The 115343-nt window shown below is 64.8% G+C and carries 94 protein-coding genes and 3 tRNA genes (2 of these 97 only partly in view); 80 read left to right on the forward strand and 17 right to left on the reverse strand.

The window, feature by feature from the left end:
• From gltX to CU_RS03860, 3 genes are all read left to right on the forward strand, one after another.
• On the forward strand, positions 1-732 hold the 3' portion of the coding sequence (gene gltX, locus CU_RS03850; protein ID WP_012360019.1) for a glutamate--tRNA ligase. The gene continues 768 nt to the left of window position 1, outside the view; 732 of the gene's 1500 nt are visible here — the last part of the coding sequence; its start codon lies off the left edge, out of view; it ends in the stop codon at positions 730-732.
• 117 nt (positions 733-849) lie between these two features.
• Positions 850-921 (forward strand) — tRNA-Gln (locus CU_RS03855).
• A 39-nt stretch (positions 922-960) separates the two neighbouring features.
• Positions 961-1033: transfer RNA gene (locus CU_RS03860), tRNA-Glu, on the forward strand.
• Positions 1034-1206: 173 nt separating this feature from the next.
• Here the strand turns inward: CU_RS03860 and CU_RS03865 are convergent.
• Complete coding sequence (locus CU_RS03865; RefSeq protein WP_012360020.1) at positions 1207-2346, reverse strand: YihY/virulence factor BrkB family protein; 1140 nt, start codon at positions 2344-2346, stop codon at positions 1207-1209.
• Between the two features lie 184 nt (positions 2347-2530).
• Here CU_RS03865 and CU_RS03870 point away from each other — a divergent pair.
• Positions 2531-2606, forward strand: a tRNA-Glu gene (locus CU_RS03870).
• 142 nt (positions 2607-2748) lie between these two features.
• Here the strand turns inward: CU_RS03870 and CU_RS03875 are convergent.
• Together CU_RS03875 and CU_RS03880 are read right to left on the reverse strand one after the other, a co-directional pair.
• Positions 2749-4749, reverse strand: coding sequence for an OPT family oligopeptide transporter (locus CU_RS03875; protein ID WP_012360021.1), 2001 nt, complete (start codon positions 4747-4749; stop codon positions 2749-2751).
• A gap of 61 nt (positions 4750-4810) precedes the next feature.
• A complete protein-coding gene (locus CU_RS03880; RefSeq protein ID WP_012360022.1) occupies positions 4811-5611 on the reverse strand; it encodes an IclR family transcriptional regulator in 801 nt (266 codons plus the stop codon).
• Positions 5612-5702: 91 nt separating this feature from the next.
• On the opposite strand from CU_RS03880, the gene leuC reads away from it, so the two are divergent.
• A complete protein-coding gene (leuC, locus tag CU_RS03885) occupies positions 5703-7154 on the forward strand; it encodes a 3-isopropylmalate dehydratase large subunit (RefSeq protein WP_012360023.1) in 1452 nt (483 codons plus the stop codon).
• 55 nt (positions 7155-7209) lie between these two features.
• A complete protein-coding gene (leuD, locus tag CU_RS03890) occupies positions 7210-7815 on the forward strand; it encodes a 3-isopropylmalate dehydratase small subunit (protein ID WP_041628470.1) in 606 nt (201 codons plus the stop codon).
• A 115-nt stretch (positions 7816-7930) separates the two neighbouring features.
• Here leuD and CU_RS03895 read toward each other — a convergent pair whose 3' ends face one another.
• A complete protein-coding gene (locus tag CU_RS03895; RefSeq protein ID WP_012360025.1) occupies positions 7931-8941 on the reverse strand; it encodes an NUDIX hydrolase in 1011 nt (336 codons plus the stop codon).
• Positions 8942-9067: 126 nt separating this feature from the next.
• Between CU_RS03895 and CU_RS03900 the strand changes: the two genes are divergently transcribed.
• Both CU_RS03900 and CU_RS03905 read left to right on the forward strand, forming a co-directional pair.
• The gene (locus CU_RS03900) at positions 9068-10066 is read left to right on the forward strand and encodes an NAD(P)H-dependent glycerol-3-phosphate dehydrogenase (RefSeq protein WP_012360026.1); all 999 of its coding nucleotides are present in this window, start codon (positions 9068-9070) and stop codon (positions 10064-10066) included.
• Between the two features lie 66 nt (positions 10067-10132).
• Positions 10133-11221 (forward strand): D-alanine--D-alanine ligase family protein, encoded by a 1089-nt coding sequence (locus CU_RS03905; protein WP_012360027.1) that lies wholly within the window; start codon positions 10133-10135, stop codon positions 11219-11221.
• A gap of 102 nt (positions 11222-11323) precedes the next feature.
• Here CU_RS03905 and CU_RS03910 read toward each other — a convergent pair whose 3' ends face one another.
• Positions 11324-12451 (reverse strand): DUF3515 family protein, encoded by a 1128-nt coding sequence (locus CU_RS03910; protein WP_012360028.1) that lies wholly within the window; start codon positions 12449-12451, stop codon positions 11324-11326.
• Positions 12452-12480: 29 nt separating this feature from the next.
• On the opposite strand from CU_RS03910, the gene CU_RS03915 reads away from it, so the two are divergent.
• From CU_RS03915 to ffh, 17 genes are all read left to right on the forward strand, one after another.
• The gene (locus CU_RS03915) at positions 12481-13458 is read left to right on the forward strand and encodes a thiamine-phosphate kinase (RefSeq protein ID WP_012360029.1); all 978 of its coding nucleotides are present in this window, start codon (positions 12481-12483) and stop codon (positions 13456-13458) included.
• Between the two features lie 31 nt (positions 13459-13489).
• Complete coding sequence (locus CU_RS03920) at positions 13490-14125, forward strand: uracil-DNA glycosylase (protein ID WP_012360030.1); 636 nt, start codon at positions 13490-13492, stop codon at positions 14123-14125.
• A gap of 10 nt (positions 14126-14135) precedes the next feature.
• Positions 14136-15710, forward strand: coding sequence for a DAK2 domain-containing protein (locus tag CU_RS03925; protein WP_231837753.1), 1575 nt, complete (start codon positions 14136-14138; stop codon positions 15708-15710).
• Positions 15711-17939, forward strand: coding sequence for an ATP-dependent DNA helicase RecG (locus CU_RS03930; protein WP_012360032.1), 2229 nt, complete (start codon positions 15711-15713; stop codon positions 17937-17939). It begins immediately after the preceding gene.
• A gap of 72 nt (positions 17940-18011) precedes the next feature.
• On the forward strand, positions 18012-18575 hold the full coding sequence (locus CU_RS03935) for an RsmD family RNA methyltransferase (protein WP_012360033.1): 564 nt from the start codon (positions 18012-18014) through the stop codon (positions 18573-18575).
• 68 nt (positions 18576-18643) lie between these two features.
• A complete protein-coding gene (gene coaD / locus CU_RS03940; protein WP_012360034.1) occupies positions 18644-19138 on the forward strand; it encodes a pantetheine-phosphate adenylyltransferase in 495 nt (164 codons plus the stop codon).
• Between the two features lie 103 nt (positions 19139-19241).
• Positions 19242-19976 (forward strand): ATP synthase F0 subunit B, encoded by a 735-nt coding sequence (locus tag CU_RS03945; RefSeq protein ID WP_012360035.1) that lies wholly within the window; start codon positions 19242-19244, stop codon positions 19974-19976.
• 84 nt (positions 19977-20060) lie between these two features.
• Positions 20061-20636: a YceD family protein gene (locus tag CU_RS03950; protein WP_012360036.1), complete on the forward strand. Its 576-nt coding sequence runs from the start codon at positions 20061-20063 to the stop codon at positions 20634-20636.
• Complete coding sequence (gene rnc / locus CU_RS03955) at positions 20620-21357, forward strand: ribonuclease III (RefSeq protein ID WP_012360037.1); 738 nt, start codon at positions 20620-20622, stop codon at positions 21355-21357. The genes CU_RS03950 and rnc overlap by 17 nt, the downstream gene beginning before the upstream one ends.
• Positions 21350-22219: a bifunctional DNA-formamidopyrimidine glycosylase/DNA-(apurinic or apyrimidinic site) lyase gene (gene mutM / locus CU_RS03960; protein WP_012360038.1), complete on the forward strand. Its 870-nt coding sequence runs from the start codon at positions 21350-21352 to the stop codon at positions 22217-22219. Before rnc ends, mutM begins: the two co-directional genes overlap by 8 nt.
• Positions 22220-22288: 69 nt before the next feature.
• Positions 22289-23794: an alanine/glycine:cation symporter family protein gene (locus tag CU_RS03965; RefSeq protein WP_012360039.1), complete on the forward strand. Its 1506-nt coding sequence runs from the start codon at positions 22289-22291 to the stop codon at positions 23792-23794.
• Between the two features lie 51 nt (positions 23795-23845).
• Positions 23846-24142, forward strand: coding sequence for an acylphosphatase (locus tag CU_RS03970; protein WP_012360040.1), 297 nt, complete (start codon positions 23846-23848; stop codon positions 24140-24142).
• Between the two features lie 51 nt (positions 24143-24193).
• Positions 24194-27682 (forward strand): chromosome segregation protein SMC, encoded by a 3489-nt coding sequence (smc, locus tag CU_RS03975; RefSeq protein WP_012360041.1) that lies wholly within the window; start codon positions 24194-24196, stop codon positions 27680-27682.
• 79 nt (positions 27683-27761) lie between these two features.
• Positions 27762-31316 carry a hypothetical protein gene (locus CU_RS03980; RefSeq protein WP_231837754.1) on the forward strand — a complete coding sequence of 1185 codons (3555 nt, stop codon included), beginning with the start codon at positions 27762-27764 and terminating at the stop codon, positions 31314-31316.
• A 5-nt stretch (positions 31317-31321) separates the two neighbouring features.
• Complete coding sequence (ftsY, locus tag CU_RS03985; RefSeq protein ID WP_012360043.1) at positions 31322-32986, forward strand: signal recognition particle-docking protein FtsY; 1665 nt, start codon at positions 31322-31324, stop codon at positions 32984-32986.
• Between the two features lie 195 nt (positions 32987-33181).
• Positions 33182-34222, forward strand: a complete 1041-nt coding sequence (locus tag CU_RS03990; RefSeq protein ID WP_331370644.1) for an ammonium transporter — start codon at positions 33182-33184, stop codon at positions 34220-34222.
• 144 nt (positions 34223-34366) lie between these two features.
• On the forward strand, positions 34367-35962 hold the full coding sequence (gene ffh, locus CU_RS03995; protein WP_012360045.1) for a signal recognition particle protein: 1596 nt from the start codon (positions 34367-34369) through the stop codon (positions 35960-35962).
• 59 nt (positions 35963-36021) lie between these two features.
• Here ffh and CU_RS04000 read toward each other — a convergent pair whose 3' ends face one another.
• Entirely contained in the window at positions 36022-37614 is a 1593-nt protein-coding gene (locus CU_RS04000) for a protein adenylyltransferase SelO family protein (RefSeq protein ID WP_012360046.1), read from the reverse strand.
• Positions 37615-37645: 31 nt separating this feature from the next.
• Here CU_RS04000 and CU_RS04005 point away from each other — a divergent pair, with 31 nt between their 5' ends.
• The 6 genes from CU_RS04005 to trmD all read left to right on the forward strand — a co-directional run bounded on the left by CU_RS04005 (position 37646) and on the right by trmD (position 42708).
• Positions 37646-38782, forward strand: a complete 1137-nt coding sequence (locus CU_RS04005) for a YkvI family membrane protein (RefSeq protein ID WP_231837755.1) — start codon at positions 37646-37648, stop codon at positions 38780-38782.
• Between the two features lie 239 nt (positions 38783-39021).
• Positions 39022-39531, forward strand: coding sequence for a 30S ribosomal protein S16 (gene rpsP, locus CU_RS04010; RefSeq protein ID WP_012360048.1), 510 nt, complete (start codon positions 39022-39024; stop codon positions 39529-39531).
• A 349-nt stretch (positions 39532-39880) separates the two neighbouring features.
• Positions 39881-41224 carry an NADP-specific glutamate dehydrogenase gene (gene gdhA, locus CU_RS04015; protein ID WP_012360049.1) on the forward strand — a complete coding sequence of 448 codons (1344 nt, stop codon included), beginning with the start codon at positions 39881-39883 and terminating at the stop codon, positions 41222-41224.
• 8 nt (positions 41225-41232) lie between these two features.
• Positions 41233-41817, forward strand: coding sequence for a ribosome maturation factor RimM (gene rimM, locus CU_RS04020; RefSeq protein WP_012360050.1), 585 nt, complete (start codon positions 41233-41235; stop codon positions 41815-41817).
• Positions 41814-42149, forward strand: coding sequence for an RNA methyltransferase (locus CU_RS11120; RefSeq protein WP_012360051.1), 336 nt, complete (start codon positions 41814-41816; stop codon positions 42147-42149). The genes rimM and CU_RS11120 overlap by 4 nt, the downstream gene beginning before the upstream one ends.
• On the forward strand, positions 42142-42708 hold the full coding sequence (trmD, locus tag CU_RS11125) for a tRNA (guanosine(37)-N1)-methyltransferase TrmD (RefSeq protein ID WP_012360052.1): 567 nt from the start codon (positions 42142-42144) through the stop codon (positions 42706-42708). Before CU_RS11120 ends, trmD begins: the two co-directional genes overlap by 8 nt.
• A gap of 57 nt (positions 42709-42765) precedes the next feature.
• Here the strand turns inward: trmD and betA are convergent, their stop codons facing one another.
• Positions 42766-44556: a choline dehydrogenase gene (betA, locus tag CU_RS04035; protein WP_456236538.1), complete on the reverse strand. Its 1791-nt coding sequence runs from the start codon at positions 44554-44556 to the stop codon at positions 42766-42768.
• Positions 44557-45011: 455 nt separating this feature from the next.
• Here betA and betT (CU_RS04040) point away from each other — a divergent pair, with 455 nt between their 5' ends.
• The 12 genes from betT (CU_RS04040) (at position 45012) to CU_RS04095 (ending at position 60786) form a co-directional block, all read left to right on the forward strand.
• The gene (gene betT / locus CU_RS04040; RefSeq protein WP_012360054.1) at positions 45012-47276 is read left to right on the forward strand and encodes a choline BCCT transporter BetT; all 2265 of its coding nucleotides are present in this window, start codon (positions 45012-45014) and stop codon (positions 47274-47276) included.
• A gap of 41 nt (positions 47277-47317) precedes the next feature.
• A complete protein-coding gene (locus tag CU_RS04045) occupies positions 47318-48889 on the forward strand; it encodes an aldehyde dehydrogenase family protein (RefSeq protein WP_012360055.1) in 1572 nt (523 codons plus the stop codon).
• A gap of 114 nt (positions 48890-49003) precedes the next feature.
• Positions 49004-51190 carry a choline BCCT transporter BetT gene (betT, locus tag CU_RS04050; protein ID WP_012360056.1) on the forward strand — a complete coding sequence of 729 codons (2187 nt, stop codon included), beginning with the start codon at positions 49004-49006 and terminating at the stop codon, positions 51188-51190.
• 80 nt (positions 51191-51270) lie between these two features.
• Entirely contained in the window at positions 51271-53634 is a 2364-nt protein-coding gene (locus CU_RS04055) for a Tex family protein (RefSeq protein WP_012360057.1), read from the forward strand.
• A 129-nt stretch (positions 53635-53763) separates the two neighbouring features.
• Positions 53764-54105 carry a 50S ribosomal protein L19 gene (gene rplS, locus CU_RS04060; RefSeq protein ID WP_012360058.1) on the forward strand — a complete coding sequence of 114 codons (342 nt, stop codon included), beginning with the start codon at positions 53764-53766 and terminating at the stop codon, positions 54103-54105.
• 139 nt (positions 54106-54244) lie between these two features.
• Entirely contained in the window at positions 54245-55138 is an 894-nt protein-coding gene (lepB, locus tag CU_RS04065; protein ID WP_012360059.1) for a signal peptidase I, read from the forward strand.
• Between the two features lie 2 nt (positions 55139-55140).
• Positions 55141-55866, forward strand: a complete 726-nt coding sequence (locus tag CU_RS04070; RefSeq protein ID WP_012360060.1) for a ribonuclease HII — start codon at positions 55141-55143, stop codon at positions 55864-55866.
• Positions 55863-56171 carry a DUF2469 domain-containing protein gene (locus CU_RS04075; protein WP_012360061.1) on the forward strand — a complete coding sequence of 103 codons (309 nt, stop codon included), beginning with the start codon at positions 55863-55865 and terminating at the stop codon, positions 56169-56171. The genes CU_RS04070 and CU_RS04075 overlap by 4 nt, the downstream gene beginning before the upstream one ends.
• Positions 56172-56407: 236 nt before the next feature.
• Entirely contained in the window at positions 56408-56872 is a 465-nt protein-coding gene (locus CU_RS04080; RefSeq protein WP_012360062.1) for a YraN family protein, read from the forward strand.
• A complete protein-coding gene (locus CU_RS04085; protein WP_012360063.1) occupies positions 56872-58488 on the forward strand; it encodes a YifB family Mg chelatase-like AAA ATPase in 1617 nt (538 codons plus the stop codon). The genes CU_RS04080 and CU_RS04085 overlap by 1 nt, the downstream gene beginning before the upstream one ends.
• Positions 58485-59735, forward strand: a complete 1251-nt coding sequence (gene dprA, locus CU_RS04090; RefSeq protein WP_012360064.1) for a DNA-processing protein DprA — start codon at positions 58485-58487, stop codon at positions 59733-59735. Before CU_RS04085 ends, dprA begins: the two co-directional genes overlap by 4 nt.
• Entirely contained in the window at positions 59728-60786 is a 1059-nt protein-coding gene (locus CU_RS04095) for a tyrosine recombinase XerC (protein WP_012360065.1), read from the forward strand. The genes dprA and CU_RS04095 overlap by 8 nt, the downstream gene beginning before the upstream one ends.
• A 19-nt stretch (positions 60787-60805) precedes the next feature.
• Here the strand turns inward: CU_RS04095 and CU_RS04100 are convergent, their stop codons facing one another.
• Complete coding sequence (locus CU_RS04100) at positions 60806-61432, reverse strand: M23 family metallopeptidase (RefSeq protein ID WP_012360066.1); 627 nt, start codon at positions 61430-61432, stop codon at positions 60806-60808.
• A 515-nt stretch (positions 61433-61947) separates the two neighbouring features.
• Here CU_RS04100 and rpsB point away from each other — a divergent pair.
• From rpsB to CU_RS04125, 5 genes are all read left to right on the forward strand, one after another.
• Positions 61948-62757 carry a 30S ribosomal protein S2 gene (rpsB, locus tag CU_RS04105; RefSeq protein ID WP_012360067.1) on the forward strand — a complete coding sequence of 270 codons (810 nt, stop codon included), beginning with the start codon at positions 61948-61950 and terminating at the stop codon, positions 62755-62757.
• Positions 62758-62936: 179 nt separating this feature from the next.
• The gene (tsf, locus tag CU_RS04110) at positions 62937-63755 is read left to right on the forward strand and encodes a translation elongation factor Ts (protein ID WP_012360068.1); all 819 of its coding nucleotides are present in this window, start codon (positions 62937-62939) and stop codon (positions 63753-63755) included.
• A 204-nt stretch (positions 63756-63959) separates the two neighbouring features.
• Positions 63960-64655 (forward strand): UMP kinase, encoded by a 696-nt coding sequence (gene pyrH / locus CU_RS04115; RefSeq protein ID WP_231837779.1) that lies wholly within the window; start codon positions 63960-63962, stop codon positions 64653-64655.
• A 99-nt stretch (positions 64656-64754) separates the two neighbouring features.
• Positions 64755-65312 carry a ribosome recycling factor gene (frr, locus tag CU_RS04120; protein ID WP_012360070.1) on the forward strand — a complete coding sequence of 186 codons (558 nt, stop codon included), beginning with the start codon at positions 64755-64757 and terminating at the stop codon, positions 65310-65312.
• A 55-nt stretch (positions 65313-65367) separates the two neighbouring features.
• Entirely contained in the window at positions 65368-66369 is a 1002-nt protein-coding gene (locus CU_RS04125) for a phosphatidate cytidylyltransferase (protein WP_012360071.1), read from the forward strand.
• A gap of 6 nt (positions 66370-66375) precedes the next feature.
• Here the strand turns inward: CU_RS04125 and CU_RS04130 are convergent, their stop codons facing one another.
• Complete coding sequence (locus CU_RS04130) at positions 66376-66819, reverse strand: LapA family protein (RefSeq protein WP_012360072.1); 444 nt, start codon at positions 66817-66819, stop codon at positions 66376-66378.
• Between the two features lie 133 nt (positions 66820-66952).
• Between CU_RS04130 and rlmN the strand changes: the two genes are divergently transcribed.
• From rlmN to CU_RS04160, 6 genes are all read left to right on the forward strand, one after another.
• A complete protein-coding gene (gene rlmN / locus CU_RS04135) occupies positions 66953-68065 on the forward strand; it encodes a dual-specificity RNA methyltransferase RlmN (RefSeq protein ID WP_012360073.1) in 1113 nt (370 codons plus the stop codon).
• A 164-nt stretch (positions 68066-68229) separates the two neighbouring features.
• Positions 68230-70689, forward strand: coding sequence for a DMSO/selenate family reductase complex A subunit (locus tag CU_RS04140; protein ID WP_012360074.1), 2460 nt, complete (start codon positions 68230-68232; stop codon positions 70687-70689).
• Between the two features lie 23 nt (positions 70690-70712).
• Entirely contained in the window at positions 70713-71354 is a 642-nt protein-coding gene (locus tag CU_RS04145) for a DMSO/selenate family reductase complex B subunit (RefSeq protein WP_012360075.1), read from the forward strand.
• Positions 71355-71358: 4 nt separating this feature from the next.
• Complete coding sequence (locus CU_RS04150; RefSeq protein WP_012360076.1) at positions 71359-72330, forward strand: dimethyl sulfoxide reductase anchor subunit family protein; 972 nt, start codon at positions 71359-71361, stop codon at positions 72328-72330.
• Complete coding sequence (locus CU_RS04155) at positions 72330-72935, forward strand: TorD/DmsD family molecular chaperone (RefSeq protein WP_012360077.1); 606 nt, start codon at positions 72330-72332, stop codon at positions 72933-72935. Before CU_RS04150 ends, CU_RS04155 begins: the two co-directional genes overlap by 1 nt.
• On the forward strand, positions 72916-73779 hold the full coding sequence (locus CU_RS04160; protein WP_012360078.1) for a 4Fe-4S dicluster domain-containing protein: 864 nt from the start codon (positions 72916-72918) through the stop codon (positions 73777-73779). The genes CU_RS04155 and CU_RS04160 overlap by 20 nt, the downstream gene beginning before the upstream one ends.
• Before the next feature lie 173 nt (positions 73780-73952).
• Here CU_RS04160 and CU_RS04165 read toward each other — a convergent pair whose 3' ends face one another.
• Positions 73953-74339, reverse strand: a complete 387-nt coding sequence (locus CU_RS04165) for a DUF2631 domain-containing protein (RefSeq protein ID WP_012360079.1) — start codon at positions 74337-74339, stop codon at positions 73953-73955.
• Between the two features lie 129 nt (positions 74340-74468).
• Here CU_RS04165 and dxr point away from each other — a divergent pair, with 129 nt between their 5' ends.
• From dxr to ispG, 3 genes are all read left to right on the forward strand, one after another.
• Positions 74469-75662: a 1-deoxy-D-xylulose-5-phosphate reductoisomerase gene (gene dxr / locus CU_RS04170; RefSeq protein WP_012360080.1), complete on the forward strand. Its 1194-nt coding sequence runs from the start codon at positions 74469-74471 to the stop codon at positions 75660-75662.
• Positions 75647-77050 carry a M50 family metallopeptidase gene (locus CU_RS04175; protein ID WP_012360081.1) on the forward strand — a complete coding sequence of 468 codons (1404 nt, stop codon included), beginning with the start codon at positions 75647-75649 and terminating at the stop codon, positions 77048-77050. Before dxr ends, CU_RS04175 begins: the two co-directional genes overlap by 16 nt.
• 126 nt (positions 77051-77176) lie before the next feature.
• Complete coding sequence (ispG, locus tag CU_RS04180; RefSeq protein ID WP_012360082.1) at positions 77177-78337, forward strand: flavodoxin-dependent (E)-4-hydroxy-3-methylbut-2-enyl-diphosphate synthase; 1161 nt, start codon at positions 77177-77179, stop codon at positions 78335-78337.
• A 71-nt stretch (positions 78338-78408) separates the two neighbouring features.
• Here ispG and CU_RS04185 read toward each other — a convergent pair whose 3' ends face one another.
• A complete protein-coding gene (locus CU_RS04185) occupies positions 78409-79182 on the reverse strand; it encodes an ABC transporter ATP-binding protein (protein WP_012360083.1) in 774 nt (257 codons plus the stop codon).
• Positions 79183-79298: 116 nt separating this feature from the next.
• On the reverse strand, positions 79299-80306 hold the full coding sequence (locus CU_RS04190; protein ID WP_012360084.1) for an ABC transporter permease family protein: 1008 nt from the start codon (positions 80304-80306) through the stop codon (positions 79299-79301).
• Positions 80307-80421: 115 nt separating this feature from the next.
• On the opposite strand from CU_RS04190, the gene CU_RS04195 reads away from it, so the two are divergent.
• The 4 genes from CU_RS04195 (at position 80422) to map (ending at position 85403) form a co-directional block, all read left to right on the forward strand.
• Positions 80422-81765 (forward strand): sensor histidine kinase, encoded by a 1344-nt coding sequence (locus tag CU_RS04195; RefSeq protein ID WP_012360085.1) that lies wholly within the window; start codon positions 80422-80424, stop codon positions 81763-81765.
• A gap of 50 nt (positions 81766-81815) precedes the next feature.
• A complete protein-coding gene (locus CU_RS04200; RefSeq protein ID WP_173362340.1) occupies positions 81816-82466 on the forward strand; it encodes a LuxR C-terminal-related transcriptional regulator in 651 nt (216 codons plus the stop codon).
• Between the two features lie 81 nt (positions 82467-82547).
• Positions 82548-84497, forward strand: a complete 1950-nt coding sequence (locus CU_RS04205) for a penicillin-binding transpeptidase domain-containing protein (RefSeq protein ID WP_012360087.1) — start codon at positions 82548-82550, stop codon at positions 84495-84497.
• A gap of 39 nt (positions 84498-84536) precedes the next feature.
• Entirely contained in the window at positions 84537-85403 is an 867-nt protein-coding gene (gene map / locus CU_RS04210; protein WP_012360088.1) for a type I methionyl aminopeptidase, read from the forward strand.
• Between the two features lie 133 nt (positions 85404-85536).
• Here the strand turns inward: map and mtr are convergent, their stop codons facing one another.
• Together mtr and CU_RS04220 are read right to left on the reverse strand one after the other, a co-directional pair.
• Positions 85537-86964 carry a mycothione reductase gene (mtr, locus tag CU_RS04215; RefSeq protein ID WP_012360089.1) on the reverse strand — a complete coding sequence of 476 codons (1428 nt, stop codon included), beginning with the start codon at positions 86962-86964 and terminating at the stop codon, positions 85537-85539.
• Positions 86965-87020: 56 nt separating this feature from the next.
• Positions 87021-88181: an alpha/beta hydrolase gene (locus tag CU_RS04220; RefSeq protein WP_012360090.1), complete on the reverse strand. Its 1161-nt coding sequence runs from the start codon at positions 88179-88181 to the stop codon at positions 87021-87023.
• A 124-nt stretch (positions 88182-88305) separates the two neighbouring features.
• On the opposite strand from CU_RS04220, the gene mqo reads away from it, so the two are divergent.
• Complete coding sequence (gene mqo, locus CU_RS04225) at positions 88306-89793, forward strand: malate dehydrogenase (quinone) (protein WP_012360091.1); 1488 nt, start codon at positions 88306-88308, stop codon at positions 89791-89793.
• Between the two features lie 112 nt (positions 89794-89905).
• Positions 89906-90943, forward strand: coding sequence for a uroporphyrinogen-III C-methyltransferase (gene cobA, locus CU_RS04230; RefSeq protein WP_231837757.1), 1038 nt, complete (start codon positions 89906-89908; stop codon positions 90941-90943).
• Between the two features lie 38 nt (positions 90944-90981).
• Here cobA and CU_RS04235 read toward each other — a convergent pair whose 3' ends face one another.
• Positions 90982-91896: a YaaA family protein gene (locus CU_RS04235; protein ID WP_012360093.1), complete on the reverse strand. Its 915-nt coding sequence runs from the start codon at positions 91894-91896 to the stop codon at positions 90982-90984.
• A gap of 56 nt (positions 91897-91952) precedes the next feature.
• Between CU_RS04235 and CU_RS04240 the strand changes: the two genes are divergently transcribed.
• Positions 91953-93731, forward strand: coding sequence for a proline--tRNA ligase (locus CU_RS04240; RefSeq protein WP_012360094.1), 1779 nt, complete (start codon positions 91953-91955; stop codon positions 93729-93731).
• Between the two features lie 86 nt (positions 93732-93817).
• Here the strand turns inward: CU_RS04240 and CU_RS04245 are convergent, their stop codons facing one another.
• Entirely contained in the window at positions 93818-95002 is a 1185-nt protein-coding gene (locus CU_RS04245) for a hypothetical protein (RefSeq protein WP_231837758.1), read from the reverse strand.
• A 58-nt stretch (positions 95003-95060) separates the two neighbouring features.
• Here CU_RS04245 and rimP point away from each other — a divergent pair, with 58 nt between their 5' ends.
• The 8 genes from rimP (at position 95061) to CU_RS04290 (ending at position 104178) form a co-directional block, all read left to right on the forward strand.
• Positions 95061-95651 (forward strand): ribosome maturation factor RimP, encoded by a 591-nt coding sequence (gene rimP / locus CU_RS04250; RefSeq protein ID WP_012360095.1) that lies wholly within the window; start codon positions 95061-95063, stop codon positions 95649-95651.
• A 27-nt stretch (positions 95652-95678) separates the two neighbouring features.
• Complete coding sequence (gene nusA, locus CU_RS04255; RefSeq protein ID WP_012360097.1) at positions 95679-96677, forward strand: transcription termination factor NusA; 999 nt, start codon at positions 95679-95681, stop codon at positions 96675-96677.
• 212 nt (positions 96678-96889) lie between these two features.
• Entirely contained in the window at positions 96890-97282 is a 393-nt protein-coding gene (locus CU_RS04265) for a YlxR family protein (RefSeq protein WP_231837759.1), read from the forward strand.
• Between the two features lie 188 nt (positions 97283-97470).
• Complete coding sequence (infB, locus tag CU_RS04270; RefSeq protein ID WP_012360100.1) at positions 97471-100275, forward strand: translation initiation factor IF-2; 2805 nt, start codon at positions 97471-97473, stop codon at positions 100273-100275.
• Between the two features lie 149 nt (positions 100276-100424).
• Positions 100425-100856 carry a 30S ribosome-binding factor RbfA gene (rbfA, locus tag CU_RS04275; protein ID WP_012360101.1) on the forward strand — a complete coding sequence of 144 codons (432 nt, stop codon included), beginning with the start codon at positions 100425-100427 and terminating at the stop codon, positions 100854-100856.
• Positions 100857-100945: 89 nt separating this feature from the next.
• Positions 100946-102316: an MATE family efflux transporter gene (locus tag CU_RS04280; RefSeq protein WP_012360102.1), complete on the forward strand. Its 1371-nt coding sequence runs from the start codon at positions 100946-100948 to the stop codon at positions 102314-102316.
• A gap of 167 nt (positions 102317-102483) precedes the next feature.
• On the forward strand, positions 102484-103428 hold the full coding sequence (locus CU_RS04285; protein WP_012360103.1) for a metallophosphoesterase family protein: 945 nt from the start codon (positions 102484-102486) through the stop codon (positions 103426-103428).
• A 3-nt stretch (positions 103429-103431) separates the two neighbouring features.
• Complete coding sequence (locus tag CU_RS04290) at positions 103432-104178, forward strand: 4'-phosphopantetheinyl transferase family protein (protein ID WP_012360104.1); 747 nt, start codon at positions 103432-103434, stop codon at positions 104176-104178.
• On the opposite strand, the gene truB is transcribed toward CU_RS04290, so the two are convergent.
• On the reverse strand, positions 104175-105185 hold the full coding sequence (gene truB / locus CU_RS04295) for a tRNA pseudouridine(55) synthase TruB (RefSeq protein ID WP_012360106.1): 1011 nt from the start codon (positions 105183-105185) through the stop codon (positions 104175-104177). The genes CU_RS04290 and truB overlap by 4 nt on opposite strands.
• On the opposite strand from truB, the gene CU_RS04300 reads away from it, so the two are divergent.
• The 8 genes from CU_RS04300 to CU_RS04335 form a co-directional block, all read left to right on the forward strand.
• On the forward strand, positions 105177-106205 hold the full coding sequence (locus CU_RS04300) for a bifunctional riboflavin kinase/FAD synthetase (RefSeq protein ID WP_012360105.1): 1029 nt from the start codon (positions 105177-105179) through the stop codon (positions 106203-106205). The two genes, truB and CU_RS04300, sit on opposite strands and share 9 nt — an antisense overlap.
• A gap of 96 nt (positions 106206-106301) precedes the next feature.
• Complete coding sequence (gene rpsO / locus CU_RS04305; RefSeq protein WP_012360107.1) at positions 106302-106571, forward strand: 30S ribosomal protein S15; 270 nt, start codon at positions 106302-106304, stop codon at positions 106569-106571.
• Positions 106572-106780: 209 nt separating this feature from the next.
• Positions 106781-109054, forward strand: a complete 2274-nt coding sequence (locus CU_RS04310) for a polyribonucleotide nucleotidyltransferase (RefSeq protein WP_173362310.1) — start codon at positions 106781-106783, stop codon at positions 109052-109054.
• Between the two features lie 139 nt (positions 109055-109193).
• Positions 109194-109940 (forward strand): 4-hydroxy-tetrahydrodipicolinate reductase, encoded by a 747-nt coding sequence (gene dapB / locus CU_RS04315; RefSeq protein ID WP_012360109.1) that lies wholly within the window; start codon positions 109194-109196, stop codon positions 109938-109940.
• Positions 109941-109962: 22 nt separating this feature from the next.
• The gene (gene thyX / locus CU_RS04320; protein WP_012360110.1) at positions 109963-110727 is read left to right on the forward strand and encodes an FAD-dependent thymidylate synthase; all 765 of its coding nucleotides are present in this window, start codon (positions 109963-109965) and stop codon (positions 110725-110727) included.
• Between the two features lie 107 nt (positions 110728-110834).
• Entirely contained in the window at positions 110835-111737 is a 903-nt protein-coding gene (gene dapA / locus CU_RS04325; protein ID WP_012360111.1) for a 4-hydroxy-tetrahydrodipicolinate synthase, read from the forward strand.
• A gap of 9 nt (positions 111738-111746) precedes the next feature.
• On the forward strand, positions 111747-113969 hold the full coding sequence (locus CU_RS04330) for a ribonuclease J (protein ID WP_012360112.1): 2223 nt from the start codon (positions 111747-111749) through the stop codon (positions 113967-113969).
• 202 nt (positions 113970-114171) lie between these two features.
• Positions 114172-115343, forward strand: the start of a protein-coding gene (locus tag CU_RS04335) for a DNA translocase FtsK (protein ID WP_012360113.1). The gene runs 2137 nt beyond the window's last position; the window shows 1172 of its 3309 coding nt (coding positions 1-1172); its start codon is at positions 114172-114174; its stop codon lies off the right edge, out of view.

Below are 115343 nucleotides of genomic sequence, written 5' to 3' on the forward strand. Positions count from 1 at the left end.
AGTAAGCGCGACCCGGAGTCGAACCTCTTTAATCACCGCGACGCCGGTGTGATCCCGGAGGGCATGCTCAACTACCTTTCGCTGCTCGGCTGGTCGCTGTCCGCCGACGAGGACATCTTCACGATGGCCCAGCTGATCGAGAACTTCGACATTGCCGATGTGAAGCCGAATCCGGCACGCTTCGATCACAAGAAGATGGAGGCCATCAACGCCGACCACATCCGCATGCTGGATCTGGCGGACTTCACGCAGCGCCTGCGTACCTACCTGGAGGAGTTCAAGGGCTGGCCGGCGGACTACCCGGCAGACAAGTTCGCTTTCGCCGCCGAGCTGGTGCAGACCCGCATAAAGGTGCTGGGGGACGCCGACGGCCTCCTGCGCTTCCTGCTGACCAAGGACGAGGATCTGGAACTGGAGCCGAAGGCGGCGCGCAAGAACCTCAAGGAGGCAGCGAAGGAGCCACTGGAGGCCGCGATCGAGGAGCTCGAGGCCATCGCGGAGGAGGACTTCCGCACCGAGCCGATCGAACAGGCCCTGTCCACCCGACTGATCGAGCAGATGGAGCTCAAACCGCGCGTTGCTTATGGCGCGCTGCGTGTGGCGATCTGTGGCCAGGCCGTGTCCCCGCCGCTGTTCGAGTCCATGGAGCTGCTGGGCAAGGACTCCACGCTGGTCCGCCTGCGCGCTGGGCTGGAGCAGACTCCCTTCCAGGCTGAACAGCCTGCGAACTAAGCGTTAAAAATAGGCGACGACCAGCCAATTTGTGTGTAACGATGACTTCTGGCTATAGTAGTCATCGTTGCACAGCGCAGGGCTCCTCAAGAAGGAGATGCTCGCAGTGTTAACGATTGGCCTATGGTGTAATTGGCAACACTACGGTTTCTGGTACCGTCATTCTAGGTTCGAGTCCTGGTAGGCCAGCAGCGAAGATTAACTTTTTGGTTTCTCTCGCGTCCTAATGCCCCGTTCGTCTAGCGGCCTAGGACGCCGCCCTCTCACGGCGGTAACACGGGTTCAAATCCCGTACGGGGTACAAATTAACAGCCTCACTGGTTTCCCGGTGGGGCTGTTTTCTTTATTCTGCGGAAATCCCATGCCCGATGTTCGTGCATAGGGGCGAGGACCCAGATGGGGAATAGGTCCCTAGGGTGTGGGGCGATCAAGAGTACGTGTCCGGGGGCGATGGGAACAGTGAAGGCCGCCCCCTTAGTCGTCCTTTGCGCTCCGTACGCGACGTTGGAAGTGTTCGGCCTCAGCCTGAAGCGTTTCGGCGAGCTGCTCTTCACCATCCGCGGCACCTGAGGCTCGGGGCGGGGCAAGGATGAGCTCGGTGGAGTCGTAGCCGGCTGCGAGCTCCCGGGCGCGCGCGAGCTCGGCGTCCAGCTGCAGGCCGAGGAGTAGCACGTTATTGGCCATGAAGAGGCAGAAGAATCCGCCGATGATGCCGCCAAGAGCCCCGTACATGCCGACGTGTAGGAAGTTATTCAGGTAAGTCCGGAAGCCCACGCCGAGCAGCGTGAGCACAACCAGCGCGCTGACAGAGCCCGCCGTGAACAGGCGAAAACGCCCCTGCTTGACGTTCGGGGCGACGTGATACAGCAGTGCGATGAGCATCTGGGAAAGCCCGAAGATCACCGGCCACCGTAGCAATGTCCACAAGGGCAGGAAGTAGTCGAGCATGAAGGTGCGCAAGCCCGCTAGCCCCAGCGGATCCGCGATATGGGTGAAGAAGGGGGAGAGGAGATCCTCGCGCAGGAAGAACCCCGCCGCGATGAGGACAAGCCCCGCCACCAGGGCGATGGTTAAGCCCCACATCACGAGCCAGGTCCGCAGGATCGACCGGCCTTCCTCGCGGCCGTAGAGCGCATTCGCGCTGCGGGAGAAGGCGCGAACGTAGGCCGAGGAGGAGAAGAGCGCGAAGAGGACGGCGATAATCAGCGTTATCAGGGAGCGTTGCGTGGTGCCGATGATCGCTTCAATGATGTTCGACGCCTGGGTCGCGAAGTCTGCCGGGATATTGCGGTTGATGAATTCGCCCGTCACTCCCAGGACCTGATCGCGATTCTGGTCGAGCACCAGCATCACGATCGCGTAGAAGGCCATGAGTGTGGGGATCGCGGTGAAGATGGAGTAGAAGCTCAGCGTCGCGCCTTTATCGGGAAGGCCCCGGTAGAAAAACTCCGCGTAGAGGCGCTTGGCGATCATGCCCCATGCTTTCGGGCCGGGGAAACGATGCGCGCTGGCAACCTCGACTGAGTACACTTCCGGAGAAATCGCCTGCCGGCCCGCGCCGCCACCGGCCGGCATCACGAGCGGGTCGGGGCTGTCATTCTCGGAACGGGTCATTGGCATCCTCGGCACATCGGTGAAACTGGTGCCTTCATGCTAACGCGAAAACTTCCTAAAACCCGGCATTGACCAGCGGATTAGGAGAGTTGCAACTATTGCCTGTAGGCTTTGTTCTCGATCATAGAGCTGGTTGCTACTTCACCGGCCCGCCGGTAAAGAGCTAGCTTTGTGCGTCCTATGCGCCCCGTTCGTCTAGCGGCCTAGGACGCCGCCCTCTCACGGCGGTAACACGGGTTCAAATCCCGTACGGGGTACCAAGAAAAACCTCCCACCACAGTCACGTGGCCGGAGGTTTTTGCATTTCTGTGCTTTAGCTCCGTGATCCCCGGAGGACACTGCTTCTAAAACTTCTGCCCCGCTGCATAGCAGCGGGGCAGAAGGGTTTATGGGGGTGGGACTTTAAGCCTGTGTCTGGTCAACCTTCTTGAGGCGGGAGTAGACCAAGGCGGAGAGTCCGACGAAGGCGATGATGCCGATCCACTGCGCTGGGCCTGCGAAGCTCTCGCCGACGACGGCCAGGGCATCGCCGTTGGAGGTTGCCGCGATGATGCCGGCGTTGATGACTCCGAAGAGGGACTCGCCCACGATCAGGCCGGTGGCCATGAGGACACCCATGCGCTTGCTGCGCTGCGGATTAGCCTGCTTGTCAGCCCACTTGTTGTAGACGTACCCCAGGGCTGCGCCGATAGGGATGATCAGCGTGAGAGATGCCGGAAGGTACATTCCCATGCCAACCGCGAGTGGTGGCAGGGAGTAGCGGGAGGACTTGCTCAGCACCTCGTTGATGACGATCACCACAACACCGATGGCCGCGCCCAGGCCGATGAGCCCCCAATCCAGGGAGTCGCCGAAGATGCCCTCGGCGACGGAACTCAGCAGTGCAGCCTGAGGCGCTGCGAGGGCGTCGGGGCCGGCGCCCGGTGCGCCAGCGAAGCCGAAGCCCTTGCGCATGAGCTCCATGATTGGCGGGATGATCGCGGAACCGAAGATGACACCGAAGATGAGGGCCACCTGTTGCTTCCATGGGGTGGCGTCGACCAGCTGGCCGGTCTTGAGGTCCTGGAGGTTGTCATTGGAAATCGTCGCGATGCCGAAGACTACCGAAGCAGTGAACAGGGTGTAGGCGACGAGGGCAGTGGAGTCGGCCTCCCCACCCACGACGACCTTGATCAGCAAGGCAGCCGACAACACGACGATGATGCCGACGCCGGAGATGGGGGAGTTCGAGGATCCGATGAGTCCTGCCATGTAGCCACAGATCGACGCGACGATGAGCCCCACCAGGAGGGTGTAGATAATCGACAGGGCGATCAGGCCGGTCATGTGGTGCGTGATGGTGGTGTCCTTCACGAAGAGCCACAGGAGCAGGCCTACCGGCAGCATCGATGCCAGCGTGACCCCGGCGACGATGGGGAACGGGATGTCCCTCTCGGTGAGGTCCACAGCCTGGCCATCGTGGCGGGCACGAGAGGAGGCGAGAGCCTCCTTGATGCCACGGATGATGGGGCCGATGATCTTCAGGAGGGTCCATACCGCGGCGATGGCCATGGTTCCTGCGCCGATGAAGCGAACTTCGGAAGAGAAGGTGGTCGTGACAATCTCGGAGATATCGCCCTCGGCCGAAATGAGACCCGACGTGCGCAGCGGCATGAGGACCCCGTAGGAGATGACCAAGCCAACAATCATGGCGGCACCGACGGACATACCGACGAGGTGACCGACGCCGATCAGGGCGAGGGAGAGCGAGCCGCCCATCATCGTGGCGCCAGGGCCGAGGCGGAAGTAGGAGGATACCGAGGAGGCTGCGAGCTTCATGGCGGAGATGATGGACATCACCGCAGATGCGATGGCGCCAAGGATGATCAGACGCAGCCCCGTCTTGTTTTCCTCAGCGGAGTCCTCGTTCTGGGTGTCGCCGACCTTGAGTACCTCGGCGGCAGCTACCCCCTCGGGGAAGGGAAGGTCTGAGCCCGTGACGAGCGCCCTGCGCAGCGGGATGGAGAAGGTCACGCCGAGGATGCCGCCGATGGCAACCACGGCGGCGGTGGTCCAATAGGGGAAGCCCTGCCACCAGCCGACCATGATCAGGCCGGGGAGGACGAAGATGATCGCCGAAAGTGTGCCTGCCGCCGATGCGATGGTCTGCACGATGTTGTTTTCCTGGATGGTGTGATCCTGGAAATTGCGCAGAATAGCCATGGAGATCACGGCCGCGGGGATCGAGGTGGCGAACGTCAGGCCGACGCGCAGTCCGAGGTAGACGTTGGCCGCTGTGAAGACGAGCGTGATGATGCCGCCGAGGAGCACCGCACGGAAGGTGAACTCTTTGACGGGGGAACGGCGAGGCGCTGCAGCGCCTGTGCTTACAGCAGCACTGCCGGTGCCTGGTGAGCTGGACATGGGGCGAACTTTCTGGTCAAAACTATCATGTTCTGACGATGATCGTAGACCCCCAAAAGCGCTAGAGGTGAATCTCGATCTCTTTTGCTGTCTGCCGCAGCGCGTCCCCGAACTTCTCGGCGGGGGAGTCGCCCATGCGGGCGACAGGCCCGGAGACGGATAGTGCAGCCACCATCGTGCCGGTCGAGTCGAAGATCGGGACGGAGGCAGAGGCCAAGCTGGCATCGCGTTCTGCGACGGATTCGGAGATCTGGGTCTGACGTACGCGTTCCAGCTCCGCGGCACTATACGCGGCGGTGGGGAGCACCGCCTGCTGTAGCGAGATGGGCGCCCAGGCAACCAGGATGCGGGCGGCGGAGCCGGCGTTGAGTGTCATTCTGGTGTTCCGAGGAACTGTGTCGCGAAGTCCGGTGGCAGGTTCCGCGTTGGCCACGCAGAGCCGCTCGAAGCCGGAGAGCTGGTAGACCTGGACGGATTCCTTGGTCTGCTCCACGAGCTTCGGGAGTAGGTGCTCGGCTGCTTCCTCCAGTCGCGGGCTGGTGCGTGGGGCGAGCTCGGCGAGTGCGGGGCCGGCTGTCCACTGGCCGTCAGCCTGGCGTTCAATCAGCCGGTGCTTCTCCAGCGCCACGGAGATTCGGTGGGCGGTTGCCCGTGGCAGGCCGGTTTCCTCACAGACCTCCGAGAGGTTGTGCGGGCGGGCAGCGATGATGGAGAGGATGTAGACCGCGCGGTCGAGGACCTGGATGCCGCTGATCGCCGGGATGTCCGGTTTCTCGGCGGCGGACTGCGCGTGTCCGGGGTCGACCCCCAACTGGGGTGGCTGTGGTGCCGAGTTGGTGTTTCGCTCCGATGTATATCCCATGATTTGATACTATACATTCCATCAAGTGGAACTGGCGAACTTTTCGGATGACTCCCGAGGTTCGCAAGATTCTGGAAATGAGGAGAGCGTAGTGAACACCACAACTAATACCACCCGCGGCGCAACAGAAAAGCCGCTGACGCTCGCCGAGAAGGTCTGGCGCGACCACCTCGTCGCCAGTGGATCGGACGGCGACCCGGACCTGCTGTACATCGACCTCCACCTCGTCCACGAGGTCACCTCACCGCAGGCCTTCGACGGACTGCGCCAGGCCGGTCGTCCCGTCCGGCGTCCCGACCTGACCATCGCAACCGAGGACCACAACGTCCCCACGACCGGCGTCGTTGGCGGCAACCTGCTGGACATCGAGGACCAGACTTCTCGCCTGCAGGTCTCGACCCTGCGCAAGAACGCCGAAGAGTTTGGCATCCGCCTGCACTCGATGGGCGACATCGATCAGGGCATCGTCCATACCGTCGGCCCACAGCTCGGCCTGACCCAGCCGGGAATGACGGTGGTCTGCGGCGACTCGCATACCTCCACTCACGGTGCCTTCGGCTCCATCGCCATGGGCATCGGCACCTCCGAGGTCGAGCACGTGCTGGCCACCCAGACCCTGCCACTGAAGCCCTTCAAGACCATGGCCATCGAGGTCAGTGGCGAGCTGCAGCCGGGGGGCTCCGCCAAGGATCTGATCCTCGCCATCATCGCGAAGATCGGCACCGGCGGCGGCCAGGGCCACATCATTGAATATCGCGGCGAGGCCATCGAGAAGCTGTCGATGGAAGCCCGCATGACCATCTGCAACATGTCCATCGAGGCCGGTGCCCGGGCCGGCATGGTTGCTCCCGACCAGACCACCTTCGACTACCTCGAGGGTCGCCCGCACGCCCCGCAGGGCCAGGACTGGGAGGATGCGGTCGAGTATTGGAAGTCTCTGCGCACCGATGAGGGCGCGGAGTTCGACACGGTCGTCCACATTGACGGCTCCAGCCTCACCCCGTTTATCACCTGGGGAACCAACCCGGGCCAGGGCCTGCCGCTGGGCGCGACCGTGCCTGCACCGGAGGACTTCACCAACGACACCGACCGCGCCGCCGCCGAGAGCGCCCTGGAGTACATGGACCTGACCCCAGGCACCCCGCTGCGGGACATCCCGGTGGATGTGGTCTTCCTGGGGTCCTGCACCAACGCCCGCATCGAGGACCTGCGCGCCGCCGCCGAGGTGCTGGACGGCCGGAAGGTCGCCGATAGCGTTCAGATGCTCGTCGTCCCGTCGTCCACGCGAGTCAAGCAGCAGGCGGAGCAGGAGGGCCTGGACAAGATCTTCCTCGCCGCGGGCGCTGAGTGGCGCACCGCAGGCTGCTCCATGTGCCTGGGCATGAACCCGGACCAGCTGACCCCCGGCCAGCGCTCCGCCTCGACTTCCAACCGAAACTTCGAGGGCCGCCAGGGTAAGGGTGGTCGCACCCACCTGGTCTCCCCGCAGGTCGCAGCGGCCACCGCCGTCCAGGGCACCTTCGCAAGCCCCGCCGACCTCTAAGCGCGAACACGTCACCCACAAGTTCACCCACGGAACCCACGAAGGAAGCCACACCATGGAAAAGTTCCACACCCACACCGGTGTCGCCGCGCCACTGATGCGCTCCAACGTCGACACCGACCAGATCATCCCCGCCGTATACCTGAAGCGCGTCACCCGCACCGGCTTCGAAGACGGCCTGTTCGCAGGCTGGCGTCAAAGCCCGGACTTCGTCCTCAACCAGGATGCGTTTAAGAACGCCTCCGTGCTGGTCGCGGGCCCGGATTTCGGCACCGGTTCCTCCCGTGAGCACGCAGTCTGGGCACTCATGGACTACGGTTTCCGGGTTGTCCTCTCCTCCCGCTTCGCGGATATTTTCAAGGGCAACTCCAGCAAGGCCGGCCTGCTGGCCGCGAACGTCGAGCAGTCCGACATCGAGCTGATGTGGAAGCTCATCGAGCAGAATCCCGGCATCGAGATGACGGTGAACCTCGAGGATCGCACCGCGACCCTGGGTAGCCACACCTTCAACATCGAGGTAGACGACTACACCCGCTGGCGCCTGATGGAAGGGCTGGACGATATCGGCCTGACCCTGCGCAACGAGGAAGCTATCTCCGAATTCGAGGCCGGTCGCCCGAGCTTTAAGCCGAAGACGCTGCCAGCCCGCACCGCGGACTAAGCGGCAGCAAAACTAAAAAGACCCCGCCCCAGTCGGCCACAGAGCCGATCGAGGGGCGGGGTCTCGCCGTTGTAGGCGACAGACCACCGGCGCGAGGCAGTGGCGGCCGGCCGGACTACTTCACCGGCAACGCGCTGGCCAGGTAGTCCGCACCCAGCAGCTGATCATCCTTGAAGTGCAGCACCCATACGCTGCCCTTCTTCACTCGCACGTCCTCGACCTCGATGCCGCTCTCGGAAAAGAGGTGCTCCAACATCGCCGGGATCGCCGCGCCCTGGGAGCACACCGCGGAGACCTTGCGCTGCCCAACCGTCGCCTTCAGCGCAGCAGCAGCCGCCGGGACGTCCACCACAACCTGGTCGTCAGCGAAGGTCGACGACACCGTCAGTGGCAGGTCGAAAGCCTGGGAGAGCGGGGAGACCGTGTCGAAGCAGCGGTCCGGGCGAGCCGAGAACACCGCCGATGGCCCATAAGCCCCCAGCTGGGAGACGAGCATCTCGGACTGGCGGCGCCCGCGCTTGTCCAGAATGCGCTTGTCGTCATCACCGCTCCAGGTCCGCCGCGGCAACGCACGGGCGTGGCGCGTCAGTAGGACCCGACGGTTCGCCCCCAGAGCCAGCAGCTCCAAAGCCGCGTCCAAAACCTGCTGGTCGAGCGGGTAGGTCAGCGACTTGCGCGCCTTCTTCGGCGACAACCAGCGCAGCTCGTCGACCTCGTCGTCCACATCATCGTTGCCCTCGAAGTAACCGTCCACGGCCTCTGCGGTCCAGTAATAAACCACCTTCGTGCGCTTGCGGACGGGGTAGTGGACGTAGCCCAGCAACCAGCCGAGCTCCACGCGGTAGCCAGTCTCCTCCAGGATCTCCCGGAACGCGGTGCCCGCGAGGTTCTCACCCGGGTCGACCTTGCCCTTCGGCAGCGTCCAATCGTTGTACCGGGGGCGGTGTTCCACTGCGATCTCCAGCTCTCCCTGTTCGTTACGGCGCCACAGCACCGCGCCCGCAGCGAACGTCGGGTGCTCGAACTCCTCGGTGGGGCGGGAGCCGATTCGCGCCACGTGGCCACGCCCATTGATGGACTTCGCCAGGGATGTGGATAGGTCGCCGTCGCCGTTGTTCGTGATCACGCGGAAAATCCTCCCGTCCGGGGACTAGAATTGGGAAGCTGACTTAACAACAGTGATCCTATACGAGGCCATGCAGGATCAGATACGTAGGCATTCGGGATATAGATTTTAGGCGGTGTTCGCACGATGGTGCAGGTAGCAGTGATGGGGGCTGGTTCGTGGGGAACGACCGTGGCGAAGGTTTTCGCCGACTCCGGCAACCCCGTCACCCTGTGGGCTCGCCGCGATGAGGTCGCCGACGACGTCAACGACAATCACCGCAATAGCGCCTACCTCGGGGACGTAGACCTGCCAGAGGGCCTTTCTGCGACGACGGACCCCGCCGCCGCGCTTCACGGTGCCGAGATCGTCGTGCTCGGTGTGCCCTCCCAGACGCTGCGCAGTAACTTGAGCAGCTGGCGGGAGCACATTGAGCCGAATGCCACGATCATCAGTCTGGCTAAGGGCATCGAGTACGAGACCGGGATGCGGATGAGCCAGGTCATCGCTGATGTCGCGGGAGTCGGAAGCGACCGGGTCGCCGTGCTCACCGGCCCGAACCTCGCCAAGGAGGTTGCCCAGGGCCAGCCCGCTGCCACCCTCATCGCCTGCGAGGACGACGAGCGCGCCCGCTTCGTCCAGTCCGCCGTCGCCGCGCCGTATTTCCGCCCCTACACCAGCCAGGACGTCCTGGGGGCCGAGGTTGCCGGCACATCCAAGAACGTCATCGCGCTCGCCGCGGGTATCGCCGCGGGCTGCGGCTTCGGGGCAAATACCAATGCCACAGTCATTACCCGCGGACTTGCCGAGACCACCAGGCTGGCCCTCCAGCTCGGCGCGGATGCGCGCACCATGGCCGGGCTCGCGGGCATGGGCGACCTGGTCGCGACGTGTACCTCGCCACTATCCCGAAACCGCAGCTTCGGTCAGCGCCTCGGCGAGGGCGCAGGCCTGGAGGCTGCTGCCGAAGCCACCAAGGGCCAGGTCGCCGAGGGCGTGGTCAGCTGCCGGTCCGTCCAGGCGCTGGCCCGAAAGGCCGGGGTGGAAATGCCGATCACGGATGCGGTGGTGCAGGTCTGCTACGAGGACGCCAGCCCGAAGGAGATCATCAACCAGCTGCTGGGGCGCACCCGCAAGCCTGAGTGACAGGGGCGCGCCGTCCCCGTGGTGGGCTTCCGCGATTCGCAGGCGCAAGCGGGTAGGGTTAGCGCTGTGACTGCAGCTGAAAAACTCACCGTCGCCGTTGTTTACGGTGGCCAATCGACCGAGCACTCCGTGTCCTGCATCTCCGCGGGCGCAATCATCGACAACCTGGACCCAGAGCGGTTCACGGTTGTCCCCGTCGGCATCACGAACGGGGGAGCCTGGGTGCCGGGGGCTACGGATACCGCGCAGCTGCGCGCTTCCGGCCGCGAGCTGCCCACCGTCGCCGACCACGGCGAGCACATCCAGCCCATGCTCGGCGCCGCCGGTGAGGCCACCGAATTCCGTTTCGTCACCGGTGACCGCGCCGGGGACGTCTTCGCCACCGCGGACGTCATTTTCCCCGTCCTCCACGGCGCCAACGGTGAGGACGGCACCATCCAGGGTCTCTTCGACCTGCTGGGCGCCCGCTACGTCGGCAACGGGGTGCTGGCTTCCGCCGCAGGCATGGACAAGGAGTTCACCAAGAAGATCGCCCGCGAAGCGGGCATCCCGACCGGCCCGGAGGTCGTCCTCCACGGCCGTACCGAGCTCACCGACCACGAGCGCGAGCTGCTCGGCCTACCGGTCTTCGTTAAGCCCGCGCGGGGTGGTTCCTCCATCGGCATCTCGAAGGTAGACAGCTGGCGGGACCTGCCCGCTGCCATTGAGGAGGCCGCCTCCCACGACCCCAAGGTCATCATCGAGGCCATGATCACCGGTCCCGAAGTCGAGTGCGGCGTGCTGGAACGCGAGGACGGCACCCTGGTCGCTTCCTCTCCGGCCATGCTGGAGGGCACCGACGCCGGCGAGGAAGGCTTCTATGGCTTCGACGCCAAGTACCTCGACGACACCGTCAGCGCCACCATTCCCGCCCCGCTCGACGAGGAAACGACGCGCCGGGTGCAGCAGCTCGCGATCGAGACCTATCGGGCCCTAGGCTGCACCGGCCTGGCCCGGGTGGACTTCTTCGTCACCGATGCTGGACCGGTCCTCAACGAGATCAACACCATGCCCGGATTCACCCCGATCAGCATGTACCCGCAGATGTTCCTGGCCGACGGGGTGAGCTACGCCGACTTGCTGACCACCCTCGTCTCCGGGGCGCGTCGCCACTAGAAGCCTCGTTCACGACAACAGAAACGCCCGCCACGGTCACCGTGGCGGGCGTTTGGCCTGTCCGGCGCCCCAGGAAGTCCCCGGGGCGGGGTTCGCCGCGCGCTAGGAGCGCTCGGCGCGCTTCGACATGCTCTCGGTGATCGCCTTCGTCACCGTGGGCAGCACATCGCCGCTGCTGAACTGCGGCATCGCGACGGCGACGACCTCCTCGTGGCCAATCGCGTACCAGTGGCCGATCGTCGAACCCTGCGCGAGGGCAGGGGCGTCGAACCACGGAACGTCGTCGATCTGAGAAAGCCGCTCGCCGCGCTCGTAGGACTCCGGGAAGGCAACACCACACCGGACCACGACCGGCTCGTTGCCTTCCTCCTCGGGCTGGTAGACAACCAGAGAATCCTTCGCGGCGCGATTGGCCTGCTCAATAAGATCCGTAAGCTGTGGATTCCGCAGCGCATCCTCGCCACCAACGGCCTTCGCGTTATTCTCCATTAGCTCGCCCAGCTCCTCGCTACTCAGGCGGCGGAAGCCGGCGATCTCCGCAGGCAGGGCCTCGTCGAAGGAACGGCAGGTCTGCTCGTTGCGGTCCTTGGCTACCGGCTCGTCGGCCAGCGGCAGGGCAGCCGGGGTCACGGGGGATTGAGAGGATGCGACCTCGCCGAGAACGGGGGAGATCTCCGCCACCGCGTCTTTGATGAGGCCGCCGTCCGCCTCGGACGTCACCGCAACGGTCGGCTCGCCAGACACGGAGTACCAGGTGGCCAGGGTGGAACCCGGGGTGGCGTCCTGGGCGATGAACCAGCTCGCCCCCTCAGCAGCGGACACCGGGCTGATGACGGTGTACTGATCCGGCATCGTCACACCGCAACGGACGGTCAGCTGGGTGCCGTTGGTGTCGCGGTAAGCAACGGTGCCGTCTGGAACCGGATCCAGAATGCCCACCTTCCGAAACTTACCGGCCTTCTCCGGAGCCTTCTCCACCAGCTGGGAGCACTCCGAGGCCTTAGCATCCGGCGCATCAACAGCACCAACCGAGACGTCAGAATATTTCTGCCGATCCGAAAGAATTTTGGCTCCCCCCAACACCGCGACGGTGAAGACGAGAGCTAGGATCAGACTGATCGTGACGAGTGAACGGGGAGCCCCCGCTCCACGGCCCCGGGCCTCGGTCCCCGTATTCGGGCCCTGTGAAGCGGCCGGGGATGCACCCTGTGGATTACGCTGTGTGCTCATAGGCACTCATCTTATAAGGAGGCGGGCGGATGTCCCGATACACCGGGCCCACGGTGCGCGAGGTGGGGGAGGCAGCCACCATCCAGGCGATCCGGCGTGCGGCCCCGAGTGAGCTCAATGGCGACGATGCGGCGATCCTGCGGCCCACCGCGCCGAACTCACGCCACGTCAGCTGCACCGACATCCTCGTCCTCGGGCGCCACTTCCGGCCCGAATACTCCACGGCCTACGAGGTCGGAGTAAAAGCCATCACCCAAAATTTCGCCGACATCCAGGCCATGGGTGCGCGCCCCACCGCCACCCTGCTCGGGCTCGCGATCCCGGGCGAGACCCCGCTGAGTTGGGTCAGCGAACTCGCCGAGGGGATTGAGGCCACCGCCGAGCCCTGGGCCGCCGAATTGGTGGGTGGGGACATCGTGCAGGGCAAGGAACTGCTCATCTCCATCACCGCACTGGGCGAGCTCACCGGCCCCGCACCCGCCCTGCGGGTCAACCGCGCCGCGCCGGGGCAGCAGGTCATCGTGCACGGAAAGCTTGGACACTCCGCGGCGGGGCTGGACATCCTCCGCCACTACGGCAGCAGGGCAGCGATCCCGGATGACGAGATCCTGCAAGAACTGGCCGCCTGGCACTGCGCACCTACCCTGGTTGCGGGGCAGGGAACCGTCGCCCGGGCTGCCGGGGTCGCAAGCATGACTGATAACTCCGACGGACTGATCTCCGACCTCAACCACATCGCGACGTCCTCCGGGGTCAGCCTCGACATCGACAAAGAGAGCATCGCCCCCGACGAAATGCTCCAGCACGCGGCAGACGTACTGCAGGAAGACCCGTGGAAGTGGGTCTTAAGCGGCGGCGAAGACCACAGCCTGCTGGCCACCACCGCAGCTCGCATCCCCACCGGCTTCCGGCGCATCGGAAGCACGAGCTCGCAAACCGGTTCGGGACCAAAGGTCACCATCGATCGCGCCACCCCGGCCTACACCGCGGGCTGGTCCTCGCTCTAAGCCACCCACGACACCTGCTAGGAGGCCCACCATGATCTACGTGCACCCCAATTGGCAGCTGCCGGGGTTGGAGGAAACCCTGCACAAGGCACAGGCGGCCCACGCGCCGGGCCAACAGGTCCTCCCACCGGAGGAATACATCCTGCGGGCCTTTGAGGTCGACCCTGCCGAGGTGAAGTGCCTCATCGTGGGCCAGGACCCATATCCCACGCCGGGGCACGCGGTGGGACTTGCCTTCTCCTCCGAAGGCCAGCAGATCCCGAAGTCCCTGCAGAATATCTTCACGGAGTACACCGAGGACCTGGGCTTGCCCCGGCCCACCACAGCGGACTTAAGCCCCTGGCTGGACGAGGGGGTGCTGCTACTCAACCGGGTGCTCACCGTGCTCGCGGGCCAGGCGAATAGCCACCGGGGCCTGGGCTGGGAAGCCATCACCGAGGCCGCGGTCCGCCAGGTCGCCACCAACGAGCACTTCTGCGCGATCCTCTGGGGCAAACAGGCCCAGCAGTTGGCAGGAATCATCGGGGCTAAGCGTTGCATCATGTCCCCGCACCCATCACCGCTCTCTGCTTACCGCGGGTTCTTCGGCTCCCGCCCCTTCAGCCGGGCCAATGAAATCCTGCGGGCCCAGGGTGCCGATCCCGTGGATTGGAACCTCGACCGTTAAGCTGGCAGGCATGTCCGAAACGATTTCCGCGCTCGCCGTCACCCATTGGGTGCGGCGGGCTGCAACACTGCTCGAGGAATCTCAGGCGGAAATCAATCGCATCAACGTGTTCCCCATCGCGGACTCCGACACCGGGTCGAACATGGCCCACACCGTCCGCGCCGCCTGCGAGGAACTCCAGTCGGCGATTAGCGGGGGCACGCTGCCGGAACCGGAGGACGCCACCGACGCGAACCTCCCAGCCATCACCGCGCTGTTGGCCACGGGTGCGGTCAAGGGCGCACGGGGGAACTCCGGAATGGTGCTGAGCCAGGTCTTCCGCGCGCTCGCGGATGCCTCCGCCCAGGGACCGATCGACGCGGCCGCGTTGGTTCGGATGCTCCAGGACGCCGTGGGCTTTGCCGAGTCCACCATCGCCGCACCAGTGGAGGGCACGATTCTCACCGTCCTGCGCCAGGCCGCCAACGGTGCGAGTACCTCCCATGAGGCTGGTCACGGTATGAGCGAGATCGTCGACGCGTCCCTCGACGCTGCCCGCGAGGCGCTCTTCGATACCCCCAACCAGCTCGAGGTTCTCGCCGAGGCCGGCGTCTACGATGCCGGCGGGGCAGGGTTCATCCTCATGCTCGAAGCACTCAAGGACGTCTTAAGCGGTGGGTCAGAAGGGACGACGTTGACGGGGCCCAGCGCAGCAGGGCACGAGGGGCCCGGAGTTGATGGTGCAGCCGGCAGCCACGCCTATTCTCACGGTGTGGCCGCCAAGCTGGAGTTGCTCTTCTTCTTCCACGGCGACGTCGACCCGCTGTGCGAGGTACTCGCCGCGCATGGCGACTCAATCGTTATCGCCCCCGTGTCCGAGCAGCAGGCGAAGGTGCACGTTCACACGCTCGAGGCCGGCCCGCTGCTCGAACAGGCCTTCGGGCTGGGGAAAGTGACCGAGCTGCGGATTGAAGTGCTGCCCAGCGAGCCCGGGAAGCACCCAACCGCGGCGCGCCGGGCATCCCGGCCCATCATCGCCTTGGTGCCTGGACACAACGAGGGCGCGAAAGAAGCGGTGGGTGATTCTGGCGCGGACGATGAGCAAGATATCTTCGCGGCCGTGGGGGCCGTCAGCCTCGACCCGGCGGCCAGCGAGGAGCAGACCCGCGCCGCGCTGGAGCAGCTGCCCGCCGGTGAGATCGCCGTGCTCACTAACGGGGCGGACCCCGCTGCCATCCTGGAGGTAGCCCAGCGGGAAGGGCACGGCCGGCAGCTCCACATCATCGACACCGACTCCCTTGTTGGGGGCCTGGCTGCGCTCGCGGTGTTCGATCCGACGAACGACTGGGAGGACAACACGGCGGACATGCTGGACGCCAGCGTGTCCCAACGTTGGTGGCAAGGCCCGCCCGAGCAGCTGCCGCAGACCGTGGCTGACCTGTTGGCAGGTGGTGGCGAACTCGTCACCTTCATCACCTCCGATCCCACTGTGGCCGATGCTGTGGAGGCCTTCGTGCAGCGCGCCCGCGAGCAGTACACCGGCGTGGAGTTCCATGAGCATCACGCGCGAGGCTTGGGCGCTGCGGTCCAGGTGGGTGTCGAGTAGATGCTTGGCTGGCAGGACACCCGCCCGCTCACGACGGCGACCACCCCCGACCGGGCGAAGAGCCTGGCAGATAAGCCGGGACTGTCAACCCTTCAGGACGTACTGCTGACCTTCCCGACGCGCTACGCCAGGCTGGGTACATCGGACCAGCTGGACATGCTCGTGCCCGGCGAAATGTACACCTGCGTGGCCCAGATTCTGGGAGTCGAGCAGAAGGAAAATTTTTCGGGTCGCGGGCCCCGAACCTTCATCCGCTTCCGCTTTACTGACGGTAGCGTGCAGATGGAGTCCGCGCTCTTCGGTAACCCGAAGATGCACCTGGGGGTGATCCAGCCCGGCGCGATCCTGCTGCTGCACGGCAAACTGGATACGTTCCGCAATCAGTGGCAGCTGAAGAATCCCAGTTATGCGACGATCGACCCGGGCCTCAGTGCACGCTTCGGGGCCTATGGCTCGCTGAAGACGATCGTGACGATCGCGGGCAGCCAGGAGGCGGCGCAGGAGCTGCTGCGCATGCCTTATTTGCCTGGTTATCCGCGCAAGCGGGGTACCTCGACCGCGGAGCTGATCGGCGTGGTGGACCAGATCCTTCGGGGGCCGCTCGCGCCGACCCCAGGGGGCGAGACGATCCCGGAGATGCTGCCGGACCCCACCGCGCCAGGGACGAGCGGAGATGTGGTCGGCGGGGAGGCATCCGATTCGGTGCCTGCGTGGCCGACCGGGGTGGACGGCGCGCCGCTGATCCGTTTCGACGCCGCCCTGCGCGGCATTCACCAGCCACCGGAGGAGGGTCCCGGCGCTGCGATCGAACGCCTGAAGTTCAATGAGGCTCTCGAGCTGCAGCTGATCATGGCGCTACGGGCAGCGGACGCCACGCGGCGCACCTCGCCTCGAGTGGATGCGCTGCACTCCGAGCTGCTGGCAGCCTTCATCCACAGCCTGCCCTACCGGCTGAGTGAGGGACAGAAGTCGGCGTGGGACCGGGTTGCCGAGGCACTGGATTCCTCAGAACCCGCAAACCTCATGCTGCAAGGCGACGTCGGTAGCGGGAAGACCTTGATCGCCGCACTGGCGATGGTGGCGGCCGCGGATGCTGGCCTGCAGTGCGCGTTCATCGCCCCGACGGAGGTGCTGGCGGTGCAGCACGCGCAGACCCTCACGCGTCTGGTTGAGGGGCTGCCGATCACCATTACGGTGCTCACGGGCAGCCAGAGTTCGGACGTGCGCCACCGGTCGCTACTGGACATCATCAGCGGCCAGGCGCATATCGTGGTGGGAACGCACGCGCTTATCCAGGATTCGGTGGAGTTTTTCAACCTGGGGCTCGTTGTCGTCGATGAGCAGCACCGCTTCGGGGTGCGGCAGCGCGATTATCTGAAGAACAAGGCCGCGGCCGGGAAGACTCCGCACATGCTCGTCATGACGGCCACACCGATTCCTCGCAGCGTTGCGATGACGATGTTCGGCGACCTCGAACCGATCTTCCTTCCGGGGCTGCCAAGCGGTCGTGGTGAGGTGCGCACCGCCGTCGTCCAGGCCGGTCGCCGCGCGTGGGTCGATCGCATGTGGCAGCGAATTTCCGAGGACGTCGCCGCCGGGCACCAGGCTTTCGTCGTCGTGCCGCGCATCGAGGGCGAGGACGGGGTGCTGGCGTGGGCGGAGAAGCTGGCGTCGGGCCCGTTGGCACACTGCACGGTGGATGTGCTGCACGGCAAGATGGCTCCCGAGGAGAAGGCGGCCGCGATGGCGGGCTTCGCGGAGGGACGGACGGACGTGCTGGTTGCCACCACCGTTATCGAGGTCGGGGTTGACGTCCCGAACGCGACGGTGATGGTGATCATCGATGCCGAGAATTTCGGCGTTTCTCAGCTGCACCAGCTGCGTGGCCGCATCGGCCGGGGCTCGGCCGACGGCTGGTGCATGCTGCACACCACCGCGCTGCCGGGGTCAGCCAGCTATGACAGACTTGAGTCGGTCGCCGCGACGACCGATGGCTTCGCGCTGGCCGAACTGGACCTCGAACAGCGAACCGAGGGAGATATCCTCGGCGATGACCAGTCCGGGGCCGGTTCCCGGCGTGCGCGCCTACTGAACCTCGCCAGCGATGGCGAAATCATTATGCGGGCGAAGGACTATGCCCGGGAGTTGGTGGAAAAGCAGGAAGAACTAGCCCGGAGGCTCGTGGCGGACATCGAGTTGGAAGACCAGGAGTATATCCAGCGCGGCTAGGCTCTCGGAGCCAGCAATCGTGATAGTCGGGTAGGCGCCAGGCGCGTAGAGGAATAGGAGCAGGAAGGACTAATGAGCCGCATCATCGCCGGACAGGCGGGAGGCCGCAGCATCAAGATTCCCAAGCAGGTCACCCGGCCGACCTCCGACCGGGCCCGGGAAGGGCTGTTTTCCTCCCTCGAGGCCCGCTTCGGGCTGACGGGGGAGGTCGTCCTCGACCTTTACGCCGGCTCTGGGGCGTTGGGGCTCGAGGCCGCCTCCCGGGGCGCGGCAGAGGTCACGCTCGTGGAGGCCCTCGACGGGGCTGTGAGCACCATCAAGGGGACTATTGCGACGGTGGGGCATCCGAACACCCACGTGGTTCACGCCAAAGCCATGACCTTCCTGGCGACCGCGCCGAGGCAGCACTACACAATGGTGCTTGCCGACCCACCCTATGAACTGGCCGACGACGCGGTGGCAGACATGCTGGCAGCACTGATCCCGGCGCTCGCGCAGGATGCCGTCGTCGTCATCGAAAGAAACAGCAAGAGCCCGGAGACGGCATGGCCTGAAGGATTCGAGCCGACGGGGCAGAAGGTGAAGAAGCGCACCTTTGGCATCGCGCGCTTCGATATGGCGATCTGGCGGGGCTAACGCCGCGTGTATCGCGGAAGGGGAGCGCCGGGTGCCCGGCGAGGTGGCCGGCGCTACACTTAGACACCATGCGAGTAGTCTGCCCAGGATCTTTTGACCCGGTGACGAATGGTCACCTCGATATCTTCACGCGCGCTGCGGCCCAGTGGGATGAGGTCATCGTGTTGGTGACCTATAACCCCAATAAGAATGGGCTGTTCAACGAGCAGGAGCGGGTGGCACTCATCGAGGCAGCCATCGCGGATCTGCCGGAGGAGCGGCGCCCGAAGAATATTCGGATCGACACGTGGGACCGCCTGTTGGTGGACTACCTCACCGATAACAACATCTCCGCGCTGGTCAAGGGGCTGCGCAGCTCTCTGGATTACGAGTATGAGCTGCCGATGGCTCAGATGAACCAGCGGCTCTCGGGGGCGGATACCTACTTCTTGCTCACGAGCCCGGAGTACGGTTACGTGTCCTCCACCCTCTGTAAGGAAGTCGCGAAGTACGGCGGGGATGTTTCTGGGCTGCTGCCGGAGCCGGTAGCCGAGGCTGTGAAGGCGAAGTTCGCCGAATCCTAGACGGCCTCTCCGCACCGGCCACAGCGAAAGAAAAAATTGTTAATTCCTGTGACCGGTGTGTTTCTCCGCGGGTGATTCCCTGGAACATGGAATAGTGGTGAGCATGTACAAAACCTTCCAAGGCATGGACGATCTCCAGCACATGGTGGAGCAGGCTTATAGCGTGCCCATGACATCCAATTGCATGGTGCCGCGCCGCGAGGTGCTCGACATCCTCGACGAGATGCGTAACGCCATTCCTATCGAGATGGACGACGCTCAGGACGTCCTTGATCACCGCGACAAGATTCTCCACGATGCTGAGGATCGCGCCGACGGCATGGTCGCCGACGCTGAGGCGGAGCGCGACCGGATTCTTGAGGAGGCCCACGCACGCGCGGAGGCGATGGTGCGCGACGCCGAAGAGCGTGCCACCACCACGGTCGCCCAGGCTGAGGATGAGGCCGACCGCCTGGTTACCGAGGCTCGCAACGAATACGACCACGTCACCTCCCGCGCCGCCGCGGAATCGGACCGCCTCATTAAGGCAGGTAATGATTCCTACCAGCGCTCCGTGGACGAGGGTATTGCCGAGCAGCAGCGCCTTGTCTCCGAATCCGAGGTTGTCCGCAACGCCGAGGCGGAAGCCCAGCGCATCGTGCAGTCCGCCCACGCGGATTCCGACCGCCTGCGCAACGAGTGCGACCGCTACGTGGATTCCACTCTCGCGGAGTTTGAGGAGTCCCTCTCCGCCACCCTGCGCAGCGTGGGCCGCGACCGCGCCGCCCTACGCAAGGGGGCTGGCGTCTCCGGACTGCGCAGCGACTCCAACTACGGGGACCACAGCTACGAGAGCTAAGCGCCGAGCTGCCCGCCTGGGGTGAAGCGAGCGGGACGTCGTCCCAAATGGCGGCGGGGAGCCTAGAGCGGGTACAAAAGGGGTATGAGCAACCCCTTCATCCTCGATGTTCAGGACATCCTCGGCCAACAAGGTGGCCCGGAGCACATTCACACCACCGGTGAAACCCCGCATAACCTCGGCGGGGAAATGTTCGGAATTACCCCCGGCACCAGCGTCGATATCGATTTGATCCTCACCAACCTGGGTGAAGCCATCATGGCCCAGGGAACGGTCAGCGGGCCGGCCACCGTCGAATGCGGTCGCTGCCTCCGCCACTTCACAACGGACCTCAGCATCAAGGTCGACCAGGTCTTCGGCACCTCGGCGGATTTCATCACCACCGAGGACGAGGACTCCGAGGAGGACGCCGAAGAGCTGCCACCGCTGGTTGAGGACGAACGCATCGACCTGACGCAGACCGTGCTCAACGAAGCCGGGCTCAACGCGCCATTCAACCCCGTCTGCGCTGATTACGGACTCGAATGCGAGACCAATGTCCCGGAGCCGGACGGCATCTCCGAGGAGGAAGCGGAAGAGGAGAAGGTCGACCCGCGCTGGGCCGGCCTGTCCGCAATCAAGTCCCAACTGGCCGGGGGTGACGATGGCTCGCAAGCGTAGGCTCACCGGCGAGGCGGCACTTCGCGCCGCATATTCCAAGCACGACCACGCCCCGCTGCTGGAGGCATGGGGGATCGAGCTCTCCGACGAGATGCTGCGGCTGGCGCTGACCCACCGTTCCTTCGCACACGAGAATGACAACGTGCCGAACAACGAGCGCCTCGAGTTCCTCGGCGACGCCGTGCTCGGACTCTCGGTCGCCGAGCAGCTGTACACGCAGTTCCCGCAGCGCAGCGAGTCCGATATCTCCAAGATGCGCGCGGGCGTGGTGAATATGTATGCGCTCGCGGGGCTGGCCCGCAACCTCGGGCTGGGGGAGTACATCCTGCTCGGCCGCGGAGAGATGAAGACCGATGGGCAGGATAAAGATTCCATCCTCGCGGACACCGTCGAGGCAATCCTTGGCGCGATCTACCTGGAGCACGGCTTCGCGGTTGCGAAGGCGACGGTGTTGCGGCTGTTTAAGTCCATGATCGATAAGGCCCCGACCGTGGGGCTGACCATGGACTGGAAGACCACCGTGCAGGAACGCCTGCGCGAACACGATCTGCCGATGCCGGAGTATGAGGTCACCTCCTCCGGGCCGGAGCACGACAAGGCCTTCTTCGCCACGCTCAAGCTGGATGGCAAGGAGCGCACCCGCGGCCAGGGGCGCACGAAGAAGGAAGCGGAACACCAAGCGGCTCGCGCTATGGTGGAGGAACTCAGCAAACGTGCCTGAGCTGCCTGAGGTGGAGGTCGTCCGTCGCGGGCTGGAAGAACATCTCAGCGATGGGGTCATCCACGACGTCGACGTCCGTCATCCCCGCGCCGTTCGCGCCCAGCCTGGCGGGGCTGCGGAGCTCGTCGCGCTTCTGGACGGTGCCCGCATCCAGTCCATTGAGCGCCGGGGAAAGTACATGTGGCTCGTGCTGAATAATGGCCGTGCGCTGTTCGTCCACCTCGGGATGAGCGGGCAGATGCTGATCCATGAGGCTTCGGATCCGGCTCTGCCCACCACGCACGTCCGAATTTCTGCGCGGGTCGACGTGGGGGAGAAGGACCTGGTGCTGAGTTTCGTGGATCAGCGCACCTTTGGTCAGTGGCAGGTCACGCCCGTCGTGGCAGACCCGCACGGGGGCTTTACGGGGGTGCCGGTTCCGGTTGCGCACATCGCCCCCGATCCCTTCGAGGCGGTCTTCGACCCGGCGGTCGTGGCCCGGCGCCTCAGGGCGAAGAAGACCGATGTGAAGCGTGCGATCCTGGATCAAACACTGGTCTCGGGGATTGGAAATATTTACGCCGACGAGGCGCTGTGGGCCGCGGGCGTAGCTCCCAGCCGCCGTACCCGGGGCATGCGCCAACGCGACGCCGTGGCCGTATTGGAGCAGGCCGGGGCGGTGATGCGCCGGGCGCTGGCCCAGGGCGGCACCAGTTTTGATTCGCTCTACGTCAACGTCAACGGAGCCAGCGGCTACTTCGCCCGCTCGCTCAATGCCTACGGCAGGGCCGGGAAGCCATGCCCCCGCTGTGGGGAGCCGATCGTTCGGGTGCAGTGGACGAACCGATCCTCACACTTCTGCCCGCAGTGCCAGTCCAGCTAGCGTTCAGAACGGGGCTGGGTTACGGGCAGGCTATTCCAAGAATGGGTGGTGGAGTTCTACAATGTCCCTATGGAAAAACTTACTGAGCTCGTTGATGGCTCGATCAATGGTGTCATCTGGAACATCATCCCGTGGCTGTTGATCGCCGCGGGCATCTACTTCGGCTTGCGGACTCTCTTCGTCCAGGTCCGCATGCTGCCCACGATGCTGAAAGCAGTCGCGGAGAAGCCGCCGGTTGCCCGTGATGAGCGGGGCAATGAGATCCAGGACGGCGAGCGCGTCGGTATTTCGGCGTTCAAGGCTTTCACGATTTCTGCCGCCTCTCGCGTGGGAACCGGCAACATTGCCGGCGTGGCGCTGGCGATCTCTATCGGTGGGCCGGGCGCGGTCTTCTGGATGTGGATGATCGCCATCGTCGGCGGCGCGACCGCCTTCGTGGAGTCCACGCTGGCTCAGCTGTGGAAGTCCCGCGACATCAACGGCCACTACCACGGTGGCCCGGCCTTCTACATGACGCGCGGCCTGGGCTGGAAGCCGCTCGCCGTTATCTTCGCCGTGGCGCTCTCCTTCACCTATGGCTTCGTCTACAACGCGATTCAGACGAACTCCATCGTCGACGCGGTGGGAGTCTCCCTCAACAGCGATTCCACGACCCTCAAGCTGATCGTCGCGGTCGCCGTTGCCTCCCTCACCGCCCTGGTTATTTTCGGCGGCGTGACCCGCATCGCCAGCGTGACGCAGATCATCGTGCCGTTGATGGCCGTGGCCTACATCATCGTGGGTCTCATCGTCGTGCTTATGAACCTCAGCGAGGTGCCGGGCATGGTCGGGCTCATCGTGGGCCACGCACTCGGTATTAAGCAGGTCGCGGGCGCGGGCATCGGCATGGCCTTCGGCATCGGCATGCGTCGCGGCCTGTTCTCCAACGAGGCAGGCCAGGGCTCCGCGCCGAACGCGGCCGCGACCGCGACCGTCTCCCACCCTGTCAAGCAGGGCCTCGTCCAGACCCTCGGCGTATATTTCGACACCCTCGTTGTCTGTACCATCACCGCTTTCGTGGTGCTGCTGGGCCCCGCCGTGACCTACGGCCGCGACGACATCCAGGGCGTCTCCCTGACCCAGACCGCGCTCGCCGATTCGGTTGGCTCGTGGGGTGCGCACTTCATCACCTTCATCCTCTTCTTCCTGGCTTTCTCCTCGGTCATCGGCAACGTCTACCTGGCCCAGGCCAATATCGAGTACCTGTCCGAATCGAAGAAGGTCATGACGATCTTCCGCCTCGGCGTGATCGCTTTCGTCTTCTTCGGAGCCTTCGGCTCCCTGCCGCTGGTGTGGGCGCTGGGAGACACGATGGCCGGCACCATGGCGATCATCAACATCATCGCGATCGTCCCGCTGGGTGGCATCGTCTTCAAGCTGCTGAAGAACTTCAACGATCAGCGCAAGAAGGGTCTGGATCCGGTCTTCCACCGGGATATGCTGCCGGAGGCGAAGAACGTCGAGGTCTGGGACGGTTCCGACTCGGCGACCCGCCGCGGTTGGCTCGAGCGCCGCTCCCTGCGTGAGTTCACCTAAAAGCGACGAGAAGACTGCGCCCGGAATACGGCGAGCTAAGGAGAAACGGAAGTGACTGAGCAACCACAGGTCCGCCTCACCGCCTGGTGCCACGGCCGGGTCCAGGGCGTGGGCTTTCGCTGGTGGGTCGCCGGCCAGGCCAAGGCCCTGGGGCTGACCGGCTCGGCCACGAATTACCCGGACGGTCGGGTGCTCGTTGTCGCGGAGGGGGCACGACACCTGGCCGAAGAGTTGCTTGACCGGCTCCAGCCCGGCGCGTTGACGAACCCGCAGCGCCCGGGGCAGGTCACCACGGTCGTCGAGTTGTGGGGCGAGCCCAAGGGCGCGGTCGGTTTCGAGCGCCGCTAACGCGCGAGCCTGTGCTTAGAGCTTGTCCTCGCGCAACGATAAGATAGCCGCATGCACTTAAAGTCGTTGACCCTCAAAGGATTCAAGTCCTTTGCGTCCTCGACGACCCTGAAACTCGAGCCGGGGATCTGCGCTGTCGTCGGCCCCAACGGCTCGGGGAAGTCCAATGTCGTCGACGCCCTGGCATGGGTGATGGGGGAGCAGGGGGCGAAGACCCTGCGCGGCGGCAAGATGGAGGACGTCATCTTCGCCGGCGCCGGTGACCGCAAACCGCTGGGGCGGGCGGAGGTTACCCTCGTCATCGACAACTCCGACGGCAAGCTGCCGATCGAGTACTCCGAGGTCGCGGTCACCCGCCGCATGTTCCGCGACGGGGCCAGCGAATACGAGATCAACGGCGCCAAGGCCCGGCTCATGGATATCCAGGAGCTGCTGAGCGACTCGGGTATCGGCCGCGAGATGCATGTCATCGTCGGTCAGGGAAGGCTCTCCCAAATCCTGGAGTCCAAGCCTGAGGAGCGCCGCGCCTTCATCGAGGAGGCCGCGGGTGTGCTGAAGCACCGGCGCCGCAAGGAGAAGGCACAGCGCAAGCTGGTCGGTATGCAGGCCAACCTGGACCGCCTCCAGGACCTCACCGATGAGCTGCACCGCCAGCTGGGGCCACTAGCCCGGCAAGCCGACGCCGCACAGCGGGCGTCCACCGTGCAGGCCACCATCCGGGACCGTCGCACCGTCCTGGCGGCCCATCACGTCCGCACTCTGTCGGAGAACCTCCACGAGGCCAATGCCGAGACCGAGCGACTCATCGAGGAGCGCGAATACCTCACCGAGCAGCTTGAAGAGCACTCCGGTGAGCTCGCCGAGGTGGAGGAAGAGCTGCGCACCGCGCTGGAGGACGCGGAGTCGGCCCGCACCCTCTGGTACCGGCTTTCGGCGGTCGCGGAGAAGAACTCCGCCTCTCTGCGCATCGCGGCCGATCGCGCTCAGGCCAGCGAAGAGACCGCCTGGCTGGGACCCGACCCCGCCCATCTGCTGGAGCGAGCCGAGCGGGCGGATGCTGAGCAGGAGGAGCTCGACGAGGCCGTCGAGATCGCCCAGGAAAAGCTCGAAGGAATCCGGGAGACCGTTGCTGAGGCCCAGGACGCCGCCCGGCAGGCGGAGAACGAGCACCTCGCCCAAGTCCGGGCCATCGCGGACCGGCGCGAAGGCGTGGTGCGTCTGCTCTCCCGCCAGGAGGCAGCCAGCGAGCGGTTGGCTAACGCACAGGCCGAGGTGGAGCGCAGTGAAGAGGCCGTGGGCGAGCACACTGAGGAGCTGGAGAACCTCAGTGAGGAGCTCGCGGAAGCCGCCGACGAACTAGCAGATATCGAGGGTGGGGGAGAGGAACTCCGCGCAACCGCAGAGCAGCTCGCCCGCGAGGTCCAGACCGTTGAGCAGCGCGCAGAGGAGCTGCGCAACCAGGAACGCGCGCTGGAGCGCGAGATTGCGGGTCTGGAGGCCACCATCACCGGCTGGCAGGAGCGGCTGCGCCCCACCGACGGTGCTGCCCGCGCGACATCCGCCGCCGAAGAACAAGGCCATGCGGTGAGCACCCTGGCCGAAAACCTCACCGTCACTGGCGACTGGTCTGCCGCGGCGGCTGCCGTCCTGGGCGCGATCGCTCCCACCGGGGTCGTTACAGCCTCAGACGAGGCGATCCTCAGCGCACTCGAGGGCAGCGATGAGGGCCGCGCCCTCGTCATCGAGGCTGGATCCGAAACCAAGGAGAAGGCCGGCTGGCGCCTTGATGCGGCCTTGCCCGCAGGGCAGTGGCTGCTGGACGTGATCGAACCCAGCCAGGAGGTTGCCGCCGCGTTGAATGCGTTGCTCGTCGACGTCGTCGCTGTGGCAGACGCCGCTGAGGCCCGCCGCCTCGTAGCCGCCGACACCAGGCTGAGGGCAGTGACCAAGGCCGGCAGCCTCTTCGGGCCCGGTTGGTTCGCGGCGGGTCGCGGGGGAGCAACGCCCGCGGTGGAGCTTGCTGCGAAGATCGACCAGGCTGGCGCGGACGTCGCCGAGAAGAAAGAACAGCTCGCTGACCTGAAAGCGAGCCTCGACGCCGCGCTCGAAACCACCGCGGAACGACGCGCCGCAGCCAGCAGCGCCAAGGCCGCCGTCCAGGAGCAACGGGCACGCGTCCAAGCGGCCCAACACCGCTTCAAGGCGGCAGAGAACGCGGAGGAATCCGCACGCCGTAGCCTCGAGCGCGCCACCGTTCAACGCAACCAGGCCGAGGAGAGGGCCCGCCAGGCTGATGAGGAACTCGCCGAGGTACGCGACCGACTCTCGCGAGTGCAAGAGCCCGAAGAACAAGAGGAACCTTCCACCGCGCAGCGTGACCGGACGGCTCAAGAACTCACGCAGGCGAAAGCCATGGAGATGGATGCACGCCTGCAGCTGCGAACGGCTGAGGAACGCGCCGCCGCCACCCGCGGCAAGGCGGACAACCTGCGGCGCCAGGCCCGCCAGGAAGAGGCCTCCCGCAAACAGCACGAGATCGCACGGGCGCGCCGCGAAGCCAAGCGCCAGGCAGCGCTCATCGTGCAGGAACAGGCCGAACGGGTCGGCCAGCGCATCACCGATGCACTCCATCGTGCCCAGGAGTCCCGCACCCTGACCGAGCAGGCACACCGCCAATGGCAGGAACGCATGCGCCAGCAAAAGGCAGAGGTCAATAAGTACAACAGTCAGCTCGGGGCGGTCACCCAGCGGGCGCACGAGGCGGAGCTGAAGCGCAACCAGGCACAGCTCAAGCTCGAGCAGGCCGCGGAATCTGCGATGGAGCAGCTCACCATGACGTCCGAACAGCTGCTGGCCGTCGAGCTCCCGGAGGACTTCGATCAGGCCACAGCGCGTAAGGAGCTCAAGCAGGCGGAGAAAGACTTGAACTCCCTCGGCAAGGTCAACCCACTGGCGCTGGAGGAGTATAAAGCGCTGGAGGAACGCTATTCCTTCCTCGCCAGCCAGCTCGACGATGTCGAACGCGCCCGCGAGGACCTCAACGGGGTGATCAAGGACGTGGACAACACCATCCTCACCCTCTTCGTGGAAGCCTGGCACGACGTGGAGGAGCAGTTCCCCAAGGTCTTCGAGACCCTCTTCCCGGGTGGGTCCGGCCGACTGGTGCTGACCGACCCGGAGGACATGCTCACCACCGGTATCGAGGTGGAAGCTCGCCCGCCGGGCAAGAAGGTCAAGCGCCTGAGCCTGCTTTCCGGCGGTGAGAAGTCGCTGACCGCGCTGGCACTACTCGTCGCCATCTTCCGTGCTCGCCCCAGCCCGTTCTACGTCATGGATGAGGTCGAAGCTGCGTTGGACGACGTCAACCTGCGACGCCTGATCGCGCTGTTCGAAGAGTTGCGTAAGGACTCCCAGCTGATCGTGATCACGCACCAGAAGCCGACGATGGATGTGGCCAATGTCCTCTACGGTGTGACCATGCGTGGGGACGGCGTGACGCGCGTTATTTCGCAGCGTATGAAGCCACTGGAAGCCGGTTAGCCCAGGCCAGCCCGCACACAGGGGGAACGGGCTGGGGCGTGCGGAATTGCTAGCCGGGTAAAGGCTAGGATTGGCGGACGTGACTACCAGCCCGATTGCAGACCTGAATGACACTCTCCTCGCCTGGGCCTCCAGCGCCGAGGCGGAACTCGCGACGAAACTCAAGGACATCCAGCTTTTTGTGGAGCTGGACATCACCGGAGATGAGCTCGAACGGCTCACCCGCTTCTACGGAACCTTCTTGGGCCGCCAAATCACTGCCGGCGCGGACGATGCCGCGCTGCTGCAGACCTGTCCGGCGCTGACCGCCGCAGTGCTGATCTCGCGAGCCGCGAAGCTCAACGAAGTTCCCCAGGTGGCCTCCGAGTTCTGGGCCGGGCTTGGGCTGGAGGCCACCGAGGATCGAGTGGCGCTCATCGAAGGGCACTTCGCGGAGATCCTGCAGGCTGCTGGGCTTGACCCGATGGATGACCTCGCTGGTGGTCCGGATGGCGAGCTGGGGCGGCTCTTCGGACACGTGGGCATCGCCAGCGACTGGACACCGGAGCTCATCGAGCTGATCGACACCCGTCGCATGTCGGGAGAGGCAGCCGAGGACCTGAGCGAGGAAGCGGCGGCGGTTGTCGCAGAGTTGGCGACGCAGCGTCTCCAGCTGGGGCCGCTGTGCGCAACCTCCCCCGAGCTAGCTCAAAAGCTGATTGAGCCGGTCGTCCGGGTGGTGCACCAGGGGGCAGAAGCGGGCCAGTGGCACCGCGCGTTGCAGAAGAACTCCGTCTTTCCGCTGGTCGCCGAGGAGATTGCAGCCGAGCTGAGGGAGCGCCCCATCGGCACTGTGGATCGCCGCTACACGGTGGGCGTGGCCCACGCTGAGGACCGGCCGCGGCTGCGCCTCGACGTACTGCGTCGCCGGGTGCTGCTGCGCCTGCCGGAGCAGGAGCTGGCAGATAGCCACTTCACCAACCTTGATGAGGTGCGTTGGCGCCTAGATTTCGACGGCAGCCCGTCGGCATTCATCACCAGCAAGGCGGACCGCCCGGGTGCGAAAACCAGCGAGATTTTCGACATCCCGGTGCGACGACCCCTGCGTGAGATTTGGGTACGCAACGTGGCCTCCCGCGAGCAGTGGCAGATCCCCATGGTTAGCACTGAGGACCCCAGCCTGATCTTCACCGAGCGCGGTGGGGACCTGACGGAGATGGCCACCCTGCACCACGCCGCGGTATGGGTGGTCTGCCCCTCGGATGCCCGCGCGGTGGATCCGGTGAGCGATCAGGAGATCCCGGTACTCGAGGAGCACGAGGTCAAGGCCTGGGAGGGCTGGGCAATTCGCCTGCTGGATCTCTCGGCTGCCCTCTCACTGCACCTTGAGCGCCCGGGCGAGCGCCGCCCGTCAATCGGGAGCGTGCGCGCCGTCGACCCGCGCCAGCGCGTGCGATTCATCGAACCGGGGGAGCCCGTCCCGGGGGTGCGCACCCAGTCCGGCCGGCCGATCCTTTCCGAGTCTCTGCTTGTCGAGTTCCCGCCGACCCAGTCGGGCGCGGTGGAGACCTGGTTCTTGACCATCGGTGCCTACGCGGGCCCCGGCGAGTACGGCGACACGGTCGCCGATGAGGAGCCTTTGGAGGTTCCGCCCGAGGGTGGGTCCTTCGAAGTCTTCGACCCGGAGGCCTATGACAGCCCATGGGCGGGCGAGTACCTGGTGCGGCTGCGCGGTCCGCGCAACGAGTCCTTCCGCCACGAGTACGCCCTAGTCGAGGGGCTTGGCACCGAGGTAGAGATCGATGGACCTTCCGCGCTGACCCGGCTGCCGCAGCGCGGGGGACTCAGCCCGACGACGGTGAAGCTGCTTGCCGGTGAAAAGCCCTTTTCCCGCCGGGTGAAGACCACCGTGGGTCCCGATCAGAAGTACGTCACGACGGTCGTGGAAACCGATGCGGGCGACGCGCTACCGGTCGTCGTGCACCCACCACGACTGCGCTACCAGCTCACGCTGCGTGGCGAGGAGCCGATGTGGCGTACGGAGGCCGTGCGCACCAGCTCCTCCTGGCTGGACCAGGACACCAAGTTCCGCGTCCGCCCCGGCAGCCCCCTGGACCAGCCGCTCGAGCGTCCTAGCCTCGTCATCCGCGACCGCCACGGTGCCCCGGTGCGCACGCTGAAGCTGGAGACGGAGGACAACATCACCTGGTCCGCGGAGCTCGCTGCCGCGGCGTCCTCCCTCGCTGTGCTCTCACAGGGCAGCTTCGAGCTGGAGTTCATCGACTCCGTCGCTCGCCGCCGTGTTTCCGTCCGACTGGCGAATATCGTTCCGGCACCAACCTGGAACGTGTCCTACGCCGACGGCGCACTCGTCTTCGATACGGGTGCGGATGACACGACCCCCGACCTCGGTTGCTGGAGCGCGTGGGTGTGGCCTGTGACGGCGCCGTGGCAGCCCGCCCGTACCGTCACCATCGGTGCCACGGGTGAGCCTGTCGAGCTCCCCGCCGAACTGCAGGACGCCGGTCCGCTCGCTGTTCAGCTCTTTGCCCCGGATCGTTTCTCCTTCCTCCGGCCGCCCTCTGGCCCGGGCGAGCGTGCACAGACCGTCGAGGCCGAAGGCTACTTCGGGCGAGGGGAGGACACCCCGTGGTCGCACCTGTCGGCTTTCCTCGTCGGGGAGGCCGAGCAGGCCCCGTCCGACCCGGAAATTCTGCCGACCCTGTGGGACGTGCAGGCCGGCTGGCTGCAGAAGCGTGCCCAGGTGCCACCGGCTCTTAGCCAGCGGGTGCGCGAGGCGCTCACCCACGATGCGCGCGCTTCGGTGCACGCGATGGGCCGGTCGCTGGTCGCCACTGCGGACCGGCCTGCGCAGTTCATTGCCTCGGGTCTGGTGCACTCCTCCTTCGACGTCACCCAGGAGGAGCTGATGAGCCCCGCGGAGCAGAAGCGGGACGAGATCGGCACCCCATGGATCCACGCCTTGGACATCCTTGGTGCGATCGCGCGCCTTGATGAGGAAGACTCCGAGCAGCTGCCGAGCATCAAGGCATTGAAGAAGCAGCTGGCAGCCACCGCCGGCGAGGGGGCCGTCAAGACCCTGGAGACGGGGCACGACCGTTCCCTGGACAACTCCTGCATCGACGCCACCACCGTCCAGATCGCGCACATGAACGAGGATCAGCAGAAGGCAGTGCTCGCCATGTTCTTCGGCGACGCCGGTCTGGTCCCGGGGGCGATTTCGGACGAGAACAGCCGACTCATCGCCGTCTTCGATACCTTCACCCACCGTGCGGCGCTCTCCGAACTTCTCGGTGATCCGACGTTGATGACGACGGCGGTGGCGGTGTTGCGCCGGATCAAGTCGGCGAATCGCCAGCTATACCTCTCCGCTCGGGTGCGCTTCGAACGCCTCGACGGGGTGGATACCGATGATCCGCAGAACCGCTGGGCACTGGCGCCAGTGATCTCCATGGTCTTCGCGCTGGCCACGCGCATGCACGCACACGGCCACCTGCCGACCCTGGGCAAGCTGCCGCAGGCCTATGAGGGCTGGGCGAAGATGGCTCAGCTGGTTCCAGACCTCGTGACCGGCGATGTGGTCCTCGCTGATGCGATGGTTCTCGGTGTGTTCGGGCCAAATCTGAAAGACTAGGGATTATGAACGTTTTCATCTGGGTACTCATTGGCCTGGTGGTGCTGGCCGCCATCGTGGCGATCGTCGTCGTCCTGGGCCTGCGCCGCAACAAGTCCAAGCAGATCTCCTTCGAGAAGTCTCCGGAGATCGAGAAGAAGCCGTCCTCGGGCGACTACCAGGCCAAGGGTGGTTTTAACTTCACCTCTGGCGGGGAGTCCCCAGCTCCGACCTCGGAGGAGGCAGGCCGCCCGACGATGGATATCGGCGGGGTGAGCGTCCCGGCTCCTTTCGAGAAGGAAAAGGAAGCCCAGCCACACGGGGAAGCTCCTGCGGAGGCTTCCGAGAAGCCGGCACCGGCGAAGGCTGAGCCAGAGCAGCCTGCGGCTGAGAAGGCCGACGCCGACGAGACCTCGCCCGCCGCCGCCGAGGAAGAGAAGCCGGCCGAGCCAGCAGCGCCCGCTGAGTTGGCAGTCCCTGCTGCAGAGCAGGGGGAGCCGGACGCCGAGAAGGCAGCCGAAGACCCGCAGGGGGAGCAGGCTGGCAGCGAGAAGCCGGTCGAGGCAGAGCCAGCCGAAAAACGGGAGACCACGGCGCCGGTTGACGTCCCGGCCCCTCCAGCTGCGGCCCCGGAGGAAGCTGCAGCGGAGAAGGAGGCCGAGAAGGCCGACGCCGCCGCTGCGGACACCGCAGAAAACGGGTCTGTAGATGAGGTTGCGGACGGCGCCACCCCGGCCGAGAAGCAGGAAGCTGCCCGCACCCAGGAGATCGCGCCAGTCGAGGGTCGCCTCGGCAAGCTGCGTGGCCGCATGGCGAAGTCCCAGAACGTTATCGGTCGCGGCGTCCTGGGTATTCTCAGCGCAGGCGATCTGGACGAGGATGCGTGGGAAGAAATCGAGGACACGCTCCTCATGGCGGACCTCGGCGCCGACACCACGATGAAGGTCGTGGACTCCCTGCGCGAACGCATCGCCTCCCAGGGTGTGGAGAGCGAGGAGCAGGCGCGCGCGATGCTGCGCGAGGTTCTCATCGAAGCCGGCAAGCCTGAGCTGGACCGCTCCATCAAGGCAATGCCTTATAAGGGCAAGCCGGGTGTGATCATGGTTGTTGGTGTCAACGGCACCGGCAAGACCACCACCACCGGCAAGCTGTCTCGCGTGCTCGTCGGCATGGGCAAGCACGTCGTGCTGGGCGCCGCAGACACCTTCCGTGCAGCCGCTGCCGACCAGCTGGAGACCTGGGGCAACCGGGTAGGCGCGCGCACCGTCCGAGGCAAGGAGGGCGCAGATCCGGCGTCCGTGGCTTTCGACTCGGTGAGCCAGGGAATGGACGAGCAGGCGGACGTCGTCCTCGTGGATACCGCAGGCCGACTGCACACGTCCGTCGGGCTGATGGACCAGCTGGGCAAGGTCAAGCGTGTCGTGGAAAAGCGCGCCCGCGTGGACGAGGTGCTGCTTGTGCTGGATGCCACGGTGGGGCAGAACGGCCTGATGCAGGCCCGCGTCTTCCGCGACGTCGTGGACATCACCGGCGTGGTGCTGACCAAGCTGGACGGCACCGCCAAGGGTGGCATCGTCTTCCAGGTGCAGGAGGAGCTCGGCGTTCCGGTGAAACTCGTCGGCCTCGGCGAGGGCGCAGATGACCTCGCACCATTTGAGGTGGAGAGCTTCGTGGACGCGCTCCTGGGATAAAAAGAGCTTTTCAGCCTCAGTTTTTTTGGGGTTTGAGCGGCGGAACCTAACCATGGGTTCCGCCGCTTTTTTTTCGTATTTTTCTCTGTTTTTGCGCTGTCGCATAGTGATAAATTTATTTTCTGTAATCACGATCAACTGACCGAGTTCTTCGGTCTCGCCCACAGTATTTTCGACGCCTCCGGGAATCCTCTCATCGACGCCGACGGCATGCCGAACGCCGTCAACGTCCTGTTTCAGATGACTTTTGCCATGATCGCCACCGCGATCATCTCCGGCTCGCTGGCCAATAGGGTGAAGATCCACACCTGGCTGATCTTCACCGCAGTATGGGTCGTTCTGGTTTACGCGCCGATGGCGCACATGGTCTGGGGTGGTGGACTCCTCGGCGAGGGGGCCAACAGCCTGTCCGCGTGGCTCTTCGGAACCCATATGGAAGGCGCCGAGGCGGTCGCCAATATCGCGCCCATCGACTTTGCAGGCGGCACGGTCATTCACATCAACGCCGGCGTGGCTGGTCTCGTTCTGGCACTCATCATCGGCAAGTCCCAGAGTTTCATGAAGGAGCCCGATACCCCGCACAACCTGCCACTGGTGATGCTGGGTGCAGCACTGCTGTGGTTTGGTTGGTTCGGTTTCAATGGTGGCTCCGCTATGGCAGCCGATGGCAGCGCGGCACTGGTCTGCTTGAACACCTGTGTTGCGGTCTGTGCCGCGATGCTGGGATGGATGGTCAGCGAACGGATCCGAACGGGCTACGTCACCTCCCTGGGGACGGCTTCCGGCGTGGTCGCCGGCCTGGTCGTCATCACTCCGGGGGCTGGGGACATGTCCCCGCTGACCTCGATGCTCGCCGGTGTCGTCGGCGGCGTACTGGCTTCTTATAGCATCTCGCTGAAGTACCGCCTCGGCTTCGACGATTCCCTGGACGTCGTTGGTCTGCACTTGGCCGCGGGGCTGTGGGGGACCATCGCCCCAGGCCTGTTTGCCTCCGGCCGCGGACTTCTGACCGGTGGAGGAGTGGACGGCGCCAAGCTGCTCGTGGTTCAGGTGCTCATCGCCGTCATTGCCGCAGTCTTTGGTGCTGTTCTGACCGCGGTGATCGCGCTGCTTCTCAAGCACACCCTCGGCTGGCGAATTAGCGCCGAGGAGGAGAACGCGGGCATCGACGTGACGCACCACCGCGAACGGGCCTATCACACCGTCGCTGATGAGGCGGTCGCGCAGCGGGAGTAGCCCCCGTAACTGACTCTCACACGCCCGGTCGTTGCCGGACAACGCCCCCGCCGCGCTAAGGTGGCAGGGATAACTACTTAACGTTGTTCGCCCCGGCTGGGCGTTGAGACGTTTCAGCGATCGTATTAAGGGAGACACGAGAACGTGTTTGAGTCACTTTCAGACCGGCTATCAGGTGCGCTTAAAGGCCTGCGTGGCAAGGGCCGCCTCACTGAGCAGGACATCAACACCACCGCACGCGAAATCCGCCTCGCGCTGCTCGAGGCGGACGTCTCCCTGCCCGTCGTGCGCGCCTTCATCAAGCGCATCAAGGAGCGGGCCAACGGCGTCATCGTCTCCGAAGCACTGAACCCGGCCCAGCAGGTCATCAAGATCGTCGACGAGGAGCTCAAGGAGATCCTTGGTGGCGAGACGCGCCGCCTGACCCTGGCCAAGCACCCGCCGACCGTCATCATGCTCGCCGGTCTGCAGGGTGCGGGTAAGACCACCCTGGCCGGTAAACTCGCCCGCTACCTTTCCAAGCAGGGCCACACCCCGATGCTGGTGGCCTGTGACCTCCAGCGCCCGGGCGCGGTGCAGCAGCTGCAGATCGTCGGTGAGCGCGCAGGTGTGACCACCTTTGCCCCGGATCCGGGCACCAGCCTGGAATCTCACGACCACGAAATGGGGACCTCCACGGGAGACCCGGTTGAGGTCGCCGAGAAGGGTATTGAGGAGGCTTACCGCACCCAGCACGACATCGTCATCATCGATACCGCAGGCCGCCTCGGTATCGATGAGACGCTGATGACGCAGGCGCGCAATATCCGCGACGCCGTCGAGCCCGACGAGGTGCTCTTCGTCATCGACGCCATGACTGGTCAGGACGCCGTGACGACGGCCGAGGCCTTCCGCGACGGCGTTGACTTCACTGGTGTGGTCTTGACCAAGCTGGACGGCGACGCCCGTGGTGGTGCCGCACTGTCCATTCGTGAGGTCACCGGCAAGCCGATTCTGTTCGCCTCCACGGGTGAGAAGCTCGAGGACTTCGACGTCTTCCACCCGGACCGCATGGCCTCCCGCATCCTGGGCATGGGTGACGTCCTCACCCTGATCGAGCAGGCCGAGCAGGTCGTCGACCAGGAGAAGGCCATGAGCTCTGCCGAGCGCATGGCATCCGGCGAGCTGACGCTGGAGGACTTCCTCGAGCAAATGATGATGATCCGCAAGATGGGTCCGCTCGGCAATATCCTGAAGATGCTGCCTGGTGGTTCCCAGATGTCCCAGATCGCGGACATGGTCGATGAGAAGCAGCTGGACCGCATTCAGGCCATCATCCGAGGCATGACCCCGGCGGAGCGTAATGACCCGAAGATCCTCAATGCCTCCCGCCGCAAGCGCATTGCCGCCGGTTCTGGCGTGCAGGTCTCCGAGGTTAACCAGCTGGTTGAGCGCTTCTTCGAGGCGAAGAAGATGATGGGGCGCATGGCTGGTCAGTTCGGCATGCCGGGGGGCCGTTCTGCGACGAAGAAGCAGAAGAACCACCGCAAGGGCAAGGGGAAGAAGGGCCGTAACAAGAACCGTCGTTCCCCGCAGCGCATGAACCGCCAGGGCATGCCGGGGATGCCTGGAATGCCGGGCATGCCGGGCATGGGAGGCGGAATGCCTTCCATGAAGGAGCTCAAGGCGCTGCAGGATCAGCTGCCCCCGGGTATGGAGGGCATCGACGTGGAGAAGATGTTCGGCGGAGGCAAGAAGTAGCCTCGCCCTCCCGTCACCACTTCGCGGCGGTGGCGGCCGCCAGTGTTTGCGACTGGCGGCTAAGTGCCGCACACAGTGCGGAAGCCCCTTGGGGAGGGGGTGGGCTTCTCCCAGTGCTCGAGGCCCGCGCGGCGTGTGAAGGGGTCGCGCAAGGCTTCCCACAGCTGCTCGAAGGGGGAGTAGTCGCCGCCGAGGGCCGATGCTAGTGACTCTTCGACGTGAGCGTTGCGGGGGTAATACACCGGGTTGGTGCGGGACAAGAGCATTCTATCGGGGTTGGCGTTGGCCCACTGCTCGCACCAGCCCACGACATCGCGCAGTGCAGCGCTATTATTGTCCAGCCCACCGCTGGCTGACCACGTGTCATGCCAGGCTTGGCTGCTGATCTCCACCAGGTTGGCCTCGGTGTCCGTGAGCTGGCGCAGGACCTGCGCCACATCGAGCTGATGCTCGTCGGCCAGCGCCTGGAACTCGCTCAGTACGTGCTGGTGGGAAGGCTGCTGCGGGTCGAGACCGAGCGCGTCGGCGAATTCCTCATCCAGCGCGCGGGTGTATATCGCCGAATACTCATCCAGCACCTCTTGCGCTTCTGCCACCGCGCTGCGGTTCGCCTCGGCCGAGTCCACGCCTGGCGTTGGGGTCAATAGCGGCAGCATGGCCTCAGCCAGGCGTGCCAGGTTCCAGCCCCCAATGGCGGGCTGGTTGCCGAAGGCGTAGCGGCCGTGGGTGTCGATCGAGCTGAACACTGCCTGCGGGTCGAAGTGATCCACGAAGGCTGCCGGCCCGTAGTCCAGCGTGAAGCCACCGATGGCGGTGTTATCCGTGTTCATTACCCCGTGGACGAATCCGAGCCGCATCCACCGTGCGATCAGCCGGGCCTGTGCTGCTGAGACATGACGGTATAGCTCCAGGTAGCGCTCCGGCGCCGCGAGTTCCGCGAGCTCAGGGAAGTGGCGCTGGATCGCCATGTCTGCCACCCGCCCCAATAGGCCCGAGGCGCTCTCCGGATCCCGCATACGCGCTGCCTGAAAGGTCCCGACCCTGAGGTGGCTGGTGGCGACTCGGACGACGGCGGCTGCTGGTTCCGTGCGGTGGCGCCGAAGCTGTTCGCCGGTGGTGAGCACCGCCAGGCTCCGGGCGGTTGGGACACCCGCGGCAGACATAAACTCACTGAGCAGGAATTCGCGCAACGCTGCCGAAAGCGGGGCCTTGCCGTCGGAGCCGGGGCGCGAGTACACAGTGGTGCCTGCCCCCTTGACGTGAAGGTCCACCAGCTCGTCGGTGTCCGGGACGCGACGCTCACCCAGGAGGACGGCGCGCCCGTCGCCCATCAGCGCGTTGAAACTGCCGAACTGGTGGCCGGCGTAGAACTGGGCAACCGGGCGGGCGTCGGAATCAGTTCCACGGCCGAGCAGAAACTGCACGCCAGCGGGGGAGCGGAGCCAGGCAACGTCCAGGCCCAGTTCCACAGCCAGGGGCTCATTCAGCACCAGAATCCGCGCCTCGGGCAGTGGGGCAGCAGGCTCGTAAGGCGCAGCGAGTTCCGGAAGCTGGTGGGCGAAGTTGTATTCGAGCCTCGGCGGACCCGCGGCCAACGTATGGGGGCGCTGCGAGTTGAACGACTCGGGCTGGCTGGAGTTTCGGAAGCACATAGTGACCACGGTATCGGCTTATGATGGCCGGGTGATTCGTGAAACGTTAAAGATCGCTTTCGCCTTCGTCGGTGTGATCGTGGGGGCCGGATTCGCTTCCGGCCAGGAGGTCATGCAGTACTTCGTGGGCTTCGGCCTCGACGGCCTGTGGGGCGTGGGACTGTCCGCCCTGGTGGTGTGCTCGATGGCGCTGATCATTCTGCAGCTGGCCTCCTATTTCCAAGCCAAGGAACACGGCGAGGTCTTCGACCGAGTCTCCCACCCGGTGCTCGCGAGGGTGCTCGATATCGGAGTGAGTCTGACCCTGTTTGCCACCGGCTTCATCATGTTCGCGGGCGCCGGGTCCAACTTGAACCAGCAGTGGGGCCTGGAGACCTGGATCGGAGGGGTCATCATGGTGCTGCTGATCCTCGCCGCAGGGCTGTTGGACGTCGACCGGGTGACCACGATGATCGGTGCTGCAACGCCCTTCATCTTTGGTTTCATTGGCCTGGCGAGCCTGTACGTGATCTTCTTCGTCGACCACCCGCCGCTCGCGGAGCTGGATGCTGACGCGCTGGCCATCGGTTCCCCGCTGCCGCACTGGTCTATTGCTGCGGTGAACTACGTGGGCTTCAACCTGATGGTCGCGGTATCCATGGCGGTCGTCATCGGCGGGCAGATGTTTAACCCCAGGCTCGCGGGGCGAGGTGGATTCTTGGGTGGTGTGATCCTTTCTCTGATGATGGCTATCAGCACCATTACGCTCTTCCTCGCGGTCCGTGAGGTGGGGCACGACGACCTGCCGATGCTGAGCCTCATCGTGCATATTCACCCGATCCTGGGGCACATCATGGCGGTCGTCATTTACGCGATGATTTTCAATACCGCGCTTGGAATGTTTTACGCGCTGGCCCGCAGGCTGAGCGCCTCCCGACCGAAGCATTTCTATCGTTACTACGTGGGAACAGTGGCGGTGGGCTTCGTGCTCTCCTTCGCGGGCTTCAAAAACCTGATCGGTTGGATTTACCCATTGCTGGGGTACATGGGCCTGCTGCTCATCGCGGTGATGACCTTTGCCTGGGTCCGGCGCTATAAGCAGATCGCCCAGGAAGCTGATCGCCGCCTGCGCCTGGTGGACCTGTGGCGGGCTGGCCGGGAAAACGAGCCGGCCGGTGAGGCACCCTAGTGCTGTAGCCCAGGCGTGTCAGCGCCGGGTTTGGGTTTCCCGGCGCAGATGGCTACTATTGGTCGGGTTGTGGCTACGGCGCTTGTGCTGTGGCCATGCCATGCGAACGCCCTGCGGTATACCGATCCCGACCACGGTCGGCCGGTAGTCACCCGCAGGATAAACATCAAGGGTTGAACCGGTTTCCCACCACGGGGAAGCGACAAGAACTGCCCAGTGACCAGAAAAGGAGCCACATCATGGCTGTCAAGATCAAGCTTCAGCGCGTTGGTAAGATCCGCACCCCGCAGTACCGCGTGGTCGTCCAGGACGCTCGTGCCCGCCGCGGCGGTGCCGTCATCGAGAATCTGGGTATCTACCAGCCGGCAAACCAGCCTTCCATCATCGACATCAACTCCGAGCGTGCTCAGTACTGGATCGGCGTTGGCGCTCAGCCGACCGACACCGCACTGGCACTGCTGAAGCTGACCGGTGACTGGCAGAAGGCTAAGGGCCTCGAGGGCGGCGAGAACACCGTGAAGCCGCAGCCGGAGAAGAAGTCCAAGCTGGATATCTTCAACGAGGCACTGGCTGAGGCTGCCGAGGGCCCGACCGCGGAGGCCATCACCGAGAAGCGTCGCAAGGCGAAGGAAGAGGCCGAGGCTAAGGCTGCTGCTGAGGCAGAGGCCGCCGAGAAGGCAGAGGCTGAGGCTGCTGAGAAGGCTGCGGCTGAGGCTGCAGAGGAGTCCGAGGAGGCTTCCGCCGAGTAATCATTGCCCCCTTTGGGGTGTGATTTACTTCCGACGGGGAGCTGCTGCGCACAAGCGCGGTGGCTCCCCGTTGTTCTTTATCTGGATGTGGGCCTGCGGGGGCACCCGGGATGAGGGGTGCCCCCAGCGGGGTGTTTCCGCCCTCCGATTGACGAAAACAGCGTCCCTAGTGGTGTAATCAAGATCTCACAAAACCTTGGGCGATTAAATAATTATTGTTCAACAAGTTCTTGTGGGGTCGGGCGCATCGTGACCAGCGCAGTCTAGCTCCGCCCCAATGGTCGAGCTGATCACGCAGTGGAATATGATGTACATCACGTGAGATTTAGCATCCGTAGAGGAGAAACCGGTGGACGTTGATAAGACCGTCAATCAGTACTACGAACAGATCCTGAAGCGCAATGCAGGCGAACCGGAGTTCCATCAGGCCGTCGCAGAAGTTCTGCAGTCGCTGAAGTATGTTCTGCACAAGGACGAGCACTACGCACAGGATGGGCTCATCGAGCGCATGTGCGAGCCAGAGCGCCAGATCATCTTCCGCGTGCCCTGGATCGACGACAACGGCAAGGTTCAGGTCAACCGCGGCTTCCGCGTGCAGTTCAACTCCGTGCTGGGTCCTTACAAGGGCGGTCTGCGTTTCCACCCCTCCGTGAACCTGGGCATCATCAAGTTCCTCGGTTTCGAACAGATCTTCAAGAACTCCCTGACCGGCCTGCCAATCGGCGGCGGCAAGGGCGGCTCCGACTTCGACCCGAAGGGTCGCTCCGACCACGAGATCATGCGCTTCTGCCAGTCCTTCATGACCGAGCTGCACCGCCACATCGGTAAGGACACGGACGTCCCAGCGGGCGACATCGGCGTGGGTGGCCGCGAGATCGGCTACCTCTTTGGCCAGTTCCGCCGCATGAACAACCGCCACGAATCCGGCGTGCTGACCGGCAAGGGCCTGAACTGGGGTGGTTCCCTGGTCCGCACGGAGGCCACCGGCTACGGCGCGGTCTACTTCGTCCAGGAAATGATGATGGCCGAAAAGGAACGCCTCAACGGCGCCCGCGTCATCGTCTCCGGCTCCGGTAACGTCGCGATCTACGCGATGGAGAAGGCTCAGGAGCTCGGCGCCACCGTCGTGGCCTTCTCTGACTCTTCCGGCTACGTCTCCACCCCGGATGGCGTGGATCTCGAGCTGCTGCACCAGGTCAAGGAGGTTGAGCGCGGCCGCGTGTCCGACTATGCCAAGCGCATCGACGGCGTGACCTTCCACGAGAAGGGCAATATCTGGGAAGTCGAGGCTGACGTCGCTCTGCCATGTGCCACCCAGAACGAGCTCGATGGCGAGTCCGCGGTCATCCTGGCCGACAATGGTTGCCGCTACGTGGCAGAGGGTGCGAACATGCCGAGCACCCCGGAGGCCATCACCGTCTTCCGCAAGCGCGGGATCCACTTCGGCCCGGGCAAGGCGGCCAACGCAGGTGGCGTGGCAACCTCCGCCCTGGAGATGCAGCAGAACGCCTCCCGTGACTCCTGGTCCTTCGAGTACACGGACAAGCGCTTGCGGGACATCATGCACCGAATCTTCCGCACCGCTCAGCGTGCGGCTGCCGAGTTCGATGCCGAGGGCGATTACGTCATCGGCGCCAACATTGCGGGCTTCCGCAAGGTGGCAGATGCAATGCTGGCGCAGGGAGTGATTTAATAGCCTGCATGCCAGATTTGCAGATTGGTCGAGTCATCAAGCCCCACGGCGTGAAGGGGGAGGTCGTGGTGGATCCGTCGACCGACCACGTGCCGGAGCGCTTCGCCATTGGCGAGGCGCTTCGCGCCGTTCAAACGGGTAAAGAACGCCAGCTCACGGTCACGGGGATGCGCCGCCACCAGAACCGCCTCCTCGTCACTTTTGAGGAGATCCGGGACCGCGACGAGGCCGAGTCCCTGCGAGGGGCCCGCTTCATGGCAGCGCCGCTTCACGATGACTCCGACGACGGCTACTACGATCACGAGCTCATCGGCCTTCGGGTGCTCAACGTTGGGTCCGTGGATGCCGATACCGCCAATCGCCGCGCCTACGAGGGGGAGCAGCCCGAGCCGGTGGACATTGGTGAGGTCACCGGGGTCAGCCACGGCCCTGCTGGAGCAACCCTCGAGGTCGCAGTGGACGCCGATGCAGACCTGCCCACCGCGGGCAGCACGATCCTCATCCCTTTCAAGCTCGCGATCGTGCCCATCGTGGATCTCGACAATGAGGCCCTCGTCGTCACCCCACCGGAAGGGCTGCTGGAGCTGGCATGAGACTCGACGTTGTCACGATCTTCCCCGAGTACCTCGACCCGCTGCGCCACGCGCTGCTGGGTAAGGCCATCGAATCCGGCCGACTCCAGGTTGGTGTTCACGACCTGCGGCAGTGGGCCACCGATCGGCATAAGTCCGTCGATGACACCCCCTATGGCGGTGGTCCCGGCATGGTGATGAAGCCCAGCGTTTGGGGGCCTGCCCTCGACGACGTCATCGCGGGTACCGGTCCTGCAGCCACCGCTCGCGACCTCGAGACCTCCCTGGCGCACAAAAAAGCTCGCGCCCCTCGACGATCCTGCCCCGGCGGGTGGGGGAGAAGCGTTGTTTGACGGCGACGCCGGGCACGGCGCAGTCGGCGAGGCTCAGTCACGCGGCCCGGTGGTCATCGTCCCCACTCCCGCGGGTACGCCCTTCACGCAGGAGATGGCGGCTCGGTGGTCCAAGGAGGAGCACCTCGTCTTCGCGTGCGGTCGCTACGAGGGGATCGACCAGCGGGTTGTTGATGACGCTGCCCGCAACTACCGCGTTGAGGAGGTCAGCATCGGCGACTATGTGCTCATCGGCGGGGAGGTCGCTGTCCTCGTCATGGCGGAGGCCGTCGTCCGGCTGATTCCCGGTGTGCTGGGCAACCAGGCTAGCCACGAGGAGGATAGCTTCCAGGACGGGCTGCTCGAAGGCCCGAGTTATACCAAGCCACGGCAGTGGCGGGGCCTGGACGTGCCGGAGGTGCTCTTCAGCGGAAACCACGGCCTCGTCGACCGCTGGCGCCGCGAGCAGGCCTTGCTACGGACACAACAACGCCGCCCGGAGCTCATCGAGAAGCTCCGAGCGGCGGGTGGGCTGAGTGCGGCGGACGAGCAGGTGCTCGACGCTCACCGCGAAGCCTAACTGGCTGTCAACCGCGCAGACACCGGGCGGGCAGCTGGCCACGCCCGGTGGTGAGGATTACCAGTCCGCGCCGTCGATGGCCTTCGTGTGGTCGCGGACCTGCTCGCCCTCAGCGTAGAGTGGCATGTCCTTCTTCGCCTGGTAGAACGGCACGTTGATCGGTGCCTCCGGCTTGCGGCCGCGGATCAGGTCTGCAGCCTTCTCCGCCAGCATCAGGACTGGGGAGTAGATGTTGCCGTTGGTGACGATCGGCATGGCCGATGCGTCGACGACGTACAGCCCCTCCACGCCGTGGACCTGCATGCTCTCCGGGTCCACGACGGCCATCTCATCGTCGGCGGATCCCATCTTGGCGGTGCAGGACGGGTGCAGTGCGGTCTCGGCGTCGTTGCGGACCCACTCCAGAATCTCCTCGTCGGTCTGCACGGCAGCGCCCGGGGAGATCTCTCCGTCGGTGAACTCGCGCATCGCGTCCGTGTCCAGCAGCTCGCGGGAGACCTTAATGGCCTCGACCCACTCGCGGCGATCCTGCTCGGTCTTCAGGTAGTTGAAGAGGATCTCTGGCTTCTCGTGGGGGTCGGTGCTCTTGATCTTCACGTGGCCGGAGGTATCGGAGTACATCGGGCCGACGTGGAACTGGAAGCCGTGCTCGCCCTCTGGCTGGCTACCGTCGTAGCGGATAGCCATCGGGAGGAAGTGGAACATGAGGTTCGGGTAGTCCTCGTTCTCATTGGAGCGGGCGAAGCCGCCAGCCTCGAAGTGGGAGCTAGCAACCGGGCCGCGACGGGTCAGCAGCCACTGCAGGCCGATGATCGGGCGCATCCACATCTTGTAGTACGGCTGGGAGCTGACCGGCTGGGTGCAGTTGTACTGGACGTAAACCTCGAGGTGGTCCTGCAGGTTCTGGCCCACGCCCGGCAGGTGCTTGCGCACGTCGATGCCCAGGGAGCTCAGGTGCTCCTTGTCACCGATGCCGGAGAGCTGCAGCAGCTGCGGGGTGTTGAAGGCGCCACCGCACAGGATCACCTTGTCCGCGTACACGCGGCGGGTCTTGCCCTTCCAGGTGTACTCTGCGCCGATGGCCTTCGGAGCAGAACCGTCAGCCGGCGCATCCTCGAAGAGAATCTTGGTCGTGAACGCCCGGGTGCGGATGTCCAGGTTCTTGCGATTCATGATCGGGTGCAGGTACGCGCGAGCGGCGGAGTGGCGCTTGCCGTGGAAGATGGTGCGGTCGAAGGGTGCGAAGCCCTCCTGGCGGTAACCGTTGACGTCGTTGGTCAGGTTGTAGCCTGCTTCCTGCACGGAGCGGAAGAATGCCTGGAACAGCGGGCTGGTGGCCGGGCCGCGGGTCAGCTTCAGCGGGCCGTCGTGGCCACGGCGCGGGTCGTTCGGGTCGGCTGCCAGTGCGGTCTCCAGCTTGTTGAAGTAGGGGAGGACGTGGGCGTAATCCCAGTTCTCCATGCCCGGCAGCTTGCCCCACTTCTCATAGTCCATCGGGTTACCGCGCTGGTAGATCATGCCGTTGACCGAGCCGGAGCCGCCGAGAACCCTGCCGCGAGCGTGGTAGATGCGGCGGCCGTTCATCTCCGGCTCTGGCTCGGACTCGTAGGCCCAGTCGTAGAACTTATTGCCGATGGGGAAGGCGAATGCGGCGGGCATGTGGATGAACAGGTCCCAGAAGGAGTCCATGCGGCCGGCTTCCAACACCATGACCTTGGTGTCCTTGTCCTCGGTCAGGCGGTTGGCCAGGACGGAACCCGCCGAGCCGCCACCGACGATGACGACGTCGCGGTGCGAGTCCTCGATGACCTCGCCCGCCGTGTCGTTTTTGGCGAAGGGTGCTCGAATTTTATTCCAGAGCGACAAGAGTGAAACCTCACCTTTCCTAAGGCATAACCGGGACGCCGTTGCGAGCCGTGTTCCAAAGGGGAACGAGCTGCTGAGGCATTGCGACGGCCCCGGAAATGCAATTAAAAATATTTGAGCACGATCCAGTATGCCAGCGAATAAACGGCCTATGCCACCCAGGAAAATATGGCTGAATTAAAAAACATGGCGTAAGTCACAGATTTAGCAGGCGCGGCTAAAAGGCTGTGAGATCACTGAAAGATGCAGCTAGGGTGCGCCTCTGCGTGATGGGTGCTTTCAGAGAATTGCCAGCTTCAGGTGCGGGAATGGCAAAAAGTTTGCTATGCATTATGAGTCGACCCGCTTTATAAAAGGGGTCAAAACTATTGGAGAATTAATCTAGGAGGGTCGGAGCGACTTGAGTCAAGGGCCGCCAAAAAGCTAACGGAGATGGGATGAAGAACACAGATTCAGTAAAAGGGAAGGGAGCTCCTGAGGGCCCGTCGCCCGCTGCGGGCTCGGTCGGCACGACCGAAGGAAACGCCGACGTGGCCGCTGAACCACAGATCGTTCCCGAGGTCGTCGTAGGTCAGGGAGACGAACGGGAATCCGAGCCGTACACCCCGGGCGAGATCGTGGAACCCAAGGCGAACTGGCCGGTGTTCCTCCTCTCGGCGTTGGGGATCGCGATCATCGTGGCTTGGGCGACCATCGCACCCGATAACGCCTACGACACCCTGGGCTCCACCACCGGGTGGATTGCCAATAACCTCGGCTGGTTCTACATTCTCACCGCAACGATCTGTGTGGTTTTCGTGCTCGGCGTCGCGCTCTCGAGGGCAGGATCAATCCGCCTCGGCCCGGACCACGCCCGGCCCGAATATCGTCTGTTTTCCTGGTCGGCGATGCTTTTCGCGGCCGGCATCGGCGTGGACCTCATGTTCTTCGCCGTTGCCGAGCCGGTGACGCAGTACTACGCGCCACCAGTCGGGGCAGGGGAGACGCGCGAGGCGGCGGAGAATGCCGTCGTCTACGCGCTTTTCCACTACGGCGTGACCGGCTGGGCCATGTACGCCCTGATGGGTATGGCCTTTGGCTACTACGCTTACCGACTCAATATGCCGCTGGCGATCCGCAGCGCCCTGTACCCGCTGATCGGTAAGCGGATCCACGGCCCGGTCGGCAACGCGGTCGATATCGCCGCGATGCTGGGCACCGTCTTTGGCATCGCGACCTCGCTGGGCATCGGCGTTGTTCAGCTGAACTACGGCCTCAAGCTCCTTTTCGGTTGGGAGGAGGGCCCGACCGTACAGATGGCGCTCGTCATCGCTGCCGTCGGCGTGGCCACCCTGTCCGCTGTCTCTGGCGTGGATAAGGGCATTAAGCGCCTCTCCGAGTTCAACGTCATCCTCGCCATCGCGTTGGCTGCCTACATCGTGATCTCCGGTCAGACTGCCTTCCTCTTCGACGCACTCATCATGAACGTCGGTGACTACGTCACTCAGCTGCCGAGCATGTCCATGGACACCTATGCCTTCAGCGAGACCCCTGAGGAGACCAAGGAATGGCTGGGCGCCTGGACCCTGTTCTTCTGGGCTTGGTGGGTCGCCTGGGCGCCGTTCGTCGGCCTGTTCCTGGCCCGCATTTCCCGCGGCCGCACTCTGCGCCAGTTCGTGTTCGGTGTCCTGACTGTGCCATTCCTGTTCATCCTGGGCTGGATGAGCTTCTTCGGAAACACCGCACTCAGCCGCGTCATCGGTGGCGATTCGGCCTTTGGTGAGGCTGCGGTGGCCGAACCACAGCGCGGCTTCTACGACCTGCTTGCATCCTCCCCGGGGGCGACCTTCCTGGTCGGCCTGTCCACGATGGTTGGCCTGCTGCTGTACATCACCTCGGCGGACTCCGGTGCACTGGTGATGTCCAACTTCACCTCCCGGGTGACGGACTCCCGCCAGGATGGCCCTGTGTGGTCTCGTATCTTCTGGGCTGTGCTGGTCGGTGTACTCACTATCGTTCTTCTGCAGATCAACGGCGTGGAGACTGTCCAGAACGCCACGGTCGTCATGGGTCTGCCATTCGCGATCGTCATGTACTTCATCATGTTGGGCCTGATCCGCTCCCTGAAGCTGGAGACGATCCACAACGAGGCCCGGAGCGTGTCCATCCATGCCGCCATGTCTGGCCGCAGCTCCGGGGAGAAGGAGAAGGGCGCCTGGCTCCGTCGTCTCTCCCGCGCGTCCACCTGGCCGGCGGCGAAGGATGCTCAGAAGTTCATGTCCGAGACGGCACGCCCTGCTCTGCAGGACGTCGCCGAGCAGTTCAACAGCCGTGGCCTCAACGCCACCCTCGTCTCCGCGAAGGTGCCAGGCATCGACGTCAAGCAGCTGGATCTCACCGTCACCTTCGACGAAGAGCAGAGCTTCCGTTACCAGATCTACCCAGTCGAGCTTCCGGTCCCGACGTTCACCCGCTCCACGAGCGACGGCAGCGTCTATTACCGCCTGGAGGTCTTCGACCTCATGGGCTCTATGGGCTTCGACGTCTACGGTTATACGCAGGAACAGATCAAGGACAACATCATGGATCTGTACGAGCGCCACCTGGAATTCATCCACATCCAGCGCAACCTGCCGGGTACCTCTGACCACTCCGACGGTGCTGAGCCCGTGCGAGCATGGACTGACGACCCGGGCCTTGCGGTAGACGCAGAAGATAAATAATTCGATCATCACCTACGTGATCCTTGGAAAGGACAAACAGAATGAGCACAGAGAAGCTGTTCGACCCAGCACACTCGCCCCTGCTGAAGGGGGTTCACAGCAATGATGCGGTGGCGTCGCTGTTCATCGATGGTCAGTGGCAGCCCGCCGCTGACGGCGAGACCCGCACTATCATCAACCCGGCGGACGGCTCGGAGGTCGGTATGGTCTCCGAGGCGAGCGAGAAGGACACGATCCGTGCGATCGAGGTCGCCCGCCGTACTTTCGATGCAGGTGAGTGGCGCGCCGTTCCTGCCGTGGAGCGCGGCAAGATCCTGGTCAAGGTCGCCGACTTGATCCGCGAGAATAAGGGCGAATTCGCCCGCGCTGAGGCCGCCGACACCGGTAAGCGCCTCCCGGAGGCGGAGGCCGATATGGACGACATTGCGGACTCCTTCGACTACTTCGGCACCCTCGCCGGCCACGCCGCCGGACGCGTGGTCGATGCGGGGGACCCGAACGTCCGCTCTCGCATCGACACCGAGCCCGTCGGCGTGTGTGGTCTGATCACCCCGTGGAACTACCCGCTGCTGCAGGTGGCGTGGAAGGTCGCCCCAGCGCTCGCCGCGGGCAATACCTTCGTCCTCAAGCAGGCGGAGCTCACCCCGCACACCGCGATGATGCTCATGACCGTGCTGACCGAGGCAGGCGTACCGGCCGGTGTCGCGAACCTCATCACCGGCGCTGGCGCTACTGCCGGCAACCCACTGTCCACCCACCCGGACGTGGATATGGTCTCCTTCACCGGTGGCCTGGTGACCGGCAAGATTATCGCCAAGCAGGCGGCGGAGACCGTGAAGCGCGTCGCCCTCGAGCTGGGCGGCAAGAACCCGAACGTCATCTTCGCCGATGCGGACTTCGACGCTGCGGTGGACAACGCCCTCAACGGTGGCTTCGTCCACTCCGGGCAGGTGTGCTCCGCGGGCGCCCGCATCATCGTCGAGGAATCCATCCACGAGAAGTTCGTCGACGAGCTCGTGCGCCGTACTGAGGCCATCAAGTTGGGCGGACCGCTCGACGAGGCCGCTGAGACCGGCGCCCTTATCTCTGCTGAGCACCGCGACAAGGTGGCAGCCTACGTCGATCGCGCCCGTGAGCAGGGCGCGGATATCCGCACGGGTGGCAAGATCGCCGATGAGGCGGACAATAATGGCCCGCACAGCACTGGTAACACCGACCTGTCGAAGGGCTACTTCTACCTGCCTACCGTGATCGACGGCGCCACCCGGGAGATGGACTGCGTGTACGACGAGGCCTTCGGTCCGGTCGTCACGGTGGAGACCTTCCGCACCGAGGATGAGGCTGTGGAGATCGCCAATGACACGGAGTACGGCCTCGCCGGTGCCGTGTGGACCACTGACGCTGGCAAGGCGGAGCGGGTCACCGCGCGCCTGCGTCACGGCACCATTTGGATCAACGACTTCCACCCGTACCTGCCGCAGGCGGAATGGGGCGGTATGAAGCAGTCCGGTAACGGCCGAGAGCTGGGGCCGACCGGGTTGGCCGAGTACCAGGAGCAGAAGCACGTTTACCACAACATCGCGCCTGCGGTGACCGGGTGGTTCCAAGGCTAAAGCTCTGCCCGTAACCTCAAAGACTCCTGCGGAAAACCTGAGACTCCACTACGGTGGAAGAGTGGTATAGCGCACACTTGCAGCTGACCAAAGGTTTTCTACAAGGAGTCAGGAATGGCAGATTCTGCACGTACAGCGGCAGGCAGCGATTCCCCCACCAAGCAAAAGGGTGCTGCCCGCATCCGCACTCTGCTGGGGAAGCCCGCTCCCGCCGCCGCAAAAATGAAGAAGGATGACGCAGCCAACTGGCCCGTCATCATCATCACCCTGGTGGTCACGGTGGCCGTTGCCATCTGGGCAGCCGCCGCGGCAGAGAGCTTCGACAAGATCGTCGGCGGCACGGCCAGCTGGCTGACCGGAAACTTCGGGTGGCTGTACGTTGCCGTCGTGGCGATCACCCTCATCTTCATGATTTGGCTGGCCGCGTCCAAGGCCGGCAATATTCGTCTGGGGCCCGATCACTCCCGCCCGCAGTACTCCCTTTTTTCCTGGTCAGCGATGCTGTTTGCCGCGGGTATCGGCATCGGAATCCTGTTCTACTCCGTCGCCGAGCCGCTGGCGCAGTATGCCAATCCGCCGGTTGGCCCGGGCGAGACCGAGGAAGCCATGAAGGAAGCCGTGCTGTGGACCTTGTTCCACTACGGCATCTCCGGCTGGGGCCTCTATGCCCTGATGGGCCTGGCCTTCGGCTACTACGCCTACCGCCTCAATATGCCACTGGCCATCCGCAGCGCCCTGTACCCGCTGATCGGAAAGCGCATCCACGGACCCATCGGCGATGCGGTCGATATCGCCGCCCTGCTGGGCACCGTCTTCGGTGTGGCCGCCTCGCTGGGCATCGGCGTAGTGCAGCTGAACTTCGGCCTGAACCTCGTCTTTGACCTGCCCGAGGGCAAGGCCATGCAGATCGCGCTGGTGGTGCTGGCCGTCGCCGCGGCCACGCTCTCCGCCGTGTCGGGCGTGGATAAGGGAATTAAGCGACTATCCGAGTGGAACGTCTACCTCGCCGTCGCGCTGCTCGTCATCGTCGTCGCTGGTGGTCGCACCGGCTGGCTCTTTGACTCCCTCGTGAAGAACATGGGTGACTACCTGACCACCCTGCCACGCTGGACCTTCGAGACCTTCTCCTATACGACCACCCCGGCCTCCACCCAAGAGTGGATGGCCAACTGGACCCTGTTCTTCTGGGCCTGGTGGGTGGCCTGGGCGCCGTTTGTGGGGCTGTTCCTGGCCCGCATTTCCCGTGGCCGAACCTTCCGACAGTTCATCGTCGGCACCCTGCTGGTTCCGTTCCTGTTCCTGGCACTGTGGGCATCCTTCCTGGGCAATATGGCCCTGGACCGCGTGGTCAATAGCGGCGATCGCGATCTGTTGGAGCAAACTGTTAACTCACCTGAGCGTGGCTTCTACATGGTGCTGCAGGGCCTGCCGTGGCCGACGCTGGCACTGGTGCTGGCGATGATCGTCGGCCTCCTGTTCTTCGTCACCTCCGCGGACTCGGGTGCCCTGGTCATGGCGAAATTCTCTTCCCGCTCTACCGATCCTGCCGCCGATGGTGCGGTCTGGCTGCGCGTGCTGTGGTCTGTTGCCGTCGCCGTCCTGACGGTTGCGATGTTGCAGGTCGACGGCATTGGCACCCTGCAGATGGCTACGTTGATCATGGGACTGCCATTCATGATCGTGGTCTTCCTCATCATGGCCGGTCTGGTGCTCTCAGTCAGGCAAGAAGTCCTGCAGATGGACTCCCGTGCAGTCGCGCTCCACGGCGCAATTTCTGGGCGCACGGATAGCCAGCACGGGGATTGGCGCACGCGCGTGGAGCGGGTTGGCACGTGGCCGACCGCTGAACAGTCGCAGTCCTTCATCATGGATGTCGCCAAGCCGGCTCTGAAGGACGTTACTGAGGAGCTGATGAACAATGGCCACGAGGCAACGTTGACCACGGTGGCCGATGAGCACACCGGCATCAACCAGCTCGACCTGTTTGTCACCTTCAAGGGCGATCCGGACTTCCGCTACCAGCTCTACCCAATCGAGGAGCGCCTGCCGAAGTTCGCCCGCCGCGGCAGCCACGGCGCGAACTACTACCGCGTTGAGGTCTTCGGCATCAACGGCTCCCTGGGCTACGACGTCTTCGGCTACACCCGCGAGCAGATCATCGCGAATGTGCTGGACCTGTTCGAACGCCACATGGAGTACCTGCATATGCAGCGTAACCAGCCAGGCGAGACCGATCTCTCGGCCTACAACACCGAGATCCCGGAGTGGCAGGAAGACTTCGGCGATCACCACGCCGACTAATAAGCGTTACGCGCCAGTAACGGCTCGGTCGGGGTGATCCTGGTACACGCTGGGACAGCCCGGCACCTACAATGGCTTAAATGATCTCAGACATTCTAGCCGAGGAACTAGGTGCCGGGCTGTCGCACGTCCAGGCCACCATCGCCCTGCTCGACGAGGGCAACACGGTTCCCTTTATCGCCCGCTACCGCAAAGAAATCACCGGCGGGATGGATGATTCCCAGATCCGCCAGCTGGAAACCCGCCTGAACTACCTACGGGAGCTGGAGGAACGCAAGGAAGCCATCCTCAAGGCCATCGAGGACCAGGGCAAACTCACCGAGGAGCTTGCCGCCGAGATCCGCGCCGTTCAGACGAAGGCCCGCCTCGAGGACCTCTACCTGCCCTACAAGAAAACCCGGAAGACCAAGGCCACCATCGCTCGGGACGCCGGGCTGGAGCCGCTCGCGGACACGCTGCTGACCCCGGGGGTTAGCGAGGACCCGGCAAGCATCGCGGCGGGCTACCTTTGCGAGGGTTTCGAGGACACCAAGGCAGCGCTTGCCGGTGCACGTGCCATCGTCGTCGAGCGGATCGCCACGGATGCGGACCTGGTAGGCGAGGTCCGCGAGGAGTTCTTCAACCGAGGCGTCGCCGAGGTCGGCGTCGTCGATGGGATGGAAACAGAAGGGGCGAAGTACCGGGACTACTTCGACTTCTCCGAGCCACTGGACAAGCTCCCCAGTCACCGAATCCTCGCCATCCTGCGCGGCGAGAGCGAGGGTGTGCTCCACGTGAACCTCACGGGAGGGGAGGAGGACGAGTTCTACCAGGGGATCATTGCAGACCGGCTGGATCTCGGCCCGCAGGGGGACGCGGCCGATAAGTTCCGCGCCGAGTGCGTCCGCTTCGGCTGGCGCACCAAGCTCGCCGTCAGCTCGGCCGTGGATGCCCGGGTGAAGCTGAAGGAACGGGCGGACGCCTCCGCCGTGGACGTCTTCGCGAAGAACCTGCGCGATCTGCTGCTCGCAGCACCTGCCGGACAGCGCGCCACCCTGGGGCTGGACCCCGGCTACCGTAACGGTGTGAAGTGCGCGGTCGTGGACGCCACCGGCAAAGTGGTGGACACGATCATCGTCTACCCGCACTCCGGGGCGGCGAAGTGGGAGCAGGCCCGTACCCAGCTTGCGGGCCTGGTCGCCGAGCACGGAGTCGAACTGCTCGCGGTGGGCAACGGGACGGCCAGCCGCGAGACCGAAAAGCTCGCCCGGGAGATCGCCGACCTCATCGCCGAAGCCGGCGGGAAGCGCCCGACTCCGGTCATCGTCAGCGAGGCAGGGGCCTCCGTCTACTCTGCTTCCGAGGTTGCGTTGCGGGAGTTCCCAGACATGGACGTCTCCCTGCGCGGTGCGGTCTCGATCGCCCGACGCCTGCAGGATCCGCTCGCCGAGCTGGTGAAGATCGACCCGAAGTCCATCGGGGTGGGGCAGTACCAGCACGACGTCAACCAGACGTGGCTGACCCACTCCCTGGACTCGGTGGTCGAGGATGCCGTGAACTCGGTGGGAGTGGACGTCAATTCCGCCAGTGCCGAGCTGCTCGAGCGGGTCGCGGGAATTACGAAGTCCGTGGCAGAGAACATCGTCACCCACCGGCACGACAACGGTGCCTTTCGCTCCCGCAAGGAGCTGTTGAAGGTGCCGCGCTTGGGGCCACGCGCCTTTGAGCAGTCCGCTGGCTTCCTCCGCATTCACGATGGGGAGGACCCGTTGGATGCCTCTGCCGTCCACCCCGAGGCTTATAACCTGGTGCGCTCCATCACGGAGGACACCGGGGTGGCGGTGCCACAGCTGATCGGCAACTCCGCGGTGCTGACGAAGCTGCGACCGGAGGATTACGCAAACGAGACTTTCGGTGTGCCGACGGTGCGCGACGTGCTCGCAGAGCTGGATAAGCCAGGCCGTGACCCACGCCCGAGCTTCAAGACTGCGAGCCTGGCCGAGGGCGTGGAAAAGGTCTCCGACGTGCGCCCCGGCATGGTGCTGGAGGGCACGGTGACCAACGTGGCTGCTTTCGGCGCGTTCGTCGACATCGGTGTGCACCAGGACGGGCTAGTCCACGTCTCCGCGATGGCCGATCGATTCGTCAAGGACCCCCACGAGGTGGTCCACTCCGGTCAGGTGGTCAAGGTCAAGGTCATGGACGTCGACGTGGACCGGCAGCGCATCGGCCTGAGCCTGCGCCTGAGCGATGAGCCTGGCGGCGACCAGGGAGCTGGCTCCGGCGGTGCAGGCCGCCGCGAGGAGGCAGGGGAGAGAAACTCCCGGGACGGCCGGGGCCGCAAGCGCGGTGGACAGCGCGGCGATAATCGCGGCGGACAGCGTGGCAAACGGGGCGGACCGCGCGGTGGAGGCTCGCCGGCCGGTGGCACGATGGCTGCTGCCCTAAAGCAGGCTGGCTTCTAGTTTTTTGGTTTCTGCCGATCCGACTGGCATACTATTTGAGTTAACTATGTTCCGGGTACGAACCCGTAGGCGCGATGAGTATCGAAAAGCCGCGAGGATCCTCTATCCAGGCAAGCAAAGGATTAATCCATGCATATTCTTGACAAGGTCGATGCAGCACAGCTGCGCGACGATATCCCAGAGTTCCGCGCAGGTGACACCGTTGACGTGCACCTGAAGGTCATCGAGGGCAGCAAGTCCCGCGTGCAGGTTTTCCGTGGTGTTGTGATCAAGCGCCAGGGCTCCGGCATCCGCGAGACCTTCACCGTCCGCAAGGTCTCCTTCGGCATCGGTGTGGAGCGCACCATCCCAGTGCACTCCCCGAACATCGACAAGCTCGAGGTCCTGTCCCGCGGTAAGGTCCGTCGCGCGAAGCTGTACTACCTGCGCGATCGCCACGGCAAGGCAGCCAAGATCAAGGAGAAGCGTTAATCTGCGCCACCGCACATTGTGCGCGTGAAAGGGGAACGGATTCAGATCCGTTCCCCTTTTTTCTTGCCTGGATGAGGCAGTGACTCCAGGCGTAGAACGTCCCAGTGTCGTAGATAGGCGCCTGGTAGTCTGAACCCTTGTGACTACCGATCCCAAGAAGCACCAGCCCAACCCCGACGCAGCAGCCCCCTACGCAGGCGGCGCTGAGCCTCAGCAGGCGGCAGGCCATGCCGCTCCGCAGCCGGGGGATGGGCGAGCACGCGCGGGGGAGGGCACGGCCACCGACGAGCACAAGGACTCCAGCGCGCCGCAGGCAAAGGGCAAGGAGAAGAAGACCTACCCGTGGTGGGTGGAGATGCCCATCATCCTGGTTGCCACAATGCTGATTCTTGGCATGTTCAATATCTTTGTCGGCAGGCTTTATCTGATCCCGTCCGAATCCATGGAGCCCACTTTGCACGGCTGCGAGGGGTGCACGAATGACCGGATCTTCGTCAATAAGCTCGCCTACCTCGGAGGAAAAGAGCCGCAGCCGGGGGATGTCGTCGTCTTCGTCGGAGAGGACTCCTGGAACACGACCTACGTCTCCCAGCGCTCGGACAATGGGCTGATCAAGGGGCTGCAGAATGCCGGCAGCATGATCGGCATCATTGCTCCGGATGAAAACGCGCTGGTCAAGCGAGTTATCGCTACCGGTGGGCAGACCGTCCAGTGCCGCCCCGGTGACCCCGGCGTGATGGTTGACGGCAAGAAGGTCGATGATTCGTACACGATGAGCCCGTTGGTTAATCCGGTGGATCCGACGACCGGCTCCGATGCCTGCCAGGGCGAATACTTCGGCCCCATCACCGTTCCGGATGACCACCTGTGGCTGATGGGCGATAACCGCACCAACTCCCTGGACTCCCGCGGCCATGTGGGCGACGAGCACCAGGGCACCATCCCGGTGGAGAACGTGGTGGGGAAGGTCTCCGCACGTGTTCTGCCGCTCGATCGCATCGGTGGGGTCGCGCACCTGGATATCCAGCAGTAGCCATGGCACGTCCCACCCCACAGTCGGCCGCGCGTGCCCGCGGCGCAGAGCTGGTGCAGCAAGCACTTTCCGAGGGCTATAGCTTCGTTGACGACTACCTGCGCTTCCACGGTTTCTCCCACGTGGCCGGGGTGGACGAGGCCGGTCGCGGTGCCTGCTGCGGTCCCATCACCATCGCTTCCTGCATCCTTCCCGATCATGGCGTCCCCGAGCTTGCGGGCCTCAACGATTCCAAAAAGCTCACTCCGAAGCGCCGTGAGAGGCTCTTCGGTGCCATCACCGAGCACGCCGTGGCCTACGAGATCGTCCATATCCCTGCGGCCGAGATTGATCAGAGGGGGATCCAGTACGCCAACATCAACGGCATGTACCGCGTCGTTGCGGGGCTGGGCGTGGAGCCGGACGTGGTCCTCACCGACGCGGTACACCTGCCGGAGCTTGCGTGCGAGCATGCGCCCCTGGTCAAGGGGGATGCGCTGTCCCCGGCGATCAGTGCCGCGAGCATTCTGGCGAAGGTCTCGCGGGACCGCCTGATGGTGGAGATGGCCGAGAAGTATCCGGGCTATGGCCTGGCGGGGCACAAGGGCTACGGCACGGCGAAGCACATGGCTGCGGTGCGCCTCCACGGGGCGTGCCCGGAACACCGTTACACTTACTCTAATGTCGCCACCGCACATGCCGAGTGGGCGAGCACACAACCGCGTGAGGAAGGACATCCTGGCCAGTGAGCGCTGAAGAGCTAGACGACTACGAGGCAAACGTTGAGCTGTCGATGTACCGCGAGTATCGCGACGTCGTGAGCCAGTTCTCCTATGTCGTGGAAACCGAGCGCCGGTTCTACCTAGCTAACGCGGTGGAACTCACGCCCCGTAACTCCGGCGGCGAAGTCTATTACGAGATCCGGATGTCGGACGCCTGGGTATGGGACATGTACCGCCCGGCCCGCTTCGTTCGCTACGTCCGCGTGATCACCTACAAGGACGTCAACATCGAGGAACTCGACAAGCCCGAGCTGCAGCTGCCGGAGCACTAGTCCGGTACCTCCCGCGGGCTTCCTTCTCCGAGAGCCCCGCTGTTATCCACACCCCAGCGCCTATCCACAGGCTCCTGGGGTTTTCTTCTTCCCGCCTTCTTTTTAGGACGTCAACGCCCCGGCCACCGTGCTTGGCTAGCCTCACACGCTGCCCTGGTACGACAGCTGCGTGGGCAGGGCATGCGTGAAGGAATTTTCCACGCGCAGCGGAAGACAACGACAGCGAGGTACGGGGGATGGATAGCGCAACGCAGGTGGCACAGGCCGGCCGAAACGTGATCGGTCGGGGTTCGGTTCGCCAGGGTGCGGTTGGACAGGACTCGGTTGGCCAGAGCTTGGTTGGCCAGAACTCGGCGGATTCGACGGTGGGGGTAGGCCGACAAGGTGAGAACCTGGCCGGGGAATACCTGGTGAATCAAGGCTGGAGAATTGTGGAGCGCAACTGGCACTGCCGGTTCGCGGAGCTGGACATCATTGCTCTCGACCCCGCGGGCGAGATGGTGTTCGTGGAGGTCAAGTACCGCAAGGACACCGTTCACGGCACTGGTGTGGAAGCAGTGACACAGACTAAGCTGCGCCGGATGCGACTGGCGGCGGGGAAGTGGCTGGCGGAACAGCAACGCGGGGTCGACGTCGTGCGTTTCGACGTGATCGACGTGGGCCCCGGCGGTGTGCGCGAGCACGTGATGGGGGTAGCGTGATGGCGGTCGGACAAGCCAGAAGCATGGCCCTGCACGGGCTGGACGGGATGCTCGTCACCGTGGAATGCGACCTGGGGCGAGGACTGCCCGGGGTCAGCGTAGTCGGGCTGGGGGATGCGGCTGTGGTGCAGGCCCGCGACCGGATTCGCGCGGCGATGCTGAACAGCAGTTTGCCGTGGCCGAAGTCGAAGGTCGTGATGAGCCTGTCGCCCGCAGACGTGAAGAAGGAGGGCTCTAGCTATGACCTGGCGATGGTGGCATCGATCTTGGCAGCCCAGGGCTTATCTGAGCCCGGGCTGGAGCTCCTGAGTGACACCGTGGTCGTCGGCGAGCTCGGACTGGACGGTACCGTGCGCGCCGTCGCCGGGGTCGTGCCCATGATCTTGTCCGCACAACGGCAGGGGATGAGTCGCATCGTGATCCCAGAGGGGAACCTCTCCGATGCTCGGCAACTTGTCGACGTTGTTGCTGGGCTGGAGATTCTCGCCGTGGGTAGCCTGCAGGAGTTTCACGCATGGCTGCGTGGTTCCGGCGACGTTATCCCGGTGATCAGATCCGTGGGCGCGCCGATCCCGGACTTAGGACAGGGGCCACAGGATGAGGGGGTCGACATGTCCGACATCGTCGGGCAGGCCGAGGCGCGCCGGGCGCTGGAGATCGCCGCCGTGGGTGGACACGCCATCATGCTCACCGGACCGCCGGGCAGTGGAAAGTCGATGCTCGCAGAGCGCCTGCCCACGATCCTGCCTCCGTTGTCGGCCACCGAGCAGGTTGAGGCGGCCGCAATCCACTCGATCGCCGGTGGCCGGGGAGACCTTGGCCCGATCTGGGCAGGTGTGAGACCCTTCGTAGCCCCGCACCCCTCGGTGACTCAGGCCGCACTGGTGGGTGGCGGGCCGAACCTACAGCCCGGCGCGATCAGCCTGGCTCACCACGGCGTGCTGTTCTTGGACGAGGCTGCGGAGACCCGCTCTGGGGTGCTGGACTGCCTGCGGATTCCGATGGAGTCCCGCCGTGTGGAGATCGCGCGTGCCCGCCGCAGCGTGTCCTACCCAGCGGGCTTCCAATTGGTGATGGCGGCGAACCCGTGCCGCTGCGGTGCTGAGGACCCGACTATGTGCACGTGTAGTTCGACGGACCGCCGCCGCTACTACGCGCGGGTCTCGGGGCCCATCCGCGACCGGATTGACGTCTTCGCAAAGACCCGCAGGCAACGGTTGATCGGCCAACAGTTTCCGGTGAGTGCGGAGGCAACACCGTCGAGGGGAACCGACAGCGGGAAAGAGCGCGCGGAGAACTCCGCCCTCGTGGCGGAACGGGTTGCCCAGGCGAGGGAGCGTGCCCATCACCGTTGGCGACAATTCGACCTGGGGGAGGCCGTGACGAATGCGACGATTCCCGGCAGGCTACTGCGCTCCGAGTGCGCGGCGAGTTTCGAAGGAATGGTGGCACTGCAGGAGGCCTATGCCTCCGGCACCCTCTCGCAGCGCGGGGTGGACCGGGCGCTGCGGGTGGCGTGGAGCCTCGCCGATCTTGCTGGGGTGTCCCGCCCCGGTGTTGGGGAGGTTCTGGACGCTGCCGAGCTCTACTCCGACACCGAGGAGGTGCCAGCATGAGCCCGGTCGGCACCACCGAGGAACACCAGAACCTGCTCGCGTGGATCTACCTGCGGCAGACCATCGAAGCCTCGAACACGGATATTCTCAACCTCCTCTGGCCTGAAGGCTGGGAGAACCGGCTCGAGGGCCGGGACGCGGGAAAGGGAGCGCTTCCCGATGTACGCGCGCTCGCCAGCCGTATCCGGCATCGTGACCCCAGCCTGCCACACAGGATCCTGGAATCGACTGCCGCTCGCGTGGACTGCGATCCCGAAGCCGAACTCGACGCCGCCACAGCTGCGGGGTTCCGGCTGATCACCCCGCTGGATCAGGAGTGGCCCGAGACTCTAGACCATGCCTTCGCCAGGATCGACGATCGCGGAAGTGACCAGAACTCCGCAGTGAGAGGCCTTGCCGCAGCACCCTTCGCCCTCTGGCTACGGGGCAACGGCAACCTGCGGAATTTGAGTCGCCAGTCGGTGACCGTCGTGGGGACCAGGCAACCCAATGCTTACGGGGCGCAGCTGAGTACTCAGCTGAGCACGGACCTCGCGCTGGCGGGCTACAGCATCGTCTCCGGAGGCGCCAGGGGAGTCGACCGCTGCGCCCACACTGCCGCTCTGCGCGCCGGGGGTGCGAGCATCGCGGTGCTCGCATGTGGCCTCGACGTGGACTATCCCAGGCAGCACGTCGGACTTTTCAAACAGATAGCGGAGTCCGGGGTGGTCGTCAGCGAATACGCGCTGGGAACTCATCCCGCCCGGCACCGTTTCCTCACCCGTAATCGACTAGTCGCTGGCCTGTCTGCTGGCACCATCGTGACTCAGGCTGCTAACCGCTCCGGGGCGTTGAACACCTTGAACTGGGCGGAGGTCATGCTCAATCAGCCCATGGTGGTACCCGGGCCCGTGGATACAGCACTCAGTCAGGGGGTCCTCCATCGCCTGCGGGACGGCCGGGCGCAGCCCGTCTGGACCGCCGGCCACGTCCGGGAGCTGGTGGAGGCATCCAGCCAGTTCAACGCGCAAGTGCCCGAACAGCAGGCGATGGTCTTCGGCTCCGGCACGGGGGTGCAGAGCATGTCGCTGAACCAGGTCACCGTCTACGACGCAGCCGGGCTGCCCGGCGGAGGCGGCCCAACGTTGCGCGACGTCCAGCAGGAGACCGGGCTCTCCATCCAGCTGGTGATGCGGACCCTCAAGGAACTCGAAAGCCAGGGGCTCGTCAGCAGGGAAGGGGAGCGCTGGGTCCGGGTGGATGGATAGGAGAGGCTGGGAGCCAGTTGAGCCGCGACGGCAGCTCTACTGTGTCGAAACAGCTATGCTGAGCTGCATGCCGAAAGCTCGCGACCCACTGCTCCTCCTCGAGGACTACGTGGACTATCTGCGTTATAACCTCGGCAGGTCGGAGAACACCATCCGGGCCTACCAGCGGGACCTCACCGACTCCCTCGAGGGACTGCGGGATATCGAGTCCTTTACCCTCGACCACGCCCGTGACGTGCTGGGGTACGCGGCAGATGACGGCGCCAGCCGGTCCCGGCTCTCCCGCTTGGCCTCCAGCATGAAAGGCTTCGGGAAGTTTCTCGCCCAGCGCGAGGTGCTCCCCGCGAACCCGGTCTCTGCACTCCGGCTGCCCAAGGGGGAGAAGACCCTGCCACGTGTGCTGCGCAGTGACCAGGCCCGCACCCTCCTCGATGGTCTCAAGCGAGATGCCCTCGAACCCCCGGCCCCCCACGAAGGCAGCGAGGACGCTCCCGCCACCGCTCAGCCAACAGGGAATAAAAACCAGCGGCACGCCACTGCGCGCCGGGTGCGGGACTGGTTCATCGCCGAGCTGCTGTTCGGCACCGGCATCCGCGTGGGAGAGGCAGAGGCTATTGACGTCGAGGATTTCGACCGGGCCAACTGGCTCCTTCGGGTGACAGGTAAGGGAAACAAGACCCGCGTGGTTCCCTACGGTGGCGTCATCGATGAAGCTCTCACGCACTGGCTTTCCCACCGTGGTGAGCTTGCCCAGCCTGCTAACCCGGCCCTGCTCGTTGGAGTGCGCGGGGGCCGGCTCAATCAGCGTGAGATCCGACGGGTGATCGACCAGGCCATTCGACGCCACCCGGAGCTTGCAGTGGGGCACATGTCTCCACACGGGTTCCGCCACTCCGCGGCAACCGCTGTGCTCGAAGGCGGAGCGGATCTGCGGGTGGTCCAGGAGCTTTTGGGACACGCTTCTATGAACACCACCCAGATCTACACCCATGTGGGCGCCGAGCGACTCAAGGCTGCCTACCGCCAAGCTCACCCGCGATCGGGAGAATAACGTCCCGCACCTCGAGGACCTAGCGCAACAGACGCACCCGCACCGAGCCCAAGAGCTCAAACGGATCGAGGTAGCGCTTCCGCCCATCCGCGCCCTTGACCCACGCGCCCCAAGACAACCCATCCGGCTTCCGGGCGCTATCGCCCAACAACGCCGCATTCGCGAGCCGACCGAGCCGCTGACCCCGGGACACAGACTCGCCCTTCGTGACCTCCGCGTGGACGGGCTCATAGGTGGTGTGCAGCCCATCCCGGTGCCGGATCGTCACCACGGGCGTGCCCGCGACTGTGCCCGCGAAGCTGACCTGCCCGCCCAAACTGGCCAGGACGTCCGCACCTGGCGCAGCCCGTAGATCCACAACGCGGTGGCCCGGGAGCCAGTCCTTCTCCGGAATATCCAGTGGCCGGGTCACCAGGGCCTCAGCCGCAGCTGGAGAGGTCGGGGAGTCCGTCACGAGCGGCACGCGGTGGGAACGGCTCAGCCGAGCAGGGTCCCTCAGCACGTCCCCGCTATGTTGTTGTGCGTCCTCCACGGCGGAACCCAGTGGCGGAACCGGAGCCACCGCAATGGCTGACGTCAAGCTAAAAACACTGGCCACAGCGAACAAGCGGCCGTAGAAACGGGCAGAAGAAAGAAAGCGGGACATGCTTCTAACCTGCCGCAGTTGGCGTCCCCACGAGAAGGGCGAAGAACCTGCTGTGGACAGGGAAGATTGGCGGATACACACCTGGTGGTCGGCCACTTGGATTAACAAGGCCGAGCGACTAGAGTATCCGGGTGCAGTGTGCTCACGTTTCCCGCACTACCCGGGGATGATGCGCCGCGCGAACCGTACCAGCGGAGAACACGAGGCCTCCCGCTAGTGGCGATCGCGGTGGCGTTAAGACACAACACTCCGGGAAACCGGCGGCGAGGTAGCGAGCAGACTGACTACACGTAGATGCCTCGTGTCCCCAACAGGATTCACCTACGGTCCCGCCCAAAGCGGGTCAATACAGGTGGCACAGCCCGGGGAGTCTGCCGGCCGGTGGCATAAGCCGAATGGAAGTTCGTCGAGTGCGCCGAAAAAGAAAACCGTAAAACCCCAAACTTTCGAAAGCGAGGAAGGGGCGGCAACGCTACAAGGCGAAGAAAACGCTTCAAAGCTGCCCCTGTAACACCATGGCTGTTGTTACTATGCGCGAACTGCTGGATGCAGGCGTCCACTTTGGTCACCAGACCCGTCGTTGGAACCCGAAGATGCGTCGTTTCATCTTCACCGACCGCAACGGCATCTACATCATCGACCTGCAGCAGACCCTGACCTACATCGATGAGGCCTACGAGTTCGTCAAGGAGACCGTCGCCCACGGCGGCAACATCCTGTTCGTCGGCACCAAGAAGCAGGCTCAGGAGGCCGTTGCCAACGAGGCTGAGCGCGTTGGCATGCCGTACGTCAACCACCGCTGGCTCGGTGGCATGCTCACCAACTTCCAGACCGTCTCCAAGCGCCTGGCCCGCATGAAGGAACTGCAGGCTATGGACGCAGCCGAGGACGGCTACCAGGGTCGCACCAAGAAGGAGATCCTCCTTCTGAACCGCGAGCGCGAGAAGCTGGAGCGTGTCCTGGGCGGCATCGCCGACATGACCAAGGTTCCGTCGGCAATGTGGGTCGTTGACACCAACAAGGAGCACATCGCTGTCTCCGAGGCGAAGAAGCTGGGCATCCCGGTTGTCGCCATCCTGGACACCAACTGCGACCCGGACGAGGTCCAGTACCCGGTCCCGGGCAACGACGACGCGATCCGTTCCGCAAACCTGCTGACCTCCATCATCTCCTCCGCTGTTGAGGAGGGCCGCAAGGCTCGCGCGGAGCGTCAGGCAGCTGCTGCGAAGGACGCCGCCGGCGACACCGGCAAGTCCGAGGCGGACGCTGAGGCTGTCAAGGCTGAGGCCGCAGCCGAGGAGAAGGCCGAGACCACCGAGGCCTAAAGAGTATTGAGCGGGGCGCATGAGCCCCGCTCGATGGCTCACACGGAAGGGCCGTATCTCGGCCTGCCCAGTGAATGCGCTGCCCGCCGCCACACGCGGTGGGGGATTTGCCTCTAGAATTATTGGCTGACAGCACATTCATTTTTTCACCACTTCCATACGAAGGAGGGTCGCCACTGATGGCGAACTACACCGCTGCTGATGTCAAGAAGCTCCGCGAGATGACCGGCTCCGGCATGATGGACTGCAAGAAGGCTCTCGTCGAGGCTGAGGGCGACTTCGATAAGGCCATCGAGATCCTGCGTATCCAGGGTGCCAAGGACGTCGGCAAGCGCGCTGAGCGCTCCGCATCCGAGGGCCTGATCGCAGTCTCCGGTAACACCATGATCGAGGTCAACGCTGAGACCGACTTCGTGGCTAAGAACCAGGAGTTCATCGACTTCGCGAACAAGGTTGCTCAGGCTGCCGACGCTGCGAACGCAAACTCCCGTGAAGAGCTCGAGGCAGTCGAGGTCGACGGCGTGAAGGCTGTCGACGCCCTGCAGGAGCTCTCCGCCAAGATCGGCGAGAAGCTCGAGCTGAAGCGCGCTGTCACCCTGGAGGGTGACAAGGTTGCTGTTTACCTGCACCAGCGCTCCGCTGACCTGCCGCCGGCAGTTGGCGTGCTCGTCGCTTACGAGGGCGAGAACGAGGAGGCTGCACGCGCGGCCGCCATGCAGGTCGCTGCTCTGAAGGCTAGCTTCCTGTCCACCGATGACATCCCGGCTGAGACCGTCGCTAAGGAGCGCGAGATCGCCGAGGCTACCGCCCGCGAGGAGGGCAAGCCGGAGAAGGCTCTGCCGAACATCATCGAGGGTCGCCTGAAGGGCTACTTCAAGGACGTTGTCCTGCTGGAGCAGCCGTCCGTCACCGAGTCCAAGAAGACCGTCAAGCAGGTCATGGACGAGGCTGGCGTGAAGCTGACCGGCTTCGTGCGTTACGAGCTCGGCCAGGCCTAATCACACCACCGATCCCGTGCCCTCCTGGTGTGACTTAGCCGCTTAGGCAAGCCCCACGCCACGGCATGGCGATAGTTTGAGCCGCCCACCCGTTTCACACGGGTGGGCGGCTTTTATTGTGCGCTATAATCCTGTTCAACATCTGAAGCGAGACAAGGAGATTCGTTGACTAACGCGCCACAGAGGTCCGGTTTTAAGCGGGTTATGTTGAAGCTGGGCGGTGAGATGTTCGGTGGGGGAGCCGTAGGCATCGACCCAGATGTCGTTCAGAACGTGGCACGCCAAATCGCTGAAGTCGCTAACAGCGGCGTGCAGGTGGCCGTGGTCATCGGCGGTGGAAACTTCTTCCGCGGCGCGGAGCTGCAGCAGCGCGGCCTCGACCGTTCCCGCTCCGACTACATGGGCATGCTGGGCACCGTCATGAACTGCCTCGCCCTGCAGGACTTCCTGCAGCAGGAGGGTGTGGACTGCCGCGTGCAGACCGCCATTCAGATGACCCAGGTCGCCGAGCCTTACCTCCCGCTGCGCGCGGACCGCCACCTCGAGAAGGGCCGTGTGGTCATCTTCGGCGCTGGCATGGGCATGCCGTACTTCTCCACCGACACCACCGCCGCTCAGCGCGCTCTGGAGATCGGCTGCGAGGTCCTGCTGATGGCTAAGGCGGTCGACGGTGTGTACTCCGATGACCCACGCACCAACCCGGACGCTGAGCTCTTCCACGAGATCAACCCCCAGGAGGTGCTCGAGCGCGACCTCAAGGTTGCAGACGCGACGGCCTTCAGCCTCTGCAAGGACAACGATATGCCAATCCTGGTGTTCAACCTCCTGGAACAGGGCAATATCGCCCGGGCCTGCGCCGGCGAGCGCATCGGCACGCTTGTCAGCTCCGAGGTGAAGTAGCCCGCTGCCAAGACGGCGCGCGGTTGAGACGGGCAAGAACAGCCCGCCTCGCCGCACCAAACAGGAGGCTTGGGGGCAAGGGCTGCTAAATTGGTAGCCATGATGGACGAAATTCTCCTGGAATGCGAAGAGCGCATGACGAGCTCCGTCGAGTTCGCGCGCGAAGACCTCACGACGATCCGTACCGGGCGCGCTAACCCGGCCATGTTCAATAGCGTGATCGCCGAGTACTACGGTGTCCCGACGCCGATCACCCAGATGGCGACGATCAGCGTTCCCGAGGCGCGCATGATGCTCATCAAGCCCTATGAGCAGTCCCAGATCCAGGTCATTGAGAACGCGATTCGTAACTCTGACCTGGGCGTTAACCCGACCAACGACGGCCAGGTGCTGCGCGTGACGATCCCGCAGCTCACCGAGGAGCGCCGCCGCGAGATGGTGCGCCAGGCCAAGTCCAAGGGTGAGGACGCGAAGATCGCGATCCGTAACATCCGCCGTCACGGCATGGAACAGCTCGCGAAGATCCAGAAGGACGGCGACGCCGGCGAGGACGAGGTCCGCGCCAGCGAGAACGAGCTCGAGAAGATCACCTCGAACTACGTCAAGCAGGTCGACGAGCTTGTTGAGCGCAAGGAAGAGGAGCTGATGGAGGTCTAGGGACCTCTTCGGGAGAGCTCCTTGAGCTCTTGACGGCCCTCAAGGCACACGAAACATGCCCGCTCGCATTGTGAGCGGGCATGTCGCGATAAGAGGGCAAAAGTGCACACACTCATTTGGGGCTGCCTCTGGGTGGCCGGAAAGGCGAGGTGCGGTGGCAGCTCACGCGTCGAACCCTGCATCGGAACCCGGGGGCACGTCCCCTCGGGAGGCAGCTAAGCCTGCCAAGCAGATCAACCCTGGGCGAAACCTTAAGCATGCGATCACGACGGCGCTGATTCTCGGCGCCATCGTCATCCTTTCGCTGCTCTCGCCGTTGCTGTGGTACGCCCTGCTCGTCGTGGGCATGGGCCTGGCGGTCTACGAGGTCTGGCGCCGACTGCTGGAGGCCGGCTATATGCTGAGCCTTCCGGTGCTCGTGACGGGATCTACCGCGATGATCCTGCTCTCGTGGCCCTTCGGCCCTACGGGCCTGGTGGCAGGGTTTGCCAGCAGTGTGCTGTTGCTGATGGTCACCCGTCTGTTTCACCACGGCAGGCACTCGCCACCGCATAACTATGTGCGCGATATGGCGGTGGGGGTGATGGTGCTGACATGGATTCCGATGTTCGGAGCATTCGCTGCAATGCTTTCGCGGTTGGAGTCCGCCGGAGCCCCCGGGGCCTTCTACATCATCACCTTCATGCTCTGCGTGGTCGCCAACGATGTTGGCGGCTATGCGTTCGGCGTGCTCTTCGGCAAGCACCCCATGGCCCCTGCGGTGAGCCCGAAGAAGTCCTGGGAGGGCTTCGCAGGCTCGGTCACCAGCGCCGCCGTGGTCGGCGCGCTCGCGGTGTCTCTGTTGCTGGGTGGCCCCTGGTGGCTGGGGATCGGGCTGGGCGTGGGGCTATCCGTCTGCGCCACCCTGGGAGACCTGGTGGAATCCCAGTTCAAGCGGGACCTCGGCATCAAGGATATGTCCGGCATGCTGCCTGGACACGGTGGGCTGATGGACCGCCTCGACGGGATGCTGCCCGCGGCGATGGTGACCTGGGTGGTCCTCAACCTGATCGGCTAGGCCGAGTTACTTATAGCCGCGCTTGATCTGGCGGCGCAGCTGCGTCATCCGGACGATGCCGACCATCGCCATGATCAACGCTCCTGCGATGGCGGCGATCAGCATGCCGATGCCGATGGGGAAGCTCCACTCCCAGCCGAAGAAGACCAGTTGGGCCTCCGTCTGGTTCTGCAGGATGAATATCAGCAGGAGGATCAGCAGGAGAGCGCCGATGATCAGCGCGGCCCAGGTGCTGCCCGCCACAGAGCCCTTCACGTTCTGGTGGGCACGCTTCTGTTGACCGGGCTGTGACGCTGGGGCGAGTTCCATCTCGGATTGTCCAGCAGCTGCCTCAGCCTCGGCAGAAGGGACGGGAGCAGAGGCCGGTGCCTCGCCGGCGAGTGATTCGTTGAGGCCTTCGCTCGCGGGCTGGAAATCAGGGTTCTGAGGGTTGGTGCCTGGGTTTGTCATGCTTCTATTCAATCGAACTGTGTGATCAGCTGCCAGCCCCGGGGTGACCTAGCAACGCTTTTCTTCCACCGCATCGCGGCACTCGGCCCGGAATCGCGAGGTAGAGGGCATACGTGGAATAATGGGGCTCACTATGGCTACCCCCGTGAAACTGAATTTTTCCGCACCTCGCCGCGGCCTTCCACCCAAGCACTTCGCCGACCTGACGGCTGAGCAGGTTGAGGAAGCAGTGGTGGAGCTTGGATTGCCGAAGTTCCGTGCGAAGCAGCTGTACAACCAGTATTACGGTCGACTCGAGGGCGATCCACTGGAGATGACGGACCTTCCGGAAGCCAGTAGGCAGGCCGTGAAGGAGAAGCTCTTTCCCGCGCTGATGACCCCGCTGCGCAAGCTCGATGCGGATGACGGCGAGACTCGCAAGACGCTCTGGCGCCTGCACGATGGAACGCTGCTGGAGTCCGTCTTGATGCGTTATCCAGGTCGTGCCACCTTGTGCATCTCCTCGCAGGCTGGCTGTGGCATGGCGTGTCCGTTCTGCGCGACAGGCCAGGGTGGGCTGGATCGCAACCTCTCCGTGGGCGAGATCGTGGAGCAGGTGCGCAACGCCGCCCGCGCGATGCGCGATGGTGAGGTCGCCGGCATCGAGGGCCGACTGTCAAACATCGTCTTCATGGGCATGGGCGAGCCGCTGGCTAACTACAAGCGCGTGGTCGAGGCCGTGCGCCAGATCACCCAGCCGGAGCCACACGGTTTCGGGATCTCCCAGCGCAACGTCACCGTGTCCACCGTGGGGCTGGCCCCGGCGATCCGCAAGCTCGCCGATGAGGACATGTCCGTCCGCCTGGCCGTTTCCTTGCACACCCCGGACGACGAGTTGCGCGACACCCTGGTCCCGGTCAATAACCGCTGGTCTGTCGAAGAGGTCTTGGACGCCGCCGCGTACTACGCGGAGAAGTCCGGTCGCCGCGTGTCCATCGAGTACGCGCTCATCCGCGACATTAACGACCAGCCGTGGCGCGCCGACATGCTGGGCAAGAAGCTCCACAAGGCACTGGGAAGCAAGGTGCACGTTAACCTCATTCCGCTCAACCCGACCCCGGGATCGAAGTGGGATGCGTCCCCGAAGGAACGCCAGGATGAGTTCGTCCAGCGCGTGATCGCCCAGGGCGTGCCGTGCACCGTGCGCGATACGAAGGGGCAGGAAATCGCCGCGGCCTGTGGTCAGCTGGCTGCCGAGGAGAACTAACCACCCCTCGGGACTACGATCCCCATACGCCTGTACTGGCAGGGTAAAAAACCCACCAGTACAGGCGTTTTGTGATCAACTTTACGCCGAAGAACCTCGCCTCTGAGTTCTGGAGATTGCTAAAATCCAGAAGTAGATTCCATAGGTTTAGTGAAGGCGTTCAATTGGCTAATCTTAATAAAGTCACTCGACGGCGTTTTCTCGGTTGGTCGGCGGCTGCCGGTGGCGCCGGCGCTCTCGTCGCCTCGGGCGCGGGGGACATCCTGAGTAAGCAGTTCCTGGGCATCCCAGCGATGGGCCAGGAAGAGGCCAATGAAAAGATCGTGTGGTCCGCCTGCACCGTCAACTGTGGCTCGCGCTGCCCGCTTCGCCTCAAGGTGAGGGACGGTCAGATCGTCCAGGTCATGGCCGACAACACCGGCGACGCGGAACTGGGCACCCAGCAGATTCGCGCTTGCGTCCGCGGCCGTTCGATCCGGCACCGCATCTACAACCCGGACCGTCTGAAGACCCCGCTGAAGCGCAAGCCCGACACCAAGCGGGGCGACGGCGAGTGGATCGAGATCTCCTGGGAGCAGGCCCTCGACGAAATCGCCGAGAAGATGAAGGACATCAAGTCCAACTACGGCAACGAGGCCTTCTACCTGCAGTACGGCACCGGCGTCATTGGGGCGACGATCGCGCGTTCCTGGCCGCCCGTCGAGACACCCTTCGCGCGCCTGATGAACCTGTGGGGCGGTTACCTCAACCACTACTCGGACTACTCCACGGCTCAGATCACCTCGGCCTACCCGTACCACTACGGGGAATGGATCGGCTCGAACTCTTTCGACGACGTCGCGAACTCCAAGCTCCAGGTCATGTTCGGTAATAACCCGCTGGAAACCCGCATGTCGGGCGGTGGGGAAACCTTTGTAACCCAGAAGATCAAGCAGGAGCACGGGGTCAAGACCATCGTCATTGACCCGCGGCAGTCCGAAACCTCCGTCGCGCTCGCCGATGAATGGGTGGCTCTGCGCCCCGGCACTGATGCCGCGCTCGTCGCCGGGCTCATTCACGTCATGCTGACGGAGAACCTCCAGGACCAGAAGTTCCTCGACAAGTACACCGTTGGCTTCGACGAGCACACCCTGCCCGACTCGGCACCGAAGAATTCCTCCTACCGTGCCTACGTCATGGGCAAGGGGCCCGACGGCATCGAGAAGACCCCGCAGTGGGCCGCGAAGGTCACCGGGGTTCCAGCGGACCGCATTACCCAGCTAGCCCGCGAGATCGCCCAGGCTAAGCCCTGCGCCATCACCCAGGGCTGGGGGCCGCAGCGCCACGCCAACGGCGAGAACCAAGCCCGCGCCATCTTCCTACTCGCAGCCGTGATCGGGCAGATCGGCATCAAGGGCGGCGGCACCGGCGCGCGCGAAAGCTCCGCGAACCTCGGCATGGCCAGCCCCTTCAACACCCAGCACGAAAACCCGATCGAAACGGCGATCCCGGTCTTCGGCTGGACCGAGGCCGTCGAACGTGGCGAGGAGATGACCGCCACCCGCGACGGCGTGCAGGGCAAGGACAAGCTGGACGTTCCGATCAAGATGATCTGGTCCTACGGCGGAAACGCCAATACCAACCAGCACGGCGACCTCAATCGCACGATCGAGCTGCTGCGCAGGGAGGATAAGGCAGAACTCATCGTCGTCAGCGACATCCAGATGAGTGTGTCCGCCCGCTACGCCGACTACGTCCTGCCGGATGCGTCTACCGCCGAACAGGAGGACGTCATCCAACAGGGCAGTGCCGGGAACATGGAGTACACGATCCTGGCCTCCAAGGCCATCGAACCGATCCACAACACCAAGCCGATCTACGAGGTCTGCGCGGAGCTGGCCGAGCGCCTTGGGGTGGGCAAGAAGTTCACCGAGGGGCGCACCCAGGAGCAGTGGGTCAAGCATACGATCGCGGAATCTGCCCGCGAGATCCCCGAGCTGCCGAGCTACGAGAAGCTTAAGGAAATGGGCGTGTGGAAGCGGGCCGGCGAGTCGGTGATCCCGCTGAAGGAATTCCGCGAGGACCCCGTAGCCAATCCACTCGAGACCCCGTCGGGGCTGATCGAGATCTACTCCGAGGAGCTCGCGAAGCTGCGCAAGGAGTGGGAATTCCCGAACGCCGCCCCTGGCGATGAGATCACCGCGCTGCCGGAACACGTCGACACGTGGGAGGGCCCCGCGGAGGCGCACAAGGCATACACCAGCGGCGGCAAGTACCCGCTGCAGTGCATCGGCCACCACACAAAGGGCCGCACGCACTCGTCCTACGCAAACGTGGACTGGCTCCGGGACGACGCCCACCCCCAGGTGCTGTGGATCAACCCGCTGGACGCCCGCAAGCGGGGTATCAAGAACGACGACGAGGTCTACGCGTTCAACGACCGCGGCAGGATCAAGTCCGTTGCCCGAGTCAGCCCCCGCATCGCGCCCGGCGTGATCTCCGTTCCCCAGGGGTCCTGGTTTGCACCGGACGGCAAGGGAGTGGACGCCGGAGCCAGCGTTAACACGCTGACCAGTTGGCACCCATCCCCGCTGGGCAAGGGTAATGCCCAGCACACGACTCTCGTTGAGGTTGAGAAGGCCTAGTCAAGGCCGAAGGTGAGGAAAACATGGCTAAGAAGAACGCTTCCCAAGAAAACCAGCGGCTGGGTTTCTACTTCGACCAGAGCTTGTGCAACGGCTGCAAGGCCTGCCAAATCGCCTGCAAGGACAAGCACGATACCCCGCTGGGGACCAACTGGCGCCGGGTTGTGGAGTACTCCGGTGGGGACTGGAACCTCGCCAACGGGGTGTTTAACCACGACACCTTCACCTACTACACGTCGATCTCCTGCAATCACTGCGAGGACCCGATCTGCGCGAAGGTCTGCCCGACGACCGCGATGCACAAGGGGGAGGACGGGATCGTCACCGTCGACCCCGACAAGTGCATCGGCTGCCGCTACTGCGAGTGGGCCTGCCCTTACTCCGCGCCACAGTTCAACCCGGAGACCAAGCAGATGAGCAAGTGCGACCTGTGCGCCGATCTTCGAGCGGAGGGGGAGGAGCCCGCCTGCGTCACCGCCTGCCCGTCGCGTGCCCTGGACTGGGGCCCGATCGACGAGCTGCGGGAGAAGTACGGCGATATCAGCGCCGTCGCACCCCTGCCTGATCCGAGCATCACCAAGCCCAACCTCGTCATTCGCCCGCACCGCGATGCGAAGGAGTGGGATACCAACCACGGCGAGATCATGAATCGCCAGGAGATCTAGACCAGTGTTTCTGCAGGAATGGCCGCTGACCTTCTTCACGATCCTGTCCCAAATGGCCGTGGGCGCGTTCATCATCCTGGGGCTCATCCAAGTCAGCTCCCGCCGTAGGGTCGGGGCAGTGGCCGATAAAGACCGTGCCGAGGCCAAGGCACAGGCGTTGGAGCGGGTCTCGGATGCCGCGCTCTACGCGATTGGGCCGTTGATGGTCGCCGGCTTCATCGCCGCGTTCTTTCACCTGGGCAACCCGATGAACGGCATCAACGTGATCCGGGGTGTCCCGAGCTCTCCGCTCGCGCAGGAAGTCATGATGGGCGTGGGCTTTGCTGTGCTGGGCTTCGCCTTCGCCGCCACCCAGTGGTTCCACTGGGGCAGCTCACGGCTGCGCTTTGTGCTGGCGATCGTTACCGCGCTGTGGGGCTTGGCCTTCGTGTGGTCCATGGCGCGGCTCTATATGCTGCCAACCATCCCGCATTGGGATCACTGGACCACCCCGGCGCAGTTCTATGTGACCACCTTCTTAAGTGGCGCGCTCGCGATTGGCACGGCACTCGCGTGGTTCCCGAAGCTGCGGGACAAGCCCTGGCTGAATAAGCTCATGCCCGCCAACCGCCGCCCGGCAGACATGAGCGATGCCCACGTGGACTACGTCAACCGGCTGGTGCAGCGTTCGCTGCAGGGCATCGGCGTGCTCTCCGTGCTGCTGCTCCCGATCGAGCTCTTCGTGATCATCTTCGCCTATAGCCGCCCAGAATCGGTGAACCCCGCGGCCTTCGCCTTCCCGACCGGGTGGTTCGTCCTGCGGCTGGCCCTGCTGATCATCGGCGCTGGGCTGATGGGCCTATTCCTGGCGCGGACCAAGCGGGACGACATCAACCTGCTGCTCACGCTGGTGATGACCAGCTACATCCTCGTGACGATCTCTGAGGTCATCGGCCGCTTCATCTTCTACGGCGGCATGGACAGGATTGGGATTTGATGGGCGCCGAGCAGGACCTGGCGGCCATCTCGGAGGCCGCATTGGTGGTCTCCCAGCTTTTCCTGGCTGCCCCGAACCCCGAGCTGCGCGGGGCGTTGCAGGACGACGACGCGCTGGCCGAGTGGCCACTGACCGACCCCCAATCCCAGCGGGGGATCGCGATGCTGCGCGAGGCGGTGCGGGAGGGGAATGTCGATAGCCACGAGGATCTCGAGCGTGACCACCTCTACCTCTTCACCGGGATCGGCAAACCGCTGGCGCAGCCCTACGAGTCGCCATACTTGTCGAAGGAGGGGTTGCTCTTCGACGAGCAGACGGTTGCCGTCCGAGAGGCTTATGCGGCTCACGGTCTGCGGGTTCCGGACCCCCGGGTTCCGGATGATCACATCGGCTACGAATTTGCTTTCGTCTCCCACCTGGCAGGCCAGGTGGCAGAGGGCAACGCTGGAGCGCTGCCAGCTTTGAACAGTTTCGTGGGTCAGCACCTCGGGTGTTTCGCCGGCGAGGTGGCTGAGGGGCTCCGGGAGCACGCCCGGACCGTGGCCTACCGTGCCCTGGCCGAACTGAGCGAGGGAGTGTTAGCCCATGTCCGAGCCAACCACTAACCCGGAGCTCTTAAGCGCGGAGCAGCGCCACCGCCTCTATCGGTGGGCGCGCGACATGAACCCCGACGTCGTGCTGGTGTGCGCCGAGGCTCAACTACCGCGTTTCAATCGGAATATCAGCCCCGTCCTCTTGCCGGGCTGCGCGGGTGAGGACCCCTCGCTGGGCCCCGCTCTGCTGGCCTGCGGGGCGAAGCGGGTGCGCGTCCTACCGTGCCGGGATGTCCACCCGGAACGCTGCGCGGCGGGTGCGGAACTGGTCGAAGCCCCTCGGGGGCGGGTGCTGCGCGCGGCGGAATACCTGGATGCAACCCAGGTGCCGGTGTCCCGGCGGGCGCTGATCGGCCTGGGCGCGCTGGGGGACGGGGAGATCGTGGTGGATCCGAACGCCCCGACGATGTTCCGGCTCGCCCAAGCGCACCAGGTGTTGGGAACCGAGCCCGACACCAGCATCGAGCTGGACGCCCCGCGCCTGATCGCCTCCGGCTGCCAAGCATGCGGGGTGTGCACCCAGATGTGCCCGAGTTCCGCCCTGGAGCTCAGGGTCGTGGATTCGGTGGCGCACCTCAGCCAGGACTTGAGCACCTGCAATGGCGAGAATACTTGTGTCGCCAGCTGCCCCTACGGCGCATTGAGCAGCAGTGGCCACCTGCAGCTGGCCGACCTGGTTGACGGGGACGTACGCGAACTCACTAGTTTCCCGGTCTCGCAGTGCCGCCGCTGCGGGGCGGATTTTCCGGCCGGGGAAGGGGAGGACGGCACGGCGAAGACCTTGTGCCCCACGTGCGAGCGCACCACCGCCGACCCGTTTTCCTCCTGGCTGCCTCCTGGCTTCACCCTCGACTAGCCTTCCGGCGTGTGTTTGCAGGGCCTCCGCGCTGGAGGTGGCGCTGTGATGGGGCTGAGGAGGCGCTGGGCCGGGGTAAATAGTGGTGAATGCAACGATGGCCCCGAACCAAAAGAGGTTCGGGGCCATCGGTCGTGCCAGACGCCTGGCGTGTCGCTAATGGGGTAGCTGCGCTACTCCTTGATGTTCAGCGCCAGCTTCTCCTCAGGGGTGAGATCCGCGTACACGCCGGTGTTGTTTCGCTGGTCTGCCGTCCAGTTCGGCTCGACGTGCCCCTGGGCCTTGTTGCGTGCGGTCACGGTGGTGCGCTCCTTGGACTTCGGCTCGAAAGCGAACCATGCGGTGCCGACGAGGATGAAGGCAGCCAGGGCGATCAGCCAGATGTTCTCGACGTTGCCCTCGTGGTTACCAACCAGCATGAACACCAGGAATCCGACGGAAATGAGGCCGGACAGAACGACGGCGCGCTTGCTCAGGGCGCTCCAGCCCCAGCCCGCGGATGGTACATCTTCGGTCGAAATGCCGTTGAAAACTTCAACCTTTGCTTCGTGGTGAGCCACGGAATCCTCCTGACGTCTGATCAGTTAATCACACTCATCTTGCCATAGATTTCACAGAATGTAGGTATCTCCACACGCCATACAGCCCCTACTCGGGTGTAGGAGGCTTCGCGGCCGGCGGGTTAGGATATGGCCATGACTTTCGACAAGACTCGCGTGGTGATTCTCGGGAGTACTGGATCCATCGGTGTCCAGGCCCTCGAGGTGGTTTTCGACAATCCCGAACAGTTCGAGGTGATTGGGATTTCGGCCCACGGCAGTAAGCCCGAGTTGCTGTTGGAGCAGGCCCAGAAGATCGGTCTGCCCGCCGAGCGAGTCGCGGTGGCCTCCGACCGAACCGCCGATTTCGTCGAAGCTCAGCTCGGCGGGCATTGCATCCGTGGCCAGGACTCCGCCCGCGACCTGGTGGAGGAGCTCGGCGATCAGTTGGAGAGCACGGACGTGATCCTGAATGCGCTGGTTGGCTCCCAGGGGCTCGAGGCGACGCTGTCCTCCCTGGGCACCCAGGCGCGTCTCGCGCTGGCGAATAAGGAGAGCCTCGTCGCCGGCGGCCAGCTGGTGCTGGACGCAGCCGATGAGGGGCAGCTCGTCCCCGTCGACTCCGAGCACTCTGCGATGGCACAGTGCCTGCGCTCCGGGCGTCGCGACGAGGTGGCCACCCTCGTGCTGACGGCCTCTGGTGGGCCGTTCCGCGGCTGGACCCGCGAGCAGCTGGAGCCGGTCACCCCGCTCCAGGCAGCCAGCCACCCCACCTGGTCCATGGGCCAGATGAACACGCTGAACTCCGCAACGATGGTGAACAAGGGCCTGGAACTGATCGAGGCCTGCCTTCTGTTCGACATGCCCTCCAACCGCGTAGAGGTCACCGTCCACCCGCAGTCGATCGTGCACTCGATGGTGACCTTCCGTGATGGCTCCACCATCGCGCAGGCATCCCCACCATCCATGAAGCTGCCGATCAGCCTCGCGCTCGGCTGGCCGAACCGTGTGGCCGGGGTGGGGCAGCCGCTCGACTTCACGCAAGCCGCCACCTGGGAGTTCGAGCCACTCGACGACGAGGTATTCCCCGCGGTGGAACTGGCCCGCGAGGCAGCAAAGGCGGGCGGGGTCATGCCCGCGATTTATAACGCGGCTAACGAGGAAGCCGCCATCGAGTTCCTCAACGCGAACATGGCCTTTCCACGCATTGTCGACACGGTTGAAGCCGTGATGTCAGCCTCCGGTGCAGCGTCCACCCCGACGTGCCTGGAGGACGTTCTGGAGGCCGAGCGCGAAGCCCGCGCACTGGCACACGAAAGGATGCGCCCGTGGCTTTTGGGCTAGGAGTACTGCTCTTCGCCTTCGGCATCCTGATCAGCATTGCGTTGCATGAGGCGGGACACATGTTCGCCGCCCGCGCCTTCGGCATGCGGGTGCGCCGTTACTTCATCGGTTTCGGCCCCACCCTGTGGTCCACCGCGCCGAGGGATAAGGGAAGGGGAGCAGTCACCGCTGGAACAACGGACGTCGACGTCGACGGCGCCAACCTCCCCGCCAACCCGGCACCGCTGACGGCGGAGACCGAGGTTGCAACCGACCCGAGCGGTGCGGTGCCGCAGACCGAGTACGGAATCAAGGCGATCCCGCTCGGCGGCTTCTGCGAGATCGCCGGCATGACCCCGCTGGACGAGCTCAGTAAGGACGAAGAACCCCACGCGATGTACCGCAAGCCCTGGTGGCAGCGGGTCATCGTGCTCTCCGGCGGCATCGCCGTCAACGTGCTTGTCGCACTGATCGTGCTCTACTCGGTGGCGAACATCTGGGGCCTGCCTGACCACAAGGCGGACATCCGCACCACCGTGCAGTCCACCCAATGCGCCCCACCGACCCAGGAGGCCGACGGCACCCTCGCGGACTGCACGGGCGACGGTTCAGCAGCCGCTGCGGGCATCAAACCGGGGGACACCATCACCGAGGTGGATGGTCAGGAGGTGCCCACCTTCCCGGACTTCACCAAGGCCATTGACAAACTCGTCTCGGCGAACGCGGCTGGCGCCGCCGGCGGTGAGGCAGACACTCAGAGCCGTGAACTCAGCGTGGGCGATACCCTCAGCGTGCCGATGCGCGTGCAACACGCCGATGGCACAGACGAGGTCAAGCAGGTCGACGTCGACATTGTGGAACGGCGCAACCAGGACGGCTCCACAAGGCTGGCCGGTGCGATCGGCATCACGATCAAGCGGCCGGGCAATGTCGAATACAACCCGGCGACCGCAGTGGGCGGGACGCTCTCCTTCACCGGTTATATGGTCTCCGAGACGGCCAAGGGCTTGGTCGCGCTGCCCGCGAAAGTGCCAGGGGTCGTCGCATCGATCTTCGGTGCCGAGCGCGCGGATGATTCCCCCATGAGCGTGGTGGGAGCCTCTCGCATCGGCGGGGAGCTGGTGCAACACGAGCAGTGGCGTTCCTTCCTCATGATGTTGGCCAGCCTGAATCTCTTCTTGGCTGCCTTCAACCTGGTACCGCTGCCGCCGCTCGACGGCGGGCACATCGCAGTGGCCATCTATGAGCGCATTCGCGATGGTCTGCGCCGCCGCCGGGGTAAGGAGCCGGGCCAGCCGGTGGACTACCGCAAGCTGCTGCCACTGACCTACGGTGTGGCGATGCTGCTGATGGTCTTCGGCGCTATCGTCATCATCGCGGACGTGATCAACCCCGTGCGGCTGTTCTGACTCGGCATTGTCCGCACCGCACCGGCGGGGGCGTTGCCCCTTGACGCCGGGGCGGTATTAGGCTGTAAGGGGCACGCTGCTTGATCCGCAGCACTCTATTTTCTTCGAAAGGGGCTAGAGACCTTCATGTCCGGCATTTCTCTGGGAATCCCAGATGGACCTCCACCCACGCTGGCGCCGCGCCGGAAGACCCGCCAGCTGATGGTCGGTGACGTGGGAGTCGGTAGCGAGCACCCGATCTCGGTGCAGTCGATGACGACCACGAAGACGCACGACATCAACGCGACGCTGCAGCAGATCGCCCAGCTGACCGCGTCGGGCTGCGACATCGTGCGAGTGGCCTGCCCGAAGCCTCGCGACGCCGAGGCCCTGCCGATCATCGCCAAGAAGTCCCCGATCCCGGTGATCGCTGACATTCACTTCCAGCCGCGTTATATCTTCCAGGCCATCGAGGCCGGTTGCGCCGCGGTGCGTGTCAACCCGGGCAATATCAAGGAATTCGACGGCCGCGTCAAGGAGGTCGCCAAGGCCGCTGGGGACGCAGGCATTCCGATCCGTATCGGTGTCAACGGCGGATCCCTGGATAAGCGTCTGCTCGAAAAGTACGGCAAGGCCACCCCCGAGGCATTGGTGGAGTCCGCCATCTGGGAGGCCGGCCTGTTCGAGGAACACGGCTTCGGCGACATCGCGATCTCCGTGAAGCACTCCGACCCGGTCGTGATGGTTGAGGCCTACCGCCAGCTGGCGGCGAAGACGGACTACCCGCTGCACCTTGGCGTGACCGAGGCGGGCCCGGCTTTCCAGGGCACCATCAAGTCCTCCGTGGCCTTCGGTGCGCTGCTCTCCCAGGGGATCGGGGACACGATTCGCGTGTCCTTGTCAGCGGACCCGGTGGAGGAGATCAAGGTCGGCGACCAGATCTTGCAGTCGCTGAACCTGCGCCCCCGCAAGCTGGAGATTGTCTCCTGCCCATCCTGCGGTCGCGCCCAGGTGGACGTCTACACCCTGGCTGAGGAGGTCACCGCAGGCCTGGAGGGCATGGAGTTCCCGCTGCGCGTGGCCGTTATGGGCTGCGTGGTTAATGGTCCGGGCGAAGCTCGGGACGCCGACCTTGGCGTGGCTTCCGGTAACGGCAAGGGCCAGATCTTCGTCAAGGGTGAGGTCATCAAGACCGTACCCGAGGACCAGATCGTCGAAACTCTCATCGAGGAGGCCCACCGCATCGCCGAGGAGCAGGGCATGGAGGCCGTGGAGGGCGCTTCCGCCGAGGTGAAGGTCACCCGCTAGGGTTCTTTCCCTTTTATGACGACGATCGGCCCGGCCTGCAAACGCAGGCCGGGCCGAAGTCTTATCCGGGGTTAGCGGCTCTCGGTGATCTCGCCGTCCACGAGGGTCACTACCCGGTCCAGGGTGGCCAGCTGATCCTGGTCGTGGGAGACATACAGGGTCGCCGCGTTGGACTCCCGAGCCATCTGTCGAATCAGCTCGGTGACCTGGGTGGCTGTGGTGGTATCCAGTGCCGCGGTCGGCTCATCGACTAATAGGAGCTGTGGGGAGTTCATGAGCGCGCGGGCGAGGTTGACCCGCGCCTGCTGCCCACCGGAGAGCTCGCCGACCTTGCGTTGCTGCAGGCCACCCAGACCCACGGCCTCCAGCAGCTCGTCGGCGCGCTGGGAAGCCGCCTGCTTGGCCTTGCGCTGCAGAGGCCACGGGGAGCCCAGGTGCAGCATCGCCATGAGTTGATCCTTGACTCGCAGGGAAGGTAGTAGGTTTGGCTGCTGGAAGACGATGCCGATGTGCTCACGGCGGAGGCGCGCTGCCTCGCGGGCGGAGTGCCCGGTGAATGTCAACTCCTCGCTGGAGTCGGCTGCGGTCAATACGGCCTCGCCGCTTGTCGGTTCTTGCAGGCAGCCAGCTACGGATAGCAACGTGGACTTGCCGGAACCAGACGGGCCGGTGATGCCCACCAGTTCGCCCGGGGCGATGTGCAGGGAGACCTCATCTAAGACGCGGCGGGTTGCCGCGCCATCGGTGACCTCCAGGGTGATGGCGTCCATCGTGAGCCCGGAACGGGAGCGTGCATTGCGCTTCTGCTGTAGGGCCTGGGTGTTGTGCGAGGTTGCGGTGGTCATGGGTGTTCTCCTTGGAAGGCGTCGTTGGGGTCTATATCGGGGTGGTACGTCGGGGAAGTCAGCGGCGAGGATTGTGCGTCAGCGGGGTGGCGGCACTACCTCGGCCAGTGGGATGCCTAGGCTGCCGCCATGGCTTCGCGCGGGGAGACCTTCAACACGGGGCGCAGCGAGAGCGCGGATCCCGCCAGGCCCGCGAGCAGCAGAATCCCGGCCGGCTGGAGCATCGTGGACGCGGTGAGATCAATCGGCAGGGTGTCGGCCAGGGCCATCCCGACACCGCCAGTGACCGCGAGCCCGCCCAAGATTCCCCCGGCGAGGACGACCACGGCCTGGCCCAGCGAGTCGGTGATCAACACCCTGCGGGAAGCGCCCAGAGCCGAGGAGATCGCCACGCCACGCAAGCGCTGGATCGTCCACACCATGAAGAAGGCACCGAGCACGAGGGCGGAAAACACGTACAGCAGGTTGATCATGAGGTTCAACGAGAGCTGCTCACCGGTATAGGAGGCCGAGGCATTCCACCGGTCATCGCCGCTCAGCGCCACCGTGCCCTCGGGTGCCCCGCCCTCGGCCTCGATCGCGTCGGCGTCTACGACGGCCGCCAGCGAGTTGGCGGGCAAGCTGCCGACGTCGGCGTCGGAGACGAAGATCACCGGCTGGTGGTCGAAGTAGAGGTCCCGGTCGGGGCGCTCGACCTGGAAATCGCTGCCACCCAGCGTGATCCTGCCTGGCGTGCCGAAGGCTTTGGCGAGGGCGTCGTCCTCAAACTCGGATGGCACCTGCGCCACACCGTGCGGGGCATCAGGGGAGCTGAATACCGAGACAGGGGTGGAGTCCACGCGCTGACGCGCGACGACGAGCAGGGAAGCGCCGTAGTCCTCGCGCAGCGTGTCGATCTGGGACTCGCTGAGGCGGGAGGAGGACAGCGACGCGGTGCCGGAATCCTCGAGGACCAGCACCTGGTTTTCCCCCAGGCGTTCCTGAAGCGCGGACACCGACTGATATTTCAGACCCGCGGCCAGGGAAGCCAGAAAGGTAACCATCACGGTGATCATGGCGACTGTCAGGGTGATCAGCGCAGTGCGGCTGGGGGCGGAACGGAGCTCTTTCAGACCTTGGAACATACTTCTATGCTCGTCGCCGACCAGAAGGAATACATCGGCTGTGGGGGTGGACTTTGACTCATACGAAAGGATGAGTGACACCAAAGCCGCAGGCTGTGGGGGTTAGGGTGGAGGTGTGAACGAAGACCCGCGTACCCATTCACTCAGCGCGCAGCCGGTGACCGGCAAGCTCTCCCACGGGCTGTGGCTGGGCCTACAGGTGTTGATGATCGGCCTGCTCATCCTCGTGGCCTGGCGGGCAACCCACCCCATGACCTGGGTCGGACTGGGTGTGTTCTGGGTGCTGTACTGCAGCCAGCGACTTGTCACCCGGTGGTTGGGCGCGCCCACCTGGTTCGCCCTGCTGGTGGGGGCCTGGGCGGTGATGTCCGTTGGGCAACTGGAGGGCGCATTCGTCGTCTTCCCGATGTTCTTCCTCGCCGTGTACGTGTTTAGCCCGAGGATCTCCGCGGCGGTGGTCGCCGCACTCACGCTTGGGGTCGTGACGATGCTGGTGGGGCACATCGGCTGGAATATCGGCGCGGTGACCGGGCCGATCATCGGCGCGGCCGTCGCCTGGACCCTGGGGGTAGGGTTCCAGCTGCTGCACCGAGAAGCCACCGCCAAGGCACGCGCACTCGATGCGCTGGTCGCGGCCCGAGAAGAGGCTCTGGCCAGCTCCCGCAAGGCGGGTGAGGCCGATGAACGGATGCGGCTGGCCGGCGACATTCACGACACCGTGGCCCAGGGGCTATCCAGCATCCACATGCTGCTCACCGCCGTGGAGAACCAGCTCGCTGGACCCAACCCGTCCGGGACAAGCGAGGCCCGGGTAGGCGAGATCGGGCTAGCGCCTGATCACAGGGGCAAGGGGACGGCTGCCCAGCCCGGCCTAGACCAGCCGGGGATCGAGGCGGCGCACCAGCGGATGCTCACCCAGGTGCGGCTGGCCAGAGCCACCGCCGCCGAGAATCTCGCCGAGACCCGCCGCATCATTGCCGCCCTGCAGCCCGCCCCGCTGGAGGGAGCAGCGCTGCCCGTGGCTCTGGCACGCCTAGCCAGCTCCACCCCGCTCGGGGAGAAGCTGAGCTTCGAGACCGACGGCGCGCCCCGCCCGTTGCCCGACGAGGTGGAGGAAGGACTGCTGCGCTGCGCCCAGTCACTCGTATCTAACGTGGTTCGTCACTCCGGTGCCGATCGCGCCAAGCTCTCGCTGACCTTCCACCCGGGGGACGTCATCCTCGACGTCGTCGACAACGGTGCGGGTTTCGACCCCAGCGATGCCATCGACCGCAGAGCTACCGGTGGCAGCCTCGGCCTCTCCGGGGTGTACCGTCGCGTCGAGGCCCTCGGCGGCGAGATGACCATCGAGTCCGCCCCTGGGGAGGGAACCGGCATCTCGATCACGGTGCCCACGACCGGATACGATCGGGTCGATGGCGCCGGGGTGCACCCGCGCCGGGAAGGTGAGACACCGTGAAACACGCAGCACAGGCCCCAGCTCGGGGAGCCCAGGGTGGGCTGAACATCATGATCGTGGATGACCACCCCGTCGTCCGCGTGGGGCTGCAGGCTCTCATCGAAACCGCCGAGGACGCTGCGGGCATCGACGTCGTCGCTTCGATCGCCGACCCGGACGAGGCCGTGGTCCAGGTCCGGGAACTCCAGGGGACCGAGCAGGAGATCGACGTGGTGCTCATGGATCTGCGTTTCGGGGAGGGGCCGGCTGGCACCGAGCTTGCGGGCGGGGCGCGCGCCACCCAGGCGATCTGCGCTATCCCCGACGGCCCCCAGGTGCTCGTGGTCACGAACTACTCCACCGACCAGGACGTCGTCGGTGCGGTTTCCGCTGGTGCGGTCGGTTACCTGCTCAAGGATGCCCCGCCGTCCAAGGTGCTGGACGGCATCCGACGCGCCGCCCGTGGCGAGTCCGTCATGGCCCCGGAGATCATGGGAAAACTCATGGGCCAAATGACAAACCCGACCGAAGCGCTGACCCCACGGGAACTCGAGGTGCTGGCCCTGGTCGGCGAGGGAAAATCCAACCGGGACATTGCCCGTCACCTCGTCCTCACCGAGGCCACCGTGAAAAGCCACCTCTCGCACGTCTTCCGCAAGCTGGGTGCCAATAACCGCACCTCGGCGGTCGCCGTGGCCCGCCAGCGGGGGATCATCGCCTAGCAAGGCCCAGCGAGGATCATCGCCTACCGGCTCCTGTGGGCACCCCTGCCGTGTTAAGCAGGGTGAAAATTCTGTTGTGTCATGCCGGTGAACAGCACAAATGCGGTGCTAACGTACACGGTTATGAGTCGGATTATCCTCGCCTTCCTGTGCGCCCTGGGGGTCACCGTGGCCGCCACCGGGTGCACCCCGCGCCCGGATGTGGCGGATGACGCCGCGGCGGAGTTCCTGGAACGGCTGGCCGAGCGCAATGAGCCGGAGACCATCACGGATAAGTCGGACACCGCGGCCAAGGAGATCGACAACACCTGGGCCAAGCTGCAGGCCGAGGGGCTCGACGCGCAGCTCAAGGACGTGCGCACCCAGGACAATGTCGCGACCGCTAGCTACCGCATGGATTGGCAGCTGCCGGGTGAGCGCCGTTTCACCTACGACTCCCAGATGACGCTCACCAAGTCGAAGGGGGACTGGGTGGTCCGCTGGCAGCCCACGGTTCTGCACCCGCGCTTGGGGGCCAATCAGCACATGGAGCTGCGCACCGTGGCGGCCGAGACCGCGAGCGTGGTGGGCTCCGACGGTGCCGTGTTGATGAAGCCGGGGAAGAAGTGGCGCATCTTCCTCAACGCAGACAAGGCCGGCGATGCCCGGGCAGCCGCCGAGCGCATCGCAGCTGAAGTCCGCGCGCTGGGTGGGGAGCATGCTCCGACCATCGATGCAGAGAAGGTCGCGGCGGAGGCCAAGAAGGTCGACGGCGACTATTCGGTCGTCATGGTGGAGGACAAGCTGGGACAGCGGCTGCGCGGCGCGCTGCGGGACGTGCCCGGGGTGCGTCTCAACGATGAATCCGCGCTGGTCCGCCCGGACCCAAACTTTGCGCCGGACATCTTGAGCCGCGTGAATGCGGTCGTCGAAGACGAGTTGCAGGGCACCGACGGCTGGAAGGTTATCGTTTCCACCGCCGAGGGCAACGAGGTCACGGAGCTGGACAAGCACGAGGCCAAGGAAGCCCCGTCGGTGCAGGTCAGCCTCTCTAAGAAGGTGCAGGACGCCGCCCAGCGAGCCGTGGATACCCGGGCGGATAGCCAGACGATGATGGTCGTCATGCGGCCGTCGACGGGCGAGGTGCTCGCGGTCGCGCAGACCGCGAAGGCCGATGAGCACGGCGACCTCGCGCTGCAGGGACAGTACCCGCCGGGCTCGACGTTCAAGATCATCACCGCCTACGCAGGCCTGGAGAAGCAGAACCTCACGCCTGATTCGATCGTGGGCTGCCCGGGCACCCAGGACATCGGCGGACGCATCGTCACGAACTACAACGGTTCCGGTTTCGGCGACGGACCGCTTCGCCAGGCCTTCGCCCGCTCCTGCAACACGACGTTTGCGGACATCTCCACCAAGCTCAAGCCCGGCGAGTTGAAGGCCACGAGCGCGCAGTTCGGCCTGGGCGTGGACTTCAAGATTCCGGGCCTGGATACCTTCACCGGCTCGGTACCCACCGGCGAGGTCATGCTGGACCGCACCGAGGCGGGCTACGGCCAGGGCCACGACCTGGTCAGCCCCTTCGGCATGGCGCTGGTCTCGGCCACCGCGGCGGCGGGGAAGATGCCGACCCCGTACCTCATCACTTCTCACAAGCCGAAGCCGGGCACCCAGCCGAAGGGCGCCGAACAGAAGCCCACAGGGAACAAGAGCAGCACCGATAAGGACAAGAAGGCCCCGGCCGGGCCGCAGCCGCTCGATAAGAAGAGGATCGCTGAGCTGCAGGCGATGATGCAGGATGTGGTGACCAACGGCACCGCGGCCGGGCTCGACCGTTACGGCGACGTCCGCGGCAAGACCGGTGAGGCGGAGATCAACGACGGCTCGCACGCCTGGTTCACCGGCTACCGCGGCGACCTCGCCTTCGCCACCCTCATCGTCCGCGGCGGCGGCAGTGAACACGCCACCGCGGTGACCGGGGAGTTCTTCAAGCACCTGGATGCCCCGGCCGCCCCGCGCGAGAACCAGCTGACCCCGGCCGCTGAGGGCTAAAGGAACTGTGCCGCTGCCCGAGGGGTACCATCGGGCACTATGACCAGAGCAGCACTTTCCCCAGGTAAGCCAACCCCGATCCGCACCGTGCCCGCCCACATCGAGCGGCCGGAATACGCGTGGAAGGCCGAGGTCCAGGAAAACATCGGCGAGGCCTGGATCCAGGATCCAGAGACCATCGAGAAGATGCGCGAAGCCTCCCGCATCGCCGCTGATGCGCTCCAGGAGGCCGGCAAGGCTGTCCGCCCCGGGGTGACCACCGACGAGGTCGACCGCGTGGCGCACGAGTACATGTGCGACCACGGCGCCTACCCCTCCACCCTGGGCTACCGGGATTTCCCGAAGTCCACCTGCGTGAGCCTCAATGAGATCATCTGCCACGGCATCCCCGATACGACGGTGATCGAGGACGGGGACATCGTCAACATCGACGTCACCGCCTACAAGAATGGCGTGCACGGGGACACGAACGCGACCTTCCTCGCCGGGGACGTCAGCGAAGAGCACCGCCTCCTCGTCGAGCGCACCGAGGCCGCTATGTGGCGCGGCATCAAGGCCGTCAAGCCCGGCCGCGAAATCAACGTCATCGGCCGCGTGATCGAGTCCTACGCCAAGCGCTTCGGCTACAACGTGGTGCGCGACTTCACCGGCCACGGCGTGGGCCCCACCTTCCACAATGGCCTGATCGTCCTGCACTACGACAACCCGAGCAACCAGACGCTGCTGGAGCCGGGCATGACTCTGACCATCGAGCCGATGATTAATCTGGGCGGGCTGGACTATGAGATCTGGGACGACGACTGGACCGTCCAGACCACCGACCGGCAGTGGACCGCCCAGTTTGAGCACACCCTCGTCGTCACTGAGGAGGGCTACGAGGTTCTCACCCTGCCCAGCGAGGACTAACGCTGGTCCAGCCCCGGGGCTCGAACCCCAAGGTTCGACAGACTTGCCTCAGGTCCTCGAGCCCCGGGGTTCCCGGATTAGGTCGGCGGAAGAACCACGGCGACGGGGGGGGGAGCCGGGGGGGGCAGGGGGATTAGTCGAATTCCAGGCCGAGCAGGGCATTTTCTACCAGCTCGGTCAGCGCAGGGTGCGGCCAGTACTGCTCGGTAGCGAAGCGGCGTGCATCGATGCCGAAGGTCATCGCGGTGACGAAGCTCTGAATCAGCGTGCTGGCCTCTGGTCCCATGATGTGCGCGCCCAGGATTTCGCCGGTCTTGCGGTCGGCGATCACCTTGCAGAAGCCGGTGGTGTCCTCCATTGCCCAGCCGTAGGCCACATCTGCGTAAGCCTGCACCTTCACGGTCAGCTCCCGGCCTGTGGCCTGGGCGTCCGCCTCGGTCATCCCCACCACCGCGATCTGCGGGTGGGTGAACACGCCGCTAGGGACGGCGCGGTAGTCGTTGGCGCGCAGGTCCTCGGGGTGGGCGAGGTTGTGTTGGACGACCTTCGCCTCCTGGTTCGCGACGTGCTTGAGATCGAAATCATTGGAGGCATCGCCCAGCGCCCACACCCCCTCGGCCGTGGTGCGGCCGAACTCGTCGACCTTGATCTTGCCGTTGGCCTTCTTGTCGACTCCAGCGGCCTCGAGTGCCAGCGTGTCCGCATTGCTGATGCGCCCCTGGGCGGCGAGGATCTCGTCGGCGACGAGCACAGTGCCGTCGTCGAGGGTGAGCTCTACCTGCCCGTTGTTGGTCTCGCGCGCCGAGCGCGGCTCCACTCCGAGGTGGGTTTCCCACTGTTTGCGGGCCTGCTCCGTGAAGGCCTCGGAAATCTCGGCGTCCAGCTTGCGCAGCAGCCGCTTGCTGCGATTGACGACCGTGACCTTGGTGCCCAGGGCGTCGAAAATTGCGGCGAACTCGACCGCGACGATGCCACCGCCCAGGATGATCAGCGACTCGGGCTGGGCTTCCAGGCGCATGATGTCCTCGTTGGTGCGGTAGCGAACGCCGGAGTCTGCGAGGACGGGGTGGATCCACGGGCGGGTGCCGGTGGCCAGTACGACGTCCTTGCCTCGGATGACGGGCGCGTCCGCGCCGTCGCCGATCCGCAGCGTCCGGGGTGCGACGAAGGAGGCAGCGTCCCCGTGGAAGAGGGTGATATTCGGGGTTTCGTCCCCGGCGCGGTAGGCGGCACCGCCCTCGGCGATGGGGTCGATGCGGTCGCCGAAGACGCGTTGCTGGATGCCCTTCCAGTCCACGTTGTCCAGCGAGCCAGTCAGGCTGAGCTTGTCGGCGGTACGGAAGGAGCGGGCTACGTCAGCGGTGTGGACGAACATCTTCGTCGGAATGCAGCCGACGTTAATGCAGGTGCCGCCGAAGACTCCCTTCTCGACGATGGCGATCTTCTTCTCATCGTTGATCGGAGCTGGGATCGTGTTCCCCGATCCGGTGCCAACGATGATGATGTCGAAATCCTGGATCTCTCCCGGCGCGGTGGTGTGTTCGGCATTGACGTTATTCATGTCTGCCAGCCTAGGCACCGGATCAGGCGGCGGCCACGAGCCATGTTCGCGGCCGGTTAATTGCTGGCGATGCCCTGGGCTGCCAGCCAGTCTGCGGTCGCATTCAATGCACGGCGGCGTACCGCGGGGCGGGAGAGGAAGACATCGTGGGTCGCATCCGCGATGACCTCGATGTGCGCGTGAGGGGAGACCTTCGGCGCGGTCTGCCACATCTGCTCCGGCTTGAGGATCGGGTCATTGACGTAGGTGGCGTCCGTGAGCTTGCGCCCGAAGTAGTGGCCATCGCTGGTGAGCACCAGGGTTGGCAGGCCGGTGTCACAGCGTCCGGCCTCGAGATCGGCGATCTGGCGGACCACACCGGCCATCCAGCTGACGTATTTCTTGCGCGGCTCGATGGGCTTGAGCTCAAGGTCGTAATCCCATTCCCCCGCATAGTCGGCGTGCAGGGAATGGCCGTAGGAGGGGTCGATTCCCTCCGGAAGGGGAATGTGCGGGGCGACCTTGGCAAGTTGTGGGAAGACCCGCTTGATCACGAAGCCCACGAGACCGTCGAACTGGATGCCGTACCAGGGTGAGTTGCCGATGACCGCACCAAGCATGCTGTGCAGTGCAGCTTCCGCGCCGCCGGGGTCGCGCTGGGAGGTAGCGTTGAGGCGGCCGGCCCAGGTGGTGACGTCCAGGCCTCCGGTGGAGTGTCCCACCGGTACGACGCTCGGGTGGGCAGCGCCAATAAGCCCCAGCGCGATGGAAAGGTCTTCGTCGTAGATGGCCTGGCTCGTGACGTGGTGCCAGGTCTGTCCCTCCCGCCATGCCCGGCCGCACTTGCGCATGTCGATGGCGTAGACCGCGTAGCCTGCCTCGTGGAAGAAGCGGGCCACGTGGTCTTGGAAGAAGTAGTCCGTCATCCCGTGGACGAAGAGCAAGGCGGGGCGGGCATAGAATTCCGGTTCCGCGGCTGAACCCGCAGCTCCGGCCGTCGACCCGTCATTGTCGGCGGGTAAGTAGCGGACGAGGGCGAAGCGCACCGGAGTCTCCCCGTCTGGATCTTGACCCATCTCGACGTAGTGGACCCCGAAACCTGGGCCCAGAAGGTCCGGCCCGAAGGTCAGTTCTGCGACGCTGGCGCCTCGTGGGTCGGTGAGGACATCGGCCAGTTGCCGTGAGGAGGTGTTGCCGCCGTGGGCCGGGCCGTTATTCATAGCTGTGGAATCATTCATCGGGATCGATCATATTCAACTTTTTCAGGGGTATAAGGGCAGGCCTGAATATGGATCGAAAAGGCGCAGGCGTATGGTTGAAGAAGCGTGACAAAGCTTTCTTCCGTGAAGGATTGAGGAAACCGTGGCAACGAATAGTTCTCAAAACGATACCGTCGACGTCCTGCTGGTTGGCGCCGGCGTCATCTCCACCACCCTGTCTGTGATGCTGAAGCAGCTGCAGCCGGAATGGAGCCAGCTGATTCTCGAGCGCCTGGACACCCCGGCCGCCGAGTCTTCTGACCCGTGGAACAACGCAGGCACCGGCCACTCCGCGCTGTGCGAGCTGAACTACACGCCGGAGGTCAACGGCAAGATCGACGTCTCCAAGGCCGTCGGTGTCAACGAGAAGTTCCAGGTCTCCCGCCAGTTCTGGTCCCACCTCGTGGAGAACGACATCCTGGGCGAGCCGTCTGAGTGGATCAACCGGGTTCCTCACGTCTCCTTCGCTCAGGGCATGGATCAGGTGGACTACCTGAAGGCCCGCTACGAGGCCCTGAAGGATAACCCGCTGTTCCCGAACATGAAGTTCTCGGACTCGGAGACGAAGTTCCGCGAGTTCCTGCCGCTGATGGCAGAGGGCCGCGACTTCAACACCCCGACCGCGATTTCCTGGTTCGAGGAGGGCACCGACATCAACTACGGTGCGCTGACCCGCCAGTACGTCGACGCCCTGACCGCCGAGGGCGTCGAGGTGCGTTACGGCAGCGAGGTCGTCAACCTTAAGCGCGAGGGTGCAAAGTGGAAGGTCTCCGTCAAGAACCGCCACACCGGCGACACCTCCGTCGTCACCGCCAACTTCGTCTTCATCGGCGCCGGCGGCATGGCGTTGCCGCTGCTGCAGAAGGCCGGCATCCCGGAGATCAAGGGCTACGGTGGCTTCCCGGTTTCCGGCCAGTGGCTGCGTTGCACCAACGAGGAGCTCATCGAGAAGCACGCCGCGAAGGTCTACGGTAAGGCCTCTGTCGGTGCCCCGCCGATGTCCGTGCCGCACCTCGACACCCGCGTGATTGACGGCAAGAAGGGGCTGCTCTTCGGCCCCTACGCCGGCTGGACCCCGAAGTTCCTGAAGTCCGGTTCCTTCCTGGATCTGTTCAAGTCCCTGCGTCCGGGCAACCTGCCGTCCATGATCGGTGTTGGTCTGCAGGAGTTCGGCCTGACCAAGTACCTGGTCGAGGAGCTGCTGAAGGACCAGACCGCGAAGATGGAGTCCCTGCGCGAGTACATGCCGGAGGCTAAGGACGAGGACTGGGAGCTGGTCATCGCTGGCCAGCGCGTCCAGGTCATCAAGCCGATCGGCGCTCCGAAGTTCGGCTCCCTGGAGTTCGGTACGACGCTGATCAACTCCAACGACGGCAGCATCGCCGGCCTGATGGGCGCTTCCCCGGGCGCGTCCATCGCCCCGGCTGCCATGCTCGAGGTGCTGGAGCGTTGCTTCGGCGGTCGCATGGCTGAGTGGGCTCCGAAGCTGCGCGAGATGATCCCGTCCTATGGCCAGCGTCTGGTGAAGAACGAGGCTCTGTTCCAGGAGCAGTGGGATCGCTCCCAGAAGGCGCTGAAGCTGGCTAAGTAGCTTCCGCTGCCCGCAGGCCGCCCGCCCGAGAGGATTGCCCTCGGGGCGGGCGGTTTTTCGCTGTTGGTGGGGGTTTGAGATTCTAGACCGCTCGGTCTACTATGCTGTGCTTATGAGTATTTCCCTGCGCAACGTCCACGTCCTTGTCCCAGCCGGCAGCCCCGACGCCGAGCTCGTCGCCCAGCGCTGCCGTGACGCAGGCGCCATCGTCACCACCAGCCCTGCCGGGGCGGCGTCGGAGATTGACTGGGCTGCCACCGCCCTCGTCGTGCTCCCGGGCCAGACCCCGGGTGCCACGGAACTGATCACAGCAGCTGAGCAGCACGGCGTGCCGGTCAATAACCTTGGGGGCGGAACCGAGGAAGCACAGAATGCGGGGGACAGGGGCGGGGAATGCCCTGGCGCGGGAACGGTGACGTTGGTGGGCGGCGGCCCCGGCGGCGAGGGGTTGATCACCGTCGCGGGGAAGCGAGCCATCGAGGGCGCCGACATCATCTTCGCTGACCACCTGGGCCCCTTCAGCCTGGCCGAGGAGGCAGCCGAGCGCGGGGTGGAACTCGTGGACGTGTCCAAGATCCCCTATGGCAAGCAGGTAGCTCAGGAGAAGATCAACGAGATGCTCATCGAGGCTGCTCAACAGGGCAAGAGGGTGGTGCGCCTGAAGGGCGGGGACCCTTTCATCTTCGGCCGCGGGCTTGAGGAGGCCGAAGCCTGCGCGGCCGCCGGGGTGCCGGTATCAGTGATCCCAGGGGTAACGAGCGCGACCTCCGCGCCAGCGCTGGCCGGCGTATCGCTGACCCATCGCGGGTGGGTGCACGACATCACGATCGTCTCCGGGCACGTGCCTCCGGGCCACGAGAAGTCACTCGTGAACTGGGAGGCGCTGGCTGGGCTGACTGGCACGTTGGTGCTGATCATGGCCGTGAAGAACGCCGGGGCGATCGCGGCTGAGCTCATCGCCAAGGGACGCGCTCGCGAGCAGGCGGTGACGATCATCGAATCGGCCTCCATCGACGGCGAGCGGGTCACGGAAACCACTCTCGGGTCCCTTGGGGAAACGATCGACGCGGCAGGAATCAAGCCACCGGCGATCATCGTGGTCGGCCGGGTCAGCGAGCGCCGGATTAAGGGCTTGGCGGCTGCTTTCTAGCTGCGCTAAGTGAGTGTGGGTGGGGGGCGGCTTGCCGCCTATTCGGCCGGAACGATGAGCGTGACCTCGCCGGGGTCACGCACCTCCGTTCGAAAATTCGCCTCGACGAACGCCTCCACGTCACCGATGCGGTGGGCGAAAGCCTCCGCCAGCTCGCCGGTTCCCTGCGGGTCAGCGGGCAGGTGTCCACCGGCCAACGCCAGCTCCCGGGCAACTAGCCCCTTGTAGTGCTTGTTGAAGTGGCTGACGACCTTGCGGCTGCCGTCCGGGTACTCGGATTCCACGCGCAAGCTCACCGCGCCCGGAACTTTTCCGAGGTCCCGGTAACCACCGGAGCGCAGGTCGATGATCCCGCCGCCAGCGCCATCCGTGTCGGCGGCGCGATCCTCCCGCCACCGGGCGAGCTCCTCGCCGATGCGGTTGCCCTCGGCCGGCTTCGTCCACTGGGAACGCAGGGTGCGGGGCTGACCGTCCACGAGCACCTTGGAGCCGGCGGAGAGTCGATAGCGGGGGATCAGGTCGTCGGCGGCGATCACCCCGAAGAGTGCCGAGCCGATCGCCAGCCTTGCACGCGCGTCCGCGGGGAGGGGCAGGCCGGTGCGTTGCCCCGTTGGGTCGATGGCATCGTAGGCCACCCCGGTGTATCGCTCCACCGCAGGAAGCAGCTCGGAGGAAGCGACGGCGGCGTTGGACTCGTGCTCAGCGTGCTGGGTAGCACGGATCCCGATCATCTTGTCTAAGGAGCGAATCCGCTCTTCTGCGGTTTCTGCAGAACCCGCGTTCTTCGACAGTGCTTCTTGGGCTGCAAGGAAACTGCAGCCCATCTCCTCAAGGGTGCTGAGCAGGTGTTTTCTGGTTGGCGCTAACCCGGGAAAGGCCAGCTGATCCACGGCGACCGGGCCGGGGCGGCCACCCGCAGTTTTGCTTTCCGACGGAGGCAAGATGATGAGCATGAAAACATGCTAGCCGGTGGCGTGCTGCGCGGGTGCGGGGCTGTAGGCTAAGCATCATGATTACCCGCATGTCCTCCCTCTTCCTGCACACGCTGCGTGACGATCCAGCCGATGCAGAACTCGCCAGCCACAAGCTGCTTGTCCGCGCTGGCTATATCCGCCGCGTCGCACCGGGCGTGTACTCCTGGCTGCCCATGGGCCTCCGCGTGCTGCGCAAGGTCGAAAACGTTGTCCGCCGCGAAATGGACGCCATCGGTGGCCAGGAGCTGATGTTCCCCGCGCTGCTGCCGAAGGAGCCCTACGAGGTCACCCGGCGCTGGGACGAATACGGTCCCGAGCTCTTCCGCCTCAAGGACCGCAAGGAGGCGGACTACCTACTCGGTCCCACCCACGAGGAGCTGTTCACCTGGCTCGTCAAGGGGGAGCTGAACTCCTATAAGGATTTCCCGAAGGTTCTCTACCAAATCCAGACCAAGTATCGCGATGAGGCCCGCCCGCGCGCTGGCATCCTGCGCGGCCGTGAGTTCGTCATGAAGGACTCCTACTCCTTCAACATGACCGACGAAGGCCTGGATGAGTCCTACCGCTTGCACCGCAAGGCCTACCAGCGGATCTTCGACGCCCTCGGCATCGAGTACGTCATTTGCTACGCGACCTCTGGCGCGATGGGTGGTTCGGCCTCCGAGGAGTTCCTGGCGGTGGCCGCGGACGGCGAGGATACCTTCGTTCGCTCCACGGAGTCCGACTACGCCGCCAACGTGGAAGCTGTCGTCTCCATTCCGCCGGCTGAGGAGTCGGTCGAGGACAAGCCGGAGGCAGTAAGCCACGAGAGCCCTGGAGCCGACACCATCGAGACCCTCGTGGAGTGGGCCAACGAGGCGGGCCTGACCGTCGACGGGGCTCCGGTGACGGCGAAGGACACCCTCAAGTGCATCGTGTGCAAGGTCACCCGCCCAGGCGAGGATGAGGACGGTAACCCGTACGCCCCTGAGCTCACCGGAGTGCTCGTGCCGGGCGACCGCGAGGTCGACATGAAGCGTCTCGAAGCCTCCCTGGAGCCGGCCGTCGTCGAACTGGCCGATGATGAGGATTTCAAAAAGTACCCCTTCCTCGTCAAGGGCTTCGTTGGCCCCCGCACGTTCGCGGATAACGACCTGCGCATGCTCGCCGATCCCCGTGTGGTCAAGGGCACCGCCTGGATCACTGGCGCGGATGAGAAGGATCGTCACTACTCCAACCTCGTCGCGGGCCGCGACTTCACCCCGGATGGTTATGTTGAGGCCGCCGAGGTTCGGGAGGGCGACCCTTCCCCGGATGGCAAGGGCGTGCTCACCCTGTCCCGTGGCATCGAGATCGGCCACATCTTCCAGCTGGGCCGGAAGTACACCGAGGCCTTCGACGTCCAGATCTTGGACGAGAACGGCCGCCGAACCGTCCCGACGATGGGTTCCTACGGCATCGGCGTCTCCCGACTGCTGGCCGTGGTGGCCGAGCAGATGCACGACGAGAAGGGCCTGCGCTGGCCGCGCAGCATCGCCCCCTACGACGTCCACGTGGTCATCGCCAACAAGGACGAAGCCGCGGGCGAGGCTGCCCGCGAGCTCGCCGAGGCGCTGTCGGACGCGGGCCTGGAGGTGCTCTTCGACGATCGCCCGAAGGTCTCCCCGGGCGTGAAGTTCAAGGACTCCGAGCTGCTGGGCATGCCACAGGTCGTGGTCGTTGGGCGCGGCTTCGCCGAGGGCAAGGTCGAGCTGCGAGATCGTCTGAACGACGAGCGTTCCGAGATCGACTACGCGGACGCCGTCGACGTCATCACGAAGGCAGCCCGGGCCTAAGAACCTGCCCCACGCCAGCGGGGTAGGCGTGGGGCAACCGGTGGGGGTGAGCTCAGCGGATTACGCAGAGAGATAAGGGGGCGTTGCTAGTCCCCACCTCGCAGGACCACTGCTTCGGGCCCAAGCCCCTGGGCCAACTCCAGCTGGCCCTGGGCACGGCTCAGTGCTGCGCACGCCTGCGCCAGAGCCACCCGCAGCGGCCCGGTCTCGGCGCGGCCAGCGAGCAAGCGTAGCTGGGAAAGCGGGGCGGCGAGTGCGGCGTGCAGGAAAGCGGGGGCCTCCTTGGCGCTCGTGGGGGCCCTGGTCGCCTTCGATACGCCGAAGCCGGCAGGGGGCTCGTAGGCGCCTTCTGCGTCCTCGGGCTTCTCGGCGCTGTCGTCTGCGGCGGGTGTGATCATCGCGGTGACGACGTCGCGGGCCAGTCGGGCACCATCTCCGGCGGCTGCCAGTTGCTTGCGTGCGGAGCCGTCGTCGGCCGCTAGCGCGACCCCGGCGGCCTGGATCGCCCCGTAGACGGAGTCCAGGGTGTCCTTCAGATCCTCACCGAGAGCCTTCGTGTTCCCGCGGCCCACGACCTCAGGATCATCGAGCAGCTCGGCGATATCCTCGCGCTGTGGCGCACCGGCGACGGGCGCGGTTGCGCCGTAGAGGCCCACCAGCAGCTGAGTCTGGAACTCTTGTCGGGTCACGGTGCGGCCTTCGGAGTCCTTCTCGTGGGCATCCGCGTTGGGCAACTCCGGGCTTTCGATGGCGCCCAGCAGCTCGCGCTGGATTCCGGCGAAGAGCTGTTTGCGCTTAGCTGCGGAATCGGTGCCTTTATCGTCGTCGGCGGTCCGGGCCTTCGCAGCGGTGGACGACGCGGTGCCGGACGTGGGGGAATCACCGCTGCCGCCACCGTCTGCGTCCTCGAAACTGCACTGCGGGTCCCGCTGGCCTTCATCGTCGGTACCGCACTGGCGCAGGAATTCTTTCTCGAGAACTCCGATCTGGCGGCGGATGAACTCCGCTTCCTCAGCGTCGGCCCGATCCAGAGCCGAGCGCATCACCGCTCCGATTGAGCGCAGCTGCTCATTGGGCTCGAAGCCACCGCGCACACGGTTAAGCGCCTCGGAGGCCTCGTCGATGCCACAGGCCGAGAGCAGGCCCGTCGCGAGCACCGCCCCCAGCCCCGCGACCCCCGCTTTGAGCACGCCACGCCGAGTGAGGGCTGGGGCGGCGCTAGAGCGCTCGGGGAGGTGGAGGCTTTGATTCTGAGGAGAGTCCGGATTCACAGCCACTATGGTGCCACACATTCCGCTGGGCACCGCACCGGCGGGTAGGGTGCAAGGCATGGCAACCCCTCTTGATGAAAAGCTCCGCGCACTGGCCGCCGACGAGGCGATGAAGTGTGGCCTTGATGTGGAAAAATTAACCTTTACCCGGGCCGGGGCGAAGTCCAGCGTGAAGATCGCCGTGGACGCGGACGAACGCCCGGACCTCGACCTGCTCGAGGAAGCCTCCCAGCTGATTGGTGCTGCTTTTGATGCGGCCGAGGAAGCACAGCAGATTGACCTCGGGCCGAGCTACACCCTCGAGGTGACGACCCCTGGGCTGGACTTCCCGCTGCGAGAGGCTCGCAACTTCCAGCGCAACATTGGCCGCCTCGCCAACCTGCCGGGAGGGGGCAAGGGGCGCATCGCGGCCGTCGAGAATGACGAGGTCGCGATCCTGCCCGCAGCCAAGAAGAAGGCCGGGAAGAAGTCCCAGGGCAAGAAGGCGGGGAAGAAGACCCCGCAGGCACCGGTGCAGATTTACCCGCGTGCTGAGCTAGCCGGGTCCACCATCGAGGTTGAATTCTCACCCGCGCCAGCAGCCGAGCAGGAATTACTCGGATTGACCATGGCCGAGTACCATGAGCTCGCGAAGAGTGACGAAGCCTAAGCGACAAGAAGTCGATGAGGAGTACAAGTGAATATTGATCTTGCTACGCTGCGCGCCATCGAGCGGCAGGAGGGCGTGCCGGTCGACGAGCTGATCCACGCCATCGCCAACGGTCTGAAGGAGGCCTACCGCAACCAGAGCGCCTTCGCCGGCGAGGTGGACGTCCAGATTGACCCCACCTCTGGTGCAGTGGCGATCTACCAGGTGGAGCGCGACGAGGAGGGCAACGTCACCGGCCGGTTGGACGAGACCCCGGAGAACTTCGACCGCACCACGGCGCTGGCGATGCGCGAGGCGATCCGCCGCCGGATCGGGGGAGCTCGAGTCCAGCAGCGCTACGACGAATATTCGTCGATCCGCCACACCATCGTCTCTGGCGTGGTCACCCGTGACGCACGGGCAAACGAGCGCGGCATCACCGTGGTCCACATCGGTACCGAGGCTGACGGCATCGATGGCCAGATCCTCCCCGCCGAGCACATCCCGGGTGAGGTGCTCAAGCACGGTACCCGCGTAAAGGCTTTCGTCACGGACGTCATCAAGCACGCTGACCGTAACGTGCAGATCAGCCTGTCCCGCACTCACCCTGAGCTCGTTCGCGGCCTGTTTGAACTTGAGGTTCCGGAAGTCGCCGACGGCTCCGTGGAGATCATGTCCATCGCCCGCGAGGCAGGCCACCGTACGAAGATCGCGGTTCGCGCCACGATCAAGGGGCTCAACGCCAAGGGGGCCTGCATCGGCCCGCGTGGCCAGCGTGTATCGGCCATCATGGCTGAGCTTGGCGGCGAAAAGATCGACATCATCGACTACTCGGATGATCCGGCGCAGTACGTGGGCAATGCGCTCTCGCCCTCGAAGTACGTTTCCTCGACTGTGATCGACGCAGAGCAGCAGATCGCTCGCGTGGTTGTTCCGGATTATCAGCTCTCGCTGGCGATCGGCAGGGAGGGGCAGAATGTGCGTCTCGCCGCTCGCCTCACCTGCTGGAAGATCGACATTAAGTCTGACGCTGAGCAGGGAGAGTAGTCGGTCGATGACGCTGAGTCAGAAGAATTAGCGTCGCTTAACTTCGATGTTGTGGCGCTGGGGTGGCCTCACCGGACACGGTGGGGCCAAAATTCTTTGGGGGATGTGGCAATGGGGGATCATCGTGGGCAACCACCACAACGCTGAAACGGGGTGGGTTAACCTCCAGCAGGCTTTTCACGTAGACTGGGGGCTGGTCAACGTGCTGGACCATGCATTTGTGCTGCTCGAGAGAAAGTGAGCTTGTGGACGACCGAGCGATAAGTGAAGGCTCGTACGCCGAATCGGCTGCGGACCCTGCGCTCGCGCGGAAGAACACGGCGCACGTCGCACTGCGTACGTGCATCGCCACCCGAAAGGTGAAGCCCACGACCGAGCTTCTACGGTGCGTAGCCCAGTACAGCGACGACGGGACAACCCGCATCGTGCCGGATCTTCACGGCCGGCTCCCGGGCCGCGGCGCGTGGCTTAGCCCCACCGCAGAGGCCCTCGAGCAGGCCATCGAACAACGGCGATTCCACCGCGCCCTGCGATTGGGATCGGTGACGCCGGACTTCGACGAGTTATGGGCGGTGCTGGGGCGCGAGGGTTCACGAGAACATTGACCCGCCGCGTTGAACGTTCCATGGACAGTTAACGATTTATCAGTTGACGGAGCCCGACATGTTTGAAAGCACTCTGAACTGATGAGCGCACGATGAAGCGGCATCAGCGATGAACCAGAAACGTTAAAGGGAGCCGGACGTAGCCTTTCCGCATAAGGCCACCGGCTCCGAGATATCGAAGGAGAGTAGTGGCCGGAAAGCTACGTGTACACGAGCTTGCGAAGAAGCTCGGTGTGACCAGCAAGGAACTCCTTGCAACCCTGAAGGAACAGGGAGAATTCGTTAAGACAGCCTCCTCCACCGTGGAGCCCCCTGTCGTCAAGAAGATGAAGCAGTTCTACGGCGTCGCGCAGGAGTCCAAGCCGACGACGCCGCCGTCCCCGCTGGCGCAGGCTGGCAGTGTTCCGGACAGCACCCAGCGTGGTCCGAAGCCAGGTGCCAAGCCTGCGGCGAAGCCGGAGGCTGCACCGAAGCCGGGTACCGCGGCAGCCAAGCCAAGCGCGAAGCCAAGCCCTGCCGCTGCAGCGAAGGCTGCACCGGCCGCGAAGGCGACCCCGACCCCGGCTGAGGCTGCGCCAAAGCCGGGCCAGGCTGCAGCGAAGCCTGCAGCAAAGCCGGGCCAGAAGCCAGCTCGCGCCGCAGGCAAGCCGGGCCCGAAGCCGGGTCCGAAGCCGGGCGCGCGCCCGCAGCGGGTTGCTAATAACCCGTTCTCCTCCACCACCGAGCGCCCACCGCGCCCGCGTGGCGGAGCCACCCCTGGCGACATGCCTCGCCCAGGCGGCACCCGTGGCGGCGCCGGCCGTGGCCAGGCACCACGCCCGGGCGCTCGCCCGGCCCAGGGTCAGGGCCGTGGCCAGGGCACCGCGAAGCCGGGGGCAGCACGCCAGGGCGGCGGCCGTCGTCCATCCCCGGCGATGATGCCAGCCACCCCGAGCCCGGGTCAGATGCCCGCCAAGTCTGCCGCCGGTTTCGGTGGCGGTCGTGGCCGTGGCGGTCGCCCAGGCGGCCCAGGCGGTCCGGGTGGCCCGGGTGGTCCGGGGCCACGCGGCGGTCGCGGCGGACGTCGTGGCGGCACCGCAGGCGCATTCGGCCGTCCAGGCGGCCCACCGCGCCGCGGCCGCAAGTCGAAGCGTCAGAAGCGCAACGAGTACGAGGCAATGCAGGCACCGAAGGTCGTGGGCGGCGTTAAGCTGCCGAGCGGCAACGGTGAGAAGATTCGCCTCGCCCGTGGTGCGTCCCTGGCCGATTTCGCGGACAAGATCAACGCTGACGCAGCAGCACTGGTGCAGGCGCTGTTCAACCTCGGTGAGATGGTCACCGCCACCCAGTCCGTTTCCGACGAAACCCTGCAGCTGCTGGGCGATGAGATGGATTACAAGGTCGAGGTCGTCTCCCCAGAGGACGAGGACCGCGAGCTGCTCGAGTCCTTCGACCTGCAGTTCGGTGAGGACGAAGGCGACGACGAAGATCTCGCCCAGCGTCCGCCGGTCGTCACCGTCATGGGTCACGTCGACCACGGTAAGACCCGCCTGCTGGACACGATCCGTAAGGAGAATGTGGGCTCCGGCGAGGCCGGCGGCATCACCCAGCACATCGGTGCTTACCAGGTCAGCGTGAACATGGAGGGCGTCGAGCGCCCGGTCACCTTCCTGGATACCCCGGGTCACGAGGCCTTTACGGCGATGCGTGCCCGTGGTGCGAAGTCCACCGATATCGCGATTCTCGTCGTCGCTGCTGACGATGGCGTGATGCCACAGACCGTCGAGGCGATCAACCACGCCAAGGCGGCGGAGGTGCCGGTCGTGGTCGCAGTGAATAAGATCGATAAGCCGACCGCACAGCCGGACAAGATCCGTGGCCAGCTCACCGAGTACGGCCTGGTGCCGGAGGAGTACGGCGGCGACACGATGTTCGTCGACATCTCTGCGAAGCAGGGCCAGAACATCGATCAGCTGCTGGAGGCCGTCCTGCTGACCGCGGACGCGTCCCTGGATCTGCGCGCTAACCCGGACATGGACGCCCAGGGTATCGCCATTGAGGCGCACCTCGACCGTGGCCGCGGCCCGGTCGCGACGATCATCGTCCAGCGCGGTACCCTGCGCGTCGGCGACTCCATCGTCGTCGGCGATGCTTACGGTCGCGTGCGTCGCATGATCGACGAGCACGGCAACGACGTCCAGGAGGCTGGCCCATCCCGCCCGGTCCAGGTTCTCGGCCTGACGAGCGTGTCCGGTGCCGGCGATAACCTCCTGGTTGTCGACGAGGACCGCACGGCCCGCCAGATCGCGGACCGCCGCGACGCCCGCCGTCGTAACGCGCTGGCAGCCCGTTCCCGCAAGCGCGTGTCCCTGGAGGACCTGGACGAGGTGCTCAAGGAGACGAGCACGCTCAACCTCATCCTCAAGGGCGACAACGCCGGTACCGTCGAGGCACTGGAAGACGCCCTGCTGAAGATCGAGGTCGACGACGAGGTCGCGCTGAACATCATCGACCGTGGTGTCGGTGCTGTCACCGAGACCAACGTCCACCTGGCTGCGGCCTCCGACGCCGTGATCATCGGCTTCAACGTCCGCTCCGAGGGCAAGGCCACCGAGGCGGCCAACGCCGAGGGCGTGGACATCCGCTACTACTCGATCATCTACAAGGCGATCGAGGAGATCGAGGCTGCCCTCAAGGGCATGCTCAAGCCGATCTACGAGGAGAAGGAGATCGGTACCGCGGAGATCCGCCAGATCTTCAAGGCTTCTGCCGTCGGCCTCATCGCAGGCTGCATGGTGGAGACCGGCAAGGTCCGCCGCAACGCCAAGGTTCGCCTTGTCCGCGATGGCAAGGTCATCTCCGAGGACGCGACGATCGACTCGCTGCGCCGGGAGAAGGACGACGTCACCGAGGTCTCGCACGGTTACGAGTGCGGTATGGTGCTGTCCTACCCGAACATCGAGGTCGGCGACCGGATCGAGGCCTACGAAATGGTCGAGGTCCCTCGCGACTAACTGGTCAACACCGGTTGGCTAAGCTGGGCGATTGCTAGCCCGCCGCAATCCCGGAAACGGGGGCGGCGGGGCAGCGCCCGGCTTTTGCCGTTTTTACATCACTACCCGGCGGGACCGTGAAGGCCCCGCCCGAAAAGGAGTGCCACATCATGGCTGATAATGCTCGCGCCGCGCGCATGGCCAAGCGCATCCAACAGATCGTCGCCGTCGCCATCGAGCGGGAGATCAAGGACCCACGCCTGGAGTACGTGACCATCACGGACACCCGGATGACCGGCGACCTGCACGACGCCAGCGTGTTCTACACCGTCCGTGGCGCATCCATCGACGAGGAGCCGGATGTTCCGCTGGCTGCCGCCGCGCTGGAGAGCGCCAAGGGCCAGCTCCGAAAGATCGTGGGCGACCAGCTCAGCGTCCGCTTCACGCCGACCCTGAGCTTCGTGCACGACACCGTCCCGGAGGCGTCCGCTCACATGGAGAAGCTGCTCGCCGAGGCTCGCGCGAAGGACGAGGCCGTGCGTGCCCAGGCTGCCCAGGCCAAGCCCGCGGGCGAGGCCAACCCCTATAAGGAGCGCAACTAGCGCTGCCTGCGCAGCCCCAGCGCCCTGACCGGGTGCCGGGTGCGCGCGGAAGAAAATTCGCCGAGAAGATGATCTGAAGGAAAGCCACGGTGCAGGAGCCCACAACGCTGCGGGAGTTCGAGGACGTCGGAACCCGAAAGATCCTCGCGCTGGCCTGGCCGGCGCTCATCGTGCTGGCAGCCACTCCGCTGTACCTGCTGCTGGACACCGCCGTCGTCGGGCGCCTGGGGGCGACCTCCCTGGCTGGACTCGCGACGGGTGCGGTGGTGCTGAGCACCGTCACCACGCAGCTGACCTTTCTTTCCTACGGCACCACGGCCCGCGCCGCGCGGCACTTCGGGGCAGGGCGCACCACCGATGCTGTCTACGAGGGCATTCAGGCCTCCTGGATCGCACTCGGCGTTGGGGCGGTGCTCGCGGTGGGCCTGTTCTTTTTCTCCCCGACCATTTCCCTTGCCTTATCCGGAGACGCCGAGGTGGCGGCCGAGGCCACCAACTGGCTTAAAGTCACCAGCCTGTCGGTGATTCCCGCGCTGTTCATCATGGCGGGTAACGGCTGGCTGCGGGGACTGTCCAACACGCGGCTCCCGCTCTATTCCACGCTGGCCGGGGTCATCCCCATGGCTGTGACTGTCCCACTGGCCGTACGCCGCTGGGGGCTTGTGGGATCCGCGATCGCGAACGTCGCCGGTGAGCTGATCATCGCCGCGTGTTTCCTGGGGGCGTTGGTGTTTCACTGGCGCAAGTTCGGGGATCACCGCTCGATGCGCCCCAACGGGAGGGTGATCCGCACGCAGCTGGCGATGGGGCGTGACCTCATCGCCCGGTCTCTGTCCTTCCAAGCGGCATTCCTTTCCGCAGCGGCGGTGGCCGGGCGGATCGGAGCCCCGGCGCTGGCCGCTCACCAGATTCTGCTGCAACTGTGGAACCTCGTGTCTCTGCTGCTGGATAGCGTCGCGATTGCTGCCCAAGCCTTGGTGGGGGCCGCCTTGGGCGCTGGTTCGGCGCGAGCGGCCCGCTCCGTGGCACGCCAGGTGTTGAAGTTTTCGCTGGGGGCTTCGGTGGTGCTGGCGGTCTTCTTCGGGTTGGGATCGCGGGCTGTTCCCCAGCTCTTTACGGCCGATGCCCCCGTGCTCGATCAGATTGGTGGACCGTGGTGGGTCTTCGTTTCCATCATCGTGATCGGCGGAGCCGTCTTCGCACTGGACGGGGTGCTGCTGGGAGCCGCGGACGTGGCATTCCTGCGCAATGCTAGCATCGCGGCGGCTGTCATCGGCTTCATTCCACTGGTCTGGCTGAGCCTCGCTTTCGACGTCGGCCTGATCGGGGTATGGGCAGGGTTGGCTGCTTTCATGCTGATCCGTTTCGGCGCGGTTCTGTGGCGCTACCGCGGTGACGCCTGGACGGTGAGCGCTGATCAGCGGGAGGAGCGAGGCACCCAGGGCGCCACGGCAGCCTAGGGGAGGGGAGAGAGGCCCAAGCGGCTGACCTTGCTCTTTCTTGAAGCCACGGTGAGGCAACGTAGGGTTGAGTTTTCTAGGAACTTTCCTCGGCAATATGATTTAAGCGTGGCTGGATGACGATAAAGTCGCGGGCCGGATAACGACGGACGATGAAGGTGGTGGGCATGCAGGGCGCAGATGATTCGCTGGCAGCGCAGCTCGCCTACACCGCCGCCGTCGCCGGCGGTGCGGGGGAGGAAGAGACCCGGGGTGCGGTGACTCTGTGGGCTGTCAGCGACCTGCACGTGGGTGCGCGCGGCAACCGCGATCTCGTTGTCGACCTGGTGCGGCCCCGCAACCCCGAGGACTGGCTGATCGTGGCAGGCGACGTCGCCGAAGACCTGGACGTGGTGATCGACGTGCTGGCCGAGCTTCGGCAGCGCTTCGCCAAGGTGATCTACGCGCCCGGGAACCATGAGCTCTACGCCCGTGCAGGGCACGGGCCGGTGGGAAAAGCGAAATACGAGGAGCTCATCCGTCGTTGCCGGCGCATTGGGATCTACACTCCGGAGGATCCGTACCAACAGTTCGCTGGGCACACCATCGTCCCCCTGTTCACTCTCTACGATCACTCCTGGCGCGATCTGACCGACACCCCGGAGGAAGCGATTGCCAAGGCGCACGCGCAAGGTCTGGTCTTGAGTGATTACTACATGATCCGGCCTTTCGTGGATCTCCCGCTGTGGTGCCGGGAGCGCCTGGCCTATTCGGTGCGCCGCCTGGGGCAGGTCACTGGCCCCACCGTGCTCGTGAACCACTGGCCCTTGGCGCAGGAATCCTTGCGGCGCGTGCGATACCCCGAGATCGGGCTGTTCTCCGGCACCCGGCACACCCAGCAGTGGGGTAGGCGTTATCGCGCGGCAGCTGTCATTCACGGGCATCTTCACATACCTTTAGGTGTTGAAGTTGATGGTGTGCCTCATGTGGAAGTTTCCCTGGGCTATCCGAGGGAACGGAAGCGCAGCTTGCCCCCGCGGCAAAAGCTTGAGTTGTGGCCCTATCCAGTCATCCGCGTCCCGCACACATCTGGTCCACAAGCTGGTTTCGAGGAAAGGCGAGGAGGGAAGTAGGCAATGTGGAATGACGTTGTGATCTCATCGCATCAGACGGAGCCGATTCAGGCCTACGACCACCAGTTCCAGCGGGTGCCCTCCCTGCTCCAACCCGGGCGCCTGCTGAGCGGGGTGCGGTGCGTCGAGTACCACTCCTCGGCCGAAAACCTGCGCAACTACCACGGTCTTCCCGTCGTGGAGCAGGAGCTCGTCGCCACCGCGGTGGACCGTCGCAAGGCCGAATTCGGGGACTCCCGGTGGTGTGCCCACCGCGCGATGGAGCAGTTCATCCCGGACCAACCGATTCTTCGTGGCCTCCGGGGGATGCCGGAGTTTCCCGCCCCGGTTGTCGGCTCGATGACGCACACCACCGGCTACCGGGCGGCCGTGGTGGGGCGCGCCAGCCGCTGGAGTTCCTTAGGCATCGACGCCGAGCCGCTCACTCCGCTCCCGGAGGGAGTGTTCGCAACGATCGCGAGCCCGGAGGAGCGTGCAGGCCTGCGGCGACTGTCCCGCCGCCTGGGCCGCGGCCACGATGCCCAGGGATCCCTGGGAGTGGTGCTCTTCTCCGCGAAGGAGGCGGTGTACAAGGCCTGGTACCCGCTGACCCAGCAGTTCCTGGACTTCGACCAGGCACGCATCGAACTCCGCGAGGACGGGAGCTTTAAGGCCCGGTTGCTCGTCGGGAACGCTCCGGTTCCCGCCATTGAGGGCCTGTGGTCAGCAGCTGAAGGCTACGCGCTGACGATGGCGGGCGTGCGCGCCTAAACCAACCCGTGGGGGCGGGCGACGAACTCGCTGGCCGCACGCCGACCCTTCTCCTTAATCAGCGCGATCGCGTGGCCCTGCGGATCCACAGCAGCGTGAACCCCCTTCAACCCGATTGGCTCCAGCCACTTACCCAGGGCTAGGTTCGCTGCCTGCTCTTCGGTGATCGGCCGGGTGGGGAAGCAGACCTGCATTGCAGTATCGAGGCTCAAGCTCAGCTCCGGGGTGTCGGCAAGTTCGTCGAGGGTGACGGCCTCAGCGATATCGAACGGCCCCACGCTGGTGCGGCGCAGCGCGGTGAGATAACCGCCCAACCCTAGTGCCTCGCCGACGTCGCGGGCGATGGCGCGGATATACGTCCCGGAGCTGCAGTGGACGCTGACATCGACCAGCCAGCGAGGTCCCTCGGCGGTCTCTTCGCGACGGACATCGGAGAAGCTCAACGAGTGGATGGTGATCGGGCGAGGGGGAATGTCGACCTCCTTGCCCTCCCGAACCAGCTCGTGGGCTCGGCGTCCGTTGATCTTGATGGATGACACGGAGGTCGGCCGCTGCATGATCTCCCCTTGGAAATCCGCGAAGATCTCGCCGAGCCGTGCCGTCATTGCCTCGACGGTGAACGCGTCGATCTCTGCTGGGTCCGCGGTTTGCAGCACCTCACCTTCGACGTCGTCGGTGACGGTGCTCGCCCCGAAGGCCATCGTTGCCTCGTAACGCTTATCGTGCGTGACGACGTGGGCGAGGAATTTGGTACCCCGTTCGATGCCCAGCATCAGCACACCGGTGGCCATGGGGTCCAGAGTCCCGGAGTGGCCAACCTTCTTGGTGCCCATGATCCGGCGAACTTTCGCAACCATGTCGTGGCTGCTCGCGCCAGCGGGCTTGTCCAGGATGATCAAACCGGAACGGTCGAGCAGGCTAGGCGGCTGCGTCGGCCGATCGGCGGCAGGGGCCACCTCGTCGCCAGAGCGCTGGGTGTTTTCGGAAGGGGAGTGCTTATGAGCCATGGCGCCAGTCTATGGGTTAAGATCCCCAACGTGAGTATCTGGTACGGGCTTGATCGTGTTCCCCACAACCTTGAAGGTGCAGCCGTGACAATCGGCGTGTTCGACGGCGTGCACCGCGGGCACCAAGAACTGATTAACCGAGCTGTGGCTAAGGCCAAGGAGCTCGGCGTCCCCGCAGTGATGTTTACCTTCGATCCACACCCGACCGTGGTCTTCCAGCCGGAATCCGTTCCGAAGTTGCTGGGCACGGTGGAGGAGCGCGCGCAGCTGGCGATGGATCTCGGGATTGACCACGTCGTCGTTCAGGCCTTCACCCCGGAGATCGCCTCCTGGTCCCCAGAGGAATACATCGACCGGGCGTTGCTCGACACCTTGCGGGCCAAGCATGTCGTGGTGGGGGAGAACTTCACCTTCGGCCACAAAGCCTCCGGTACCCCCGACACGCTCCGGGAGGTCTCCCAAAACCGGGACTTCACGGTGGATGTGGTTCCGCTGCTTTCTGAAGACAACCACACGGTCTGCTCCACCTGGATCCGGCAGCGCATCGCCGAGGGGGATATGACGGCCGCAGCGGAGGCGTTGGGCCGTCCGTTTTCCGTGGAGGGCGTGGTGACCCACGGCGCAGGCCGGGGTGGCCGCGCGCTGGGTTTCCCGACCGCGAACCTGTACTTCCCGGATATCTATGCGCTGCCTTCCGATGGGGTGTACGCCGGTTACCTGGAGATCCTGCCGAACCAGGCGGAGCTGTCCCACCAGAGGCTGAGCGACAAGGTTGGCACCATGCCGGTGGGGGCCAAGCTTCCTGCGGCGATCTCCGTGGGTACGAACCCGACCTTCGGCCACGAGCCGCGTAGCGTCGAGTCCTTCGTCCTCGACCATGAGGCCGACCTTTATGATTTCGAGGTCCGCGTCAGCTTCGTCTCCCGAATCCGTGGCCAGGAGAAATACGACTCCCTCGACGAGCTCATCGCAGCCATCGACCGCGATGTGGCAGCCACCCGTAAGGCTGTGCTAGGGTAACTCGGTCAGCGACTGCGGTTCGCGGTAGTCGCGCGGATTGCCCTCGGGCAGTCTTTAAGAATCTTTAGCGCGGACTGAAATAACAAGGAGTTATCCATGGCACTGTCCAAGGACGAGAAGGCAGCAACTCTCAAGGAGTTCGGCCTGCACGAGACCGACACCGGTTCCCCGGAGGCGCAGGTTGCTCTGCTGAGCGCCCGCATCAACCAGCTCACCGAGCACCTGAAGGATCACAAGCACGATCACCACTCCCGCCGTGGTCTGCTGCTGCTGGTCGGTCGCCGCAAGGGTCTGCTGAAGTACCTGGCTTCCACCGATATCGAGCGCTACCGCTCCCTGATCGAGCGTCTGGGCCTGCGTCGCTAAGAGCGATCGCGTCCGGAGGCGGTTTCCGCCTCCGGGGCTGTCAGTAGCTTTCCAACCCCGTCCGCGTGTCACATGCGGGCGGGGTTTTTGCTGCGCGCGTGCTAGGCTCGTCGGTGAAATATTGACCAACCTCTAAGCGCCCCTTCGGCACCGATGATCTGAAGACTGCGACGGGCGCTTTTCTGATGAAAGGCCGTGGCACACACGCTATGAGCTCCAAGAAAAACAATCTCCCTAAGAACGTCTCCGTTGAGATGGTCGACCCGGATGCAGGGATCTGGGAAGCAACCGCAACCATCGACAACGGGGACTTTGGTTCCCGCACCCTCCGCTTCGAGACCGGCCTGCTGGCACGCCAGGCGGACGGGGCCGTCACCGCGTACCTGGACGAGGACACGATCCTGCTGTCCACGACGACGGCCTCCCGTTCCCCGCGCGAGGGCATCGACTTCTTCCCGCTGACCGTTGACGTCGAGGAGCGCATGTACTCCGCCGGCCGCATCCCGGGCAGCTTCTTCCGCCGCGAGGGTCGCCCGGGTACGGACGCTATCCTCGCCGCTCGCCTCATCGACCGCCCGCTGCGTCCGACCTTTGTCAAGGGCCTGCGCAACGAGGTGCAGGTCGTCATCACCGTGATGTCCATTGACCCGAACGAGATGTACGACGTCCTTGCCATCAACGGCGCGTCCGCATCCACCCAGCTCTCCGGCCTGCCGGTGTCCAGCTCGGTCGGTGGCGTGCGCATGGCGCTGGTCGTGGATGAGGAGCACCCGGAGGGCCAGTGGGTTGCCTTCCCGACGCGTGAGCAGGTTTCCCAGTCCGTCTTTGAGCTGGTCGTCGCCGGTCGCGTGACCGAGCCGGCGAAGGGTGGCCGGGGCAAGAAGTCCCAGCCGAACGTCGCTGTCATGATGGTCGAGGCAGGCGCCACCGACAATGTCGTCGAGCGCATCGCGGAGGGCGCGCCGGCACCGACCGAGGCCGTGGTCGCCGAGGGTATCGAGGCCGCCAAGCCTTTCATCGCCACCCTGTGCGCCGCTCAGGACGCGCTGCGCGACGCGGTGGACACCGAGTCTCGCGAGTTCGAGCTCTTCCCGCCGTTCGATGAGGATGTTTACTCCGCCGTTGAGGCCGAGTGCGATGCGGATGTCGCGCAGATTATGACGATCGCCGATAAGCAGGAGCGCGACGAGTCCCTCGCGGAGAACATGCAGGAGACCGTTGATGCCCTGATCGAGCAGTTCCCGGAGCGAGAGTCCGAGATCCGTGCGGCTCACAATGACCTGACCCGCACCATCGTGCGCCAGCGCATCTTGGAGGACGGCTTCCGCATCGACGGCCGCGATCACACCTCGATTCGCGACTTGGGCATCGTGGTGCAGCTGCTGCCGCGTGCCCACGGCTCCGCACTCTTCGAGCGTGGCGAGACCCAGATCCTCGGCGTGACCACCTTGGACACCCTGAAGATGGAGCAGACCATCGATTCCCTGGGGCCGGAGACCTCCAAGCGCTACATCCACCACTACAACTTCCCGCCGTACTCCACCGGCGAGACCGGCCGCGTCGGCAGCCCGAAGCGCCGCGAAATCGGCCACGGTGCTCTGGCTGAGCGCGCCCTGACCCCGGTGCTGCCGTCTCGCGAGGAGTTCCCGTACACCATCCGCCAGGTCTCCGAGGCTCTCGGTTCGAATGGTTCGACCTCCATGGGCTCCGTGTGCGCCTCTACGCTCTCGCTGTACAACGCCGGCGTCCCACTGAAGGCGCCAGTGGCGGGTATCGCGATGGGCCTGGTCTCCGGCCTCGTCGATGGCAAGGAGAAGTTCGTCAGCCTCACCGACATCCTCGGTGCGGAGGACGCCTTCGGTGACATGGACTTCAAGGTCGCCGGCACCTCCGAGTACGTCACCGCCCTGCAGCTGGACACCAAGCTCGACGGCCTGCCTTCTGAGGTGCTGGCTTCCGCGCTTGGCCAGGCGCGCAGCGCCCGCCTCGAGATCCTGCAGCTGATGGAAGACGCCATCGACGCGCCGGACCAGATGAGCGAGCTGGCGCCACGCATCACGAAGATCTCCATCCCGCAGAACAAGATTGGTGAGGTCATCGGCCCGAAGGGCAAGACCATCAACCAGATCACCGAGGAGACCGGCGCTAACATCTCCATCGAGGACGACGGCACCGTGTTCGTCTCCGCCGTGGGCGGCGAGGCCGCGGAGGCCGCGATCGAGAAGATCAACGCGATCGCCAACCCGCAGCAGCCGAAGGTCGGGGACCGCTTCCTTGGCACGGTTGTGAAGACCACCGCTTTCGGTGCCTTCATCTCCCTGCTGCCGGGGCGCGACGGTCTGCTGCACATCTCGAATATCGGCGGCGACCGCCGGATCGAGAAGGTTGAGGACGAGCTCAACGTCGGCGATAAGATCCAGGTCGAGATCGCTGATATCGACAACCGGGGCAAGATCTCCCTGGTTCCGGTCGACGAGGACTAAGCGGTTAGGCGCTAGAAGCGGGCACCACATCACACGGTGCCCGCTTCGTCTTATTAGTCTTGATATCAGCAATGCCCGGCCACTGGTCGGGGCTTAATAGAAACTATTGCCAAGCATGCTTCGGCAGGAAGGAAAGTTCATGATCCGCGTAGGAGTACTTGGCGCCAAGGGGCGCGTCGGCACCACCATCGTCGCTGAGGTCGAACAGAATCCGAACCTGGAGCTCTCGGCCGCCCTGGACCACGGCGATGATCTGCAGGAGCTTGTGGATGCCAAGACCGACGTGGTCGTGGACTTCACCCAGCCGGACTCGGTGATGAGCAACGTGGAGTTCTGCATCCGCAACGGCATCCACGCGGTCATCGGCACCACCGGCTGGACCGAGGAGCGCTATGAGACGGTCCGCAGCCTGCTGCAGGACTCCCCGAAGGTCGGTGTGCTGGTGGCCCCGAACTTCGCCATCTCCGCGGTGCTGACGATGAAGTTCGCAGAGATCGCCGCACCATTCTTCGAGTCCGCCGAGGTTATCGAGTTCCACCACCCAAATAAGCTTGACGCTCCTTCCGGCACCGCCGTACACACCGCCGAGGGGATCGCGCGGGCTCGCCGTGAGGCAGGGCTCGAAGAGCAGCCGGACGCCACCGCCCAGTCCCTCGACGGCGCCCGAGGCAGCGACGTCCAGGGGGTGCCCGTTCACGCGGTGCGCATGACCGGCATGGTGGCACACGAGGAGGTGATCTTCGGTACCCGCGGGCAGTCGCTGACCATCCGTCAGGACTCTTATGACCGCGAGTCCTTCGTGCCGGGGGTCGTCATCGGTGTTGAAAAGATCGCCGACAACCCGGGGCTGACGATTGGCCTCGAGAAGTTCCTGGGGCTGGACTAGGGGTCGGGCGACGGAGAACGCTATGGCAACACCGGTGGAACTCGACGTCCAGCTCATCGGGCATACCCAATTCCACGCACCGGCGGATATCGACTGGGAAACGGATACCGATGGCCCGTCCGCGCTTCTCGAATTCGCTGGGCGCGCGTGCTACGAGACTTGGGATAAACCCAACCCGCACACCGCAACGAATGCCGCCTACCTCCGCCACATCATGGACGTGGGCCACCTCGCGGTATTGGAGCACTCCAGCGCCACGATGTACTTGCGCGGCGTGTCTCGCTCCTGTGCCCACGAGGTCATGCGGCACCGGATGTTCTCCTTCAGCCAGCTTTCCCAGCGCTACGTCCCGGATGACGAGGCACGGGTCATTGTGCCGCGCAGCGTGCAGGATAACCCTGACCTGGAGAAGCTCTTTCTCCAGGCGGCAGACGTCGCGCACGGCGCCTACACCGAAATCCTGGATAGCCTCAACGAGGAGCTCGATGAGGGAGCAAGCGCGAGGGTGAACGCTGCGCTTCGGGCCAAGCAAGCCCGGCAAGCGGCACGCGCTGTCCTGCCGAACGCGGCGGAGACCCGGTTCGTCATGTCCGGCAACTTCCGCAGCTGGCGACATTTCATCGCCATGCGGGCGACCGAGCACGCCGACCCGGAGATTCGCCGGGTGGCGATTGCATGCCTCGTTGAGCTCCAGTCGATCGCCCCGGAGGTGTTCGAGGACTTCTCGATCACCGAGCTGCGGGATAAGACCCAGATCGCGACAAGCCCCTACGTGAGCGATATCTAGTTCGCGGCGCTGGAGTCGTCGGAAACAGGGGAATGCGCTCCCCGAAACGGGACACGGGGAGCAGTAAATAACCACAAACCTGGTGAAGAAAGGTAATCTTTACACCTATGAGTACAGGTAATGCAGCAATTCGTGGTGCTGAACACTTCGGAACGGTCTCTGTGGCAATGGTGACGCCATTCCACAAGGACGGGACTATCGACCTGAAGGCGGGCGTCGAGCTCGCCGGTTACCTGGTTGATAAAGGCTGCGATTCTCTCGTTCTCGCTGGTACGACCGGAGAATCTCCAACCACGACCAACGAGGAGAAGATCAACCTACTCAAGGCAGTTCGCGCTGAACTCGGCGATAGCGTCAAGCTGATCGCTGGCACCGGCACGAACAACACCGCGAGCACCATCGAACTCTCCCGGCTGTCGCAGGACGCCGGCGCAGATTCGCTGCTCGTCGTCACCCCGTACTACTCTCGACCGAGCCAGGAGGGGCTGTTTCAGCACTTCACTGCGGTTGCGGACAGCGTCGACCTCCCGATTTGCCTCTACGACATTCCGTCCCGGTCGGTCGTCCCCATCGAACTGGACACCATCCAGCGGTTGTCGGAGCACGAGAACATTCAGGCAGTCAAGGATGCCAAGGGCAAGCTTCCGGAGGCACTGCAGTTGCTGCAGAACACGGATCTGGCCTGGTACTCCGGCGATGACCCGCTGAACCTGCCGTTCCTTTCGGTCGGTGCGACGGGTTTCATTTCCGTGATCGGGCACCTGGCTGCGGACAGGCTGCGCGCCCTGCGCGACGCCTATGACCAGGGCGACCTGGCAGGCGCTCAGCAGATCGCGGCGAGCCTGGCCCCGCTGGAGCGGGCCCAGGGAAGGCTCGGGGGAGTGACGATGGTGAAGGCGGCACTGAAGCTGCGTGGCAAGGACGTTGGTGCGCCGCGCCTACCAATTTTGGAAGTAGACCCAGCCGAACTTGATCAGCTGGAACAAGACCTGCAGGATGCAGGGGTTTAAAAGGATAATATGACTGAAAATCGTTCTCGGGGACGCAAGGTAACCCGAAAGGCGGCTCCGCCGAGCGCGGAAACTGCTGCACAATCCAATGCGGGGAACGCGAGCGCTGAGCAGCAGCGCGAGCGTGCCGACAAGGCCCGCGTGAGCAACGCAGAGGCCGCGACCGTTTTCAACGACGGTGGCCAGCAGGCGACCCAGAATTCCGGTGCCGGTGAGGGCTCCGACAAGGGTGGCCAGCGCTCCGGCGGCGACAGCAATGGCGATAATAACGGCGGTAACGGCGGGGGCCGTTCCCGCAACCGCCGCTCCCGTGGCCGTGGCCGCTCGAAGGGCTCCAACAACAGCGATAAGCAGGGCGGCGATAACCGCGGTGGCCAGAACAACTCCGGTCGCGGCGGAAACAAGTCCAAGTCCGGCGACCGTAACGGTAACAACAACCGCCGTGGTCGCGGCGGGGACCGTCGTCGCGGTGCACTGCAGGCCATGCAGGGCGCTGACCTGACGAAGCGCCTCCCGGAGCCACCGGCCCTGCCCAAGGGTGGGCTGCGCATCGTGGCTCTCGGTGGTATCTCCGAAATCGGCCGCAACATGACCGTCTTCGAGTACGACGGCCGCCTGCTGCTGATCGACTGTGGCGTGCTCTTCCCATCCAGCGGTGAGCCGGGCGTGGACCTGATCCTGCCGGACTTCTCCTACCTGGACGATAAGTGGGATCGCGTCGAGGCCCTTGTGATCACCCACGGTCACGAGGACCACATCGGTGCGATCCCGTGGCTGCTGAAGCAGCGCGCGGACATCCCGATCGTCGCCTCCCGCTTCACCGCGGCGCTCATCCAGGCTAAGACCCAGGAGCACCGTCAGCGCCCGAAGATCGTCGAGGTTAACGACCAGTCTCACGTGAATTACGGTCCGTTTGACCTTCGGTTCTGGAACGTCAACCACTCCATCCCGGACTGCCTTGGCATTGCGCTGAAGACCCCGGCCGGCCTGGTGATCCACACTGGCGACATCAAGCTCGACCAGACCCCGATCGACGACCGCCCGACGGACCTGCCGGCGCTGTCGCGCTTCGGTGATGAGGGTGTGGACCTCATGCTCTGTGACTCCACCAATGCCGCAACCCCGGGCTTCTCCGGTTCTGAAGCGGACGTCGCCCCGACGCTGACCCGCCTGATCTGCGATGCGAAGCAGCGCGTGATTTTGGCATCCTTCGCCTCCAACGTGGCTCGCATCCAGTCCGCCGTGAACGCGGCGGTGGCGGCGAACCGCAAGGTGGCCTTCACCGGTCGCTCGATGATTCGCAACATGGAGATCGCAGAGCGCATGGGGTACCTGAATGCCCCGCGCGGCACCATCGTCTCCATGGACGAGGCCTCCCGCATGGCTCCGCACAAGGTAGTTCTCATCACCACCGGTACCCAGGGTGAGCCGATGGCTGCGCTGTCGCGCATGGCACGCCGGGAGCACCGCCAGATCACCGTCCGCAACGGCGACCTGATCATTCTCTCTTCCTCCCTCGTTCCGGGTAACGAGGAGGCAGTGTTCGGCGTGATCAACATGCTGTCGCAGATCGGTGCGACGGTGGTCACCAGCCGCGACGCCAATGTCCACACCTCTGGTCACGGTCTGGCAGGAGAGCTGCTGTTCCTTTACAACGCCGCGCGTCCGCGCAACGCGATGCCGGTGCACGGCGAGTGGCGCCACCTGCGCGCCAACCGCGATCTGGCTATCTCCACCGGCGTGGACCCGAAGAACGTCCCGCTCGCCCAGAACGGCGTGGTCGTGGACCTGCACAATGGACACGCGAAGGTCGTGGGTCAGATCACCGTGGGCAACCTGTACGTCGACGGAACCCGCATGGGCGACGTGGACGCGGATACTCTCGAGGACCGCACCGCGATGGCCGAGGGCGGCCTCATCGCCGTGTCTGTTGTCATCGATAACCGCACCGGCCGTCCGCTGGAGGCTCCGCACATCCAGGCCAAGGGCTTCTCTGGGGATGCCAAGGACCTGCTCAAGGAGCTCGGCGAGATCGCTGACGACGTGATGATGGACCTGGCTGGCGAAGGGGAGAATAACCCCTACCGCATGGCACAAACCCTGCGTCGCCGTCTCGCCCGCCACGTCTCCGATAAGTGGAACCGCAAGCCGCTGATCGTTCCGACCGTGGTTCCGATGACCAGCGAGATCGTTGAGGAGCTGGAGGACGCACCGTCCGTGCCTGCTCAGTAACGACTGAACTGGTTGACCGGGCCGGGGCTCGCCGTGACACACACGGTGCCCCACGGCCCGGTCTTTCTTTCGTCCCCGTCTTTTTGCCGTCCCACGGGGCAGTGGGGGAGGGAAGTTCCGTGCCCGGATAACTGGGATTCTCGCCAGGAAACCCAATGCGAGGCGTGTTGAAAGTGTTAAACATGTGACTACTGGGACTAATATGGCGGACATGTCTGTCAGAAACCGTCCCGGCACGTCGCCCTCCCGCAACCGCTCCCGGCGCTCTCCGTCTCGCCCCGGTCAGCGGGATTCTCGCCCAGCTGCGAGGCGCCGTGCCCCACGCATGGGGATCGACGAGGACCTCTCCGTCGACCCCGGTGCACCGACGGCCAAGACCGCGCGGTCGGGCGCCGGGGCCTCTGACATGGAGTTTGGTAGGACTGGCAGCGCCTACTGCGCCGTTGGCGGAAGCATCAAAACGATCGCGGATTCAGTCGCCAGCGGTATCGGTGGCGCGCTCCGGCGCCCCCGAAATGAGAATGAGGATGACGGCGCAGCCGAGACTACCTCGCACCGACCACAAACCCGCACATCGAAGAAGAAAGTAGAAGGTTTGGCCTCTCAGCAGCACGAAGACGGCACTCAGCCGCGGCGTCCCCGACGCTCGAAGTCGGCGGCGAAGGAGGTAGCGCCGGTCGAAGACACGCAGCTCGACGATGAGGGGAGCTTCTCGGATGGTCCGCGCCAGATCGGCGGTGGCTTCGACGGTCCGGCTCTCATCAGCGCCGGCGTTGCGGTAGTGCTCGGCGCTACGCTGTGGTTCAACGTTGCCGGGGCGGTCGGAAAGGCCATTGCCTACGCTCTGACCTGGGCAATCGGTGTCGGGGCTTATATTGTTCCTCTCGCGCTACTGGGGCTGGCTTGGATCCTCATGTTCGGAATCCGCACCACGCAGAGCTCCGACCTGCGCCGCGGCGTGGGGGTGGGGCTTGTCGCCGGTTCCCTGTTGGGGATCATCCATATTTTCGCTGGTTTGCCGACCAGCACCGCGGACAAGGCCGGAGCCGGCGGTATCGTCGGCCAGTTCATCGGCACGCCGATGTCCGTGGGCTTCAGCAACTATGTTGCCGTTCCCCTGTTGTTCCTCATCATGATTTACGGTGCCCTGCAGCTCACCGGTCGCACGGTCGCCGACTTCTTCGCCGGCTCCGTGTCCTGGCTGGGACTCGACGGGGCGTTCGATACGCTGCGCGAACGCTTCTCCCGGGATTCGGAAGAGGACTACGACGACGATCCCTACGGTGAAATCGATCAGCGACTCGATGAGGCTGTGGACCAGGACGATTACCTGCTGCCGGCCCGTACCCGGAAGACCTCCCCGATGGCCAACTA

Origin of the sequence: Corynebacterium urealyticum DSM 7109 (assembly GCF_000069945.1) — a bacterium.
GTDB classification, from domain to species: domain Bacteria; phylum Actinomycetota; class Actinomycetes; order Mycobacteriales; family Mycobacteriaceae; genus Corynebacterium; species Corynebacterium urealyticum.

What these genes read in the sequence shown, in the direction of transcription:
- CU_RS03865 (WP_012360020.1), bottom strand. Translation starts at nt 2,346, where the DNA reads ATGACCCGTTCCGAGAATGACAGCCCCGACCCGCTCGTGATGCCGGCC.
- CU_RS03875 (WP_012360021.1), bottom strand. Translation starts at nt 4,749, where the DNA reads ATGTCCAGCTCACCAGGCACCGGCAGTGCTGCTGTAAGCACAGGCGCT.
- CU_RS03880 (WP_012360022.1), bottom strand. Translation starts at nt 5,611, where the DNA reads ATGGGATATACATCGGAGCGAAACACCAACTCGGCACCACAGCCACCC.
- leuD (WP_041628470.1), top strand. Translation starts at nt 7,210, where the DNA reads ATGGAAAAGTTCCACACCCACACCGGTGTCGCCGCGCCACTGATGCGC.
- CU_RS03900 (WP_012360026.1), top strand. Translation starts at nt 9,068, where the DNA reads ATGGTGCAGGTAGCAGTGATGGGGGCTGGTTCGTGGGGAACGACCGTG.
- CU_RS03910 (WP_012360028.1), bottom strand. Translation starts at nt 12,451, where the DNA reads ATGAGCACACAGCGTAATCCACAGGGTGCATCCCCGGCCGCTTCACAG.
- CU_RS03915 (WP_012360029.1), top strand. Translation starts at nt 12,481, where the DNA reads ATGTCCCGATACACCGGGCCCACGGTGCGCGAGGTGGGGGAGGCAGCC.
- CU_RS03920 (WP_012360030.1), top strand. Translation starts at nt 13,490, where the DNA reads ATGATCTACGTGCACCCCAATTGGCAGCTGCCGGGGTTGGAGGAAACC.
- CU_RS03925 (WP_231837753.1), top strand. Translation starts at nt 14,136, where the DNA reads ATGTCCGAAACGATTTCCGCGCTCGCCGTCACCCATTGGGTGCGGCGG.
- CU_RS03930 (WP_012360032.1), top strand. Translation starts at nt 15,711, where the DNA reads ATGCTTGGCTGGCAGGACACCCGCCCGCTCACGACGGCGACCACCCCC.
- CU_RS03935 (WP_012360033.1), top strand. Translation starts at nt 18,012, where the DNA reads ATGAGCCGCATCATCGCCGGACAGGCGGGAGGCCGCAGCATCAAGATT.
- coaD (WP_012360034.1), top strand. Translation starts at nt 18,644, where the DNA reads ATGCGAGTAGTCTGCCCAGGATCTTTTGACCCGGTGACGAATGGTCAC.
- CU_RS03945 (WP_012360035.1), top strand. Translation starts at nt 19,242, where the DNA reads ATGTACAAAACCTTCCAAGGCATGGACGATCTCCAGCACATGGTGGAG.
- CU_RS03950 (WP_012360036.1), top strand. Translation starts at nt 20,061, where the DNA reads ATGAGCAACCCCTTCATCCTCGATGTTCAGGACATCCTCGGCCAACAA.
- rnc (WP_012360037.1), top strand. Translation starts at nt 20,620, where the DNA reads ATGGCTCGCAAGCGTAGGCTCACCGGCGAGGCGGCACTTCGCGCCGCA.
- CU_RS03965 (WP_012360039.1), top strand. Translation starts at nt 22,289, where the DNA reads ATGGAAAAACTTACTGAGCTCGTTGATGGCTCGATCAATGGTGTCATC.
- smc (WP_012360041.1), top strand. Translation starts at nt 24,194, where the DNA reads ATGCACTTAAAGTCGTTGACCCTCAAAGGATTCAAGTCCTTTGCGTCC.
- ftsY (WP_012360043.1), top strand. Translation starts at nt 31,322, where the DNA reads ATGAACGTTTTCATCTGGGTACTCATTGGCCTGGTGGTGCTGGCCGCC.
- CU_RS04000 (WP_012360046.1), bottom strand. Translation starts at nt 37,614, where the DNA reads ATGTGCTTCCGAAACTCCAGCCAGCCCGAGTCGTTCAACTCGCAGCGC.
- rpsP (WP_012360048.1), top strand. Translation starts at nt 39,022, where the DNA reads ATGGCTGTCAAGATCAAGCTTCAGCGCGTTGGTAAGATCCGCACCCCG.
- rimM (WP_012360050.1), top strand. Translation starts at nt 41,233, where the DNA reads ATGCCAGATTTGCAGATTGGTCGAGTCATCAAGCCCCACGGCGTGAAG.
- CU_RS11120 (WP_012360051.1), top strand. Translation starts at nt 41,814, where the DNA reads ATGAGACTCGACGTTGTCACGATCTTCCCCGAGTACCTCGACCCGCTG.
- betT (WP_012360054.1), top strand. Translation starts at nt 45,012, where the DNA reads ATGAAGAACACAGATTCAGTAAAAGGGAAGGGAGCTCCTGAGGGCCCG.
- CU_RS04045 (WP_012360055.1), top strand. Translation starts at nt 47,318, where the DNA reads ATGAGCACAGAGAAGCTGTTCGACCCAGCACACTCGCCCCTGCTGAAG.
- betT (WP_012360056.1), top strand. Translation starts at nt 49,004, where the DNA reads ATGGCAGATTCTGCACGTACAGCGGCAGGCAGCGATTCCCCCACCAAG.
- CU_RS04055 (WP_012360057.1), top strand. Translation starts at nt 51,271, where the DNA reads ATGATCTCAGACATTCTAGCCGAGGAACTAGGTGCCGGGCTGTCGCAC.
- rplS (WP_012360058.1), top strand. Translation starts at nt 53,764, where the DNA reads ATGCATATTCTTGACAAGGTCGATGCAGCACAGCTGCGCGACGATATC.
- CU_RS04070 (WP_012360060.1), top strand. Translation starts at nt 55,141, where the DNA reads ATGGCACGTCCCACCCCACAGTCGGCCGCGCGTGCCCGCGGCGCAGAG.
- CU_RS04080 (WP_012360062.1), top strand. Translation starts at nt 56,408, where the DNA reads ATGGATAGCGCAACGCAGGTGGCACAGGCCGGCCGAAACGTGATCGGT.
- CU_RS04085 (WP_012360063.1), top strand. Translation starts at nt 56,872, where the DNA reads ATGGCGGTCGGACAAGCCAGAAGCATGGCCCTGCACGGGCTGGACGGG.
- dprA (WP_012360064.1), top strand. Translation starts at nt 58,485, where the DNA reads ATGAGCCCGGTCGGCACCACCGAGGAACACCAGAACCTGCTCGCGTGG.
- CU_RS04095 (WP_012360065.1), top strand. Translation starts at nt 59,728, where the DNA reads ATGGATAGGAGAGGCTGGGAGCCAGTTGAGCCGCGACGGCAGCTCTAC.
- CU_RS04100 (WP_012360066.1), bottom strand. Translation starts at nt 61,432, where the DNA reads ATGTCCCGCTTTCTTTCTTCTGCCCGTTTCTACGGCCGCTTGTTCGCT.
- rpsB (WP_012360067.1), top strand. Translation starts at nt 61,948, where the DNA reads ATGGCTGTTGTTACTATGCGCGAACTGCTGGATGCAGGCGTCCACTTT.
- tsf (WP_012360068.1), top strand. Translation starts at nt 62,937, where the DNA reads ATGGCGAACTACACCGCTGCTGATGTCAAGAAGCTCCGCGAGATGACC.
- pyrH (WP_231837779.1), top strand. Translation starts at nt 63,960, where the DNA reads ATGTTGAAGCTGGGCGGTGAGATGTTCGGTGGGGGAGCCGTAGGCATC.
- frr (WP_012360070.1), top strand. Translation starts at nt 64,755, where the DNA reads ATGATGGACGAAATTCTCCTGGAATGCGAAGAGCGCATGACGAGCTCC.
- CU_RS04125 (WP_012360071.1), top strand. Translation starts at nt 65,368, where the DNA reads ATGCCCGCTCGCATTGTGAGCGGGCATGTCGCGATAAGAGGGCAAAAG.
- CU_RS04130 (WP_012360072.1), bottom strand. Translation starts at nt 66,819, where the DNA reads ATGACAAACCCAGGCACCAACCCTCAGAACCCTGATTTCCAGCCCGCG.
- rlmN (WP_012360073.1), top strand. Translation starts at nt 66,953, where the DNA reads ATGGCTACCCCCGTGAAACTGAATTTTTCCGCACCTCGCCGCGGCCTT.
- CU_RS04145 (WP_012360075.1), top strand. Translation starts at nt 70,713, where the DNA reads ATGGCTAAGAAGAACGCTTCCCAAGAAAACCAGCGGCTGGGTTTCTAC.
- CU_RS04155 (WP_012360077.1), top strand. Translation starts at nt 72,330, where the DNA reads ATGGGCGCCGAGCAGGACCTGGCGGCCATCTCGGAGGCCGCATTGGTG.
- CU_RS04160 (WP_012360078.1), top strand. Translation starts at nt 72,916, where the DNA reads ATGTCCGAGCCAACCACTAACCCGGAGCTCTTAAGCGCGGAGCAGCGC.
- dxr (WP_012360080.1), top strand. Translation starts at nt 74,469, where the DNA reads ATGGCCATGACTTTCGACAAGACTCGCGTGGTGATTCTCGGGAGTACT.
- ispG (WP_012360082.1), top strand. Translation starts at nt 77,177, where the DNA reads ATGTCCGGCATTTCTCTGGGAATCCCAGATGGACCTCCACCCACGCTG.
- CU_RS04185 (WP_012360083.1), bottom strand. Translation starts at nt 79,182, where the DNA reads ATGACCACCGCAACCTCGCACAACACCCAGGCCCTACAGCAGAAGCGC.
- CU_RS04190 (WP_012360084.1), bottom strand. Translation starts at nt 80,306, where the DNA reads ATGTTCCAAGGTCTGAAAGAGCTCCGTTCCGCCCCCAGCCGCACTGCG.
- CU_RS04200 (WP_173362340.1), top strand. Translation starts at nt 81,816, where the DNA reads ATGATCGTGGATGACCACCCCGTCGTCCGCGTGGGGCTGCAGGCTCTC.
- CU_RS04205 (WP_012360087.1), top strand. Translation starts at nt 82,548, where the DNA reads ATGCCGGTGAACAGCACAAATGCGGTGCTAACGTACACGGTTATGAGT.
- map (WP_012360088.1), top strand. Translation starts at nt 84,537, where the DNA reads ATGACCAGAGCAGCACTTTCCCCAGGTAAGCCAACCCCGATCCGCACC.
- mtr (WP_012360089.1), bottom strand. Translation starts at nt 86,964, where the DNA reads ATGAATAACGTCAATGCCGAACACACCACCGCGCCGGGAGAGATCCAG.
- CU_RS04220 (WP_012360090.1), bottom strand. Translation starts at nt 88,181, where the DNA reads ATGAATGATTCCACAGCTATGAATAACGGCCCGGCCCACGGCGGCAAC.
- cobA (WP_231837757.1), top strand. Translation starts at nt 89,906, where the DNA reads ATGAGTATTTCCCTGCGCAACGTCCACGTCCTTGTCCCAGCCGGCAGC.
- CU_RS04235 (WP_012360093.1), bottom strand. Translation starts at nt 91,896, where the DNA reads ATGCTCATCATCTTGCCTCCGTCGGAAAGCAAAACTGCGGGTGGCCGC.
- CU_RS04240 (WP_012360094.1), top strand. Translation starts at nt 91,953, where the DNA reads ATGATTACCCGCATGTCCTCCCTCTTCCTGCACACGCTGCGTGACGAT.
- rimP (WP_012360095.1), top strand. Translation starts at nt 95,061, where the DNA reads ATGGCAACCCCTCTTGATGAAAAGCTCCGCGCACTGGCCGCCGACGAG.
- CU_RS04265 (WP_231837759.1), top strand. Translation starts at nt 96,890, where the DNA reads ATGCATTTGTGCTGCTCGAGAGAAAGTGAGCTTGTGGACGACCGAGCG.
- rbfA (WP_012360101.1), top strand. Translation starts at nt 100,425, where the DNA reads ATGGCTGATAATGCTCGCGCCGCGCGCATGGCCAAGCGCATCCAACAG.
- CU_RS04285 (WP_012360103.1), top strand. Translation starts at nt 102,484, where the DNA reads ATGCAGGGCGCAGATGATTCGCTGGCAGCGCAGCTCGCCTACACCGCC.
- CU_RS04290 (WP_012360104.1), top strand. Translation starts at nt 103,432, where the DNA reads ATGTGGAATGACGTTGTGATCTCATCGCATCAGACGGAGCCGATTCAG.
- CU_RS04300 (WP_012360105.1), top strand. Translation starts at nt 105,177, where the DNA reads ATGAGCCATGGCGCCAGTCTATGGGTTAAGATCCCCAACGTGAGTATC.
- truB (WP_012360106.1), bottom strand. Translation starts at nt 105,185, where the DNA reads ATGGCTCATAAGCACTCCCCTTCCGAAAACACCCAGCGCTCTGGCGAC.
- rpsO (WP_012360107.1), top strand. Translation starts at nt 106,302, where the DNA reads ATGGCACTGTCCAAGGACGAGAAGGCAGCAACTCTCAAGGAGTTCGGC.
- CU_RS04310 (WP_173362310.1), top strand. Translation starts at nt 106,781, where the DNA reads ATGAGCTCCAAGAAAAACAATCTCCCTAAGAACGTCTCCGTTGAGATG.
- dapB (WP_012360109.1), top strand. Translation starts at nt 109,194, where the DNA reads ATGATCCGCGTAGGAGTACTTGGCGCCAAGGGGCGCGTCGGCACCACC.
- thyX (WP_012360110.1), top strand. Translation starts at nt 109,963, where the DNA reads ATGGCAACACCGGTGGAACTCGACGTCCAGCTCATCGGGCATACCCAA.
- dapA (WP_012360111.1), top strand. Translation starts at nt 110,835, where the DNA reads ATGAGTACAGGTAATGCAGCAATTCGTGGTGCTGAACACTTCGGAACG.
- CU_RS04330 (WP_012360112.1), top strand. Translation starts at nt 111,747, where the DNA reads ATGACTGAAAATCGTTCTCGGGGACGCAAGGTAACCCGAAAGGCGGCT.